This window comes from Pseudomonas sp. MF6394, from assembly GCF_002018845.1.
GTDB classification, from domain to species: domain Bacteria; phylum Pseudomonadota; class Gammaproteobacteria; order Pseudomonadales; family Pseudomonadaceae; genus Aquipseudomonas; species Aquipseudomonas lactis.
Genome location: NZ_MVOJ01000013.1, coordinates 55,779 through 170,736, shown reverse-complemented (window position 1 = coordinate 170,736; position 114,958 = coordinate 55,779). Strand labels below are relative to the sequence as shown.

Here is a 114,958-nt window from a genome sequence, read left to right as displayed (position 1 = left end):
CCTTGATCCTCGGCGGCTGGACCTTCGCCGTCTCGGTGTTCTCGCGCCAATTGCCGCAAGTGATGCTGGCGCGGGTGCTGGCGGTGATGGGCATGATCAGCATCGGTTTCCTGCTGTTTTTGATCATGACCTCCAACCCGTTCACCCGCATCCTGCCGCAGATCCCGGTGGACGGTCACGACCTCAACCCGTTGCTGCAGGATATCGGCCTGATCGTGCACCCGCCGATGCTCTACATGGGCTATGTGGGCTTTTCCGTGGCCTTCGCGTTCGCCATCGCCGCGTTGCTCGGCGGGCGTCTCGACGCCGCCTGGGCGCGCTGGTCACGGCCATGGACCATCGTCGCCTGGGCCTTCCTCGGTATCGGTATCACCCTGGGCTCTTGGTGGGCCTACTACGAACTCGGCTGGGGCGGCTGGTGGTTCTGGGACCCGGTGGAAAACGCCTCCTTCATGCCGTGGCTGGTGGGCACCGCGCTGATTCACTCCCTGGCCGTTACCGAAAAACGTGGCGTGTTCAAGAGCTGGACGGTACTGCTCGCCATCGCGGCGTTTTCCCTCAGCCTGCTCGGTACCTTCCTGGTGCGCTCGGGCGTGCTGACCTCGGTGCATGCGTTTGCCTCGGACCCCGAGCGCGGCGTGTTCATCCTGATCTTCCTGCTGTTTGTCGTCGGCGGTTCGCTCACCCTGTTTGCCCTGCGCGCGCCGGTGGTCAAGAGCCAGGTCGGTTTCAACCTGTGGTCGCGGGAAACCTTGTTGCTGGGCAATAACCTGGTGCTGGTGGTGGCCGCGTCGATGATCCTGCTCGGCACCCTCTACCCGCTGGTGTTGGATGCCCTCAGCGGCGCCAAGTTGTCCGTGGGGCCGCCGTACTTCAATGCGTTGTTCATCCCGCTGATGGGCCTGTTGATGGTGGTGATGGCGGTTGGCGTGCTGGTGCGCTGGAAAGACACCCCGGTGAAATGGCTGGCAGGCATGCTGATGCCGGTGCTGCTCGGCAGCGTGGCCCTGGCGGTGATCGCCGGGTTTGCCTACGGCGACTTCAATTGGGCGGTACTCGCCACGTTCCTGCTGGCGGCCTGGGTGTTGCTGGCGGGCGCGCGGGATATCGTCGACAAGACGCGCCACAAGGGTTTGCTCAAGGGCCTGCCCACCCTGACCCGCAGCTACTGGGGCATGCAGATCGCCCACATTGGTATCGCGGTATGCGCCCTTGGGGTGGTGCTGTCCAGCCAGAACAGCGCCGAGCGCGACCTGCGCCTGGCGCCGGGCGAGTCCATGGACCTGGCCGGTTACCACTTCATCTTCGAAGGTGCCAAGCACTTCGAAGGGCCGAACTTCACCTCCGACAAAGGTACTGTGCGCGTGGTGCGCAATGGCAAGGAAATCGCCGTGCTGCACCCGGAAAAACGCCTGTACACCGTGCAGAGTTCGATGATGACCGAGGCTGGCATCGACGCCGGTTTCACCCGTGACCTGTATGTGGCCCTCGGTGAACCCCTGGGCGACGGCGCCTGGGCCGTGCGCGTGCATGTCAAACCCTTCGTGCGCTGGATCTGGTTCGGCGGGTTGCTCACCGGGTTCGGCGGGTTGCTCGCGGCGCTGGACCGTCGCTATCGGGTCAAGGTCAAGAGCCGGGTGCGTGAAGCGCTGGGCCTATCGGGAGCTGCGGTATGAAGCGTTGGTTGATGGTTGTGCCGCTGGCGTTGTTTTTGCTGGTGGCGGTGTTTTTGTATCGCGGGTTGTACCTGGACCCGGCCGAGCTGCCTTCGGCGATGATCGGCAAGCCGTTCCCCGCCTTCAACCTGCCAACGGTGCAGGGTGACAAGACCCTCACCCAGGCCGACTTGCAGGGCAAGCCGGCGCTGGTCAACGTGTGGGCCACCTGGTGCATCTCTTGCCGCGTCGAACACCCGGTGTTGAACAAACTGGCCGAGAAAGGCGTGGTGATCTACGGCATCAACTACAAGGACGACAATGCGGCGGCCTTGAAGTGGCTGGCGGAATTTCATAACCCGTACCAGTTGGATATCCGCGACGAAGACGGCAACCTGGGGTTGAACCTCGGCGTGTACGGCGCGCCGGAAACCTTCTTCATCGACGCCAAAGGTGTGATCCGCGACAAGTACGTCGGCGTGATCGACGAAACCGTGTGGCGCGAGCAACTGGCCGCCAAGTACCAGGCCCTGGTCGATGAGGCCAAGCCATGAAGCGTTGGTTGACCGCAGCTGTTTTAGCCCTGGGCCTGGCTGGTGTGGCCCACGCCGCCATCGACACCTATGAATTTGCCAACGACGCCGAGCGCGAGCGTTTTCGCGACCTGACCAAGGAACTGCGCTGCCCCAAATGCCAGAACCAGGACATCGCCGACTCCAACGCCCCGATCGCCACCGACTTGCGCCGAGAGATTTTCCGCATGCTGGGGGAGGGCAAGGACGACCAGCAGATCATCGACTTCATGGTCGACCGCTACGGTGACTTCGTGCGCTACAAACCGGCGCTCACCGGCAAGACTGCGCTGCTGTGGTTCGGCCCGGCCGGGCTGTTGCTGGCTGGCGTGGTGGTGATGGCCGTGATCGTGCGCCGTCGCCGCGTCGCACCGATTGATGGCGCCGATGCGCTGTCCCCTGAAGAGCGCAAACGCCTCGACCAATTGCTGGACACCAAGACTGATGATTGATTTCTGGCTCGCAGCCGGTTTGCTGCTACTGATTGCCCTGAGTTTCCTGTTGATCCCTGTGTTGCGTGGCCGTCGTGCCCAGCGCGAAGAGGATCGCACCGCGTTGAACGTGGCGCTGTACCAGGAACGCGTCGCTGAGCTGCAAGCGCAGCAGGACGAAGGTGTGTTGAATACCGCGCAACTCGACACGGGCCGCGCCGAAGCGGCCCGTGAGTTGCTGGCCGACACCGAAGGCGTGGAAAAACCCCGTGAATCGCGGTTGGGCAAACCACTGCCGTTTTTGGCGGCGTTTCTGGTGCCTGTGCTGGGCGTTGCGCTGTACCTGCATTATGGCGCGAGCGACAAGGTCGAACTGACCCGAGAGTTTTCCCAGCCACCGGTGTCCATGGCCGACATGACCCGCCGTCTGGAACGTGCCGCCGCTGCACAACCGGATTCGGCAGAAGGTTTGTACTTCCTCGGTCGCGCCTATATGGCCCAGGACCGTGCCGCCGATGCCGCCAAAGTCTTTGAACGTACGGTTGCATTGGCCGGGCGCCAACCGGAACTGCTCGGCCAATGGGCCCAGGCGCAGTACTTTGCCGACAACAAACAATGGTCGCCAAAGGTTCAGGCGCTGACCGACGAAGCCTTGAAGCTCGACCCCACGGAAGTCACCAGTCTCGGCCTGCTGGGTATCGCCGCCTTTGAGGGCCAGCGTTATCAGGAAGCCATCGACTACTGGAACCGCCTGCTCGCGCAATTGCCGCCAGAGGACAACTCCCGCGTCGCCTTGCAAGGCGGGATTGATCGCGCGGCAGAGAAGCTCAAGGAGAGCGGTGGCAGCGTCGTACAGGCGCCCAAGGCGCTGCTGAAAGTGCGTGTGGACCTATCCGCCGAGGTCAAAGCCAAGGCCCTGCCAGGCGACAGCGTGTTCATCTTCGCCCGCGCCGTTAACGGCCCGCCGGCGCCCTTGGCGGCCAAGCGTGTGACCGTCGACGCATTGCCCGTTACCGTCGAACTGGGCGATGCCGACGCGATGATGCCGCAGTTGAAACTGTCCAACTTCCCCGAAGTCCAACTGGTTGCGCGCATATCCCGGGCCGGCCAACCGACCACTGGCGAATGGATCGGCCGCAGCCAACCGTTGGCCAGCAGCACCACTGCGCTGCAGCAATTGACCATCGACACTCCGGACCAGTAATTCTGAGGACACACCCATGACCGCATTTGCACGCATCACCCTGCTCAGCCTGGTACTCGGCCTGAGCGCCTGTGCGGTCCACCGCCCACCTGCGGCGCCGACCGGCCCGACTATTCCACCGTCGGGCCCCTCGACCCAGCCGAACACCAAACCTTCGGGCCCTGTGACGCCGCCGCCAAAGCCCCTGCCAAGCAAATCGCCGACCTTCGCCCCACCGCCGGGCGCCGCCAGCCACTGGGACGGCAAGATGCAGGTGTACGTGCTGGACGATCAGCCTGACACCTTCTACCGCCAGCGCACCTACTACCGCTGGAGCAACGGCTGGAGCCGCTCCATCAGCCCCAATGGGCCATGGGAAGAAACCAACGTGCAAGGCGTGCCGCCGGGGTTGAGCAAGCAGTACGCGCAATGACAAAAGGCGACCGTGTTAGGGTCGCCTTTTTTATGTTCGATTTGAAAGGCTAACAACGGTGGGGGCTGCCTGCGATGACGGCCTGCCAGCCGACACCTATCCACCTGACACCCCACAATCCAAACTGTGGGAGCGGGCTTGCTCGCGAAGGCGGCCTGACAGTCAACACAGTTGGATTGTGTTCATATCCATTGCTGCGGTAACGGCTACTTAGGGTTCCGCCTGACGGCGGGTCACTTTGGAAAAGAGCCCCAAAGTAACCAAAGGGCTCTTGCCCCACCACTCGGCACCTCGCTTGGGCTCGGTGTGCCCGTAATCCGCCAGTGATTTGGGGGGCCGCCGCCACGCGCCATCCATGGCGCGGGGCGGCTAAACCGGCATCCCTGCCGGTTTACCCCCCAAATCCCTGTCGAATTCCGGCCAGCGTGGTTTGACGGGGCGCCTAACATCAAGATCAAAAGCAGATCAAGATCAAGAGCGACTCGCTTCGCATCGTAGTTACCGCTGGTCGCTACCCTGTTGGGTAAATAATTCCACGCAAGCCAACCTCCTTAGCGATCAAGCCACGGGACACTCTCGGTTCAGCACCTCATCCACTAACAACTGCGCAATCTCAATCATCTGTACCACCGCCAGCACCTGCTTGCGGCCTGATCCGTCCAGATGTTCTGCACAGTCGTACGCACACACAGTCGCCGATTCCAGCATTTCGCTGGCGTTGCTCAGGGCAGCTTCGGTGCTGAGACCTGGACGGACAGTGAAGATGAGATTGGGTGGGGTGTGTGGGGTGTCATCCGAGGGATATGGCGGGGGATTTGGGGTGACTTTTTTCATGCAGTAAATCTCCATTCAGTTGGAGCTCACCATCTCCGCGACCAAGCAGAAGGGTGGCGAGCTGTACGCAGGTTGGTCGACCAGGGAATGGAAACCCGGCAGGGCCCGAAGCCCTCCCACGCACAGCTCGCCATAACGCGAACACAATAATGCCGCTTGCGCGGCACCGTGCGCCATTCTAATCCAGGCGACCAAGCCTGATCGCTGATGAGCAGCGACTGCGAAAGGCTAACGATGCGTTATAGCAACTGCAAGCCACATAGATCGTAGGAAAAGTCCCATTAAACTCTGGGTTTGAACCTGCTGCCACGTTGCTGGGCGCTCCTTCGCCTTTTGGTCAGCATTGACGTGCCAGCCTTATGGGTGGGTGTCCAGTCCTGACTAATGCTCACATCTGTATCGGGACCGGACAGTTAAAGCTCTCAATCAAAATTGCGGTGCGCTCATATGCGTTCGCCCGCCACAACCCGCCTCACACCGACGCTGCCTCCTGTGCCTTCAATGTGCGCCGGGCGATGACAATGGCCAGCACCGCCAAGCTGAAGGTGGCCCAGGCCATCAGTTGAGTCCCTGCGACAAATGCCTGTATAGCGTTGCCCATGACTTCACTGGCCTGGTCGTGAGCCAGGGTGGCCGAAATTGCATGGGCGCCTGCCAAGGTTTCGCTTGCCAGGTGCATTTGCACCGGGGTCAAGAAGTCCGGTAGGTGCAGCGTGCCGCGGTAGTACGCCGTCACCAGGCCACCGAGCACGGTGGTGCCGAGTACTACCCCGACTTCATAGGCCGTTTCGCTGATGGCTGACGCGGCTCCTGCCTTGTTGGCCGGTGCGGCCGACAGGATCACGTCGTTAGAGACCGTGGCGATGGCACCCACGCCAATGTTCAACAAGGCAAACGCAACCACGATCACCGTCAAACTGCTGCCGAGGCTGGCGACCAGCAAAAACGCGCCGGCCGTGAAGGCCAGCAGGATGGGAATCAGGACATTGACCGATACGCGCTGGGCGATCGGGACTATCAGGATCCCCACCACAATCGCCATGAGCTGGCCCGGTATCAGCGCCAGGCTGGCGTTCAAGGGCGACATGCCCAGGACGATTTGCAGCAATTGCGTGGCAAAGAACACGAAACCGATCAGGAAGGCCAGGCTCATCAGGTTAATGGTCACCGAGCCGCTGAACGTCTTGTTGCGAAACAGGCTCAGGTCCATCAAGGGGGTAGGGAGGTGCAACTGACGGCGTACGAATTGCCAGCCGCTCACGATTGCAACGGCCAGTGTCGCCAGTGCCCAGGCATCCGGCCCTTCGCTGGCGACATGCTTGATGCTGTACACCAGGGCACTGAGGGCGACCATCGAGAGCACAATGCTGATGACATCCATCGGCCCCGAGGCGTCCGGCTCGGACTCAGGCAGCAGCCAGGGGCCGAGGATCAACAGAGGCACCAGCACCGGCACGGCCAGGAGAAAAATCGACCCCCAGTTGAAGAACTCCAGCAGTATGCCGCCGACCAATGGCCCAAGCGCAGAACCGACGGTCAAGGTGGTTGCCCAGATCGCCACGGCCAGGCGACGCTCTTCCCGGTCGTCGAACACTGAGCGAATCAACGCCAACGTTGACGGCATCAACATTGCCCCGAAGATCCCCATGCACGCCCGTCCCGCGACCAGCTGCGTGGCGGTGCTGGAATAAGCGGTCATCACCGACACCAGGGTAAACCCCAGTGAGCCGATCAGCAGGAGTTTGCGATGGCCTTTGCGATCACCCAGGCTACCCATGGAAATGAGCAACCCTGCCAGCACCAGTGAGTAGGCATCGATCATCCACAATTGCTGGCTGGCACTGGGGTGCAGGGCCTCGGCGATTTTGGGCAGGGCAAAACCCAGCACGGTGTTATCCACGGTCACCAGCAAGACTGGCAGCATCAATATTGCGAGCGCCAACCACCGGCGTGAGCGTGGTTGTTGTGTTACTTCATCAGCCGCTAAAGACATCACCGGCTCCTTCTTGGAAAAGTGGCGAGTTGTGAAAAAACACCTCGCCATTCCCTGGCGAGGTCATCGTTCAGTTCAGCAATGAAAACAGATGCTGGCAGTCTACGGCGCCTGCATTCAAGCGTTTGCCCAAGACCTTTGAAACACTCTGTAAATCGCTTCTGAAGCGCTCATAGTCCTGCTCCACGATGTTTTCCTGCAGGCGCTCCAGGCCCTGCACCAGCGCTTCACGCTGAGCGGTCGCCTGGTCGTTTTCCAGTTGTATGTCCCAATACACCTCGGGCGGGTTGACCAGGATGCGCGACAGCAGCGCCATCATGGTACGCATGGGCGGCGGCATGACCTCTGCCACGATGTCCAGGTCGACCGAAGATTGGGCCAGGGCCATGCCGAATCCGAGAATGGCTGCATGGGGCAAGGCCTGACACAGGGCCATCAGCTCATCATGCGCGGCGGGCGTCATTCGACGGACCTTCATCCCGGCCTCCATCAAATGCCGTTCGATGAAGGATTGCGGGGTTTGCACGTCTTCCACGCAGACCGCCACCGTGCGCCCCTGGACGGACAACTTGGGCGAAAACATGGGGTTGACGCCCACAAACCTTTGCTGCGGCGCCGCTGCTTTCAGTGCTTTGAAAAAGGGGCCCTGCACCGAGCAGGTGGGGATCATTACCGCGTCTGAAGGCAAGCACCGGGTCACCCAGGCAATCGCGCTGACCGCGACGCTTTCAGGCAGAGCGAACACCACGGCGATGGCGTCGCGAAAAACAGCCCCTGAATGATTGAACGGTTGAGTCACGTCCATTTCGTGAAACTCACAGTCGAAATCCGGCGGACGGCGATCCACGACGCGCACGATGTATCCGTATTGCTTGAGAATACGGCTGATCAGTGAGCCGATGAGGCCAGCGCCTCCTAATACGACTACTGCTTGGGTATTCATGTGTCGCTCCCTGCGCAAAAGCTGTAGTACGGCACGCTGGCCTTGACTAGCGTCTCTTCAAGTTCTTCTTTCGGGTCGGAGTGGGCGACGATGGCGCCACCAATGCCGAACTCAGCCTGTTGTTTATGCAATACCGCTGTGCGGATGACGATGCTCAGTTCCGCGCTGCCATTGAAGGAGATCCAGCCCAGCGCTCCGGAATAAACACCCCGTGCACAGGTCTCCAGCCCATCGATGATTTCCATCGTGCGCTTTTTCGGCGCACCGGTCATTGAGCCTCCCGGAAAGCACGCTCTGATGGCCTCCATTGACGAGATGTCGCTGCGTAGATGTCCACGTACCGTAGAGACGAGCTGGTGTACCGAGGAAAAACTCTCCACGGCGAAAATATTCGGCACATGCACACTCCCTGAACGGCACACGCGGTTCAGATCATGGCGTACCAGATCGACAATCATCAGGTTCTCGGCGCGATCTTTGGTCGAGGCGTGCAAGTCATCTCGCAGGCGCTGATCTTGCTCAGCGTCTTTGCTGCGTGCACGGGTGCCCTTGATGGGGCGGGACTCGATCAGGCCGCCTTCATCGATTCTCAAAAAGGTCTCGGGTGATGCGCTCAGCACGCTGAAGCTGTCGAAGCAAAGGTAAGCCCCATAAGGTACTGGGCTTGCTTCGCGCATTCTCCGATAGGCTGCGAGGGGCGCGCCGTCGTAGCTCATTCGCGCGCGGTTGGTCAGGCATATTTCATAGGATTCACCATCGGTGATGTATTGCAGCGACTGCTTGACCTTACGGATGTAACTGTCGGGGCTGTCTTCGAGTGATAGCTCAAGTTCATTCACTGCACCGGGGACAAAACGCCGTGTGTTCGTGGTGCTCTGAGGTGCTGGCATTGAGGTCAGCAACGTCGGCCACTGCGGGGGTTGGCCCGTCGCGCTTAACAGGCACTCGTAGACCTTTTGGTCATGGTGGTCGAAGACGAAGAAATGCGGCGCCAACATAAAGCCGGCATCCGGTTGCCCGGAGCGATAGACCTTGTTCCCGCCGGTCAGGGCCTTGAGTTCATACCCCAGGTACCCGACAAAACCACCCTTGAATTCAAACGGAAGGTATTGCGGGACTGCCACGTTGACCGATTCGATGAGCTGGCCGAGCAGGGTGAAGAAATCACCTGCCACATGCCTGCTGCCTTTGGGGCCTTCAAGTGTGAGGGTTTCGCTGTTGACGTCATAGGTTAGGCGAATAGCCCCTTGGGCCTGGCCGCTGCCCATGATTGAATAGCGCGCGTTGGGCCGTTCGGATTTTTCGCTGTCGAGCCAGAAAGCATGCTGATCATTGGCATAAAGCGTGGTGAACAGCGCCAATGGATCGCACGCAGCCGAATGGACTCGATAGGCCAATTGCAGGTTGAGCAAACCGCCTACCGCGACGTAGTGCTCCTTGGCCGATTGAGCACTGGCCGGGCTCTGTCGCGTCGGCACGCGCTGGCGCCCATTGTGCTCGAGTGCCATGCGGATGAAGTTACTGAGCAGCGCATGCCCATACTCCGAGTCGATGGACTCAGGATGGAACTGGACGCCCCAGATCGGACGGCTTTGGTGCTCGATCGCCATCACCACACCTTCCTCCGTCCACGCCGTGCAGCGCAGCTCCTCAGGCAGATGGGTACACATCAGGGAGTGGTAGCGCACCACTTCAAACTGCTCTGGCAGGTCGCGGAACAAACCACTGCCGGCGTGCTGGATTTTACTGCGGTAGCCGTGCACCGGGTTGGGCGCGTGGCCGACGGTTCCGCCAAGGAATTGGGCGATACCCTGGTGCCCCAGGCAAATGCCGAGCAAGGGTACCGGGGAGCGCAGGATAACCTGCCCGCACACGCCAAAATCCAGGTACTCGCCCGGGTGCCCAGGGCCCGGTGAAAGCACTACGGCATCGTATTGTTCAATGTGCAGGTGTTCGTACGCCACGCTGTTGGTGACGATATCGACGCACACACCTGTGACCTCGTACAGGTATTGGGCGATGTTCTGAGTGAAGGAGTCAAAATTATCAATCAGCAATATTTTCATGAGCGCTGCCCCTGGCCCAGGCGCTGCTGAATCAACCGCTCTTCCTGGTTGCAGGTTTCCTCGATGATCAGCTTGAACACCGACTGAACGTAATCGGGCCTCAAGCCGACTTTCGAGGCGTGGCTTGCGAGCTGATCCATCACTTGAACGATACGTTTGGGCTGCATCATGGGGATGTCATGGGCCGCCTTGAGTTCGGCGATCTCCATGCACACGCTCATGCGTTCGCCAAGCAGGTCGACCAAGTGGGTGTTGATCCGGTCCAACTGATCCCGCATGGGTTGCAGGATGGTGGACGGAGTTGCACGTGAAATTTGCTGGTGCCGTGTCATATTCATTCCTTTGATGTGTACGACGTAGTGCGGGTGTGTGAAGGGTCAGGCGGTGGCCTCGGGTAGCGCAGTGGCGTTCCATAAGCCTGCACGGGTGAGCTCGTTCAAGGCTTGGGCCAGTTGCCGGATATCGTGATCGCCGTGGCTGGCCGAAAAGGCGAAGCGCAGCATGGCTTTTCCCTTGGCGATGATAGGGTAGAACACCGGGAACATGAGGATGCCGTGGTCGCGCAGGATCCGGCAGGCTTGCAGGCCGTCTTCTTCGGTTTCGAAAAATGCGCCCCTGACCGGGGATTGAACCCCGGCGTTGAGCAGGCGATTGTGGGTCAGCGAATCAAACAGGCGCACGTTGCTCCACAGGCGGTCTTGCAGGCCGTCTATTTCGTCGCTCAGGTGAATCTTCGCGGCCGCCACGTTGGCGGCCAGCATTGGCACCATGATCGAGTGACCGAACACCAGGGGGTTGGCCAGTGTGTGTATCGACGGGGTATCCCGCGGGTCACTCACCACCACAAACCCGCCCGCTCCGCCAAAGGCCTTGGACAAAGAACCGGCCAGGATCATGTTGTGCGGCAACTGGTTATCTACCGCCGCCAGGGCGTAGCCAGCACCATGACGCCCTGCGATCGAGATGCCGTGGGCATCATCCACATACAGGTAGCCTGCGGCGTCCGCCAGTTGGCGCGCGAGGTGCGCGATGGGCACCAGGCCGCTCATCGAGCCGATACCGTCGATCAACAGAATCGGCGTTTCCTGGCGATCAGCGCAGTGTTTCAAGGCCACGCTCATCGACTCCGGATCGGTGGCCTCGACACGGGACACTTCACCAAACTGCTGCAGAATGCCGCGCAGCACCTGCATCGAGGCGTGAGCGGTTTTATCGATCAACCAGTGGGCGCGCTTTTTGATCGGATAGCCCTTGAGCGAATTGCTGCCCAACAGTGGCAGTACGCCAAGGTGCACGCTGCTGGTGGAGGTGAACACGCTGACACCGCAGCCTTTATAGACGCGGCTGAGCAGCGACTCCAGTTCTGGCAAATAGACCGGGCGCATGGCACTGCGTGACGAGGACAGGTGCAGGCCAAAGGTGCCCAGTGCCTGGTGCGCCGCGTCGATCAGTGCAGGATGGGTTTCCAGGCCCAGATAAGAACAGGAAACGAACTCGGTGAACGTGCCGCCCTGCGCCAGGGTGATGCGCTTGCCTTCACGGCTCGCGACGGTGAGGCCCGTGAGGCCCTCCGCATAGGCACTCTCCAGGGCGCTGGTGGTGTTGTCGCGGCGAATGGTCATCCAGTCTGGTTTGGTGTGTGCATCCATGGCTTAAAAACTCCTATGCTTGAACAGCGTTCGATAAGCGGCCCACGGTCATGACGGACGTGCCTGTGGTGTCTGATGACTCACGGTCAATCACAGTGCTGACGTCAAGCAAGTGGTGCTGTTGGAACAACTCACGAACGGCGAATGCTTGATCCTCGCCGTGTTCGATCACCAGCCATCCCTCAGGTGTCAGCAAAGTGGTCGCCAAGGCGATGATGTGCCGTGTCAGGTCCAGGCCATCGGCACCTGAATAGACGGCCGCCGAGGGATGATGGCTGCCCCATTCGGGCTGTAACTGCGTTTGCCTAGGAACGTACGGCGGGTTGGCGACAATCAGCCCGACCTGGTGCTTGAAGCCAGCGAATGCAGGGGTTTCACGGATATCCGCCTGCATCGCGTTGACATGCACGTCGTGGGTGGCCAACCGGGCGATATTGCGTTTGAGGTAGTGGACAGCCACGTCTTCAAACTCCACGCAGGTCACCCGCAGGTCTGGCCGGCGCCGGGCGATGGCCAGGCCAATGGCGCCGCTGCCGGCGCATAGGTCCAGCACGCAGGTTCCCGTCGCCAGTCGGGCATCGTCCAGCCACTTATGAATCACCGTGCTGTGCGGGCGCGGAATAAATACGCCGCTGCCCACAACCAGGGGCAGGTCGTCGAACGCGACCGTGCCGACAATATGCCCCAACGGAATCCGATTGCAGCGCTCGCTGACCGCCAGCCTGAACTCATCCAGTGCGCGCTGTTTGTCGGCACGCACGATAAAGCGATCGACCAGGCTATCCAGGTCATTGTCCGGGTCCCACACGCCGGCCGCTTCCAGCTGCACGCGGGCCAGGGCGATCGCCTCCTGCTCCTGTTTACCCAGACTCATGACCACTCCTTGTAGTACTGCGCCAGCTTCACGCGCATGGACTCATAGAGGTAGGAGAATGCGACCAGCTCCGGAGGGGGAGTGAACGAGGGGTGCAGTTCATCGATCAGTTGCTGGTAATTGCTCGACAGTCCTTTATCGAGAATGGGCAGCCAGTAAGGTTTTACGTCCCAGCGATATTCATAACCGGTGGCAAACATCTGCTTGACGGTTTCGCCAACCGTCAGCTCGCGAGCAAGCCCGGTCAGTGGGGCGCGCACAGGGTTGAAGGTGCTCAAGTCCAGGCCGGTGCTCTTGACGCCGGTCAAACAGTCGGCGATGTAGGCTGCCAGCAGCGGCGATTGGTGCAGGCCATCACGGTATGTCCCGGTTGCCAGCCACAGCCCTTGCATGCCGCATTCGCCGATCAGAGGGAAGCCGTCGGCTGGAATGGGACGGTTGCCCACCTGGATCGAAATAATTTCGGCACTGTGCAGGTCAAGGTTCAATTGGTCGACGGCGCAATCGAGCAAAAACTGTACATCCGAAATCAGCGCATGGTGCTTGGGGCGCTCGGACAGGATATTGGTCGCGCCCAGGTACAGCATGCCGTCACCACGTGGCACGCAATGCAGGCCACAGGCAAACGCGCGATTGGGGGTGCGGATCACCGATTGGGGTAACGCCATGCCCTCAGGCAGCTTGACCAGAATGGACACGCCATATCCGCTGAACAACGGTGGGATTTTGTTGACGAGCGTGTCGAACTCGCTGAGCAGGTCCAGAGACTGAACACCGGCAGCCACTACCACCTTTTTCCCCCACAGCACCTCACCGCTGAGCAACTCCACCCCTGTGGCGACTGCGCCTTCGGCGATCACCCGGCGGGCGTTCTCATTGATCAAGGTGCCATGGTTGGCGAGCAGCGCGGCGTCGAGCTTTTCCAGTAGCAAGTGCGAATCAACGGCGTGTTCATTGGGGATAAACAGCCCGCGCAGCGGACGTACCAGATGATCCGGTGCCAGCCATTCCATGGCTCTTGGATCAATGGTTTCGTACTGTTCCCCATAGGCTTGCAGTGTGTGCTCGATGGCTTCGTAGTTGACCGTATCGACTTCGTCCATGCCGGCACTGTTGAGCAACACATGGGTGCCGCTGGCACTGAACAGCGGGGTGCTGATGCCGGAGTCGGCGGCCAGGCGTTCGGCCCAGGCGGGCCAGAGGTCTTGTGCCTGACGGTCCATATTGAGTTTGAGGCGGCCATGCTCGCTGGCCAACAGGCCGCTGGTGACTTCGCCAAAACAGCCATTCATGGCACCGGCTGCCTTGGATGCAGCGTTGGTTCGGGCGGTCTCACCGACCCGGCAAACCTTCAAGCCCCGTGAACTCAGTTCATACGCGATAGAACCGCCAATGGCGCCTGCGCCTACTACAATTACGTCGAACTCCATGTTCTAGATCCTTGTTTAAACTGTCAGCTGTAGGATGAAAAACATTCCCATGTAGGAACGTGCTGAGCTTTTTATAGATTGTGAGAAGGGGCGACCATCGAGCATTTGTTTCATGTTGTATCGTTGTTACAAATTCACATACTTACTCGAACAAGCCCGGAAAGCCTGGGTACAGGTACCGCGCGTGGTGCGCGGTGGGTCACACTCGGGTAATGTGGCCGGCGCCGGCCTGCAAGGGTCTGTTGGCTGGAAATACTTTCCCGCGCCTACGACGCTCGACGCGCGGGGAACTGACACCGGGGCGCCGTTACAGGTCTGAAGACAAGCGAAGAGGGTGTTTTGAATGGCGGGCAGGTTGATCTATCTCATCGGGCCATCGGGTTCGGGCAAGGACAGCCTGCTGGACGCCGCGCGCCCACGCCTGGTCGAGCGTGGATGCCGCATGGTGCGGCGGGTGATCACCCGGTCGGCGGAGGCGGTGGGTGAAGCGGCGCAAGGGGTGAGCCCCGAGCAGTTCGCGGCGATGGAGGCCGAGGGCGCATTTGCCTTGAGCTGGCAGGCGAATGGCTTGTCCTACGGTATCCCCAAGGACATCGACGATTGGCTGGCCGCTGGCGACGACGTCCTGGTAAACGGCTCCCGTGCCCACCTGGCGCAGACCCGCGAGCGATATCCGACCTTGCTGGTGTTGCTGCTGACGGTGGACCAAGCGGTGTTGCGCCAACGTCTGATTGCGCGTGGGCGCGAGTCGTTGGCGGACATCGAGGAGCGCCTGGCGCGCAATGCGCGGTTTACTGCCCAATTGATCGCAGGCCACGGCGCGGGTTTGTTCGTGCTGGATAATTCCGGCCCGCTGGCGCATACCGTCGAACGTTTGCTGTGCTGTCTGGACCATGGGCATAGCGTATGCGCCTGACCCCAATCCCGGTAGGTTGGGGCAACTCATTGATGTAGTGCGTGGTGATGCCAGCGCTCAGATAAAACCCTGGCGCCAAGCTTATTTTTTTCTGATGTGTTTGAGTGGGTTGCTGGATGTTTGAAAGTTAATTATTGACCCGATTAAATTAATGTTGTGCAAGTTTATGACGCCTGCCGCATCAGGGTTTTATGGCGGTTAATGAAGGGTGGGTGGCTGGCGCTGAATAAAACTTGTGCAGATTTTTTGCAGCCGTGTTTATAGTGTTTTCTTGCAAGCAATTTATGATGGTGAAGGTGTTTTCTATATGGGAGCTTTATCGGGCCGACAACGGATCAGTCAGCATCGATAACTTCTATACATGGACGGGTCATTTCACTGTTCAGAGTAGTCAAGCACCATGCATATCCCAGTTAGGCAGTCTTTCCAGTCGCCTGTCCCAGAGACGGCGCACTCCCATTTCTCTGCTGACGAGAACCAAGTTATTCTTTGGGCCAATAATAAAAGATCGTTCACCACCGACCAGGCGGCGAAGCATATTACGCGCACTGACGCTAAGTTTAGGGACAGTAATAAAGATGGCAAAGTTGTCGTGGGTTTCAAGTTCGACGGGGGGTTTAATGCGGCTCAGAAAGAACGAGCCAGGCAGGCCCTTCAATACTGGGCCGATGTTGCCAATATCCAATTTGTTGAAAATGGCTCAAACACCGATGGCACGATCACTATCAAAGGGACTGGGGGATCGGGAGGCTGGGCAGGCTTGCCTCACGGTCATTATGCGAAAGTCCCGGCCAATATCGGCACCCAGGGCGGGCAGAACCCGACAATGGGCAGCCACTTCCTGGGTTTGTTGATCCATGAACTGGGGCATACCCTGGGGCTGAGCCATCCAGGTAAATACAATGGCCAGGGCTTCAATTACGAGCGCAATGCCGAATATGCCCAGGACACCAAGGCACGCAGTGTCATGAGTTATTGGAACGAGACCCATCAGCCTGGGCACAATTTTGCCGGGCGTACCCCAGGGGCACCGATGATGGACGATATCGCGGCGGCCCAGCGGCTCTACGGCGCCAATACCAAGACGCGCAATACCGATACCACCTACGGCTTCAATTCCAACTCGGGCCGGGAGGTTTATAGCCTCAAGCGCGAAAGTGAAAAACCGATTTTCACCGTCTGGGATGGCGGGGGTAACGACACACTCGATTTTTCCGGGTTCACCCAGAACCAAACCATCAACCTCAAGGCTGAGGCGTTTTCGGATGTGGGTGGTTTGCGTGGGAATGTGTCGATTGCCAAGGGCGTAATGGTAGAAAACGCGATTGGCGGTGCTGGCAACGATACCTTGACGGGAAATGAGGGCAATAATCGCCTCACAGGCGGCAGGGGGGCTGACACGTTGTTCGGTGGCGCTGGGGCAGACACGTTTGTTTACCACCGCGCCAGCGATTCAACCCCGCAAAGACCCGACATCATCCAGGACTTCCAAAGCGGGATCGACAAGATCGACCTGACCGGCGTTCTTCAGGAGGCCGGGCTCAAGGCGTTGAATTTCTCTGAACGATTGAGCGGCAAAGCGGGGGATGCGCTGCTCGGCCAGGACTCGAAAACGGGTCGTTTCACATTGGCGGTAGATACGACGGGCAATGGCTCGGCGGACCTCCTGGTGGTCAGCCAAAGCCAGATCAAACAGACGGACGTGATCTGGAACGGGCAAGCGCCGACCGTGACGCCGACGCCGCCCCCCCCTGTCGTGCCTGTTTCGGACCCCATCCCGGCGCCTACTTCAGAGCCGACTGAACCCGAGCCTAAGCCCGAACCTGAACCGGCCCCTCGGCCCGGTGGAGGGTTTTTCGAGAAAATTTTTTCGTCGTTCAAAGGCTTCCTCAACAAGGTGTGGTCGATATTCAGCTGAGCCCACGCTTCGATCAGTGAACACCTTCCTGCTTTAAACGCCGTTACCCAAGTTTCCTTCTATCCAGGTTTGGACGTGCGCGGCATCGCGTTCAAGCCTGCCTGTCACGTGCAGCATCGTTACCTTCCAGACACGCTCATATTGATGTGGTGCGCTTTTCACCAGGCTATCTCGGTGATTCCTTCCTGTTTCCTGTTTCCTGTTTCCATGGGGCAATCGCGTCGCGCGTTCTGCACAGCTATTCATTGGCCGTAGCATCCGCATGTTTTTCATGACTGCGTTTCGGCGAGGTCAGCCTGATCGGCTGTTGCAGTGCCTTGAATTACCGTTGAGGGCCAGACATAAAACCCCTCTATGCAACCTGTGGATTTTTTCCTTCACTTCCTATTCTGCTATTCGACCTTTAATCAAACTGTTGTGTAGGGCGCGTTAAAAGTTTTAAGTCAGGTATATGTTTTTGTACGGTCAGGGTCTTGTCTGATTGTGAATAATGCTTTGCAATAAAAATGACCATAAGCGTGTTTGTGGAATTTTATTTTCATATAAAACAGGTGGTTATCGTTTTTGCCTGGCGGTGGTTCCGCTACTGCGGTTTCAGAGTTTTTCGGTTGTCGGGTCAAAGTGTTTTTAAATTTTAGAGTGTGTCGAGTTGAATTAATTCGTCGCTGGCCTGCGGCTAGGGAGTGTGCGAATTTAAAGCGGTGCCGATAACTACTGCTGCTCTTGTTGGGCGGAATCGGTATCTCGAATGTTTTAAATTTTATCGTTCGAGTCTGATTTTTATGAGGACTTTGGTTTATGAGAATGCCAGGACCATCCACAACTAATGTTGGTGTGCCCCACGCGCTGGATCCCGGGAGCAGTTTCAGCCCTGAGGGCCCTGCTGAGGTATCTACGCTAAACAGCAAAAAGCCGGTGTTCACTTCGCAACAGGCTGGGAAACAGCTCACCCGCGGCGGTTACAAGGTTCATGACAATAACGGTGACGGCAAAACCACGTTGTCCTATCGCGTCGCCAAGGGCTTCACTCCACAGCAGGCAGAGCAAGCCAGGCAGGCAATGCAGTCCTGGCAGGATGTCGCTAACGTGACATTTACCGAAAAAGCGCTGCATCGTGACGGCCATGTTGATATCAATGACATGCCCGACTCCTCGGGAGGGGTGGCTTCACTTCCCCATCGCTCTATGACCCAGACTTCCGCAAACATTGGAACGCAGAATGTGGGGGCGAACCCGTCACCGGGGCATTTCTTTCGTATGGTTTTAGTTCATGAACTAGGCCACGCCCTTGGGTTGGAGCATCCGGGAAACTATGACGGTAACGGTAACTATGGACGTCACGCAACGTATGCCGGGGATACGCAAGCGCGTTCTGTCATGAGTTACTTTTCGGAGAAAAATCAGCCCGGGCATGACTTCAAATCGCTGTACCCCTCTGCGCCGATGATGGATGACATAGCGGCTGCCCAGAAACTTTATGGGGCGAATAATAAAACACGCAATACCGACACGACCTATGGGTTTAATTCCAATACGAACCGTGAAGCGCTTAGTTTAAAGTCGGCGAATGACAATTCTATTTTCTGTGTGTGGGATGGGGGAGGCAACGACACTCTGGATTTCTCCGGGTATTCACAGCATCAGAAAATCAACCTCAACGCCGAGTCCTTTTCGGATGTGGGCGCGTTGAAGGGTAATGTCTCCGTTGCCAAGGGCGTCATACTGGAGAACGCAGTGGGCGGTAAAGGGAATGATGCCCTGATAGGTAATGCTGTTGCCAATCGACTCAAAGGAGGCGGGGGAGCAGACCGGTTGTCTGGGGGGGGCGGTGCAGATACCTTCGTTTATGATCACGCCAGTGACTCCACCCCGGATAATCCCGACGTCATTCTGGATTTCCAGAGTGGCTCAGACAAGATTGATGTTCGCGCCGTCCTGAAACAGGCGGATCTCAGTGCGCTTAAATTCGTCGAACGCTTAACCGGTCAACCCGGTCAGGCGGTGATAAGTTACAACCAGGGTAGCAACGAGGGGAGTCTGGCCCTGGATCTCACGGGTAACGGTAAGGCAGACCTATTAATCAAAAGCCTTGGCCAGATAAAAGCAGGCGATGTTTTGGCGCAGGGCGACACTCCAACGGCAAACCCTGAACCGAAAGACCCCAAGCCTGCGCCGCGTCCTCAACCCGAGGAGCCCAAACCCAAGCCGGAACCAAAACCGGAGGAGTCAAAACCGAAACCACGTCCGGATCCGTGTGAACCGAAGCCGCGTCCGGATCCGTGTGAGCCGAAGCCGCGCCCGGATCCGTGTGAGCCGAAGCCGCGCCCGGATCCGTGTGAGCCGAAGCCACGCCCGGATCCGTGTGAGCCGAAGCCGCGTCCGGATCCGTGTGAGCCGAAGCCATGTCCGGATCCGTGTGAGCCGAAGCCGCGCCCGGATCCACGTGAACCGCAACCACGTCCAGATCCGCGTGAACCACAGCCACGTCCGGATCCACGTGAACCGAAGCCACGTCCAGACCCGCGTGAACCACAGCCACGTCCGGATCCACGTGAGCCGAAGCCGCGTCCAGATCCGCGTGAACCACAGCCACGTCCGGATCCACGTGAGCCGAAGCCGCGTCCAGATCCGCGTGAACCACAGCCACGTCCGGATCCACGTGAGCCGAAGCCACGTCCAGACCCGTCTGAGCCACAGCCACGTCCGGACCCGTTTGAACCGAAGCCGCGACCATACCCGCGCGAGCCGCAGCCACGTCCAGACCCGTGTGAGCCACAGCCACGTCCGGATCCGTGTGAACCGAAGCCGCGTCCAGTTACGTGGGAACCGAGGCCGCGACCATACCCGCGTGAGCCGCAGCCACGTCCAGATCCGTGTGAGCCACAGCCACGCCCGGTTCCGTGTGAGCCCAGACCCATCCCTCGTACAGATCCTTGTGAGCCGAAAGCTTTCATTCGAAATTCAAGACCGGCCTATGGCTTCAATACCCATTCAGGTCAGTCCCGCGCGATGCACGCGTCGGCTTTTGATCAGTCGGCGTTTTCCGCGCGGGGTTGAAGGTGGAACCATTCAATGTCAGACGCGCGCTGAGTCTATTCAAGTCCATCGCTGTTATGAGTGAAACATCAGGCCAAGCGTAAGTGCTGACTACACGTAATAACTTGGCTGTTTTATGACGCTCGCTGGAAAGTTTGAGTGGTCATGTTTGAGACCGGCTATTTAAGAATTCATGGGTGCCTTACTTGTGAAGTGTCGTGTTGTTGTTTTTAACTAACTGAGAAAACTTAATTATGATTAATGTCAATCCATCCGCTGCAAACCACTATATGCCCACGCCGAGCGTGACTCCTCAGCCGTCATCGCTGGCACATCCTGGAAACCAGGGAGGCAGTGAAGCCGCTAAGTCTTCTCAAGGCAATGCGAACTCCGCAGCAGACAACCACGTCTCGACAAGCTCCAAGTTACTTAGTCTTTCCGCTCCGCTGGTAGGTGAACGCACTGGCCAGCAGCGAATGTATGGATTGAGCCTGAACTCCGGACTGCTTCAACTGGGAGACGTTAATTCCGGCAAAGCGGTAATGGCTCAGTGCTATTCGAAGCCACAGGCAGATACCGAACCCACTGCTGAGCCCAAGTCAAACGGCGAAACCAAACCGGCAGCGGATCAGCCCATCTCGGACGGCGATACCAAGCCAGTAACGACTAAGCCCAAGCCGAGCGGCTACAAAACGCCATTAACTGATCGGCTAAAGCCACGCGGCGGCACCAAGGAGCCAGTGGTTGAACAGCCCAAGGCAAGCGGCACCAAGGAGCCAGTGGTTGAACAGCCCAAGGCAAGCGGCACCAAGGAGCCAGTGGTTGAACAGCCCAAGGCAAGCGGCACCAAGGAGCCAGTGGTTGAACAGCCCAAGGCAAGCGGCACCAAGGAGCCAGTGGTTGAACAGCCCAAGGCAAGCGGCACCAAGGAGCCAGTGGTTGAACAGCCCAAGGCAAGCGGCACCAAGGAGCCAGTGGTTGAACAGCCCAAGGCAAGCGGCACCAAGGAGCCAGTGGTTGAACAGCCCAAGGCAAGCGGCACCAAGGAACCCGTGGTTGAACAGCCCAAGGCAAGCGGCACCAAGGAGCCAGTGGCTGAACAGCCCAAGGCAAGCGGCACCAAGGAGCCCGTGGTTGAACAGCCCAAGGCAAGCGGCACCAAGGAGCCCGTGGTTGAACAGCCCAAGGCAGGCGGCACCAAGGAGCCCGTGGTTGAACAGCCCAAGGCAGGCGGCACCAAGGAACCCGTGGTTGAACAGCCCAAGGCAAGCGGCACCAAGGAGCCAGTGGCTGAACAGCCCAAGGCAAGCGGCACCAAGGAGCCCGTGGTTGAACAGCCCAAGGCAGGCGGCACCAAGAAGCCCGTGGTTGAACAGCCCAAGGCAAGCGGCACCAAGGAGCCCGTGGTTGAACAGCCCAAGGCAGGCGGCACCAAGGAGCCCGTGGTTGAACAGCCCAAAGCAAGCGGCACCAAGGAGCCAGTGGTTGAACGGCCCAAGGCAGGCGGCGACACCAGGACTGACGACACCACCTACGGGTTCAACTCGAATACCGGCAGGTTGGAAACTACCCTGACGTCAGCGTCCGATAAACCCAAATTCAATATCTGGGATCAGCGCGGGAACGACACCTTTGATTTCTCTGGCTTCAAGCAGGATCAAATCATCGACTTGCGCGGTGGTGCGCTGTCCAGCGTAGGCGGGATGAGGGAAAACGTCAGGATCGGCGAGAAGACCGTGATCGAAAATGCCGTGGGGGGCCACGGTAACGATCGCATCATTGGTAACAGCGCCGATAACGTACTGACCGGTGGTGCAGGGGCCGATACGCTGGTGGGCGGCGAGGGTTGGAACACCTTCAAGTTCAATGCCTTCAGCGATTCAACCCGTGCCAATGCCGACTTGCTACTGGACTTCAAAACCGGGCAAGACAAGATCGATCTGTCGCAAATGGCGCTCGACGGCAAGGTCACGTTGAACTTCGTCGATAACTACACGGGGGCTGCGGGTGACACCATCATCAAGTTCAATCCGCTGTCGGGACGTTACCTGTTGGCGATCGACCTGGATGGCGATGGCAAGACCGACTTCCTGATCAAAAGCACCCGAATGATCAGCCCGGAAGATGTCATCGGGCTCAACATCAAAGATGGCGGTTATCTCTAACGACGTGATCGCGCACCTTTGACGGTCGCCATTGCTTGAAGCAAGGCGGGGCGGGACTTAATCAATGATTGATCAAGTCCCGCCCCTTTGTGCGTTGTGAAAAATTTTTGTTGGGCCAATGACCCGTCAGGACGCTTGCGCGGTGCCCAACGCGGCTTTACGTGACGCACTCAAGAAGCGCAACAAGGCGACCAGGGCAAATGCACTGCCCACCAGCATTACAGCCAACCAGCCGCCGTGTTCATACACGCTGCTGGCAATCGCCGAGCCGAATGCTCCGCCGATGAAGATGCTGGTCATGTACAGCGCGTTCAGACGGCTGCGGCTGTGGGCGTCGAGGGCGTAGATGGCGCGTTGGCCGAGGACCATGTTCATCTGCACGCAGAAATCCAGGACCACCCCGGTGACTGCCAGGCCGATCACGCTGTAGAGCGGGTGCACCCACGCCGGCAGGAAGCTCAGCGCACCAAACAGCATCGCCAGCAGCGAGGCGCGGTGGGTATGGCCGGCATCGGCCAGGCGACCGGCCATGGGTGCGGCAATGGCGCCAAGGGCACCGACCAGGGCAAACAGTGCGATTTCGCTTTGGCTCAGGCCGTGGTTACGTGCCAGTTCCAGTGGTGCGGCAGTCCAGAACAGGCTGAAGGCGGCGAACATGCAACCCTGGTAGAACGCCCGCTGGCGCAACAGCGGTTGCTCTCGCAGCAGAGTGCCCAGCGAATGCAGCAACTGGCCGTAGCTGGCACTGTGATCGGGTTGGCGCTTGGGGATGGTCAGCATCAGCACCACGCTGATAAACGCCATCAGCGCCGCGGCCGCCATGAACATCGCACGCCAGCCGAAGTGGTCGGCCACCACGCTCGACACCGGCCGTGCCAGCAGGATGCCCAGCAGCAGGCCGCCCATGATACTGCCGACCACCCGGCCACGAGACTCGGCGGGCGCCAGGTGTGCGGCCAGCGGAATCAGGATCTGCACCGAGACGGAACTGAAACCGATCAGCAACGACACCAGCAGGAACAGGTTCGGCTGTTCGATAAACGCCGCACCCAACAGGCTGGCGATCGCCACGACGGTGGTGGCAATCATCAGCTTGCGGTTTTCCAGCAGGTCGCCCAGGGGTACCAGAAAGAACAGGCCCAGGGCATAGCCGATTTGTGTGAGGGACACGATCAGGCTGGCCATTGCCGGCGTCAGGCCAATGTCCGGGGCGATCAGCTCGATGATCGGTTGCGCATAGTAGATGTTGGCGACGATGGCGCCGCAGCAAAACGCGAACAGCATGACCATGCCCCGGGTCATGGTGCCAGCAGCGTGAGAGGTTGCGTTCATGGTGTACTCATAAAGGCGAAGGACGATGGGGTGGGAGAGTAAAGACAAGGCCTGCAAGTGAGTAGGTTGCTTGTGGTGATATCACTTATGTCGGCTGATGATACATTCAGACACATCTGTTTCACGCAAAAAAGTGGGAGCTGGCTTGCTTGGGATGGCCATAGGTATCTACACAACTTTGGTGCGACGCTGGATCTAACTGATGCCCCGCGATTCAAATGTGGGAGCTGGCTTGCCTGCGATGACGGCCTGCCAGTCGACGCCTATCTACCTGACGCTCCGCAATCCAACTGTGGGAGCGGGCTTGCTCGCGAAGGCGGCCTGACAGGCGACACAGTTGGATTGGGTACATATCCATTGCTGCGGTAACGGCCACTTAGGGTTCCGCCCTGACGGCGGCTCACTTTTGAACAGCGCAAAAGTAAGCAAAACGCTCTTGCCCCACCACTCGGCACCTCGCTTAGGCTCGGTGTGCCCGAACACAGGCTTGAATCCGTGGGCCGCCGCCACGCGCCATCCCTGGCGCGGGGCGGCTAACCCGGCGTCCTGCCGGGTTACCCACGAATTCAAGCCTGCGTTCGGCCAGCGTGGTTTAACGGGGCGCCTAAGATCAAAAGCCAGATCAAGATCACAAGCAGATCAAGATCAAGAGCGGCTCGCTTCGCATCGTGGTTAGCGTTGGCTGCTGCAACCTACAAAGTTGTGTAGATACCTATGCTGCGATGGCGGGGGATCAGCCGCTCATGTGCAAGCTGACTCGCCGTCATCGCAGGCAAGCCAGCTCCCACAGTTTGACCGAGTTGATTCAGTCAGGTGGGTTATTGGCCAGAGTAGATCTGGTCAAACACGCCGCCATCATTGAAGTGGGTCTTTTGCACCGTGCGCCAGTCACCAAAGGTTTTCTCCACCGACAGGAAATCTACCTTGGGGAACCGGTCGGTGTACTTGGCCAACACCTTCGGGTCCCGTGGGCGCAGGTAGTTGTTGGCCGCAATTTCCTGGCCTTCGGGCGACCACAGATACTTGAGGTAGTCCTCGGCCGCAGCACGGGTGCCTTTTTTCTCGACCACTTTATCCACCACTGAGACCGGCGGTTCGGCTTCGGCGGAGACGCTTGGGTAGACTACTTCGAACTGATCACGGCCAAACTCACGGGCGATCATTTCGGCTTCGTTTTCAAAGGTCACCAGCACGTCGCCAATCTGGTTGGTCATGAAGGTGGTGGTGGCGGCGCGACCGCCGGTGTCCAGCACTGGCGCTTGCTTGAACAACTTGCCAACGAAGGTCTTGGCCTTTTCTTCATCACCGCCATTCTTCAACACGTAACCCCAGGCCGACAGGTAAGTGTAGCGGCCGTTACCGGAGGTTTTCGGGTTGGGAACGATTACCTGCACGCCGTCCTTGAGCAGGTCGGGCCAGTCTTTCAAGGCTTTGGGGTTGCCTTTGCGCACGATAAACACCGTGGCGGAGGTGAACGGCGCGCTGTTGTTCGGCAAGCGCGTTACCCAGTTGTCCGGCACCAGTTTGCCGTTGTCGACCAGGGCATTGATGTCGGTGGCCATGTTCATGGTGATCACGTCGGCGGGCAGGCCGTCGATCACCGAGCGTGCCTGTTTGCTGGAGCCGCCGAAGGACATCTGCAACGTCAGCTTGTCGTCCGGGTGTTCGGCTGCCCAGTGCTTCTGGAAGGCGGCGTTGTAGTCCTTGTAGAAGTCGCGCATCACGTCGTAGGAGACGTTGAGCAGGGTGGTCGCGGCCTGGGCGGAGCCCGCCAGGGCCAGGCCGGCGGCCAGTAGGGAGGCGCTGAGGATCTTTTTCACTGCTCATTCCTTGTTGTTCGAGAAGAGGGGAGGCAATTTGCCAGCGACTATAGCCGGGCCTGCATAGACCCTTAAAGATTAAAACGAACTTTGCTTATTCCAGTTTGCGAAACAGATTGCTGCCACAGCGCGCGCAAAATGCGGCGTTGGGTTCATGGCTGTCCTTTTTGCACACTGGGCAGTCGGTGTGCAGCTGTTCGCCGCGCATGGCACTGGCCAGTTCGGCGGTAAAAATACCCGTCGGCACCGCAATGATCGAGTAACCGGTGATCATCACCAGCGATGAAATCACCTGGCCCAGGGGCGTCTTGGGCACGATATCGCCGAAGCCCACGGTGGTCAGGGTGACGATGGCCCAGTAGATGCCCTTGGGAATACTGGTGAAGCCATGTTCCGGGCCTTCGATCACGTACATCAAGGTGCCGAACACCGTCACCAGGGTGCACACGCTGACCAGGAACACCACGATCTTCTGCTTGCTGCCGCGCAGCGCCGCCATCAGGTAGTTGGCCTGCTTGAGGTACGGGCTGAGCTTGAGCACGCGGAAGATGCGCAGCATCCGGATGATGCGGATGATCAGCAGATACTGGGCATCGCTGTAGTACAGCGCGAGGATGCCGGGGACGATGGCGAGCAGGTCCACCAAGCCATAAAAGCTGAAGGCATAGCGCAGCGGCTTGGGCGAGCAATACAGGCGCAGGCCGTACTCGATGGCGAAGATCAGCGTGAAGCCCCACTCGATATAGGCCAGCACGTCGGCGTAGTTCTGGTGAATTGTGTCGATGCTGTCGAGCATCACGATCACCAGGCTGGCGAGGATGATCAGCAGCAGGATGCCGTCAAAGCGCCGCCCGGCGACGGTATCGCTTTGGAACACCATGATGTAGAGGCGCTGGCGCCAGTCGTTGTTGCTGTCCATAAACCCTGCCCGAAACGAATATCGAGCAAGCCTAGGGCGATTCGAACGGGCTGTCCATGTGAGGCTTGTGCAGCATTCGCTGGCCGGCGCGCACCAGCCAGCAGGCGAGGATAAACGGCGCGGTCAGCGCGGGCAGGTGCAGGCCGGCGAAGCTTGGGGTGAGCAGGATGGCCAGGCCGATGCCCAGCAGCGGTAACCAGGGCTGGCGACGTGATGAGCACAGGGCCAGGGCCGCCAGCGCCGGGTTATAGCTGTGCAGGCCGAGCAGGGCGCCAGTGGGGTCGTTCAGCCACAAGCCGGCGAGCATGCCCAGAGCGGCGCCGCCCAAGGCCCACGCGGCGGCGCGACGGTCGGCCAGCAGCAAGCCCAGGGCTATCAGTACGCCCGCCAGGGGCTGGTCCAGTAGCATAATTTGCCCAAGACCGGTGAAGGGCGCGGCCAGTACAGCGACAGTGTCGGGCTCGATCAGCGCAAGGGGGCTCTGTGGGGCCTGGCCGAGCAACAACCAGCCCAGGCCAACAAAGGGCACGGTGTAGGCGGGCAAATCCTGGGGCCCGGTTGCGTGTTTCAACCAGTGCCGAGTGAGGATCGCACTCAAGCCGCCGCACGCCAGGATCAGCGGTGGCACCAGCGCCGACCAGGCAAAGTGCTGGCTGATCAACAGGCCCAGCAACACGCCGTTGTAGCTATACAGCCCGGCCTGGCGTTCGGCCTTGGGATACCCCCGGCGCTGGGCCGTGAGCAACCCCGCGACGCCACCCAGCAAGGCCCCGCCGAGCAAGGCCGGGGCGCCGATCAGGATCGCCAGCAGGCACAGCAGGCCGCACAGCGGATGGCGCTGCAGGAAGATTTGGCTGAAGCCGTTGAGCAGGGCTTCGGCCCAGTCGGGGCAGGTTGGGTTGTGCATGTCAGCTCCCTGCTCGCGAAAAACCTGAGGGCGCCGCGTGCATTCAGGATACCCGCGTCATCGTTGACGTTCTTCGCGAGCAAGCTCGCTCCTACAGTAGGGTTTCGATACGCAGCGAATTGGTCGACCCCGGCTGCCCGAACGGCACCCCCGCGGTAATCACCAAGGTATCGCCACGCTGCGCCATGCCCTGGGCCTGGGCAATTTCCAGCGCGGTGGAACACACCTCATCCACCTGGCGCAGCCGATCATTGACCACCGAATGCACGCCCCACGCCACGCTCAGGCGTCGCGCCGTGGACAGGTTGGGCGTGAGGTTGAGGATCGGCGCCACCGGCCGTTCCCGCGCCGCGCGCAAGCTGGAACTGCCGGACTCGCTGTAATTCACCAGCACCGCCACCGGCAGGATGCTGCTGATACGGCGGATCGCACAGCTGATGGCGTCCGACACCGTGGCATCCGCCTTGGGCCGGCTGACGTCCAGCTGGGCCTGGTAGTCCGGGCCGTTTTCCACCTGGCGGATGATCTTGCTCATCATCTGCACCGCTTCCAGTGGGTACTCGCCCGAAGCGGTTTCGGCCGACAGCATCACCGCGTCCGCACCTTCAGCCACTGCATTGGCGACATCGGTGACTTCGGCGCGGGTGGGTGCCGGCGAGAAGCGCATGGATTCGAGCATCTGCGTGGCCACCACCACCGGCTTACCCAGTTGGCGGCAGGTGCTGATGATGTCTTTCTGGATCTGCGGCACGCTCTCGGCCGGCACTTCCACGCCCAAATCTCCCCGGGCCACCATGATCGCGTCGCTCAATTCGGCGATTTCGCGCAGCCGTTGCACCGCCGAAGGCTTTTCGATCTTGGCCATCAAAAACGCTTTATCGCCGATCAGCTCGCGGGCTTCGCGGATGTCTTCCGGGCGCTGCACAAACGACAGTGCTACCCAGTCCACACCCAGTTCCAGGCCAAAGCTGAGGTCGCGACGGTCCTTGGCGGTAAGTGGGCTCAGTTCCAACAGCGCTTGTGGGACGTTCACACCTTTGCGGTCAGACAGTTCGCCGCCATTGAGCACGGTGGTGTCGATGGCGTTGGCATGCTTGGTAATCACGCGCAGGCGCAGCTTGCCGTCGTCGAGCAGCAGGTCCATGCCCGGCTCCAGGGCCGCGATGATTTCCGGGTGGGGCAGGTTGACCCGGCGTTGGTCGCCCAGGGTTTCATCCAGGTCCAGGCGCAGGGCCTGGCCGCGTACGAGCTGCACCTTGCCCTCGGCAAAGCGTCCCACCCGCAGCTTCGGCCCTTGCAGGTCCATGAGGATGCCGAGCGGGTAGTTGAGCTGGCGCTCGACCTGGCGAATCCACTGGTAGCGCTGGGCATGGTCGGCGTGGTCGCCGTGGCTGAAGTTGAGGCGGAAGATATTCACCCCGGCCTCCACCAGCTCGCGGATGTCGTCGATACCATCGGTGGCCGGGCCCAGCGTGGCGAGGATTTTGACCTTCTTGTCAGGCGTCATGGTTGGCAGTCTCAAGGATCAGGATGGCGCGGAAGTCGTTGACGTTGGTGCGCGTCGGCTCGGTGACGATCAAGTCGCCCAGGGCGGCGAAATAGCCGTAGCCGTTGTTGTTGTCCAGCTCATCACTGGCCGACAGGCCCAGGGCTTCGGCACGGCGGTAGCTGCAGGGGGTCATGATCGCGCCGGCGTTGTCTTCCGAACCGTCGATGCCATCGGTATCGCCGGCCAGGGCGTACACGCCGGGCAGGCCCTTGAGGCTGTCGGTGAGGCTCAAGAGGAATTCCGCATTACGCCCGCCACGGCCGTCGCCGCGTACGGTGACGGTGGTTTCGCCCCCCGAAAGAATCACGCACGGCGCCGCCAGTGGCTGGCCGTGCTGCACGATCTGCCGGGCGATGCCGGCGTGTACCTTGGCCACATCGCGGGCTTCGCCTTCCAGATCACCGAGGATCAGCGGGCTGAAACCGGCCTGGCGCACTTTTACTGCCACTGCTTCCAGGGATTGCTGCGGGCGGGCGATCAATTGGAAGTGGCTGCGGGCAAGCACCGGGTCGCCGGGCTTGACGGTTTCCGAGGCCGGGTTCTGCAACCAACTGCGCACCGAAGCAGGGGCGTCGATCTGGTAGCGCTTGAGGATCGCGAGTGCCTGTTGCGAGGTACTCGGGTCGCCGACGGTCGGGCCCGAGGCAATCACCGTCGCCTGGTCACCCGGCACGTCGGAGATCGCGTAGGTGTACACCGTGGCCGGCCACGCGGCCTTGGCCAAGCGCCCGCCCTTGATGGCCGAGAGGTGCTTGCGCACGCAATTCATCTCGCCAATGGTGGCGCCGGATTTAAGCAGGGCTTTGTTGATGGTTTGCTTGTCGGCCAGAGTGATGCCCTCGGCGGGCAGGGCCAGTAATGCCGAGCCACCGCCGGAGAGCAGGAAGATCACGCGGTCGTCTTCACCCAGATGGCTGATCAGTTCCAGCACGCGCTGGGCCACGGCCAGGCCGGCTGCATCCGGAACCGGGTGGGCGGCTTCGACCACTTCGATTTTTTTGCACGGCGCGCCGTGGCCGTAACGGGTAACTACCAGGCCCGAAACTTCGCCCTGCCAACAGTCTTCGACGACCAGCGCCATGGCGGCCGCGGCCTTGCCGGCGCCGATCACGATCACACGGCCACTGCGGTCGGCAGGCAGGTAGGGTTCGAGGACTTGCCGGGGGTGGGCGGCGTCGATGGCTGTGGCAAACAGCTCGCGAAGCAGGTGTTGCGGATCGACCGACATAAGCGGGCTCCCGGGGGATTCTTGTTATTAGAGGTGCAGCACATTCAAAGGTGGGAGCTGGCTTGCCTGCGATAGCGGTGGGGCAGGCACCTGGTCTGTCACTCAGAGACCGCTATCGCAGGCAAGCCAGCTCCCACACTGGAGTGCATTTCAAGCTGGGTTATTTATCGCGAATCGAGAAGTTCGCCATATGCTCCAGGCCCTTGATCAGTGCCGAGTGGTCCCAGTTGCCGCCGCCAATTGCGGTGCAGGTGCTGAACACTTGCTGGGTGCCGGCGGTGTTCGGCAGGTTGATCCCCAGTTCCTTGGCGCCGGCCAGGGCCAGGTTCAGGTCCTTCTGGTGCAGGTTGATGCGGAAACCTGGGTCGAAGGTGCCCTTGATCATGCGCTCGCCGTGCACTTCCAGGATCTTGGACGATGCAAAGCCACCCATCAGCGCTTCACGCACCTTGGCTGGGTCGGCGCCGTTTTTGGCGGCGAACAGCAACGCTTCGGCCACCGCCTGGATGTTCAGCGCGACGATGATCTGGTTGGCGACCTTGGCGGTCTGGCCATCGCCATTGCCGCCCACCAGGGTGATGTTCTTGCCCATGCTCTGGAACAGCGGCAGCGCGCGTTCAAACGTCTGCGGTTCGCCGCCGACCATGATGCTCAAGGTGCCGGCCTTGGCGCCGACTTCACCACCGGACACCGGGGCGTCCAGGTACTGCGCGCCGGCCTGGTTGACCTTGGCGGCGAATGCTTTGGTGGCGGTCGGGGAGATCGAGCTCATGTCGATCACCACCTTGTTCGGTGACAGGCCCGCAGCCACGCCGTCGGCGCGGAACAGCACGTCATCGACTTGTGGGGTGTCGGGCACCATGACGATGATGAACTCGGCTTCCTGGGCCACTTGTTGCGGGTTGGCCAGGGCCACGGCGCCGGCGCTGATCAGTTCAGCCGGTGCCTTGCCGTGATGTTCAGAGAGAAACAGTTGATGACCTGCTTTCTGCAGGTTGGCGGCCATGGGTTGGCCCATGATGCCGGTGCCGATAAATCCGATTTTAGCCATGATCAAAATCCTCTTTTAATGTGAGAGCTGGCTTGCCTGCGATGGCATCAGCCGGGTATGCCTGATACACCGAGGTGCCTGCGTCGCAGGCAAGCCAGCTCCCACATTGTTTGGTGTGGTGTCAGTTGTCAGATGGCGTTATGGGTCTTGAGCCAACCCAAACCTGCCTCGGTAGTGGTCAACGGCTTGTACTCACAGCCGACCCAACCGGCGTAACCAATGCGGTCCAGATGCTCGAACAGGAAGCGGTAGTTGATCTCACCGGTGCCTGGCTCGTTGCGCCCTGGGTTGTCCGCCAGCTGGATATGGTTGATCTCGCCCAGGTGCGTCGCCATGGTCCGCGCCAGGTCACCTTCCATGATTTGCATGTGGTAGATGTCGTATTGCAGGAACAGGTTGGCGCTGCCCACTTGCTCGCGAATCGACAGGGCCTGAGCCGTGTTGTTGAGGTAGAAGCCTGGAATGTCGCGGGTGTTGATCATCTCCATCACCAGCTTGATACCCGCCGCCTGCAGCTTCTCGGCGGCGTACTTGAGGTTGGCGACGAAAGTCTTTTCTACGGTCTCGTCATCGACGCCTTGTGGCCGGATACCCGCCAGGCAGTTGACCTGGGTGTTGCCCAATACCTGGGCATAGGCGATAGCCAGCTTGACCCCGGCACGGAACTCCTCGACCCGGTCCGGGTGGCACGCCAGGCCGCGCTCGCCCTTGGCCCAGTCACCGGCTGGCAGGTTGAACAACACCTGGGTCAGGCCGTTGGCGTCCAGCTGCGCCTTGATGTCGGCAGAGCTGAATTCATACGGGAACAGGTACTCCACGCCTTGGAAACCGGCATCGGCAGCCGCTTTGAAGCGGGCAAGGAAGTCCTGTTCGGTAAACAACATGGACAGGTTGGCAGCAAAGCGCGGCATAGGGTTCTCCTTAATCGAGCAGGGAAATGGCAGTCGGCGCATCGTTGCCGACCAGGGCCAGATCTTCGAATTCATTGACGGCGTTGATCTCGGTGCCCATGGAAATATTGGTCACCCGTTCCAGAATAATCTCAACGATCACCGGCACCTTGAATTCTTCGATCATCTCTTGGGCGCGGCGCAAGGCCGGTTGGATCTGGCCCGGCTCGAACACACGCAGGGCCTTGCAACCCAGGCCCTCGGCAACCGCCACATGGTCGACGCCGTAGCCGTTGAGTTCCGGGGCGTTGAGGTTGTCGAAGGACAGCTGCACGCAGTAGTCCATCTCGAACCCACGCTGGGCCTGGCGGATCAGGCCCAGGTAAGAGTTGTTCACCACCACGTGGATGTAGGGCAGCTTGAACTGCGCGCCCACCGCCAGTTCTTCGATCATGAACTGGAAGTCATAGTCGCCCGACAAGGCCACCACTTTGCGGCTCGGGTCGGCCTTGACCACGCCCAGCGCTGCCGGAATGGTCCAGCCCAATGGGCCGGCCTGGCCGCAGTTGATCCAGTGACGTGGCTTGTACACATGCAAAAATTGCGCGCCGGCAATCTGCGACAAACCGATGGTGCTGACGTAGCAGGTGTCTTTGCCGAACACCTGGTTCATCTCTTCGTACACGCGCTGCGGCTTGACCGGTACGTTGTCGAAGTGGGTTTTGCGGTGCAGGGTGGCCTTGCGTTGTTGGCAGTCATGCAACCAGGCACTGCGGTCCTTGAGCTTGCCGGCGGCTTTCCACTCGCGGGCCACTTCGATGAACATTGTCAGCGCGGAGCCGGCGTCGGAAACGATGCCCAAGTCCGGCGTGAACACGCGGCCGATCTGGGTCGGTTCGATGTCGACGTGAATGAATTTACGGCCCTCGGTGTACACCTCGACCGAACCGGTGTGACGGTTGGCCCAGCGGTTGCCGATGCCCAGCACCACGTCCGACTTGAGCATCGTCGCGTTGCCGTAGCGGTGCGAGGTTTGCAGGCCGACCATGCCCACCATCAGCGGGTGGTCGTCCGGGATCGTGCCCCAGCCCATCAGGGTCGGGATCACCGGAATGCCGGTCAACTCAGCGAACTCCACCAGCAGCTCGCTGGCATCGGCGTTGATCACGCCGCCGCCGCTCACCAGCAAGGGGCGTTCGGCTGCATCGAGCAGGGCCAGGGCTTTTTCCACCTGCACACGGGTCGCCAGCGGCTTGGCCAGGGGCAGTGGCTGGTAGGCGTCGATGTCGAATTCGATCTCGGCCATCTGTACGTCGAAGGGCAGATCGATCAATACCGGGCCGGGGCGGCCAGAGCGCATTTCATAGAAGGCTTTCTGGAACGCGTAAGGCACTTGGCCGGGTTCCAGCACCGTGGTTGCCCACTTGGTGACTGGCTTGACGATGCTGGTGATGTCCACGGCCTGGAAGTCTTCCTTGTGCATCCGGGCGCGAGGGGCTTGGCCGGTGATGCACAGGATCGGGATCGAGTCGGCCGAGGCGCTGTACAGGCCGGTGACCATGTCGGTACCCGCCGGGCCCGACGTGCCGATGCACACGCCGATATTGCCGGCCTTGGTGCGGGTGTAGCCCTCGGCCATGTGCGAGGCGCCTTCAACGTGGCGAGCAAGGACGTGATCGATGCCACCCACCTTCTGCAAGGCCGAATACAGCGGGTTGATCGCGGCGCCTGGGATACCGAAGGCGGTATCCACACCTTCACGGCGCATCACCAGGACGGCGGCTTCGATTGCTCTCATTTTGCTCATGGTTTTGGTGCCTCTTGCGTTTTGTAATTGTATACAAGTGGTGTCTGTCCAAAGTGTATTCACGCCGAGCTGCGTTGGTCAATGCCTTTCGTAAACTGACATTGGCGTTCGTCGGGAGCGCTTTTTTCGACGTATGGAGCCTTTGTTGGAAAATATTGTATACAAAAACAAATGTCATTGTGTTCTATTTGTGTGATCGAGCATCTGATCAAACAGACCTCACCGCTTTACCCATAACAAGATAAGGACGGCACCTATGAGCGCTTTAACCTTGAAACTCGCCACCCAACTGGCCACCCAGGCCCTTACCGCAGGCCGCACTATTTCGGCTGCGCCCCTGACCATCGCCGTGCTCGACAGCGGCGGCCACCTGGTCACCCTGCAACGCGAAGACGGTGCCAGCCTGCTACGCCCGCAAATCGCCATCGGCAAGGCCTGGGGCGCCATCGCCCTGGGCAAGGGCTCACGTTTGCTGGCACTGGACGCCCAACAGCGCCCGGCGTTTATCGCCGCGTTGAACAGCCTGGGGCAGGGCAGCGTCGTGCCGGCGCCGGGTGGGGTGTTGATTCGGGATCAGAGCGGCGTGGTGCTGGGCGCGATCGGGATCAGCGGGGACACGTCCGATATTGACGAACAGTGTGCGATCACGGCGATAGAGGGGGTGGGGTTGCTGGCGGATGCGGGGGTGTCGGCTTGAATCGGGGCTGATGGATCGGGCCTCTTCGCGAGCAAGCCCGCTCCCACAGGGGAATGCGTTCCAAATGTGGGAGCGGGCTTGCTCGCGAAAGGGGCGCCTCGGTCTTGGCGCTATACCCAAACGGCATCCCACAGCGGATAGTCGCCAATCCGCTTTACCAGCCCAGCTCTCAGGGGATTGGCAACCACATACCTGGCCATTTTTACCAAGTCATCTTCTTTGCGCAGGGCCCGGTCATGAAAGCTGGTTTGCCATAGTCGACCCTTGCGGCCGGTAGCGCCGTTTACGCTACGGGTACTTTTGGATTTCACCTGACACATTAGATCTCCCAGCGAGCCTTGTTGCAGTTCGATCAGCCAGTGGAAGTGGTCGGGCATCACCACCCAAGCCAGAGAGTGTGCCAACCTTTGGTATTGGGCGAGTCTGAATTGCCAGACGACCAAGCGACCCAGATGAAAGTCATTGAACATCGGCACACGTTCATGGGTGTTGGTGGTGATCAGATAGATGCGGTTGGACTCGCTGAATCTGCCGATACGCAGGCGGTGTGATGTAGCTCGATCAGGCATTCCTTGGCCTCTCTTCAGATGGGGTTCTGAGAGGCTAGATCTTGGTGGCTGAGGCTGATCTGTGGACTTTTGGCAGGATGTGTCTGGGAGGGCGCTTTCGCGAGCAAGCCCGCTCCCATAGGGGGATTTGTGCGGTTTATACAATGTGTGTCTGGCTTTGTACCTACCTGTGGGAGCGGGCTTGCTCGCGAATTTTACAGGCGCCGCGGTCTATCAGTCCGGCTCACACCCCTTGAGTACCAACCGAATAATCGTCTGCGCCGCCGCCTCATAATCGGCTTCATCCAGCTTGGCCTTGCCGGTCACTGCCGAGATCTGCCAGTCGAAATCGGCATAGGTCTGGGTGGCTGCCCAGATGCTGAACATCAGGTGGTTGGGGTCAATCGCTGCGATCAGGCCACGGTCAACCCAGCTCTGGATGCAGTCGATATTGTGCTTGGCCTGGGCATTGAGCTGTTCAACCTGATCGGCGCTCAGGTGTGGGGCGCCGTGCATGATTTCGCTGGCGAACACCTTGGAGGCGAACGGCAGGTCGCGGGAGATGCGGATTTTGGAACGGATGTAGTTGCTCAACACTTCCTTGGGCTCGCCGTCGGGGTTGAACGGCGTAGAGGCGGCCAGGATCGGCTCGATGATGCTTTCGAGCACCTCGCGGTAGAGGTTGTCCTTGGATTTGAAGTAGTAATAGACATTGGGCTTGGGCAGCCCGGCCTTGGCGGCGATGTCGCTGGTTTTGGTCGCGGCGAAGCCCTTGTCGGCAAACTCCTCGCTCGCCGCCCGCAGGATTTTTTCTTTGTTGCGCTCGCGAATGCTGCTCATAAACCAGACGTTTCCTTGCCATGACAGGCGGTTGCGCATGGTAGCACCGGCCATCCGCAGGCCTCAACAATCTGCCCACAAGGCCTTGCGCCGCGCTATGCTCGCGCCATCTCTCTCTAACGGAAGTCCGGTTCATGGCAGGAAGCAGCTTATTGGTGTTGATCGACGATATCGCCGCGGTACTCGATGACGTTGCGCTGATGACAAAAATGGCCGCCAAGAAGACATCGGGCGTGCTCGGCGATGACCTTGCACTGAACGCCCAGCAGGTCTCCGGCGTGCGCGCCGAGCGGGAAATCCCCGTGGTGTGGGCGGTGGCCAAGGGCTCGTTTATCAACAAGCTGATCCTGGTGCCGACGGCCCTGTTGATCAGCGCCTTTGCCCCCTGGGCGGTGATACCGTTATTGATGCTCGGCGGTGCCTACCTGTGTTTCGAGGGCTTTGAAAAACTCGCTCACAAGTTCCTGCACAGCAAGGCTGAAGATCAAGCCGAACACGCACAGTTGGCTGAAGCGGTGGCCGACCCGGCAACCGATCTGGTGGCGTTCGAGAAAGACAAGATCAAGGGCGCGATCCGCACCGACTTCATTCTCTCCGCCGAGATCATCGCCATCACCCTCGGCATCGTCGCCGACGCGCAGCTCACGCAGCAGGTGATCGTGCTGTCGGGTATCGCCATTGTCATGACCATCGGCGTATATGGATTGGTGGCCGGTATCGTCAAGCTCGACGACCTGGGGCTGTGGCTGACGCAGAAACCGGGCCAGGTGGCGCGCAGTATTGGCGGCGCGATCCTGAGCGCGGCACCCTATATGATGAAGAGCCTGTCAGTGATCGGCACGGCGGCGATGTTCATGGTCGGTGGTGGCATCCTTACCCATGGCGTGCCCGTGGTGCATCACTGGATCGAAACCGTGAGCCAGAGCACCGGCGCGTTCGCGTGGCTGATGCCAACGCTGCTCAATGCGGTGGCGGGGATCATTGCCGGCGCCGTCGTCCTGGCAGTGGTCAGTGTGGCAGGTAAAGGTTGGAAAGCACTGCGAGGGTGAAACCGCAGGCATAAAAAAGGCCATTCAATCGAATGGCCTTTTTTTTTTCCTGCGGTTTACTCGGCGATCTGCAACTTGCGCGATTCGGTGTAGATATACCGCACCTTCTCATACTCGAACGGCGAGTTCATCTGGCCGTAGCGGAAGCTGGTCTGGTAGCGCTTGTCGACGGCGCGCAGGGCCCAGACTTCCGGATGGTTGGAGCTGACTTCGGACACGTTGAGGAAGTTGATCTGCGATTCGGCGCTGTAGTCCACCAGCAGGCCGCCGGTATCACGCAGGTTCGACGGCCCGAAAATCGGCAGCATCAGGTAGGCGCCACCCGGTACACCGTAGAAGCCCAAGGTCTGGCCGAAGTCTTCGCTCTGGCGCGGCAGGCCCATGGCGGTGGCCGGGTCCCACAGGCCAGCGATGCCAATGGTGGTGTTGACCAGCAGGCGCCCGGTGGTTTCCAGCGAGCGGTGGCCCTTGAGCTGCAACAAGCTGTTCATCAGGTTGGGCACATCGCCCAGGTTGTTGAAGAAGTTGCTCACGCCGGTGCGCAGAAAGCTCGGCGTGACATAGCGGTAACCGTTCACCACCGGCAGGAACACCCACTGGTCGAAGCGATAGTTGAAGTGGTACACGCGGCGGTTCCACGACTCCAGTGGGTCGTAGACGTTGAGCGCGGTGAGCGTGGAGCGCTCGAATTCGCGCTGGTCCAAGCCTGGGTTGAACTTGAGCTTGGTCAGCGGCTCCTTGAAGCCGTCGGCATCGACCTTGACGGGTTCTTGGGCCTTGCTGTTGTCGGCATTGGCCACGCCTGCGCACATCAGTGCGGCGAGCAGCAGAAGATATTTAGCCACGGAAGAACTCCAGCATGGCGTCGGCGTTGACGCGGTAATTAAGGTTGCCGCAGTGGCCGCCCAGCGGGTAGACGGTCAAGCGATCGCCGAAAGTTTTACGCAGGAAGCCCAGGTCGCCAGGGCCGAGGATCACGTCGTCGGCGTTATGCATCACGGCGATTTTCGGGCTGTCGCGCAGGTAGTCCTTGAGGGCGTAGAGGCTGACCTGGTCGATCAGTTGCAGCAGGCTGCCGCCATCGGAACGCGCGCGCCACATCGGGATCACTTGTTCGGTGAGGTAGCAGTCGAAGTCACACTGCAGGGCACGCTTGAGGAACGGCGTGAGGCTGGTGCCTTCGGTGATCGGGTACTTGGGCGGAATAATCAGGCCACGTCGGTTGATCAAGTCCGAAGTGAAGGCAATGTCGGCGGCCGAGAAGCGGAACGAGGTGCCGATCAGCATGGCCATCTGTTCGTTGGTCAGGTGCTGCTTGGACTGCTGGAAGTCATAAAGCAGGGCATCGTTGAGGTCGATGTAGCCTTTTTGCTGGAAGTAACGCGTCAGTTTGCTCAGCACCAGCTCATAGAAGGTGGTGCTGTTGTTGATGCCCTTGACCTCGGTCTGTACCAGCTTGTCGAGGTTGGTGATCGAGGTGTAGAGGTTGACCGGCGGGTTGAGCAGCAGCACTTTCTTGAAGTTGAAGCTGCGGCGGGTCTCATCCAGCCTGCTGACAAACGCCGCATCCAGGGCGCCCAGGCTGTAGCCGGTGAGGTAGAAATCGGTCACGGGCAACGAGGCGTTCTGCGCGCGTACGGCTTGCATCACGCGGTACATGTCTTCGGCGTCTTCCTGGGTGATGCCCGGGGTGGCGAAGCGCGAAGCGGCGCTGATGAAGTCGAAGCTGGTCGGCGAGGACAGCTGCACCACATGGTAGCCGGCTTGGTAATACAGCTTTTTCAGGTATTCGTTGATGCTGCTGTCAAAGCGTGCACCGGTGCCGGCGATCAGGAAGATCAACGGCGCAGCACGGTCCTGCTTGGCAATACGGTAGGTGAGTTTCTTCACCGCCCAGAAATTGTCCGGCAGGCTGAACTCGCGCTCGGGGCGCATCGTCAGGGTGTAGTCGGACTGGGTGATCTCGTCATCGGTCGGCAGGGTTGGCCGCAGATCGGGAGGTGTGGTGGCGATGGTCGCTTCGAACGGGTTGGTCAAAGGGTAGCCATAGCTGGCTTGGTCGATATCGACGGCCAGTGCTGACGCACTCAAAAATAGGCTGCCCAGCAAGGCAGCACAGCGCAAGGAACGGAGCATGACTTAATCCCTAAGAGGAACGGGCTGAATGAAGTTCGCAGGCTATGACCACCGCCTTGTCACCGAAGTGCCAGCACTCGGCACGAAAAGTCGGAAAAAACGTCGGAATCGGGGTAATAGTAGCGAGACGATACACTTTGCCATGCTTTGTTGAACAGATATCTGTGCGAACACCTTGCTAACGGCCGCCGTGGGATTAAGCTGGGCGCCGTTTTTGCCTATCGGAGTGCCCCATGTCCCGTCGTTTGCCGTTGATCCTGCTGCTTATTGCCCTGCCGTTATGGCTGGCCGCCAGTTATGCCGCACGTTATGGCTTCATGGAGGATGGGCAATGGGTTGGCATCTGCGCGGATGAGGCCAGCCGCTGGGAATGCCAGGTGCGTTCGAATTTGGGTTTGATGATTCATTTCAAGCTGCTGGGGTGGGCGGCGTTGATCACCTCGGTGCTGGGCTTTTTTGTACCGGGGCGTGCGGGATGGGCGTTGGCAGTAGTGGGGTTGGTGTTCGGGTTGCCGGCGCTGGCGTTGTACAACACGACGTTTGCGGTGTTTGCGGTGGTGATTGCGGGGTTGCGGTTGGTCAGGAAGCCGCGCGGCGCCTGATGTGGCCTCATCGCAGGCAAGCCAGCTCCCACAGTTGATTGGGTTCACACATTTCTATGTGTGAGCACGGTCAACTGTGGGAGCTGGCTTGCCTGCGATAGCGGTGTTAAACCTTGCGCACTCGCAAGCAACGCCACAAAGCCGCAACCATCAGCACGCTGACCACGGCCCAACCCCAGGCCTGCTGATTCAACAGCCCTTCACGGTACAACTGCGGCGCAATGCCGGCACCGATGATAAAGGCCAGCAACGCAATCTCCCGACGCGGCCCGGTCACCGGGCGTATCAGGTACACCAGGGCCGGCAGCACCAGCGCTGCGCTTGGGAAGCTGCGATAGCGCGGGTCAAACACCAGCGCCAGCATCATTACCGCACCGGCAAACCCGGCGATTGCCAGCAGCCAGCCGGCGCGCTGCTCCAGCCAGTTGAACCCGCGCGCACGCCAGCCTTCGCGGGCGCTGAGTGCCAGGGCGGCTTGGGCCAGCACCAGCAGGTTCAACGCCACCAGCAAGCCTGCCCATACCCATTCATCGCTGAAGCGCGCGGTAACGCGGGTCAGTTCGGCCCAACTGCCGATGGAACATGCCGCCACGGCACCGAGCAACGGCAGTATTAACGCTGAGCGAGTGCTGCGAACACGGCCGCCGAGCACCAGGGTGCCAAGCAGGATGAGCCCGCCGATGCCCAGCCACAGCGGCCAGTACGGCACGTTGGTCACAGGGCCTGCGAGAACGCCTTTGTCTTGGCGGTCTGCATCGAACAGCCCCCAGTAACCGCCCACAGCCCCTTCACTGGCGCGCTTCCATGGCTGGTCAAAGGCTTCGATCAGGTTATAGCGCCAGCCATTGGCTTCGGCCATGGCCACGAAACCGCGCATGAACCTGGCTTCATTGACCCGGCTGGGCACGGCGGTTTCGCGCTGGCGGCCCTCACTAGGCCAGCCGGTTTCACCGATCACGATGTCCTTGGGCGCGAATTTATGGCCGAAGGTCTGGCGCACATCACCCACGTGCTTGAGCGCCTGGTCGATGCCGGACGGTTCATCTTCCCAATACGGCAGCAGGTGAATGGTCAGGAAGTCCACCGCCGGCTCGATTTCCGGGTGTTGCAACCAAAACTCCCAGACATCGGCATAGGTGACGGGCTGCTTGATCTGGCTTTTAACCTGATGGATCAGCGCCACCAGTTGTTTGGCAGTGACTTCCTTGCGCAGCAGGGCTTCGTTGCCGACGATCACCGAGGTCACCACGTCCGGGCTGGCGTTGGCCGCCGCGATCAACTCGTTGATCTCTTTTTGAGTCGCCACGGGGTCACTGCTGACCCAGGCCCCGGCCATCACCTTCAACCCATGCTTGCGCGCCATGTCCGGCAGGGCTTCCAGGCCGGTCATGGAATAGGTGCGAATGCATTCAAAGCGCGTGGCGAGCAGCGCCAGGTCGGCGTCCATGCGCTCGGGGCGTAACCTGAACGGCTGATCGAACGGGGATTGGTCCTTGTCGAACGGTGTGTAGGACGCACATTGCAGCTTATGGCTGGCGCTGGCGACGTCCGGCAATACCACGGGCCGGCCGAGGCCGTACCAGTAGCCGGCAAGGGCAAGCACGCCGAGGATCAAGGCAAAGAAATAGGGCAGGGCAGGGAAGCGGGCAGTCGCGGGCATGGTCGGCTTATCTGGGGGAGCAAAGGCGCGCATCTTACCCGGATTTGCCGCAGCCCAGTGCGGCTGCATAATTTTGACATGCAAACTTCGGGCGGGATTCTGGCGATAACGCCTACAAAGCGTCCTACTGGCGATGTGATGTCGTTTCTTGCTCAACCAAGGTCGCTGACAGAGCAGGGCAAATGCCTACGCAGGTTGAAGATAAAACTGTCAGTACTCCACTGATGCCTCAGCAACCGGATCGATGCGCGTGAAGGGGGCGCGGTGCACCCTATAACAACAGTTTGACGTCGCTCGGCATCCGTCGGGCGCAGCACTTTCGGGGAAGTACTATGAAGATGCGACGACTCTTGGGCGCAGCTGCCACTCTGGTAGTTGCGATGGGCTCCACACTGGCCAGTGCCGACAGCAAGACCCTGAGCATCGGCTATGTGGACGGCTGGTCCGACAGCGTGGCCACCACTCATGTGGCGGCAGAGGTGATCAAGCAAAAACTCGGCTACGACGTAAAACTGCAAGCGGTTGCCACCGGGATCATGTGGCAGGGCGTTGCCACTGGCAAACTCGATGCCATGCTCTCCGCCTGGCTACCGGTGACCCACGGTGAATACTGGACCAAGAACAAGGACAAGGTGGTCGACTACGGCCCCAACTTCAAGGACGCCAAGATCGGCTTGATCGTGCCGGAGTACGTCAAGGCCAAGTCCATTGAAGACCTCAAGACCGATACCACCTTCAAGAACAAGATCGTCGGCATCGACGCCGGTTCAGGCGTAATGCTCAAGACCGACGAAGCCATCAAGCAATATGGCCTGGACTACAAACTGCAAGCCAGCTCGGGTGCGGCGATGATCGCAGAACTGACCCGCGCCGAAGACAAGCAAGAGTCGATTGCGGTCACCGGTTGGGTGCCGCACTGGATGTTCGCCAAGTGGAAACTGCGTTTCCTGGACGACCCAAAAGGGATTTATGGTGCTGCTGAAACGGTCAACAGCATCGGCAGCAAGGGCCTGGAGAAGAAAGCGCCGGAAGTCGCGGCCTTCCTGAAGAAATTCCAGTGGGCCTCCAAGGATGAAATCGGTGAAGTCATGCTGGCGATTCAAGAAGGCGCCAAGCCGGACGCCGCGGCCAAGGACTGGGTAGCCAAGCACCCCGAGCGCGTTGCCGAATGGACGGCTAAATAACCCCGCCCCAACTGTAGGAGCGAGCTTGCTCGCGAAGAACGCACCGGCACCGCGATCATCCAGAATGAACGCGTTATCGTTGACGTTTTTCGCGAGCAAGCTCGCTCCTACATTTTTTTCAAATCCTCGCTAAGCTCGATCTACTACTAAGGTCGTCTGGAACCCATTGCGCAGCCGCATACAGTGGATACGTTCCAAAATAATAAAAAGCTGTGCTGCGAGGATAAAAACAATGAACGACAGCATTTACCTCTCGATTCAAAACAGCCCGCGTTTCAAGGAGCTGGTCAGGAAAAGGGAAAGGTTCGCCTGGATTCTCTCGGCGATCATGCTAGGGCTTTACTCCGCTTTCATCCTGTTGATTGCCTACGGGCCACAAGTACTGGGGGCCAAGATCAGCCCCGGTTCATCGATTACCTGGGGCATTCCCCTGGGCGTGGGGCTGATTGTGTCGGCCTTCATTCTCACCGGCATCTACGTGCGTCGGGCGAACGGCGAATTTGACGACCTGAACAATGCGATTCTCAAGGAGGCTGCGCAATGATCCGGCGTCTATTGGCTCTATTCGGCGTTTCGCTGTTGGCTCCGGCCGTTTGGGCGGCGGACGCATTGACCGGTGAAGTGCACAAGCAACCGCTGAACGTCTCGGCCATTGTGATGTTCGTCGCGTTTGTCGGCGCCACCCTGTGCATCACTTACTGGGCGTCCAAGCGCAACAAATCGGCGGCGGACTATTATGCCGCGGGCGGCAAGATCACCGGTTTCCAGAACGGTCTGGCAATTGCCGGTGACTACATGTCGGCGGCGTCCTTCCTGGGGATTTCCGCGCTGGTGTTCACCTCCGGCTACGACGGCTTGATCTACTCGATCGGCTTCCTGGTGGGCTGGCCGATCATTCTGTTCCTGATCGCCGAGCGCCTGCGTAACCTGGGCAAATACACCTTTGCCGACGTGGCGTCCTATCGCCTGGGGCAAACTCAGATCCGCAGCCTGTCGGCCTGTGGCTCGCTGGTGGTGGTGGCGTTCTACCTGATCGCGCAGATGGTCGGCGCGGGCAAGCTGATCCAGCTGCTGTTTGGCCTTGATTACCATGTGGCGGTGATCCTGGTGGGTATCCTGATGTGCCTGTACGTGCTGTTCGGCGGCATGCTGGCGACCACCTGGGTGCAGATCATCAAGGCGGTACTGTTGCTGTCCGGTGCCTCGTTCATGGCACTGATGGTGATGAAGCACGTCAACTTCGACTTCAACATGCTGTTCTCCGAGGCGATCAAGGTTCACCCCAAAGGTGAAGCGATCATGAGCCCCGGCGGCCTGGTGAAAGACCCGATCTCGGCATTCTCCCTGGGCCTGGCACTGATGTTCGGTACCGCTGGCCTGCCGCACATCCTGATGCGCTTCTTCACGGTGAGCGACGCCAAGGAAGCGCGTAAGAGCGTGCTGTACGCAACCGGCTTCATCGGCTACTTCTATATCCTGACCTTCATCATCGGCTTCGGCGCGATCCTGTTGGTCAGCACCAACCCGGCGTTCAAGGACGCAGCGGGCGCCTTGCTCGGTGGCAACAACATGGCGGCGGTGCACCTGGCCAACGCGGTGGGCGGCAGTATCTTCCTGGCCTTCATCTCGGCCGTGGCGTTTGCCACCATCCTGGCGGTGGTTGCCGGCTTGACCCTGGCGGGTGCTTCGGCGGTGTCCCATGACCTGTATGCCAGCGTGATCAAGAAAGGCAAGGCCAACGAGAAGGACGAGATTCGCGTATCGAAGATCACCACCGTAGCCTTGGGTGTATTGGCCATCGGCCTGGGTATCCTGTTCGAAAGCCAGAACATTGCGTTCATGGTCGGCCTGGCGTTCTCCATCGCTGCCAGCTGTAACTTCCCGGTGCTGCTGCTTTCCATGTACTGGAAAAACCTCACCACCCGTGGCGCCATGATTGGCGGCTGGCTGGGCTTGATCAGCGCCGTGGGCTTGATGATCCTCGGCCCGACCATCTGGGTCTCGATCCTGCACCATGAAAAAGCGATCTTCCCGTACGAGTACCCGGCGCTGTTCTCGATGATCATTGCGTTCGTCGGCATCTGGTTCTTCTCCATCACCGACAAGTCGGCGGCGGCAGAGAAAGAGCGTGCGCTGTACTTCCCACAGTTTGTGCGTTCGCAGACTGGCCTGGGGGCGAGCGGGGCGGTTAATCACTAAGTTGTCAGTTGTGTAAGAGATACCCCGGTCGTAAGGCTGGGGTATTTTTTTGCCTGGGTTTTTGTGTTGTCTGGGCTGGCCTAATCGCGGTATAGGTATCCACACAATTTTGGTGCGACGCTGAACCTATGGCGAGGGAGCTTGCTCCCGTGACGGCCTGACAGCCGGCGCCGATCTAACTAACGCGCCGCGATTCAAATGTGGGAGCTGGCTTGCCTGCGAAGGCGGCCTGACAGTCAGCACAGTTGGACCGTTTACATATCCATTCCTGCGGTAACGGCCACCTAGGGTTCCGCTCTGACAGCGGCTCACTTTTGAAAAGCGCAAAAGTAAGCAAAACGCTCTTGCCCCACCACTCGGCACCTCGCTTAGGCTCGGTGTGCCCGTAATTCGCCAGTGATTTGGGGGGCCGCCGCCACGCGCCATCCATGGCGCGGGGCGGCTAAACCGGCATCCCTGCCGGTTTACCCCCCAAATCCCTGTCAAATTCCGGCCAGCGTGGTTTAACGGGGCGCCTAAGATCAAAAGCAGATCAAGAGCGGCTCGCTTCGCATCGTGGTTACCGTCTGCTGCTATAGCCCACAAAGTTGTGTAGATACCTATGCTGCGATGGCTGTAGATCAGGCCACACAAACAAAAACGGCCTCCACTAAGGGAGGCCGTTCTCAGTACAAACAAGCAGTCAAGTGCTTACTTGCGATCTTCCAGCTTGGTGATGTCACGCGACTCGTAGCCGGTGTACAGCTGGCGCGGGCGACCAATCTTGTACGGGCTGGAGAGCATTTCCTTCCAGTGGGAGATCCAGCCCACGGTCCGCGCCAGGGCGAAGATCACGGTGAACATGCTGGTTGGAATGCCGATCGCCTTGAGGATGATCCCCGAGTAGAAGTCGACGTTCGGGTACAGCGAGCGTTCGATGAAGTACGGGTCGGTCAGGGCGATCTCTTCCAGGCGCATGGCCAGTTCGAGTTGCGGATCGTTCTTGATGCCCAGTTCCTTCAGCACTTCGTCGCAGGTCTGCTTCATGACGGTAGCGCGCGGGTCGCGGTTCTTGTACACCCGGTGACCGAAGCCCATCAGCTTGAACGGATCGTTCTTGTCCTTGGCCTTGGCGATGAATTTGTCGATGTTGGACACATCGCCGATTTCATCGAGCATGGTCAATACGGCTTCGTTTGCACCGCCGTGGGCAGGGCCCCACAGTGCGGCGATGCCGGCGGCAATACAGGCGAACGGGTTGGCACCCGAAGAGCCCGCCAGGCGCACGGTAGAGGTGGAAGCGTTCTGCTCGTGGTCGGCGTGGAGGATGAAGATCCGGTCCATGGCCTTGGCGAGCACCGGGCTGATCGGTTTGATCTCGCACGGGGTGTTGAACATCATGTGCAGGAAGTTTTCCGCGTACGTCAGGTCGTTGCGCGGGTACATCATGGGTTGGCCCATGGAGTACTTGTAAACCATTGCGGCCAGGGTCGGCATCTTGGCAACCAGGCGGATCGCGGAAATTTCGCGATGCTGCGGGTTATTGATGTCCAGGGAGTCGTGATAGAAGGCCGACAGGGCGCCTACTACACCGCACATGACGGCCATTGGGTGGGCGTCGCGACGGAAGCCGTTGAAGAAGGTCTTCAACTGCTCGTGCACCATGGTGTGGTTCTTCACGGTGCTGACGAACTGGGCTTTCTGCTCGGCTGTTGGCAATTCACCATTTAGCAGCAGGTAGCAGGTTTCCAGGTAGTCCGACTTTTCAGCCAGTTGCTCGATCGGGTAGCCGCGATGAAGCAGAATGCCATTATCACCATCGATATAGGTGATCTTCGACTCGCAGGACGCGGTCGACATGAAGCCTGGGTCGAAAGTAAAACGGCCCGTGGCCGTCAGGCCCCGTACGTCGATAACATCGGGACCAACGGTGCCGGTTAAAATGGGCAGCTCGACGGGGGCTGCGCCCTCGATGATCAACTGCGCTTTTTTGTCAGCCATGTGGCCTCCTATTTATGCTTCAAATCATCAGACAGACCCCCCACGCAGGGCCCGCACCACTATATTGATATAAATCCAGATGTCAATTTGCCTAAAGTCTTGCGCCAGAAGGCTTTAACCGTACTTTTTCGTCGAAATTGACTGCCATTTACGCCTTTTATCCCGCCAGCGCAATCAGCTATTAGGGTGAGGTGTGCGCGTTGTCATTAGTAACCTAACTGTCTATACTCGGCCACCGACCGCCAAGGGCTTTTGGGCTTGCTTTCATTGGGGGTCGCACTCCCTGGGTGGTGCTTACCTGACCAGTCGCACTCCCCAACAACTTTGCCCTGATTGTTAGGGGCTCTTCAGTGTGAAAAAAAGCCGTGAATAGCCAACGACCTGTAAACCTAGACCTAAGGACCATCAAACTCCCCATCACCGGCGTTACGTCGTTCCTGCACCGTGTTTCCGGCATCATCCTGTTCCTGGGCTTGGGCATCATGCTTTATGCATTGAGCAAATCCCTGGGTTCCGAGGAAGGATACGCCGAGGTGAAGGCATGCTTGACCAGTCCGCTGGCCAAGTTCGTAGCATGGGGCCTCCTGTCCTCTCTTCTGTATCACCTGGTAGCCGGTGTGCGCCACTTGATCATGGACATGGGCATCGGTGAGACGCTGGAAGGCGGCCGCCTGGGCTCGAAAATCATCGTCGCCATTTCCGTGGTGCTGATCGTTCTGGCAGGAGTTTGGATATGGTAACCAGCGTAACGAATCTGTCGCGTTCGGGCCTCTATGACTGGATGGCACAGCGTGTGTCTGCGGTCGTTCTCGCGGCTTATTTCATTTTCCTGATCGGATACCTCGTCGCAAACCCGGGCATCGGCTATGAGCAATGGCACGGCCTGTTTTCCCACAATGCGATGCGAATCTTCAGTCTGCTGGCCCTTGTAGCCCTGGGCGCTCACGCCTGGGTTGGCATGTGGACCATCGCGACTGACTACCTGACGCCGATGGCGCTGGGCAAGTCCGCGACTGCAGTACGTTTCCTCTTCCAGGCAGTATGCGGCGTCGCGATGTTCGCTTACTTCGTCTGGGGTGTGCAGATTCTTTGGGGTATCTGATTCATGGCTAACATTCCAACTATTTCATTCGACGCCATCATTATTGGTGGCGGCGGTGCTGGCATGCGCGCTGCGCTGCAGCTGGCCCAGGGCGGTCACAAGACTGCCGTGATCACCAAGGTGTTCCCGACGCGTTCCCACACCGTATCGGCCCAGGGTGGCATTACCTGCGCCATCGCCTCCGCCGACCCGAACGATGACTGGCGCTGGCACATGTACGATACCGTCAAGGGTTCCGACTATATCGGTGACCAGGACGCTATCGAATACATGTGTCAGGAAGGCCCGGCCGCGGTGTTCGAGCTGGACCACATGGGCCTGCCGTTCTCCCGTACCGAGCAAGGCCGTATCTACCAGCGTCCATTCGGCGGCCAGTCCAAGGATTACGGTAAAGGCGGGCAGGCTGCCCGTACCTGCGCTGCGTCCGACCGTACCGGTCACGCGCTGCTGCACACCCTTTACCAAGGCAACCTGAAAGCCGGTACCACGTTCCTGAACGAGTACTACGCGGTTGACCTGGTCAAGAACGCGCAAGGCGAGTTCGTCGGTGTGATCGCCATCTGCATCGAAACCGGTGAAACCACCTACATCCGCGCCAAGGCAACTGTTCTGGCGACCGGTGGTGCAGGTCGTATCTACGCTTCGACCACCAACGCCCTGATCAACACCGGTGACGGCGTTGGCATGGCTCTGCGTGCTGGCGTACCGGTACAAGACATCGAAATGTGGCAGTTCCACCCGACCGGCATCGCCGGCGCCGGTGTACTGGTGACCGAAGGTTGCCGTGGTGAAGGTGGTTACCTGATCAACAAGCACGGCGAGCGTTTCATGGAGCGTTATGCTCCAAACGCCAAAGACTTGGCCGGTCGTGACGTTGTGGCCCGTTCGATGGTTAAAGAAATCATCGCCGGTAACGGCTGTGGCCCGAATGGCGACCACGTACTGCTCAAGCTCGATCACCTGGGCGAAGAAGTGCTGCACAGCCGCCTGCCTGGTATCTGCGAGCTGTCCAAGACCTTTGCCCATGTTGACCCGGTAGTTGCTCCGGTTCCGGTGGTTCCAACTTGCCACTATATGATGGGCGGCGTGCCGACCAACATTCATGGCCAGGCAATCACCCAGAACGCCGAAGGCGAAGACGAGATCATTCATGGTCTGTTCGCGGTAGGCGAAGTGGCTTGCGTATCGGTTCACGGTGCCAACCGCCTGGGCGGCAACTCGCTGCTCGACCTCGTGGTATTCGGTCGCGCGGCCGGCCTGCACCTGGAGAAGGCGCTGACCGACGGCATCGAATACGATGACGCCACCGACGCCAACATCGAAGCTGCCCTGGCGCGCCTGAACGCTCTGAACGAGCGCACGGATGGCGAAGACGTAGCAACCCTGCGTCGCGAGCTGCAAAGCTGCATGCAGAACTACTTCGGTGTGTTCCGTACCGGCGAATACATGCAGAAGGGTATTGCCCAGTTGGCAGACCTGCGCAAGCGTATCGCCAACGTCAAGATCAACGATAAGAGCCAGGCGTTCAACACCGCTCGTATCGAAGCCCTTGAACTGCAAAACCTGCTGGAAGTGGCTGAAGCGACGGCGATTGCCGCCGAGGTTCGTAAAGAATCCCGTGGTGCTCACGCTCGTGAAGACTTTGAAGATCGCGACGACGAAAACTGGTTGTGCCACACCCTGTACTTCCCGGGTGACAAGCGCGTAACCAAGCGTGCCGTGAACTTCTCGCCGAAGACGGTGCCGACGTTTGAACCGAAGATTCGGACTTACTAAGGGTGGCTGCCATGTTGAAAGTCAGTGTTTATCGCTACAACCCTGATCAGGACGCTGCGCCGTTCATGCAGGAATTCCAGGTCGATACCGGCGGTAAAGACCTGATGGTGCTGGATGTATTGGCACTGATCAAAGAGCAGGACGAGGGTTTCTCCTATCGTCGCTCTTGCCGTGAAGGTGTGTGCGGTTCCGACGGCATGAACATCAACGGCAAAAACGGCCTGGCGTGCATCACGCCGCTGTCCGCCGTGGTCAAAGGCAACAAGCTGATCGTTCGTCCACTGCCAGGTTTGCCGGTTATCCGTGACCTGGTGGTCGATATGAGCATCTTCTACAAGCAATACGAGAAAGTTAAGCCGTTCCTGCAGAACGACACGCCGGCTCCGGCCATCGAGCGTCTGCAGTCGCCGGAAGAACGTGAAAAGCTCGATGGCCTGTACGAGTGCATCCTGTGCGCTTGCTGCTCGACATCCTGCCCGTCCTTCTGGTGGAACCCGGACAAGTTCCTGGGTCCAGCTGCCCTGCTGCAAGCCTACCGCTTCCTGGCAGACAGCCGTGATACCAAGACGTCCGAGCGTCTGGCTTCGCTGGATGACCCGTTCAGCGTATTCCGCTGCCGCGGGATCATGAACTGCGTCAACGTATGTCCTAAAGGCCTGAACCCGACTAAGGCCATTGGTCACATCCGTAACATGCTGCTGCAAAGCGGCGTGTAACTGACGTTGTAGTAAAGCAGGACCGTTGTGCCCGTAAATGCTGCGGCGCAGGCTTCAACCGGCGCCGTAGTTTTAACTTGAGCAGCGACTTACAAAGCCGCGGCTCTTATTTTGAAGAAATGAGACAAGCAGGGGCATTCGGGTTGGTACCCGAACTATCAGCGTGATCCTAAGTGGCTTGTTTTGGTCGCTGCACTTGGCCTTTTGCAAGCAAACTCGGTGTTTTCGCCGGTGGTGTCCCCAAATCGAGGGTGACCAAGCATGCAAGAAAGCGTGATGCAGCGCATGTGGAACAGCGGCTATCTTTCAGGTGGTAACGCTGCCTATGTGGAAGAGCTTTATGAGCTCTACCTGCACGACCCTAACGCTGTGCCAGAAGAATGGCGCACCAAATTTCAGACGTTGTCTTCAGACGGCAACGCTGCCACCGATGTATCGCACGCAACAATTCGCGATCAGTTCGTGCTGCTGGCAAAGAACCAGCGCCGCGCCCAACCGGTTTCCGCCGGCAGCGTGAGCAGTGAGCATGAGAAGAAGCAAGTTGAAGTACTGCGACTGATCCAGGCCTACCGTATGCGTGGCCACCAGGCAGCCCAGCTTGACCCGCTGGGGCTGTGGCAGCGTCCTGCACCTGCAGACCTGTCGATCAATCATTACGGCTTGACCAATGCCGATCTTGATACGACCTTCCGTGCCGGCGACCTGTTCATCGGCAAAGAGGAAGCGAGCCTACGCGAAATTCACGAAGCGTTGCAGCAGACATATTGCCGCACCATCGGCGCTGAATTCACGCACATCACCGATTCCGAGCAGCGCCACTGGTTCCAGCACCGCCTGGAAGGCGTGCGTGGCCGTCCGGTATTGTCCGCCGATGTGCGCGGCCACCTGCTGGAGCGCGTGACCGCGGCCGAAGGCCTCGAGAAATACCTGGGCACCAAATACCCAGGCACCAAGCGTTTCGGCCTGGAAGGCGGCGAAAGCCTGATTCCGATGCTCGACGAGCTGATCCAGCGTTCCGGTTCCTATGGCACCAAGGAAATCGTGATCGGCATGGCTCACCGTGGTCGCCTGAACGTGTTGGTCAACACCTTCGGCAAGAACCCGCGTGAGCTGTTCGACGAGTTCGAAGGCAAGAAGAAGGTCGAGCTGGGTTCCGGTGACGTTAAATACCACCAGGGCTTCTCGTCCAACGTGATGACCACCGGCGGTGAAGTTCACCTGGCCATGGCATTCAACCCCTCCCACCTGGAAATCGTTTCGCCAGTGGTCGAGGGTTCGGTACGTGCTCGCCAGGATCGTCGTAACGACGCCACCGGTGAGAAAGTGCTGCCGATTTCCATCCACGGTGACGCGGCATTCGCCGGTCAAGGCGTGGTCCTGGAAACGTTCCAGATGTCGCAGACCCGCGGCTTCAAGACCGGCGGTACCGTTCACATCGTCATCAACAACCAGGTGGGTTTCACCATCAGCAACCCGTTGGATGCGCGCTCCACCGAGTACGCCACCGACGTTGCCAAGATGATCCAGGCGCCGATCCTCCATGTGAATGGCGATGATCCGGAAGCCGTGCTGTTCGTGACCCAACTGGCTGTCGACTACCGCATGCAGTTCAAGCGTGACGTGGTCATCGACCTGGTTTGCTACCGCCGTCGCGGTCACAACGAAGCGGACGAGCCAAGCGGCACCCAGCCGTTGATGTACCAGCAGATCACCAAGCAGCGCACCACCCGTGAGCTGTACGCCGAAAGCCTGATCAAGGCCGGCGTGGTTGACGATGCGCGTGTTCAGGCGAAAGTCGACGAATACCGCAACGCGCTGGACAACGGCCTGCATGTAGTAAAAAGCCTGGTCAAGGAACCGAACAAAGAGCTGTTCGTTGACTGGCGCCCCTACCTGGGTCACACCTGGACTGCACGTCACGATACCTCGTTCGATTTGAAGACGTTGCAGGAACTGTCCGCCAAGCTGCTGGAAATTCCGGAAGGCTTCGTCGTACAGCGCCAGGTTGCGAAGATCTACGAAGACCGTCAGAAGATGCAAGCCGGCGGCCTGCCGATCAACTGGGGTTACGCCGAAACCATGGCATACGCGACCCTGGCGTTCGAAGGTCACCCGATCCGCATGACCGGCCAGGATATCGGCCGTGGTACGTTCTCGCACCGTCATGCTGTATTGCACAACCAGAAAGACGCGGGCACCTACATCCCGTTGCAGAACCTGTATGAAGGCCAGCCACGTTTCGACCTGTACGATTCGTTCCTGTCCGAAGAAGCCGTACTGGCGTTCGAATACGGTTACTCGACCACCACGCCAAACGCGCTGGTGATCTGGGAAGCCCAGTTCGGCGACTTCGCCAACGGTGCCCAAGTGGTGATCGACCAGTTCATCACCAGCGGCGAGCACAAGTGGGGCCGTCTGTGCGGTCTGACCATGCTGCTGCCACACGGTTATGAAGGTCAGGGGCCAGAGCACTCCTCGGCCCGTCTGGAGCGTTACCTGCAACTGTGCGCCGAGCACAACATCCAGGTGTGCGTGCCGACGACCCCGGCCCAGATCTACCACTTGCTGCGTCGCCAGGTGATCCGTCCGCTGCGCAAGCCGCTGGTGGTGCTCACGCCGAAGTCGCTGTTGCGTCACAAACTGGCCGTTTCGACCCTGGAAGATCTGGCCCAAGGTTCGTTCCAGACCGTGATTCCAGAGATCGACACGCTGGACGCCGCCAAGGTCACTCGCCTGATCCTGTGCAGCGGCAAGGTCTACTACGATCTGCTGGAAAAACGCCGTGCCGAAGGCCGCGAAGACATCGCCATCGTGCGTATCGAGCAGCTTTATCCGTTCCCGGAAGATGACCTCATGGAGATCATCGCGCCTTACACCAACCTCACTAACGTTGTGTGGTGTCAGGAAGAACCGATGAACCAGGGCGCCTGGTACAGCAGCCAGCATCATCTGCGTCGCAGCATCGGCAACCACAACAAGGCCTTGGTCCTTGAGTACGCCGGTCGTGATGCTTCTGCTGCACCTGCCTGTGGTTATGCGTCGATGCACGCCGAGCAGCAGGAAAAACTGCTGCAAGATGCTTTCACTGTTTAACGCCTTCGCGCTGACTGAAACCGAATTTTAAGGACCTACAGATAATGGCTATCGAAATCAAAGCCCCGTCATTCCCGGAATCGGTTGCCGATGGCACCGTTGCCACCTGGCACAAGAAACCAGGCGAGGCCGTCAAACGTGACGACCTGATCGTCGACATCGAGACCGACAAAGTCGTTCTGGAAGTGTTGGCCGAAGCTGACGGCGTGCTGGGCGCGATCGTTGCTGAAGAGGGCGCTACCGTTCTGTCGAACCAGGTACTGGGTTCGATCGAAGAGGGCAGCGCTGCTGCCGCTCCTGCTCCTGCCGCCGCTGCACCGGCTGCTTCTGCCCCTGCTGCACCGGCTGCGGGTGGCGAAGACCCAATCGCTGCACCGGCTGCGCGTCAACTGGCTGAAGAAAACGGCATCAACCTGGCTTCCATCAAGGGCACTGGCAAAGACGGCCGCGTGACCAAGGAAGACGTGGTTGCCGCCGTTGAAGCCAAGAAGAACGCTCCGGCTGCCGCACCTGCCAAGGCTGCAGCGCCTGCTGCCGCTGCGCCTGTGTTTGCCGCCGGCGACCGCACCGAGAAGCGCGTACCGATGACTCGCGTACGTGCCACCGTGGCCAAGCGCCTGGTTGAAGCACAGTCGAACATGGCGATGCTGACCACTTTCAACGAAGTCGACATGACCGAAGTCATGGCCCTGCGTTCGAAGTACAAAGACCTGTTCGAGAAGTCCCACAACGGCGTGCGCCTGGGCTTCATGTCGTTCTTCGTGAAAGCGGCCACCGAAGCGCTGAAGCGCTTCCCGGCAGTCAACGCTTCCATCGACGGCGGCGACATCGTTTACCACGGCTACTCGGATATCGGCGTTGCCGTCTCCAGCGACCGTGGCCTGGTGGTTCCAGTACTGCGTAACGCCGAGCTGATGAGCCTGGCCGAAATCGAAGGCGGCATCGCCGGCTTCGGCAAGAAAGCCCGTGACGGCAAGCTGACCATCGACGAGATGACCGGCGGTACCTTCACCATCACCAACGGTGGTACCTTCGGTTCGATGATGTCGACGCCGATCGTCAACCCACCGCAAGCCGCGATCCTGGGCATGCACAACATCATCCAGCGTCCGATGGCCATCAACGGCCAGGTTGTGATCCGCCCAATGATGTACCTGGCACTGTCTTACGATCACCGCCTGATCGACGGTAAAGAAGCCGTGACGTTCCTGGTGACCATCAAGAACCTGCTGGAAGACCCGGCTCGCCTGCTCCTGGACATCTGATAGAAGCAGTTGCACGTTGCGAGCTGCAAGCTGTAGGAAAAAGCAGCTTGGCTTGCAACGTGTGACTAGAAGCTTGTCGCAAATAGAGGATCTATTTTCATGACACAGAAATTTGACGTTGTAGTGATTGGTGCAGGCCCTGGCGGCTATGTTGCCGCCATCAAGGCCGCGCAACTGGGCCTTTCCACTGCTTGCATCGAAAAATACACCGACAAGGAAGGCAAACTGGCGTTGGGCGGTACTTGCCTGAACGTAGGTTGCATTCCATCCAAGGCGCTGCTGGACAGCTCCTGGAAATTCCACGAAGCCCAAGACGGCTTCGCGATCCACGGCATCAATCATGCTGGCGTGACCATGGACGTGCCAGCCATGGTCGGCCGTAAAGCCAACATCGTCAAAGGCCTGACTTCCGGCGTTGCCACCTTGTTCAAGGCCAACGGCGTGACTTCCATTCAAGGCCACGGCAAGCTGCTGGCCGGCAAGAAAGTTGAAGTCACCAAGCCAGACGGTTCGGTTGAAGTCATCGAAGCCGAAAACGTGATCCTGGCCCCAGGTTCGCGTCCAATCGACATTCCACCTGCACCTGTTGATAACAACGTGATCGTTGATTCGACCGGCGCCCTGGAATTCCAAGCCGTACCTAAGCGCCTGGGCGTGATCGGCGCTGGCGTGATCGGTCTGGAGCTGGGTTCGGTATGGTCGCGTCTGGGCGCTGAAGTCACCGTGCTGGAAGCCCTGGACACGTTCCTGCTGGCTGCCGACACCGCGGTGTCCAAGGAAGCGCTGAAAACCCTGACCAAACAAGGTCTGGACATCAAGCTCGGCGCCCGTGTTACCGGTTCCAAGGTCAACGGCGAAGAAGTCGTAGTGACCTACACCGATAAAGACGGCGAGCAGACCATCACCTTCGACAAGCTGATCGTCGCCGTGGGCCGCCGCCCAGTGACCAACGACCTGCTGGCTTCCGACAGCGGCGTGAACATCGACGAGCGTGGTTTCATCCACGTTGACGATCATTGCGCCACCACCGTGCCTGGCGTCTATGCCATTGGCGACGTGGTTCGTGGCATGATGCTGGCCCACAAGGCTTCCGAAGAGGGCATCATGGTTGTTGAGCGCATCAAGGGTCACAAGACCCAGATGAACTACGACCTGATCCCATCGGTTATCTACACCCACCCGGAAATTGCATGGGTCGGCAAGAACGAACAGCAGTTGAAAGCTGAAGGCGTTGAAGTTAACGTCGGCACCTTCCCGTTTGCCGCTTCTGGCCGTGCCATGGCAGCTAACGACACCGGTGGTTTTGTCAAAGTCATCGCTGATGCCAAGACTGACCGCGTATTGGGCGTCCACGTGATTGGCCCAAGCGCTGCAGAACTGGTTCAGCAAGGCGCAATCGGCATGGAATTCGGCACCAGTGCCGAGGACCTGGGCATGATGGTCTTCTCCCATCCGACCCTGTCCGAAGCGTTGCACGAAGCCGCGTTGGCAGTGAATGGCGGCGCCATCCACATCGCCAACCGCAAGAAGCGCTAAGCGAGATAATAAGAAACCACGGCGGAGTTGCCCGTCGTGAGCCTTGCGCGCAAGACTCACCGCGGAATATCCGCTGGACGCAGCCTTGCGCAGCTTTACGGGCCATAAGCCCCGCAAGTTGCGTAAGCAGCAGTCACAGGTGGCGCGGCACTCATAATGAGCGCAGCGCCGAATGCGCAGTACCTAACGAAGACGGTAAAAAGCATGAATCTTCACGAGTATCAGGGTAAGCAGCTGTTCGCTGAATACGGCCTGCCAGTTTCCAAGGGCTACGCAGTAGACACCCCGGAAGCAGCAGCAGAAGCTTGCGACAAAATCGGCGGCAGCGAGTGGGTTGTCAAAGCCCAGGTCCACGCCGGTGGTCGCGGTAAAGCGGGCGGCGTCAAGCTGGTTCGCAGCAAAGAAGACGCCAAGGCCTTCGCACAGCAGTGGCTGGGCAAGCGTCTGGTGACTTACCAGACTGATGCCAATGGCCAACCAGTCACCAAGATCCTGGTTGAATCGTGCACTGATATCGCTAAAGAGCTGTACCTGGGCGCTGTCGTTGACCGTTCGAGCCGTCGCATCGTGTTCATGGCTTCCACCGAAGGTGGCGTGGACATCGAGAAAATCGCTCACGAAACCCCAGAAAAAATTCTGAAGGCCACTATCGATCCACTGGTTGGCGCGCAGCCATTCCAAGGTCGCGAGCTGGCTTTCCAGCTGGGTCTGGAAGGCAAGCAAGTTGCCCAGTTCGCCAAGATCTTCGTTGGTCTGGCCAAACTGTTCCAGGATCACGATCTGGCCCTGCTGGAAGTGAACCCGCTGGTGATCAAGGCTGACGGCGATCTGCACTGCCTCGATGCCAAGATCAACATCGACGCCAACGCCATGTACCGTCAGCCTAAGCTGAAGACTTTCCACGATCCGTCGCAAGACGATCCGCGCGAAGCGCACGCTGCCAAGTTCGAACTGAACTACGTAGCCCTGGAAGGTAACATCGGCTGCATGGTCAACGGTGCTGGCCTGGCCATGGGTACCATGGACATCGTCAACCTGCATGGCGGCAAGCCAGCCAACTTCCTCGACGTAGGTGGTGGCGCTACCAAGGAACGCGTTACCGAAGCGTTCAAGATCATCCTGTCCGACTCCAACGTCGCTGCAGTACTGGTCAACATCTTCGGCGGCATCGTTCGTTGCGACATGATTGCCGAAGGCATCATCGGTGCAGTGAAAGAAGTCGGCGTTAAAATCCCGGTTGTTGTTCGCCTTGAAGGTAACAACGCTGAACTGGGCGCTAAAGTACTGGCAGAAAGCGGTTTGAACATCATCGCGGCTACCAGCCTGACCGACGCTGCTCAACAAGTTGTCAAAGCTGCGGAGGGCAAGTAATGAGCGTCCTGATCAATAAAGACACCAAAGTTATCTGCCAGGGTATTACCGGTTCGCAAGGTAGTTTCCACACCCAGCAAGCCATCGAGTACGGCACCCAGATGGTTGGCGGCGTAACGCCTGGCAAAGGCGGCACCGAGCACCTGGGCCTGCCCGTGTTCAACACCGTGAAAGAAGCCGTAGAAGCCACTGGCGCCACCGCCAGCGTGATCTACGTTCCAGCTCCTTTCTGCAAGGACTCGATCCTGGAAGCGGCATTCGGCGGCATCAAGCTGATCGTCTGCATCACCGAAGGCATTCCTACCCTGGACATGCTGGACGCTAAAGTTAAGTGCGACGAGCTGGGCGTAGTCCTGATCGGCCCTAACTGCCCAGGCGTGATCACCCCAGGCGAATGCAAGATCGGCATCATGCCAGGTCACATTCACTTGCCAGGTAAAGTCGGTATCGTTTCCCGTTCCGGCACCCTGACCTACGAAGCTGTGAAGCAGACCACTGACGCCGGTTTCGGTCAGTCGACTTGCGTCGGCATCGGCGGTGACCCGATCCCAGGCTCCAACTTCATCGACATCCTGAAGCTGTTCCAGGAAGACCCGAAGACCGAAGCGATCGTAATGATCGGTGAGATCGGCGGTTCGGCTGAAGAAGAAGCGGCTGCCTACATCAAGGCCCACGTGACCAAGCCGGTTGTTTCCTACATCGCTGGTGTGACTGCCCCTGCGGGCAAGCGCATGGGCCATGCTGGCGCAATCATCTCTGGCGGCAAAGGCACTGCAGACGAGAAATTCGCTGCACTGCAAGACGCAGGCGTTAAAACCGTGCGTTCGCTGGCAGACATCGGCAAGGCCCTGGCCGAGCTGACCGGTTGGGCTGTCAAGTAAGCCTCGCGCTTAGCTGACGCTTCACCACACAAAGGCCACCTTCGGGTGGCCTTTGTGCATTCTGGGTATAACTCGGTTCAATGTGGGAGCTGGCTTGCCTGCGATACAGACACCTCGGTGCATCAGCCAAACCGAGTCGATGCCATCGCAGGCAAGCCAGCTCCCACAGGGTTGTGTATTGCCCAATTAAGTACGAAAACGCGACATTCAAATGTCGCTTATCGGACAGTCCGCCCCGCAACAGTGCGTTTGTCAGGCTAATTCTGTACTCTAGCCGCCTCTTTATGCGTCCGCGTCCCAAAAGGAAGCTGCGCGCTAGACCGGTCGGTCCCCACAAGGGCCGGCAGCATTTCCCTCATCCATAGGGAAGCCCTCTCTAAATTCCGATTCAGTAGTGTGGTATTTCCTCAAATGAAAGTGTTGAAAAGCCAGGATATCCTGGCGCTGGGCTTTATGACCTTTGCCCTGTTCGTGGGCGCCGGCAACATCATCTTCCCGCCTATCGTTGGTTTGCAGTCCGGGCCGCATGTGTGGATGGCGGCGCTGGGCTTTCTGATCACCGCAGTCGGTTTGCCGGTGGTCACCGTGATCGCCCTGGCCAAGGTCGGTGGTGGCATGGATGCGCTGAGCAGCCCGATTGGCAAGATCGCCGGTGGCCTGCTGGCGGCAGCCGCCTACCTGGCCGTGGGCCCGCTGTTCGCGACTCCGCGCACCGCAACCGTGTCGTTTGAAGTAGGCCTGGCGCCCTTGACCGGTGAAAGCCCGTTGGCGCTGTTCCTCTACAGCTCGGTGTATTTCCTGGTGGTGTTCTTTGTCTCCCTGTACCCGGGTCGACTGCTGGACACCGTGGGCCGTTTCCTGGCGCCGCTGAAAATCATCGCCCTGGCCATTCTCGGTATCGCTGCGTTTGCCTTGCCTGCGGGTGAGGTGGGGGTTGCCACGCCGGAATACGTGGCCGCGCCATTCTCCCAAGGCTTTATCAATGGTTACCTGACCATGGATACCCTGGGCGCCCTGGTGTTCGGCATCGTGATCGTCAACGCGATCCGCTCCCGTGGCGTCGAGTCGCCCAAGCTGATCACCCGCTATGCGATCATTGCCGGGCTGATTGCCGGCGTGGGCCTGGCGCTGGTGTACGTCAGCCTGTTCCGCCTGGGTTCGGGCAGCCACGCCGTGGCTGCGGGTGCCAGCAACGGCGCGGCAGTACTGCACGCCTACGTGCAATACACGTTCGGCTCCCTGGGCAGTGGTTTCCTCGCCGTGCTGATTTCCCTGGCATGCCTGGTGACTGCCGTGGGCCTGACCTGCGCCTGCGCCGAGTACTTCAGCAAGATCCTGCCACTGTCCTACAAGACCCTGGTGGTGATCCTGGCGCTGTTCTCGCTGTTTGTGTCCAACCTGGGCCTGACCAAACTGATTGCCTTCTCGATCCCGGTGCTGACCGCGATCTACCCGCCGTGCATCGTGTTGGTGGCCCTGAGCTTCTGCAAAGGGTTCTGGCAGGAACAGGGCCGTATTGTCGGCCCGGTGATGCTGGTGTCGTTCATCTTTGGCTGCATCGACGCACTCAAGGGTGCGGGCCTGGCGGGTTGGATGCCAACGCAGTTGGTAAACCTGCCGTTGAGCGAACAAGGCTTGGCGTGGCTGGTGCCGTCGGTGATGACGCTGGTGGCGGCGGTGGTGATTGACCGTATGCTGGGCAAGCGCAGCGAAGCCATCGCGTAACACGCGGTTCGTGCTGTACTGAAATGCCCCGTATCAAACGATGCGGGGCATTTTTTTTGCGTATGAGGTTACATATTTTTAAACTTGTGAACCGGTAATGTGGGAGCGGCTTGCTCGCGAATGCGGTGTGTCAGCAAACTAATATGCAGCTGGCACACCGCATTCGCGAGCAAGCCCGCTCCCACAGTTTGACCGCGTTTTCACCATGGCTACCCTGTACAAGGACCTACATGTCGTTTGTCGAAATCAATCAAGTTCATCTGCTTGCAGCGCTCTGGTTTGTCATCTGCTGGGGCGGCTACACCCGTTACGCAACCTGGAAAGCCCGGGACACGGCGTGCCTGGCCAGTGTGTTGCACCTGTACCGTGAAGACTGGATGCGCCGCATGCTGCTGCGCGATAACCGCATCGCCGACGCCAGTGTGATCGGTAACCTGGAGCGCAATGCCTCGTTCTTCGCGTCCAGCACCTTGATCATCCTCGCCGGTATCCTCACGGTGCTGGGGGCTTCGGAACGCGCAGTGTCACTGCTGGCGGACATTCCCATGGTGCAGCAGGCATCCCAGGGCATGTCGGAGATCAAATTGCTGTGCCTGGCATTGGTGTTCGTCTACGCCTTTTTTACCTTCAGCTGGTGCATGCGCCAGTACAACTTCGCGGCGGTGCTGGTGGGCTCGGCGCCCATGATCGGTGAGCGGCATGTGTCGGAGCAGGAGCGCAAGGCATTTGCTTTGCGGGCGGCGCGAGTGATTTCGATGGCGGCCAACCAGTTCAACTTTGGCCTGCGTGCTTATTACTTCGGGATGACCATGCTGGCCTGGTTTGTCAGTCCCTGGTTGTTCATGTTGATGAGCAGCGGGGTGGTGTTGGTGCTGTACCGCCGCGAATTCCATTCCGATGTATTGCAGGTGATGGTCTACACCCCTACCGATATGCAAGCAGTCGAGGCTGTAAAAGACGGCGCATCGTAGCGCTGGCAGCAAATAGCAGACAAAGAAAAGCCCGCTTAGTCAGCGGGCTTTCTTTTTGCTGCAATACAGCTTTAAACCGTGCGATTACTGCTTGGCAGGTTCTGCTGGTGCGGCAGGTGCAGCTTCTTTTGCAGCAGCTTCGTTCGATTCGGCCTGAGCTTTGGCAGCTTCGGCGTTTTCTTTCGCAGCGTCGTTCACTTTATCCTGTGCTTTAGCCATATCTTGCTGAGCTTGCTCAGAATGTGCAGCAGCGTCTTGGGCTTTGTCTTCGGATTTCTTGTCGCAGGCAGCCAGACCGAGAGCAGCGGCCAGCATCATGGAAATAGCTAATGTCTTACGCATGGGGTGTTTCTCCTTATTGAAGATATCTACTGGCCTTTCGAACCCAAGGGGCCAGCATTAGTTCCTTATGTCCCACAGATATATAGCATGTTTCGTACAGGAACTTTACCCAGTCATTCCCATCCGCCGAATTCACACTAATAAGAGTCTAAAAACAATGACCGAAAACCCGTTGTTAGAGCGTGCCACACGCTTTGTTTCGGCCCTGCGCCATTGCCAGGTGCTGGGGGTGAGTGTTCATGAAGCCAGCGAGGAGGGCATGACCCTCGTACTGCCGTATGGGCCGCATATCGTCGGTGACCCCCTGAGCGGGGTGATCCACGGCGGCGCGCTCACCTCGTTGATGGACACCGCGTGCGGCATGGCGACCCTGTGCGTATTGCCCGAATTCGAAGTGTGCCCGACCCTGGACCTGCGCATCGACTACATGCATCCCGCCGAACCCCACAAGCCGGTCTATGGTTTCGCGCAATGCTACCGGGTGACCACCGACGTGATCTTCACCCGTGGCGTTGCCTATCAGGATGACCCGCAACAACCTATTGCCCATGTGGTGGGCACGTTCATGCGCATGGGCAAGCGCCTCAAAGGCACCCAAGGCTTGGGCACGGTCATCAAGGGAGAGCAGGCATGACGCATCGGTTCAAGACCCGCCTGGAGCAAGCCCTCGATCGTGGCAACTACGATGCGCTGCTCGACCTGGTGCCCTATGCCAGGCTGATTGGCATCGAATGCACCCGTCTGGGGGATGAGTTGCTGTTTCGCCTGCCGGCCAACAAGGACAATATTGGTAACCCTATATTACCAGCGTTGCATGGCGGAGTGATCGCCGGCTTCATGGAGCTGGCCGCCGCCCTGCACCTGCTGGTGTTCACGGGCGCTCCGGGCCTGCCGAAAATCATCGACTTCTCCCTGGATTACCTGCGTGCCGGCCAGTTTCGGGACACCTATGCCAAGTGCCAGGTATGGCGCCAGGGTCGGCGCGTGGCCAACGTGGCGATTACCGCCTGGCAGAGCACTGCGGCCGAACCGATTGCCACCGCCCGCGCACATTTCAAGATTGAGGAATTGGCCCGCCCTTGAAATCCTGGCCTGAGCCCCCAACTTTGATGACAACCCGCCGCCAACCCTTTCGGGCGCGGCCACTGCCATCCAATTGGAGTTTGATGACCATGAGTGTGGAAACTCAAAAGGAAACCCTGGGCTTCCAGACCGAGGTGAAGCAACTGCTGCACCTCATGATCCATTCGCTGTATTCCAACAAGGAAATTTTCCTTCGCGAATTGATCTCGAACGCCTCTGACGCTGTCGACAAATTACGTTTCGAAGCCCTGTCCAAGCCTGAATTGCTGGAAGGCGGCGCGGAACTGAAGATCCGTGTGAGCTACGACAAAGACGCCAAAACCGTCACTCTCGAAGACAACGGTATCGGCATGAGCCGTGACGATGCGATCACCCACCTGGGAACCATCGCCAAATCCGGCACCGCAGATTTCATGAAGAACCTGTCGGGCGACCAGAAAAAAGATTCTCACCTGATCGGCCAGTTCGGCGTGGGCTTCTATTCGGCCTTCATCGTCGCCGACAAGGTTGAAGTCTTCAGCCGCCGCGCCGGCCTCGACGCCAGCGAAGGCGTGCACTGGGCTTCCAAGGGCGAGGGCGAATTCGAAATCGCCACGATCGACAAGGCTGACCGCGGTACCCGCATCGTGCTGCACCTGAAAGCCGGTGAAGACGAATTCGCCGATGGCTGGCGCCTGCGCAACATCATCAAGAAGTACTCCGACCACATCGCGTTGCCGATCGAGTTGCCCAAGGAACAGACCGTTGCCGAAGGCGAAGAAGCTCCGGCGGTGGAATGGGAAACCGTCAACCGCGCCAGCGCCCTGTGGACCCGTCCGCGTACCGAGATCAAGGACGAGGAATACCAGGAGTTCTACAAGCACATCGGCCACGACTACGAGAACCCGCTGAGCTGGAGCCACAACAAGGTTGAAGGCAAGCTCGAATACAGCTCGCTGCTCTACGTACCGGCCCGTGCTCCGTTCGACCTGTACCAGCGCGAAGCGCCAAAAGGCCTGAAGCTCTACGTGCAGCGCGTGTTCGTGATGGACCAGGCGGAATCCTTCTTGCCGCTGTACCTGCGCTTTATCAAAGGTGTGGTCGACTCCAACGACCTGTCGCTTAACGTCTCGCGGGAAATCCTGCAGAAAGATCCGATCATCGACTCCATGAAGTCGGCGCTGACCAAGCGCGTACTCGACATGCTGGAAAAGCTGGCGAAGAACGAGCCTGAGCAATACAAGAGCTTCTGGAAAAACTTCGGCCAGGTGATGAAAGAAGGCCCGGCGGAAGATTTTGCCAACAAGGAAAAAATCGCCGGCTTGCTGCGTTTTGCTTCGACTCAGGGCGAAGACGGCGAGCAGGTTGTGTCCCTGGCTGACTACCTGGCGCGCGCCAAGGAAGGTCAGGACAAGATCTACTACCTGACCGGCGAAACCTACGCTCAGGTCAAGAACAGCCCGCACCTGGAAGTCTTCCGCAAGAAAGGCATCGAAGTGTTGCTGCTGACCGACCGTATCGATGAGTGGCTGATGAGCTACCTCACCGAGTTCGACGGTAAGACCTTTGTCGACGTGGCCCGTGGTGACCTGGACCTGGGGAACCTGGACTCCGAAGAAGACAAGAAAGAAGCCGAAGAAGTCGCCAAGTCCAAAGAGGGCCTGGTGGAACGCATCAAGGCTTCCCTGGGCGAAGCAGTCAGCGAAGTGCGGGTTTCCCACCGCCTGACTGAATCCCCGGCGATCCTGGCCATCGGCGAGCAGGACCTGGGCATGCAGATGCGCCAGATCCTGGAAGCCAGCGGCCAGAAAGTGCCGGATTCCAAGCCGATCTTCGAATTCAACCCGTCTCACCCGCTGATCGAGAAACTCGATGGCGAGCAGAGCGAAGAGCGGTTTGGCGACCTGTCGCACATCCTCTTCGACCAGGCCGCCCTGGCAGCCGGCGACAGCTTGAAGGACCCGGCCGCGTATGTGCGCCGACTGAACAAGCTGTTGGTTGAATTGTCGGTTTAACACCGATGTAGAAAAACCCGCTTCGGCGGGTTTTTTCATTTGTAGGAGCGAGCTTGCTCGCGAAAAACGTCAACGATAACGCGTACATCCTGAATCAACGCGGTGCCCTGAAGTTTTTCGCGAGCAAGCTCGCTCCTACAGTCGCATTACCGTTTCTGCGTGTACCTCAACTGGAGTGAATCATGAGCCAAGTCACTGTACGTTCCGTGGTCTATCAGATTGATGGCCAGTCTTATGAAAGCCGTTTGGCGTTCGATGCCAGCCACAAAGGCCCGCTTCCGGGTTTGCTGATGGCGCCGAACTGGATGGGCGTGAGTGCGGGGGCCGAAGAGATCGCCAAGGCCGTTGCTGGCAAAGGCTACGTGGTGTTGATTGCCGACCTCTACGGGCAAAACGTACGGCCTTCAAATGGCGATGAGGCCGGTGCGGCGATGATGCCGTTGAAGGATGATCGCCCGCTGCTGAACAAACGCATGCAAGCGGCCTTCGAGCAACTGCAAGGCCAGACTGAAGCAGCAGTGGACACGTCGAAACTGGCCACCTTCGGCTTCTGCTTTGGCGGTTGCTGCTCCCTGGAACTGGCCCGTACCGGTGCGCCGTTGAAGGCCGCTGTGTCGTTCCATGGCACCCTGGATACACCGAACCCGGCGGATGCGAAGAACATCAAGGGTTCAGTGCTGGTGCTGCATGGCGCCGCGGACCCGTTGGTGCCCAAAGAGCAACTGCCGGCGTTCGAAGATGAAATGAACGCGGGGGGTGTGGATTGGCAGTTGCTCAGCTACGGCGGCGCAGTGCACTCCTTCACCGACCCCCATGCCAATGTGCCAGGCAAGATGATGTACGACGCCAAGACCGCTGCTCGGGCGTTCCAGGCGATGCATAACTTGTTGGATGAAGTGTTCAAGGGCTGATGCTTCGGCGCCTGTTCGGGCCTATTCGCGAGCAAGCCCGCTCCCACATTTGACTGCGTTCACAGGTCGAAATGTGGGAGCGGGCTTGCTCGCGAATGCTATTTAACAGGCAACTCGATTCTTTCTGACTCCCCCGGCACAGTGGGCCAATCCCCAGCCGCCCAGCGCTGCCTCGCCTGCTCGATCACCGCCGGATCACTCGCCACAAAATTCCAGTTGATCCGCCGCGGCCCATCCAGCGGCGCCCCGCCAAATACCATCAGGTGGCAATCACTCTCGGCATACAGGGTCATCTCCTGCCCAGTCGGCAATACCACCAGACTGTTCACCTCCAGCGCTTCACCGTCCAACTGCACCTCACCCTCCAGCACATACACCGCACGTTCCTCATGCTCATCGGCAATCAGCAGAGTCGTGGCGGTTTGCATCTGCACTTCGGCATACAGCGTCGGCGACAGCACCGGCACCGGGGATCTGAGGCAAAATCCATTACCGGCGATCAAGCGGATTTGCACACCGAGGTTATCGCTCACCGGCAAGCTCGCCGCGGGGTGATGGCTGTAGTGCCCCGGCCCCGTCTCGTGGTCCTTGGGCGAGGCCAGCCACACCTGCAGGCCATGCAGGTTGAAACCCCTGGCCTTGACCGCTTGCGGTGTGCGCTCGACGTGGGCAATCGCACTGCCGGCAGTCATCCAGCTGACATCGCCGGCTTGCACCACCTGGTCCGAGCCAAGGCTGTCCTTATGCTGCAAGGCGCCTTCAAACAGGTAGGTGAGAGTGGACAGGCCAATGTGGGGATGCTGGCGGATATTCATGCCGGTACCGGGCGCGTAGCGGGTCGGCAGCATATGGTCGAAAAACACAAAGGGCCCGACGCTACGGCATTCACGCGAGGGCAGGGGGCGCAGGATGGGCTGGCCTTCTACATCTTCGGGGCGAGGGCGAATTACGGTGAGGGGGGTCATGGGCATCCCAGTCTGAGCGGGTTGGATGCGATGAAGCATAACCCGCTCGGTGGGAAGTTGGGGCTATTGGCTGAAGGCGCCTTCCGACAATTTCGTCTCGATAGTGACTTCGGCGGTGGTCATCAGCTTATGTACCGGGCACTTATCGGCCACCCGATGCAGTTCATCGCGCTGGGCGTCGGTGAGAACGCCCTTGAGGGTCAGCTTGACGTTGAGCTTGTATTTACCCTTCTGCTCCTCAGTGCTGTCGTGGGTGACCTCCACGGTCACGCCGGTCAGCGGGATATCTTTTTTCTGCGCGTAGAGCCTTACGGTCAAGGCTTTGCACGACGCCAGCGCAGCATCGAAATAATCGTGAGGGGAGGGCGCCGAATCGTCACCGCCCAGGCTCTTGGGCAGGTCGGTAAACAGCTCGTGATTATTGATATTCACGCTGTGACGGAAGTTTTCAGCGTTGAGCGTATTGACGGTAACAGGCATGGCAAACCTCGTAAGGGCGCAGGATGAAGGTCATGCAGTTATAGAGCATGCTGGCACTCCAGTGTTCCGGTTTTTTCCATGCTGAACCCTGAAGGCTGGCGCAAGGTCTACCCGTATCCGCCCTTATTGAGGTTTTACCGTGTCTGGAGCCCGCCTGAGTCTCGCCTTGTTGCTCGCCGCCAGCAGCCTTGCCGTGCAGGCCCGTGACTATGCCTACAGCGACGCGCACCTGCATTACGTGGATTTTTTCCAGGAAACCGCCGGCATGGACAAGCTGCTCAAGGCCATGGCGGACAACCGCGTAGAGCACGTCATGATTTCCGGGATCCCCGTGGCCAAGAAATGGCACGAAGACGAGCCCAAGCGCCCGCGCTACTACGCCGGTGACGACGCCGATGCCTATTGGTACAGCGCAACGGATGTGATCGTCGCGGCGGCGGTCAATAAACTTTCCCCCGCGCAACGCCAGCACTTTCATCCGTTCCTGGCCGGTTTCAATCCCAACGACAAGAACTCTGCGGCCCATATCCAGCGCATGCTCGACCTCAACCCAGGGCTGTGGCAGGGCATCGGTGAAGTGTTCACCCGGCACGATGACCTTACCGCCCTGACCTCCGGCGACACGCCGCGTGCCAATAACGAAGCCATGACGCGCATCTACCACCTGGCGGCCGAAAACGACCTGCCGGTGATGCTGCACTCCAACATCACCTCCAAGCGTGAGCGCAACCCGCTGTACCTGGCGGAAGTCGAGCAGCCGCTACGCAACCACCCGCACACGCGTTTTATCTGGGCCCATGCCGGTACCAGCAAGGAAATCCACCGTCATCAGGTGCAAATGGATTTTTTGCTGCCCACCTTGAATCGTCTGCTTGAGGCGTATCCCAACCTGTATATCGACTTGTCCTGGAGCATGCTCACGCCGTATCTGCTGGATGAGGCGGGTAACCCTCGGCCTGAGTGGGTAAAGCTGGTGGAGCGCTTCCCGAATCGCTTCATGCTCGGCTCCGACGTCGTCGGGCGCTTCAACAAGTTGGGCAAGGAAATGCGCCGATTCGATCCTTTCCTCGATGCGTTGCCCGAAGACGTTGCCCACAAGGTCGCGCGCGACAACTTCCTGGCCATCCTGCCCAAGCCGCATCGCGATGGCGATGCGCGTTGATATCGCGTTTTGGTCTTACGCCAATGACCTCAGGTGCCGATAACGTCCAAGAGACCCGCTGCAGGTGGATGCAGTACTTTTGGAAGGAACCCTGGCATGAATATCCGCAGTTTGAATATCGCCCCTCGCGCCGGCCTGGGCTTTGGTGTGCTGGCGTTGATGGTGTTCGTCTTGGGCGGCTTTGCCCTGTTGCAGATGGCCAATATGCGCCAGCAGTCGGACCAGGTGGAGACCAACTGGCTGCCCAGCGTGATGGCGGTAGGGGAGATGAACCAGGATGTGTTGCGTATTCGGGCGCTGACGTTGCGCTTGCTGGTCAACCGCGACCCCCAGGCGGTGGCGCAGAACGAGCAGAAAATCGCCGAGATCAAAACCGATTTGCACCACGCTGAAGGCGTTTACGAGCCGTTGATTGTCTTGCCTGAGGAGCGTGTGCTGTTTGATCGCTTCAAGGTCGAGCAGCAGCAGTACCTGCAACGCCAGGAGCAGGTGGTGGGCTTATCCAAGGCCAATCGGCTGGAGGAGGCCATTGCGGTGGTCAATGGCGAAATGAATCAGATGGCCGACCAGATGGCTGTCACCCTGCGTGAGCTGGTCAATCTGAACAAGTCCAGCGCCAACGAGGCCGCCCGGCTGGCACAGCAGGTGTTCAGCCAGTCGCGGGTCTGGGTGATGGTCATGATTGGCGTCACAGCGTTGATCACGATCGGCCTGGCGGTGTGGCTGACGCGCAGCATCGTGCTGCCACTGGCACAGTCGTTGAAAGTGGCCCAGGGCGTTGCCAGTGGCGACTTGACCGGCGAGATCAGGCTCAGTGGCAGTGACGAGCCGGCGCGCTTGCAGCAGGCGCTCAAAAGTATGCAGGAGAGCTTGCGCGACACTATCCGGCGCATATCAGAGTCATCGAACCAATTGGCGTCGGCTTCCGAAGAACTCAGTTGCGTCACCGAGGATTCGACCCGCGGTTTGCACCAGCAGAACCAGGAAATCGAACAGGCGGCCACGGCGGTCAATCAGATGACGGTGGCGGTGGAGGAGGTGGCGAGCAATGCCGTGGCCACTTCCCAGGCGTCTCGCGAATCCGACCGGATTGCCCAGCAGGGGCGTGAGCAAGTACAGCAAACCGTGGTGTCGATTGAAGCCCTGGCGACCGATGTGACCGCCAATGTGACCCAGGTCGAGGAGTTGGCGCAAAAGGTCTATGGCATCAGCACAGTGCTGGACGTGATTCGCTCGATTGCCGAGCAAACCAACTTGCTGGCCCTGAACGCGGCCATTGAAGCGGCGCGAGCCGGGGATGCCGGGCGCGGGTTTGCGGTGGTGGCCGATGAGGTGCGGGCCTTGGCCCATCGCACGCAACAGTCGACCCAAGAAATCGAACAGATGATCAGTGGCATTCAGCAGGGCACCGACCTGGCCGTCAGCTCGATGCAGCAGAGCAACACGCGGGCGCGCTCCACATTGGACATCGCCAAATCGGCGGGCATGGCCCTGGAAGAGATTGCCTCGGCATTCACCTTGATCAACGAACGCAACCTGGTGATTGCCAGTGCCTCGGAGGAGCAGGCGGCGGTGGCCCGAGAGGTGGATCGCAACCTGATGAATATCCGCGACCTGGCGCACCAGACATCGACCGGGGCCAACCAGACCAGTGCGGCGAGCCAGGAGCTGTCGCGGTTGGCGGTGGATTTGAATTCGATGGTGGCGCGGTTTTCGGTGTAGGGCGGGAAACCGGGTTGGCCCATTCGCAGGCAAGCCAGCTCCCACACTGGACCGCGTTTCTCCAAGGTGAGCACGGTCGAATGTGGGAGCTGGCTTGCCTGCGATGAAGGCGACGCGGTTTCAAATCAAAGCACAAAAAAAGCCCCGAACCAGTCGGGGCTTTTTCATGTGATCAACCTGCGGGGCTTACTTGCCCTGCCAGCGCTTCAGTACCAGGGTGGCATTGGTGCCACCAAAGCCAAAGCTGTTGCTCATCACGGTGTCGATCTTGGCGTTTTCAACGGTCTTGGTCAGGATCGGCATATCGGCCACAACCGGATCAATTTCGTCGATGTTGGCCGAGCCGGCCATGAAGTTGCCTTCCATCATCAGCAGGCAGTAGATCGCTTCGTGAACGCCAGCGGCGCCCAGGGAGTGACCCGACAGGCTCTTGGTCGAGCTGATCTTCGGAGCCTTGTCGCCGAATACCGCACGCACGCCTTCCATTTCCTTGGCGTCGCCGACCGGAGTCGAGGTGCCGTGGGTGTTCAGGTAGTCGATTGGGGTGTCAACGGTGGACATTGCCATCTGCATGCAGCGGATGGCGCCTTCGCCGCTTGGGGCCACCATGTCGTAGCCGTCGGACGTCGCGCCGTAGCCGACGATTTCCGCGTAGATCTTGGCGCCACGGGCCAGAGCGTGTTCCAGCTCTTCAACCACGACCATGCCGCCACCGCCGGCAATGACGAAACCGTCACGCTTGGCGTCGTAGGCACGGGAGGCTTTTTCCGGGGTTTCGTTGTACTGAGTAGACAGTGCGCCCATGGCGTCGAACAGGAACGACTGGCTCCAATGCTCTTCTTCACCGCCGCCGGCGAAGACGATGTCCTGTTTGCCCAGTTGGATCTGCTCAACGGCAGTCCCGATGCAGTGGGCGCTGGTGGCGCACGCGGAGGAGATCGAGTAGTTCACGCCCTTGATCTGGAAGGGTGTGGCCAGGCAGGCGGAAACGGTGCTGCCCATGGTCCGCGTGACACGGTACGGGCCGACGCGCTTCACGCCTTTTTCGCGCAGGATGTCCAGCGCTTCCATCTGGTTGAGGGTCGATGCGCCGCCGGAGCCGGCGATCAGGCCGGTGCGTACGTTCGAAACCTGGTCTTCGCTCAGGCCGGAGTCGGCGATTGCGTCTTTCATGGCCAGGTAGGCGTAGGCGGCAGCGTGGCCGACGAAGCGATAGATCTTGCGATCGATCAGTTCTTCGAGGGGCAGGTCGATGGAGCCGGAAACCTGGCTACGCAGACCCATTTCGGCATATTCCGGGTTGAAGCGGATGCCAGGGCGACTTGCACGCAGGTTAGCGGTGACGGTCTCTTTGTCATTGCCCAGGCAAGAAACGATGCCCAGACCAGTGATAACGACGCGGCGCATGCGGATAACCCTTAAAAGTTGTCAGTGGAAGTGAATACGCCGACCCGAAGGCCTTCGGCAGTATAGATCTCGCGACCGTCGACAGTCACCGAACCGTCGGCGATGGCCAGGTTCAGCTTGCCCTTGAGGACGCGCTTGATTTGAATGTTATAGGTGACTTTCTTGGCGCTCGGCAGGACCTGGCCAAAGAACTTCACTTCGCCTGAACCCAGGGCGCGACCGCGGCCCGGCAGGCCTTGCCAGCCCAGGTAGAAACCGACCAGCTGCCACATGGCGTCAAGGCCCAGGCAGCCTGGCATCACAGGGTCACCTTCGAAGTGGCAAGCGAAGAACCACAGGTCCGGGGTGATATCCAGCTCGGCGACCAATTCACCTTTGCCGTACTTGCCACCCTCTTCGCTGATATGGGTGATGCGATCCACCATCAGCATGTTCGGGGCGGGCAGTTGCGCGTTACCTGGGCCGAACAGCTCACCGCGACTGCAGCGCAGCAGGTCTTCCCGAGTAAAGGCGTTTTGTTTGGTCATGCGAGCTCCTCAATAATCCCATGCGGCAGGGTAGGGCAAATCTTCCCGAACCGAATGAAGCGTTCATGCCTCATAGCGGCAGCCTACACATAGACTATTGCGTTGTAGTGAAAGTCACAGCGGCAAGGCACTGAATGTACACTTGTTCACTGAAATTTTAAACCGGGCCTGTTTATCGGCCCGTTCGGGTGCCTAAGACTGCCGCACTTTCGTCTTTCACGCCAGTCGCAGTTGGCTGATGGCGCGGCGCTATTGCACCCAGCGCTGCAGGATTTGCTGCAAATCCGTGCGTTTGAACGGCTTGGCCAGGTAATCGTTCATTCCGGCTGCCAGGCAGGCTTCGCGGTCGCCCTGCAAGGCGTTGGCGGTCAGGGCGATGATCGGTAGATCGGCGCAGCCGGGCAGTTGGCGAATCTGCCGCGTGGCTTCGTAGCCATCGATCAAGGGCAGGCGGCAATCCATCAGGATGGCGGTGAAAATCAGGCTCTCGGCGCTGCGGATCGCCTCGGCGCCGTCCGTGGCCAGGCTGACTTCAAAGCCCAGGCTGCGCAGCATCGCTTCGACCACGGTGCGGTTGACCGGGTTGTCTTCCACCAGCAGCACGTGGCGCCCGTCGCCGGCGCTGGCTTTGCCGAGCGCGTCAGGAGCGGCCACCGGCACATGCTGCTGGTCGATGGCCAGCGGAATTTCCAGGGTGAACACCGAGCCTCGACCTTCTTCGCTCTGGGCGCGCAAGGTACCTCCCATGCGCTCGGCCAGGGTGCGCGCAATCGGCAGGCCCAGGCCTGTTCCACCGTAACGCCTGGAAATCGAACTGTCGGCCTGCTGGAATGCATCGAACATCAATTCCAGGCGTTCAGCGGAAATGCCAATGCCGCTGTCGCGCACGGTGCAGGTGAACCACACCAACTCATGGTCCAGGGTTTGCCAGTGGGGCTCGACGGTCACGCTGCCACGTTCGGTAAATTTCAGTGCGTTGCCGATCAGGTTCACCAGGATCTGGCGGATCCGTGTCGGATCGCCGCGCACCCGCAGGGCCTCCATGCCCATGGGAATCGGCAGTTCCAGGCTCAGCCCACGCTGCTGGGCGCTGTGCTGGAAAGCCTGGGCGCAGCTGTTGATAAGGTCGGCGAGGTTGAACGCAATATGTTCCAGTTCCAGGGCGGCGCGTTCTATGCGCGAGAAATCAAGGATGTCATTGATCACCTTGAGCAAATGCTCGGTGGACTCGGACGCCAGCGCCGCATACTCGGTCTGCTCCTCGGTCATCTCGGTGGTTTCCAACAGTTGCAGCATGCCCAGCACGCCATTCATGGGCGTGCGCAGTTCATGGCTCATCATCGCCAGGAAATCCGACTTGGCGTTGTTCGCCCGCTCGGCTTCTTCACGGGTCTGGATCAGTTGGGCCATGGCTTGCTGCTGTTCGCGACTGGCCTGTTGAAGGCCCTCGGCCAGGTTGTTGATATGCCGCGAAAGGTCGCCCAATTCCGAGTCATCGACGATCGGCAATGGCGTTTTGTAGTCGCCTTGCTGGATGGCCTTGACCGCATGCCCCATGGCGCTGATTGGCTTTGACAGGCTCGCCGACAGGCGTCGCGCCAGCAGGAAGGTAAACAGCAGGGCGAACAGCGCCAGGATCCCAGCTTTGAACAGGATTTCCTGCTGGCGCTGGCTGAACGCATCATTGGACATGCCCACGATCACCCGCCCCAGGTAATCCGCGCGGGGGGCCTTGGGTTCGTTGAGGTTGTCCTGGAAAAAGTCATTGTTGAGCTGGATGTGTTGCAGGCGGATCGGTGCCTGGAACACCTTCACCGACAGCGAGCGATCATGTCGCTCGGACGGCTGCTCCACGTACACCAGGATGTTCTCGGCGCTGTCCTGGATCTCCAGGAAGCGTACATGGGGCGTGGCCAGGGTTGCACGCAGCAGGGATTCAAGCACGTCGTTGTTGCCGGAAATCACGCCGTACTCAGTGGCAGGGGCCAACTGGTTGGCGATCAGTTGACCGGTGTGGTCCAGTTCCTGGCGCAAATCCTGGATACGCACGAAGGTAAAGAAGCTGATGAGCAGCAGGGTCAACAGCAGCGCGGGGCCCAGGGTAATGAGCTGGGTGCGGGTGTTGATATCCCAACGACGGCGCAAGGTCATGGGCGTTTTTCTCCTTCTGCCAGGCGGGCGGCAACGGCGACTTCATCGACCTGTTCGATGCCCAGTGAGCGTGCGACTTGCGGGTTGCCCACGACTTTGAAGTGTTGCGGGTAGAGCGTGTGCGGCCAATTGGCCGGCGGCTGGTCCAGCAGGTGATTCAGCACGGCGAGCCAGTCGGCCTGATCGCTGTAGGTGCTGGCCAGGCTGCCGGCCCGCACAAACCCGGCATTGGGCCCTACCAACGGCAGTTGTTGGGCATAACTGCTCAGCAACAGGTTTTTCACGGTTTTGGGGTTGTACAGGTTCGGGTCGTCCAGGCCCAGTAGCACGTCGCTGTTCTTGAACAGGTTTTGCAGCGGCCGGCTGTCACTGGTGTTCTCCCAGAGCTGGGGCACGATTTCCAGGCCCATGGGCTTGGCGGATTGAGTCAGCTCGCGCAGCAGGAACTCACTGCCGGCATCGTAAAGCACGCCAACGCGCTGGGCCTGGGGCAGGATATGGGCGATCAGGCGCAACTGACGGTCCAGGGGCGGGTCGCTCCAGAGCAGGCTGATTTTCGCCGGATGGGTGTTGCCCAGGCGTTGCCGGGCCTGCAGGCGGCTGATGCGCAATACCAGGGTGGGCGGCCCTTGTTCATCCTGCAGTCGCCAGTCCAGGCCGGGCAGGTCAAGGAGGATCAGGCGGGTGCTGGCAGGCAAGTTCCTGGGCGCCGGCAACGCGTTGAGTGGGGTGAAGCTGACCTGGTCGTCGGGGCGCTGCTGGGCAAGGGCCTGGGTAAAGGCGCGCACGCCGGCGCTGTCTTCGGCGGCCGTCAGCAGGATGTTGGCGCTCCACGCCGGCGCCGCCAGCAACAGGCACGCGAGCAGCAGGCCACGGCGCCAAAACCGTGAAACCAAGAGGGTCATCCGTGACTGATCGGCCATGTCAGAAGTCCAGCTCGGCGCTGAAGTAGAGAACGTGGCGATGGTCGTAGTTGTTGTCGGCCCAGGTGGTGGGCTGGTTGTCCAGGCGTTGTTGCAACATGCCCGCCAGCTCCACATTGGTTTTGCCTACGGCGATGCGCTTGGCCACCCGCAGGTCGACCCGCTGGAAGCGATATTGGTTGAGTGCGTCGTCGCCATAGTAGAACAAGGCGCTGGACCAACCCTGGCCCCATTCACGCAGCCAACCGGCCGAGCCGCTGTTACGCGCGGTTTGCGCCTTGTCCCGCGGGTTGCTGGAGGTGGCGTCTACATAAGCATAGGTCAGGCGCAGGCGGTCGGCGTTACTCACGCGCCAGTCGAACTGCGACTCGGCACCGCTAAAGCGCGCACTATTGGCGTTGCTGGCGATGTATTGGTTGTTACGTAGCGGGGAGCTGATCATGTCGGTGATTTCGTCATAGAACAGCTTCACGTCGACATTCAGCCCCAGCTCGGCAAAGAAGCCGTTGTAGCCCAGCTCGCGCGAGCGCATCAACTCTTTGTCGAGGTTGCCGGGGCCGCGCGTCACGACAAAATATTGCCCGGCGTTTTGCCCGTAGGTCGGGGAGCTGAGATTGGTGACGCGGTAGCTCCAATTGACGTTGTTCTCAAACATGTCCGGCGAGCGTATCGCCTCGGAGTAAACCGCGCGCAAGCCGTGGCGGGGGTTGATCAGGTAATTGACCGCCACCCGTGGCGTCAGCGAGTTGCCGCTCAGGTGGGTGTCTTCATACATGGCGCCACCTTGCAGCAGCCAGTGCTCGCTGGCGCGCCATTCCAGGTGCCCGAACAGGCGCCAGGTGGTGTCGTCCAGGGTGCCATTGAAGTAGGTCTCGGAATCAGCGCGGTCGTAGCGGTAATTCATGCCGCTGACCAGGCGCAGGCTGTCGGAGAGGCTGAGCGTGTCCTGGATCTCCAGGTCGTAGCGGCTTTCACGGGTGCTCTGGTCGATATCGCCGCACACGCTCTGGTTGGCGCCGTTGCGCCACTGGTCCAGCACCTGGTTGGCCAAGGCCTGTTCGGCGGCGTTACCCGGTGGGGCGGAGCCTTGGCTGTAAGTGTCCATGTGCCGCGCCAGCAATTCGGCATAGTTTGGGTTGAGCTGCCATAGCTGGGTCAGTTCAGGGCTGAACGAGGCCTTGGCGTCACAGGCTTTCCAGATTTGCTTGCGGTCCCATTGCTGTGCCGAGCCCTGGATATACAGGCTGTGGTCGGGGTTGAAGTCGAAGTTCCAGCGCAGGGAGCCCGCGTAGTCTTTGGCGGTGACGTCGGAATTGCTGCCGCCTTCGGTAATCCCGGCAAACACTGGGGTGTAGGTATAAGGGCGCTGGTTGGTGCCTTCCTTGACGTTCAGTTGCCAGTCGAGGCTTTGTTGCGCGTTCAAGGTCTGGCTCACCGCCAGGCTGAAACGGTTGAGACGGCGCCCGTCACGGCGGTCGGCGCCGGCCGCGTCACTGTCAAATCCATCGTCCTGTTGCCCGGACAGGGACAAGCGCAAATCGCCGGTCTCCCAGCCCACACCCTGGCTGGCATAGAAGTCATTGATGCCACGCTCGCCACGGATGACCTTTACCCGCGAGCCGTGGCTGTTGGCCGGCGAGCGGGTGAGGATATTCACCACCGCCATCAGCGCATTGGCACCGTAGCTGACCGTGTTGGGGCCGCGAAACACCTCGATGCGCTCGATATCCTCCATGGCCACCGGGATATCGCTCCAGTCCACCGTGGCCAGGCCGGCGCGGTAGACCGAGCGCCCATCGATCAGCACCTGCATGCGCCGTGCATCGCTGGCGCTGGTGCCGTGGTAATTCACTGAGGCCTGGTTACCGCTGGTGTAGCCGACCATCATCCCCGGGACCAGCCGCAGCAGTTCCGAGATGTCCCGGGCGCCGCTGGCCTTGATCAGCTCACTGTCGATCACCGTCATGCTGCCGGGCACGGCGGCGGCCGATTGCTTGAGGCGCGTGGCGGTCAAGACCTGCGGCAGCGGCTGGCTGTCGAGGAATAGATCGTCGGCTTGCGCGCAGGTAGCGCACGCCAGCATCAATAACAGTGATGAGCGAGGAGGGGGGCCTAGATACACGGCACGGCCTTGTTAATTGCGGATAGCCGCCCATGTTAACCGAGGCGCGGCTATTTGCCAGTCGTAGGACTTGCAATTACTTCGCACATCCATGGCATTTTCCGACAACCCCGCGAATTGATACGGGGGCTGGCCGCAAGCCGGGCGCCCCGTATAATGCCGCCATCGCCACTGGTATGGATTAACGGATTGCATATGACTGAACAGCGCCCTATTGCGGTCCTGGGAGGCGGAAGTTTTGGTACCGCCGTGGCTAACCTGCTGGCCGAGAACGGCCACGCGGTGCGCCAGTGGATGCGCGACCCCGAGCAGGCCGAAGCCATTCGCGTGCATCGCGAAAACCCCCGTTACCTTAAAGGTATCAAGATTCATCCTGCCGTCGAGCCGGTGACCGACCTGCTGGAAACCCTCACGGCCTGCGACCTGTGCTTCGTCGCGCTGCCTTCCAGCGCCTTGCGCTCGGTATTGGCGCCCCACGCCGAACGCCTGGCCGGCAAGCTGCTGGTCAGCCTGACCAAGGGCATCGAGGCCCACACCTTCAAGTTGATGAGTGAAATCCTCACCGAAATAGCCCCGCAGGCGCGTATTGGCGTGCTGTCCGGGCCGAACCTGGCGCGGGAAGTTGCCGAGCACGCATTGACCGCCACCGTGGTTGCCAGTGAAGACGAGGCCTTGTGCGAGCGCGTCCAGGCCGTGCTGCATGGCCGTACCTTCCGGGTCTACGCCAGCGCCGATCGCTTCGGCGTCGAATTGGGCGGGGCGTTGAAAAACGTCTACGCGATCATTGCCGGCATGGCCGTGGCCCTGGGCATGGGCGAAAACACCAAGAGCATGCTGATTACCCGGGCTCTGGCCGAGATGACCCGTTTTGCGGTGAACCAGGGCGCCAACCCCATGACCTTCCTCGGCCTGGCGGGCGTGGGTGACTTGATCGTCACCTGTTCATCGCCTAAAAGCCGCAATTATCAGGTCGGGTTTGCGCTGGGCCAAGGGCTGAGCCTGGACGAGGCGGTGACGCGCCTGGGCGAAGTGGCCGAAGGGGTCAACACCCTCAAGGTCTTGAAGGCCAAGGCCCAGGAAGTGGGCGTATATATGCCGCTGGTCGCCGGGCTGCACGCGATCCTGTTCGAAGGGCGCACCTTGAACCAGGTCATCGAGTTGCTGATGCGGGCCGAGCCCAAAACCGATGTCGACTTTATTTCCACCAGTGGTTTCAACTGAGGAACGCGTCATGAACGATCCCAAAGCTGCCCCTCCTTACGAGTCGATTGTCTTGCGCATCCTGTGGATGCTGGTGTTTGCGCTGGTATGGCAGGTGGCGCAATTCCTGCTCGGCGCGCTGGTGGTGGTGCAATTGATTTACCGGCTGATCTACGGCGCGCCGAACCTGGGCCTGATGAATTTTGGCGACAGCCTCAGCCAGTTCCTGGCGCAGATCGGCCGCTTTGGCAGCTTCCACACTGAACAAAAGCCTTGGCCGTTCGCCGATTGGCCAACCCCGCGTGCGCCCGAAGGTGAAGCGGCCCACAGCGTACCGCCGGCACCGCACCCGGTGCGTGATGAAGAGCCGAAGCTATGAAGGTATGGATTTTGCGTCACGGTGAGGCCCAAGCGCATGCGCGCACGGACGCCGAGCGCAACCTTACCGAGCATGGGCGTGCCGAAGTCTTGCGCAGTGCTGCGCACCTGATTGGCCAGCCCTTGGGCGCCATCATTGCCAGCCCTTATGTACGGGCGCAGCAGACGGCGCAGTTGGTGCGCGATGTGCTGGGGTTTCAGGCCGATATCGTTACGGTGCCGTGGCTGACGCCCGATGGGGATGTTCAACAGGTGCTGAAGAAACTCGACAGCGATGACGACGTGCTGTTGGTCAGCCACCAGCCGTTGGTGGGCAACCTGATCAGTTTTTTGCAGCATGGGCATCAGCGTCAGCCACAGCCGATGTATACGGCCAGCTTGGCGCAGCTTGAGGGGGACTTTCCGTTGGCGGGGTTGATGAGTCTGGTCGATGTGAAGAATCCCTAACGCACTCCAACTGTGGGAGCTGGCTTGCCTGCGATGACAGCCTCCCAGCCGATACCTGTCCACCTGACACCCCACAATCCAACTGTGGGAGCGGGCTTGCTCGCGAAGGCGGCTTGGCAGTCAACACAGTTGGATTGGGTACATATCCATTGCTGCGGTAACGGCCACTTAGGGTTCCGCCCTGACGGCGGCTCACTTTTGAAAAGCGCAAAAGTAAGCAAAACGCTCTTGCCCCACCACTCGGCACCTCGCTTGGGCTCGGTGTGCCCGTAATCCGCCAGTGATTTGGGGGGCCGCCGCCACGCGCCATCCATGGCGCGGGGCGGCTAAACCGGCATCCCTGCCGGTTTACCCCCCAAATCCCTGTCGAATTCCGGCCAGCGTGGTTTAACGGGGCGCCTAAGATCAAGATCAAGAGCCAGATCAAGAGCGACTCGCTTCGCATCGTGGTTAGCGGCAGGCCGTTTCCTTTGCCTGTGCTATACAGTCAACCAAGCAAGTGCTTGGTTGGCTGTACCTCGGATCACAAAGGAGCGCGTCCCATGCCTGTCGCTTTTCGTTTGCCGTTGCAGGTCTTCTTTGAGCGTGAAGCGCGGCACCCGCGTAAAGTTTTTCTTGTTCAGCCCATCGGCGGCGGTGAGGTACAGACCCTCACCTGGGGCGAGGTGGGCCACCAGGCGCGTTGCGCTGCGCACTGGCTGCGTGCGCGGGAGTTGCCCCAGGGCTCGCACATTGCGCTGATTTCAAAAAACTGCGCCCATTGGATCATCGCCGACTTGGCGATCTGGATGGCCGGGCATGTGTCGGTGCCGCTTTATCCCAACCTCACCGCTGAGTCCGTCGCCCATGTGTTGACCCACTCGCAGGCGCGGTTGGCGCTGATCGGTAAGCTCGATGACTGGCCGGCGATGGCGCCTGGCGTTCCTGCGGGGGTGGCGACTATCAGCCTGCCGCTGTGTCCTGGCGGGGCTTTCGATTTCAGTTGGGCGGACCTGCAAGCCTGTTCTCCGATCCAGGACAACCCGCTGCCGGATGCCGCCAGCTTGGCCACTATCATCTACACCTCCGGTACTACCGGTCTGCCTAAAGGGGTGATGCACAGTTTCGGCGCCTTGGGTTTTGCTGCCACGCGCGGTACTGAGTTGTTCGGCCTGGGGGAGGGGGACCGGCTGCTGTCGTACCTGCCGCTGTGCCATGTGGCGGAGCGGATGTTTGTAGAAATGGCGTCGATCTATACCGGGCAAACCGTTTTTTTCGCCGAGAGCCTGGAGACCTTCCTCACCGATCTGCGCAGGGCGCGGCCGACGGCCTTGTTCGGTGTGCCGCGTATCTGGACCAAATTCCAATTGGGCGTCTACGCCAAAATCCCGGAAAAACGCCTCGATACCTTGTTGCGCCTGCCTTTTATCGGCAAGCGCGTCGGCCATAAAGTCCTCGCCGGTCTGGGGCTGGATGCGCTGCGCATCGCTCTGTCCGGCGCGGCGCCGGTGCCAGAGGCGTTGCTGCGTTGGTATCAGCGCCTGGGTCTGGATGTGCTGGAGGTGTATGGCATGACCGAAAACTGCGGCTATTCCCATGTGTGTCGCCCTGGCGGGCAAAGGCTCGGTTGGATCGGCCAGCCCTGCCCAGGCGTGCAAGTGCGTATCGACCCGTCAGGCGAAGTGCAGGTACACAGTGGCGCGACCATGATGGGCTACTTCAAGGACCCGCAGAAAACCGCGGATACGCTCACCGCAGATGGCTTCCTGCGCACGGGTGACAAGGGCGAGCAGGACGCTGACGGTCGTCTGCGCCTGACCGGGCGCCTCAAGGAGATCTTCAAGACCAGCAAAGGCAAATACGTGGCCCCGGCGCCGATTGAAAACCGCCTGGCCGAACATGCGCGTATTGAACAGGTGTGTGTGGTCGGCGAGGGGCTCAGCGCACCGATCGGGCTGTGCGTGTTGTCGGCGCCGGGCGAGGACCGCCACGCCCTGGGCAGTGGCCTTCAGCGTTGGCTGGCACAGGTGAATGCCGGCCTGGATAAGCATGAGCGCATGGGGCAACTGGTGGTGGTGAAAGATCACTGGGCGGTGGAAAACGGTTTTCTCACGCCGACCTTGAAGATCAAGCGCAACGTGATCGAGTCGACGTACGGGCCACATTTGCAAGCGTGGAGCGCGCGCGCCGAAACCGTTCTGTGGCAGGATTAGGGCCGTAATAAAACCAACAAGGACAACCGTATGAGCCTGTGGCGTACCCAACCGAATATCGAACACCTCAACGCGATCCAGAAAAACACCATCGGTGAATTGCTGGATATTCGTTTCGAAAGCTTCGACGACGAATCCCTCACCGCCAGTATGGTGGTCGACCACCGCACCCATCAGCCCTACGGCCTGCTGCACGGCGGCGCCTCGGTGGTCCTGGCAGAAAGTGTCGGCTCCATGGCTGCCTATTTGTGCATTGATGCCAGCAAGTTCTATTGCATGGGCCTGGAGGTCAACGCCAACCACCTGCGCGGTGTGCGCAGCGGGCGGGTGACGGCGGTGGCCAAGGCCATTCATATCGGGCGCACCACCCAGGTGTGGGACATCCGCTTGAGCAGCGACGAGGGCAAGGCCAGTTGTGTCTCGCGCCTGACCATGGCCGTGGTGCCGCTGGGTGAACAACCGCCGGCGCGATAGGCGTGGCGTGAGTGTCATCATTCCTGGCAGTTACAGTCATTGCTGTAGGCGCCGGGCATGGTGACAATCCCCCTCTGTTTTGGTTGATGGAAACTGTATGTCGCAGCATGTGTTTTTTACCCACGCCAATGGCTTCCCTTCGGCCACTTACGGCAAGCTGTTTGCCGCCCTGGCCCCGGAATATGCAGTGGCACATCTGCCGCAGCACGGTCACGACCCCCGGTTCCCGGTGGATGATAACTGGCAGAACCTGGTGGACGAGCTGATCCACCATCTGGAGCAGCAGCCAGAGCCGGTATGGGGCGTGGGCCATTCCCTGGGCGGCGTGCTGCATTTGCACGCGGCCATGCGTTGCCCGCACTTGTACCGGGGCGTGGTGATGCTGGATTCACCGGTGCTCACCCGCGCAGACCGCTGGGTGATCCGCGCTGCCAAGCGCTTTGGCTTTATCGACCGCCTCACCCCAGCCGGGCGCACGCTTGGCCGGCGCGAAGAATTCACCGACCTGGACACCGCGCGCAGCTACTTCGCCGGCAAGACCCTGTTCCGTGGCTTCGACCCCGATTGCTTTGACGCGTACCTGCAACATGGCCTGCAGCAAGTGGGCGACCGCCTGCGCCTGCGGTTCGACCCGGCCACCGAAATCAGCATCTATCGCGGCGTGCCCCACACCAGCCCGGGCCAGGTGCGCCAGTTGAAGGTGCCGCTGGCCGTGGTGCGTGGCCGCCAGAGCCGGGTGGTGATGCGCCACCATGCCAGCGGCGTCGACCGCTTGCCCATGGGCGAAATGCTCACCATGCCCGGGGGCCATATGTTCCCGCTCGAACGCCCTCAGGACACCGCTGCCTTGATCAAGACGCTGTTCGCTCGCTGGCAGGCCCGTGAGCGCAGTTGCGCATGAGTACGCCCGTCGAAGAGGTACGCCTGAGCCTGCCGCACATCGAACTGGCCGCGCATCTGTTCGGGCCTGAGGACGGCCTGCCGGTGATTGCCCTGCATGGCTGGCTGGACAACGCTAACAGCTTTGCGCGCCTGGCGCCCAAGCTGCACGGCCTGCGCATCGTTGCATTGGACATGGCGGGGCATGGGCATTCGGCGCACCGCCCGGTCGGCGCCGGTTATGCCTTGTGGGATTACGTCTACGACGTGCTGCAGGTGGCCGAGCAACTGGGTTGGAAACGTTTTGCATTACTCGGCCACTCTCTTGGCGCCATCGTCTCTCTGGTGTTGGCCGGAGCCTTGCCGGAGCGGGTGACACACCTGGGCCTGATCGACGGCGTGATCCCGCCGACCGCCAGCGGCGAGAGCGCGGCCGAGCGCCTGGGCATGGCGTTGCAGGCGCAATTGAGCCTGCAAGACAAGCGCAAGCCGGTCTACAACAGCCTTGATCGAGCGGTTGAGGCGCGGATGAAAGGCGTGGTGGCGGTCAGCCGTGAAGCGGCGCAGCTCCTGGCCCAGCGCGGTTTGATGCCGGTACCCGGCGGTTACACCTGGCGCAGCGATAGCCGCCTGACCCTGGCGTCACCGATGCGCCTGACCGAAGAACAAGCCATGGCTTTCGTGCGACGGGTAGGGTGCCCTACGCAGTTGGTGGTCGCGGCTGACGGCATGCTGGCGAAACATCCCGAATTGCTTTCTCAGCTACCCTTCACGGTTACCACGCTGCCAGGCGGCCATCATTTACACCTGAATGACGAGCCCGGCGCGGCTCTTGTTGCAGACTGTTTCAATCGGTTCTTCTCCACGCCTTGACTTGGCGGGGTCAACTGCCGAGGCTGGGCGGATTGAAAGGGAGTCAACCATGAACACACTCAATATCGCTGTGACCAACATTGGCCAGGGCTCACTGATCCGATGAGCCTGGGTAAAGGATGTATCCGTGCCCTTGGCCTTTGCTGTTTCAGCCCCCTGGTATTTGCCGCCGACCTGCCCGGCAGCCAGGATTTACCGGCGGTAACCCGCCAGGTTGATGCGCAAATCGTCGATTACCGCCCCGCTGAAGACAAGGAACGCATCTACCCCATGGGCGCGATTCGCAAGATCAGCGGCCAGTTGCGTTATGAAGGGCAGGCCATCGCACGCGGCCCCGCCACTGCAATCACCTATGAACTGCCCGCTGAACACAGCTCCAGCGCTGCCTTTACCGCAACGCGCGAAGCCTTGCAGGCCAAGGGCGCGCAGTTGTTGTTCTGGTGCAAGGCCCGCGATTGTGGCGAAAGCAGCCTGTGGGCCAACGAGGTGTTCGGCAACGCCAAGCTGGTGGGCGCTGACGGCCAACAGGAATACCTGCTGCTACGCCTGGCCGCCCCGCAGGACAATTCCCTGGTCGCGCTGTATGGCATCACCCGTGGTAACCGCCGCGCCTACCTGCATGTGGAGCAACTCGACGCCAGCGCGCCCTTGGGCGACCTGCTGCCCACCTCGGCCACCCTGCTGCGTGAACTCAAAAGCACCGGCGAGCTGGATTTTCCCGCGCTGGGCGCCGAACCGGATGACACCTGGCTGACCTTGATATCCCGAGCCTTGAACCTCGACACCACCCTGCGCGTCAGCCTGAGCGGGCCGCAGGCCGAGGCCTGGCGCCAGGCACTGGTAGAGAAGGGCGTGCGCACCGCCCGTCTGGAAACCGGCAGCGGTGAAACCCAAGGGCTGCATCTGCATCTGATACGCTAAGCACCACAGGGCGAACGGACCCGCGCCGTTCGCCTAAGCTCTCTTCCTACAGCCTTCTTTTCGAGATACCCGATGCTCAATAACGATCGCCTGCTGGTGCAAATCCTGCTGCTGGTGCTGTTTGGTGCCAGCTTCTGGGTCATGGCGCCGTTCTGGTCGGCGCTGTTCTGGGGCGCGGTGCTGGCCTTTGCCAGTTGGCCGCTGATGCGTCTGCTCACCCGTTGGCTCGGCGGTCGGGAATCCCTGGCGGCCGGCATCCTGACGTTGGGCTGGATGTTGCTGGTGGCGGTGCCATTGGTGTGGCTGGGGTTCAACCTGGCTGACCATGTGCGTGATGCGGTGGCGCTGATCAAGGACATCCAGGTCGACGGCTTGCCCGAGGCGCCGACCTGGTTGGGGTCAATCCCTTTCGTAGGCGAGCGCCTGGTGGCGACATGGGACAGCATTGATCAACAAGGCGCGGCGCTGATGGTGAGCATCAAGCCGTACCTGGGCCAGGTCGGCAATTGGTTGTTGGCGCGCAGTGCGCAAATCGGCGGCGGCATTCTTGAGCTGACCCTGAGCCTGGTCTTCGTGTTCTTTTTCTACCGTGACGGGCCGCGCCTGGCGATGTTTGTGCACCGCCTGTTGGAGCGCCTGATTGGCGAGCGTGCAGGCTATTACATCGAACTGGTGGCCGGCACGGTGCAGCGGGTGGTCAATGGTGTGATCGGCACCGCGGCGGCCCAGGCGCTGCTGGCGCTGATCGGCTTTCTGATCGCTGGCGTGCCGGGCGCGTTGGTGCTGGGTATCGTGACCTTCTTGCTCAGCCTGATTCCCATGGGGCCGCCGCTGGTGTGGATCCCGGCCACGGCGTGGCTGGCGTGGAAGGGTGATTACACCTACGCAGTATTCCTGGGCGTGTGGGGCACGTTCGTGATCAGCGGCGTGGATAACGTGCTCAAGCCGTACCTGATCAGCCGCGGCGGCAACTTGCCGTTGGTGATCGTGTTGTTGGGTGTGTTTGGTGGGTTGATAGCGTTCGGCTTTATCGGCCTGTTTATTGGCCCGACGTTGTTGGCGGTGGCTTACAGCCTGCTGACAGACTGGAGCGCGAGCCAGGCGCAGGTGCGCCGTGAAGACAAACCGTGTAACTGATGGGTGTAGGTGCGACGCCGTACCTGTGGGAGCTGGCTTGCCTGCGATAGCGTTGGGCCAGCCAACACCTCATCGACTGACACTACGCAATCGCAGGCAAGCCAGCTCCCACATTTGGATCGCGGCGCGTCAGGCAGGTGGGAGTTCTCAAACCCTCGGCAACCACATCACCGCCGTCAAACCACCACCCGGAGTGTCCTCCAGGCTCAGGTGGCCGCCGAGTCGCTCGACGGCCTCCCTGGCAATAGTCATCCCCAAACCGACCCCTCCCGAATTGCGGTTGCGCGACCCTTCCAAGCGAAAGAACGGCTCGAACACCGCTTCGCGCTTATCGGCGGCGATTCCCGGGCCGTGGTCGATCACCCGGATCACCAGTGCGCCGCGGCTGTCGGCGAGTTCCACCCGGGCAGTGCCGGCATAGCGCAGGGCATTGTCGATCAGGTTGTTCAGGCAGGAGCGCAGGGCCATCGGCTGTACCTGCAACGGCGTACAGGTGCCGGAAAACTGCACGTCGCGGCCTTGGTCCTGGGCGTTTTCACTCAAAGATTCCACTAATGCCTGCACATCGAGCCAATGCCGTGTCTCGCTGGTGCGCTGTTCGTGCAGGTAGCTCAAGGTGGCATCGAGCATGCCGATCATGTCGTCCAGGTCCTGGCGCATCTGGCCTTGCAGCTTGGGGTCTTCGATTTGTTCCAGGCGCAGCTTGAGGCGCGAGAGCGGGGTGCGCAGGTCATGGGAGACCGCGCCGAGCATGCGGGCGCGCTGGCTGACCTGTTCGCGGATGCGCTTTTGCATCAGGTTGAAGGTGGAGGCCGCCTGGCGTGCCTCGCGAGGGCCGGACTCCACCAGGGGCGGGCTGTCGAGGTCGACGCTCAGGCGCTCAGCCGCTGCGCTCAGGCGCTGGATCGGCCGGCTCAGCAGTTTGGCGCCGTACCAGGCAGCGATGATCAGCGAGATAAATTGAAACGTCAGGGGCACCACCGGGCCGCCGAACCAGGGGCGAGGCGCCTTGCGCAAGGGCTTGAGGCTGCCGTCCGGTTGTTCGACGAACGCCGCGCGGGGCGGTGGCGGCGGGCCGTAGTGGTGAAACCAGAAGAACGCCAGCACATGGGCCAGCACAATCGCCACCAGCAACAGGCCGAACAGTCGCCCGAACAGCGTGTTGAAGGGGGCGCGCATCAGCCGATATCCCGGGCGTCGAACAGGTAGCCTTCGCCGCGTACGGTCTTGATCAATTGCGGAGCCTTGGGGTCATCCCCCAGCTTCTGGCGCAGGCGCGACACCAGCAAGTCGATGCTGCGGTCGAAAGCCTCAATGGAGCGCCCGCGGGCCGCGTCCAGCAGCTGTTCGCGGCTCAGCACACGCCGCGGGCGTTCGATAAACACCCACAACAAACGAAACTCGGCGTTGGACAGCGGCACCACCAGGCCGTCATCGGCCACCAGCTGGCGCAGTACGCTGTTCAGGCGCCAAGTGTCGAAGCGGATATTGGCCCGCTGTTCGGTGCGGTCATCACGCACCCGGCGCAGGATGGTCTGGATACGCGCGACCAGTTCTCGGGGTTCGAACGGCTTGGACATATAGTCATCAGCGCCCAGTTCCAGGCCAATGATGCGGTCGGTGGGTTCGCAGCGGGCGGTGAGCATCAAAATCGGAATATCCGACTCGGCGCGCAGCCAGCGGCATAAGGTCAGCCCGTCTTCGCCCGGCAGCATGAGGTCGAGTACCACCACATCGAAGGTTTCGGCTTGCATGGCCTGGCGCATGGCGGTGCCGTCGGTGACACCCGAGGCGAGAATATTGAAGCGTGCCAGGTAGTCGATCAGCAGTTCGCGGATCGGCACGTCGTCGTCGACAATCAGCGCACGGGTGTTCCAGCGCTTGTCTTCGGCGATCACCGCGTCTTTTGGCGCTTCGTTTACAGGGTCGCAAGGGGTATGCATAGCGAGGTCATCTGCCTGAGTGTGGCTGTCAGCATAGGCGCCCAGTTCCAGGGCTGGAAGTGCTGGGCGGGCGGTCATGTGCGCGAGGCTAGCCGGGCGGCGTATTGGGGGCGTGTCGTGAATGTATCGGGGTTGAAACAATTGCCTTGAATCGCCGGTATTGGGCGCTTGATCGGTATTTACCGATCATCGGATCCCGCAACGGCGCTGCTTGCGCTACAATCCGCGCCGATTTCGACTTGCCTGAGAGCCCATTCCAATGTCCGTCTGCCAGACTCCTATCATCGTCGCCCTGGATTACCCCACCCGTGACGCCGCACTGAAGCTGGCTGACCAGTTGGACCCCAAGCTTTGCCGGGTCAAGGTCGGCAAGGAACTGTTCACCAGTTGCGCGGCGGAAATCGTCGGCACCCTGCGGGACAAAGGCTTCGAAGTGTTCCTTGACCTGAAATTCCATGACATCCCCAACACCACGGCGATGGCCGTCAAAGCCGCGGCCGAGATGGGCGTGTGGATGGTCAATGTGCACTGCTCCGGTGGCCTGCGCATGATGAGCGCCTGCCGCGAAGTGCTGGAACAGCGCAGCGGCCCCAAACCGTTGTTGATCGGTGTAACCGTGCTCACCAGCATGGAGCGCGAAGACCTGGCGGGCATTGGCCTGGATATCGAGCCGCAGGTGCAAGTGTTGCGCCTGGCAGCCCTGGCCCAGAAAGCCGGCCTCGACGGCCTGGTGTGTTCGGCCCTGGAAGCCCAGGCCCTGAAGAACGCGCATCCGTCGTTGCAACTGGTGACACCGGGTATTCGCCCCACCGGCAGCGCCCAGGATGACCAGCGCCGTATCCTGACCCCGCGCCAGGCCCTGGATGCGGGCTCGGACTACCTGGTGATCGGCCGTCCGATCAGCCAGGCGGCGGATCCTGCAAAAGCGTTGGCAGCGGTCGTCGCCGAGATCGCCTGATTTTTAGAGTGAGCAAAAAATGTGGGCTGCCCACAGAATCAGTGCCAGGAACAGATCCCCTGTGGGAGCGGGCTTGCCCGCGATGGCCATAGGCATCTACACAATTTTGGGACGACACTGGACCTGTGGCGAGGGAGCTTGCTCCCGTGGCGGCCTGACAGCCGGCGCCTATCTTTCTGACGCACTTGATTCAAATGTGGGAGCTGGCTTGTCGGGTCGCCGCATCGCTGCGAAGACGGCCTGATAGTCAACGCAGTTAGACCGGGTACATATCCGTTATTTAGGTAACGGCCACCTAGGGTTCCGCTCTGACAGCGGCTCACTTTTGAAAAGCCGGAATGCCGGCCCAGTCAAAAGTAAGCAAAACGCTCTTGCCCCACCACTCGGCACCTCCCCTAGGCTCGGTGTGCCCGTAATCCGCCAGTGATTTGGGGGGCCGCCGCCACGCGCCATCCATGGCGCGGGGCGGCTAAACCGGCATCCCTGCCGGTTTACCCCCCAAATCCCTGTCGAATTCCGGCCAGCGTGGTTTAACGGGGCGCCTGAGATCAAAAGCAGAGCAAAAGCAAGATCAAGAGCGGCTCGCTTCGCATCGTGGTTACCCGGTGGCTGCGGCGAACTGCACAGTTGTGTAGATACCTATGCCGCGATGGCGGTGGGTCAGATTAATTAATCTGACCCACCGCTGTCGCAGGCAAGCCAGCTCCCACATTTGTTTTTGTGTTGTTTCAGCTGACTTTGAGCACCAACTTCCCGAAGTTCTCGCCGTTGAACAGCTTCATCAACGTTTCCGGGAATGTCTCCAGCCCTTCGACAATATCTTCCTTGCTCTTGAGCTTGCCCTGGGCCATCCAGCCGGCCATTTCCTGACCCGCCGCCGCGAAGTTCGCCGCGTGGTCCATCACCACAAAGCCTTCCATGCGTGCACGATTGACCAGCAATGACAGGTAGTTCGCCGGGCCTTTGACCGCTTCCTTGTTGTTGTACTGGCTGATTGCACCGCAAATCACCACGCGGGCTTTGAGCGCCAGGCGGCTGAGCACCGCGTCGAGAATATCGCCGCCGACGTTATCGAAATACACGTCCACGCCTTTAGGGCACTCGCGCTTGAGGGCGGCGGGCACGTCTTCGCTTTTGTAGTCGATGGCGGCGTCGAAGCCCAGCTCATCGACCAAGAACTTGCACTTCTCGGCGCCGCCGGCGATCCCCACCACGCGACAGCCTTTGAGCTTGGCGATCTGTCCGGCGATGCTGCCCACGGCACCGGCGGCGCCAGAGATCACCACGGTGTCACCGGTTTTCGGTGCGCCGGTTTCCAGCAGGGCGAAGTACGCGGTCATGCCGGTCATGCCCAGCGCGGACAGGTAGCGGGGCAGGGGCGCCAGCTTGGGGTCCACCTTATAAAAACCACGGGGTTCGCCGAGGAAGTAATCCTGCACGCCCAGTGCACCGTTCACGTAGTCCCCCACCGCGAAGTTCGGATGCTTCGAGGCAATCACCTTGCCTACGCCCAAGGCACGCATCACTTCGCCGATGCCTACCGGTGGGATGTAGGACTTGCCTTCATTCATCCAACCGCGCATGGCCGGGTCGAGGGACAGGTATTCGTTGCGCACCAGCACCTGGCCGTCCTGGGGCTCGCCCACCGACACTTCCTGGTAGGTGAAGGTCTCTCGCGTGGCGGCACCGACCGGGCGTTTGGCGAGCAGAAATTGGCGGTTGGTCTGGGCGGTCATGGCAAGGACTCTTTAGAAATGGAACATGAGTGATAGACCCTCAGCGGCAGAAGGGCAAGGGGGTGCGGGGCCGGCGAATGCCCGGCAATAGGCCTCGCTGATAATCAGCCGGGCGGCTTTATCACTGCGATTCATGCAGCGCCAACCGGCCTTCTGATAGTGCTGACGCGCGGCTGCCGGCGTTGGCTAGACTCGCTTCACCGCAATTAACCCCACAGGACAGTTCCCATGAGCATGACGTTTTCCGGCCAGGTCGCTTTGGTGACCGGCGCCGCCGCTGGTATCGGCCGCGCCACCGCACTGGCATTCGCCGCCGAAGGCTTGAAAGTGGTGGTCGCTGACCTCGATGTGGCGGGAGGAGAGGGCACTGTGGCACTGATCCACCAGGCCGGTGGCGAAGGGATATTTGTACGCTGCAACGTCACCCTCGATACGGACGTGCAGCAGTTGATGGCACAGACCGTCGCCACCTATGGGCGCCTGGACTACGCCTTCAACAACGCCGGCATCGAGATCGAAAAGGGCAAGCTGGCCGACGGCAGTCTCGATGAGTTCGATGCCATCATGGGGGTTAATGTCAAAGGCGTGTGGCTGTGCATGAAGTATCAACTGCCGTTGCTGTTGGCCCAGGGCGGCGGGGCCATCGTCAACACCGCATCGGTGGCGGGGTTGGGGGCGGCACCGAAGATGAGCATCTATGCGGCGTCCAAGCATGCGGTGATCGGCCTGACCAAATCAGCGGCCATCGAGTACGCGAAGAAGAAAATCCGCGTGAAGGCCGTCTGCCCGGCCGTGATTGATACCGACATGTTTCGCCGTGCCTATGAGGCTGACCCACGCAAGGCTGAGTTTGCCGCAGCCATGCACCCGGTCGGACGCATTGGCAAGGTTGAGGAAATCGCCAGCGCCGTGTTGTACCTGTGCAGTGATGGCGCAGCGTTTACCACCGGTCAGGCCCTGGCGGTGGACGGTGGCGCGACGGCGATCTAGGACAGCAGGTCGCGCGGCATTCGAAAACAGAGCCAGGTGCTGTGGGGCGTTTCCATGGCGGGCAGTGGGCTGTGCCTGAATATGTTTCAGTAGGTAAATAACTCAATAAAATCAATACTTTAATAAAAGTTGGCGACCGGTTTTAACAGGCTTCTGTGCTTAACTGTTTTGGGTTAACAGACAGTTTAAGTGAGTGGCTCATGGATTTAGGGATTGATCGACAAGCCCAGGTACCGGTTGTTCAGCAGATCGTCAGCGCGGTGGCAGAATGGATTCGCAAGGAGGGGGTGAGCCCTGGCACACGCTTGCCGTCCATTCGCCAATTGGCCCTCGATAACCTGCTGAGCCAGGCCAGCGTGATCGAGGCATTCGAGCGGTTGGTGGCCCAGGGGCTGCTGGCCCCCAGGCAGGGTTCGGGGTTTGTGGTAGCGCAGCCCACCACGGCCCACGAAAACCACTGGTATGAAGGTGCGGAACAGGGCTGGGGCGCCTTTACCGATGGCCCGCTGGGCGAGCTGAAGCTGGGCTGCGGCTGGCTACCCGACACCTGGCGCGAAAGCGATGACATCAGCTACGCGATCCGTGAACTGAGCCGTACCGACACCGGCGGCCTGTTCAACTACAGCACGCCTCTGGGGCTGCCGGCGTTGCGCGAACAACTGCTCAAGCGCCTGACCCAGATACACGTGCCCGCCAGCCTGGACCGTATCCTCACCACCCATGGCGCCAGCCATGCCCAGGACCTGCTGATACGCACGCTGCTCAAGCCCGGTGATGAGGTGGTGGTCGAGACCCCAGGGTATGGCAACCTCTATCGCCAACTGGCCTTTCAGGGGGTCACGCTGCTGCACGTGCCGCGCACCCGTGGCGGCCCGGATATCCCGGCATTGGAAGCGCTGCTGCACACCCACCGGCCCAAGTGCCTGTTCATCAACAGCCTGTATCACAACCCCACAGGGACCAGTTTGAGCCGTCCGGTGGCGGAGCGCTTGTTGGAGCTGGCACGCGAGCGCGACTTCCTGATTATCGAAGAGGACGTCTACGGCGACCTGCAACATGCCAGTTGCACACGCTTGGCGGCGCTGGCCCATGATGATCGGGTGATCTATGTGTCGAGCTTTTCCAAGACCCTGAGCAGCGCCCTGCGCGTGGGTTACCTGTGCGCCAGTGCCGCGATCATCACGCAATTGGCCCAACTCAAGACCCTGACAGGTATCGGCACCTCACGTTTTGCCGAAGCCATGGTGACGACGTTGTTGAGTAACGGCACTTACCGTAAGTGGGTGCAGCGCCTGCGCAAGCGCCTGAACGCGCAGATGGCCGCGACGTTGCAGGTGCTGGAAGATGAAGAGTGGCAGGTATTTGCCGCGCCCGCGGGCGGTATGTTCCTGTGGGCGCGACCCGGCTTGGCCGACCCTTCGCGGCTGCAAACCTGCGCCCAGCGGCTCGGTGTGTTGCTGTCGCCGGGGGCGTTGTTCAGCCCCACGGGTGAGCGCAGCGAATGGCTGCGTATCAATGTGGCCTACGCCGCCGATCAACGCGCATTGACGCTGTTTCGCGCCATGGGCGCGGCAAGATCGACCTCGACCATTCTGAAAACGACGCACATGTAGCTTTTTGCCATTATTCCGGCGCCAGCGGCTTGTGCTCAGTGCCTCGGGGTTGCGAATCTCGCTGCTTGTAAACCTGGCCTATGGCATTTGCCATTGCAAGAGGATCAAGTGCAATGATTTCGGGCGTGCAACGACATTTCGCCAACCTCGGTATGGCAAAAAAACTCGGCTTGGGTTTTACCCTGGTACTGCTGCTGACGGCCCTGGTCGCGGCCATCGGTGTGTGGTCCCTGCAGACCATCGGCCAGCGCTTCGAAGGCCTCACGTCGATGTCCACGCTTAATAGCGACCTGCTCAAGGTGCGCTTGATCGAGCAGGACTATGCGCTGCACGCCGACCCCAAGGCCGTTGAGGCCCTGCATGCCAGTGTCGATGCGCTGCTGGCCCAGGCCGCGGGTCTCAAGGCTCGGTCCGCCAGCAACGAGCGGGTGATGGGCGACGTTGAGCAAGCCTTGGTCGCCTATCGCCAGGCATTCGATGAGTTCGTCGAGTTGACCCAGACCAAAGACCTCGCCCTGGAAATGGCCAGTTGGTCGGTGTCCAGCGTGGCCAATAACCTGGATGTGCTGCAAGCCGGGCTGGCGGATGACGGTGCCTACGGCCTCAAGGAAAGCCAAGGCAAGGAGGGCGCGGAGTTTATCGAGCAGGCAGGGCAAGTCAGCCAGGTGTCGCGGCTGATGTTGCAGGCCATGAACGAAGCACGGGTGCGCCTGGACCAGAGCCGCAGGGCAGACGCAGACGACGCCGGGCAGGGCAAGATCGAGCAAGCCGACCAGGCCCTGGCTGAAGTCGAGAGACTCAAAACCACGGTCAAGGACCCCGGCTACCAGACCGTACTCAATGAAGTCGCCGGGCATATCGCGTCGTTCAGTGACAAGCTCGGCGAATACACCGGGCTGCTGGCCCAGGAAAAAGTGGTCTACACGCAATTGCATGACCGCGCCGAGCAAGTGGTCAGCCGGGTCAACCAGGCGTATGCCGCCCAAGACCAGTCCATGCAAACCCAGTTGCAACACAGCACGCTGCTGATCATCGGTTCATCCGCCCTGGCACTGCTGGTGGGCTTGATCGCTGCATGGGTGATCACCCGCTTGATTGTTGCGCCGTTGCGCGCGGTGATCGCCGTGGCCCAGCAGATCGCCTCGGGTGACCTGAGTGGGCGCATGGAGGTCAGCCGGCGTGATGAAATCGGCCAGTTGATGCAGGCGATGCAGCAGATGGGCAACAGCTTGAGCCAGATGGTCAGTGGGTTGCAGGCGGGGATCGAACAGCTCGCCAGCTCCGCGCATTCGCTGTCCAGCGTCACCGAGCAAACCACTGCCGAAGTCAGCAGCCAGAAGGACGAAACCGAACAGGTCGCCACGGCGATGAACCAGATGACCGCCACGGTGCACGATGTGGCACGCAATGCCGAGCAGGCGGCCCAGGCCGCGCAGACCGCGGATGCCAAGGTTGATAGCGGCCAGCAGGTGGTGCGCATGAGCCTGCAGCGTATCGAACTGCTGGCCACATCCAGCAACAGTGCCAGCGCCAGCATCGAAAGCCTCAGTGCGCAAATCCAGAACATTGGTACCGTCTTGAGTGTGATCCAGAGTGTGGCCGAACAGACCAACTTGCTGGCCTTGAACGCTGCGATTGAGGCGGCGCGTGCCGGTGAGCAAGGGCGTGGCTTTGCGGTGGTGGCCGATGAGGTGCGGGCACTGGCCAAGCGCACCCAGCAATCGACCGAAGAAATCGAACGGCTGGTCAGCACCTTGCGCAGTGCGGCGCAGTCCTCGGTGCAGCAAATCCAGCAGAGTGGCGAGCTGGTGAAGCTGGCGGTCAGTGATGCGCTGGAGACCGAAGGGGCCCTGGGCAGCATTGCGGCGGCCGTTTCATTGATCCAGCAGATGAACCAACAGATCGCCGCCGCCGCCGAGGAGCAGAGCTCGGTGGCCGAAGAGATCAACCGCAGCGTTACCAGTATTCGGGCGAGTGCCGATCATTCGGCGTTGAGCATGCAAGACAATGCCGCCTCAAGCATCCAGTTGGCGCAGTTGGGCGCGCAACTCAAGGGCATGGTGGGGCATTTCCGCCTTTGATCGCAGCGAAGGCGCTGCGATCTGAGGGCAGGGCGATCAGGCGTGGTTGGCGAGGAAGGTCAGCAGCGCCTCGTTGACGAAATCCGGGTTCTCGCGACTGGAGATATGCCCGGCTTCGGGGATCAGGATCAGGCTGCAACCAATCAGTTCGGCCATTTCCTCGGACTCGGCCGGTGGCCGGGGTTTGTCCTGCTCGCCGCACATCACCAGGGTGGTGTCGGAGTCCAATCCAGGTAATTGCGCCAGGATGTCTTCGCGGCTGAAGATCAGGCGGCCCAGCGGCACGATACTGTCCAGCAAGCGTTCTTTGGGGAAGCTTTGCAGTGACTGGCGAAAATCCTGGTACAGCGCGGAATCGCGATCAATGTTCGGGCGGAAGAAGATCGGTGCGATCACATCCAGCAACGGTTCGGGGATTGCCCCGGCGTCTTCGATCATCTTGAACAGCGAGAAATAGTACTGGCGCGTTGCTTCGGGTTCGGCCCCGAGGTAGGTGTCCATCAGCACCACGCTGTTGATGCGCTCGGGAGCCAGCAGCGCCAGGCGTGCGCCCCACATGCCGCCGACCGAGAGGCCCACCAGGTTGGCCTGTGCGATGTCCAGGTGATCCAGCAGTGCCAGGGCCTGGCGCGCAAGATCATCCAGGGAATGGGTGAGTGCTAGCAACGGGCCGGACTCCCCGTGCCCCCACAATTCGGGGACGATTACGCGGTATTGCTGCGATAGCGCTTCAATCTGCGGCGCCCACATGTCGCTGGCCCATAGGTAACTCGAACCCAGTAGCACGACGGGGCCGGCGCCCTGGTCGATATAGTGCAGCGGTTGTCCATCAATCACGGCGACAGGCATAACAGGCCTCTAATTTCACGGAGTGAGGGGCACTTTTTTACGCTAGTCGGGAGCGGGGGGATAGGTGCACATTGATGGCATGTGATGATTTCACTGTGGGAGCTGGCCAGCGAGCCGATGCTCACCTACCTGACACCCCACAATCGAACTGTGGGAGCGGGCTTGCTCGCGAAAGCGGCGGGTCAGTCAACATCCATCTTTGCTGATCCGACGTCTTCGCAGGCAAGCCAGCTCCCACCTTTGATCTTCGTTGCTATGAACATTGCCTTCGCGTTGCCATCAATCGTAAATAGCTTTCTTCTTCCACTCGGCGTCAGCGTCAACAACTTTCAAGCCCTCGGTCAACTCGTTGACTTCGTCCTCGGCAGGCTGGCTGTTGGTCAGCACTGTGGAGTTGGCGCGCGCCAATTGGGATTCCAGCAGTTGCAACTGGGCGCTGTAGAGCACCGGCTCCGGCTGTTTGCGCAGGTACTGCACGCCGCGCTCGAACGCCAGGCGTGCCTGGCCGGGTTGGCCTTGCAGCAGGGCGTGCTGGCCGAGGTTGTTGAAAAACTCGATGTGCAGCAGCACCAGGATATGCCGGATTTCCTTGATCCAGTGCTTGGCCTCGTTGGTCGGCAGGAAGCCGTCCTGGGCGGCGCGGGTGACTTGGCCGTGCAGGGCTTCGAGCAGAAAGCGCACGTCCTTGGCCTTGGCTTCGGTCTGGATCGGCGCCGGCGGGTTGGCCACCGGAATCGACTCGCCTTGAGCGATCAGCGCATTCAGTTCGGTGATACGCGCCTTGAGTGGTGCGCTGGACTTGTTCAGGTTCAACAGGCGCTGGTTGACGTTCAGCTCCAGGCGAGCCAGCAACAGCTTGAGCGCTGGGGTCATCAGTTGGCCGGGGAAGGTCTCGGTGATTTCACCGCAGCGACGCAGCCGATCGTTAAGCTCGATCTCGGTGCGCTTCTTTTCCAGCTTGTTGTTTTCCACCACGTGGTTCATGTAGCCAATGGCGATCAGTATTACGATCCCGGCTATTACCAGCAGGGTGATCATGAGTGGTGTCACCGGTGTGACCTCTTTAATAGGGTGTGCTGTGGAGTGTAGTGACTGGGTCATCCGGCGGATAGGACCGATCGACCAGTTGCCCAGGTGATTTCTTCTATATAGGTAGGCGCTGCCTGAATGGATGCACATTGCCATCATTTGCCTGGGTGAACTATAGCGCCTTGTCGAACGCCAGAATATAGGCGCCAAGGCTCGGACGGTACCAATGCCCGCGAAGGCCGTGAAACCATGGCGAAGTCATTGATTTAAATAAATTTATCCTTGGGGGTTGACGATCTTTCAATCCATCCATAGAATGCGCGCCACTTACAGCGTAAAGCACACAGCGAAACGCGGTAGGGAGTGAATGTTGTACGTGTGTCCCCTTCGTCTAGTGGCCTAGGACACCGCCCTTTCACGGCGGTAACAGGGGTTCGAGTCCCCTAGGGGACGCCATATGCGGGAATAGCTCAGTTGGTAGAGCACGACCTTGCCAAGGTCGGGGTCGCGAGTTCGAGTCTCGTTTCCCGCTCCAATTTACAAGCAGTGTGGCCCTCGGGCGGCATTGAGTGAAACCAGGACCAAGTCTTCGGACGAGGCCTCTGGGCACTGGAACACACACCATGTGTTTCAGTAGCGTGTCCCCTTCGTCTAGTGGCCTAGGACACCGCCCTTTCACGGCGGTAACAGGGGTTCGAGTCCCCTAGGGGACGCCATTTGCGGGAATAGCTCAGTTGGTAGAGCACGACCTTGCCAAGGTCGGGGTCGCGAGTTCGAGTCTCGTTTCCCGCTCCATATTTAACGAAAACGCCGATCAGTGATGATCGGCGTTTTTGTTTGTGCGCAATTTACCCCGCCAGCGCACCGCCCCCCTTCAAAGCGTCGATGTAATCTCCTGCCGTGGCATAAAAAACCGCGCAAACAGCTCCGACTGAGATTTGATATTCAGCTTGCTGTAGATATTGCGGCGGTGAACCTTGATGGTTTCCGTCGACAGCGAGAGCTTGCCGGCGATCTCTTTGTTGGAGAACCCACTGAGCAGTAACTTGAGCACGTCTTTTTCACGCGTCGTTACGTGTGTTTCCAACTGAGTAAGTGCCTCGGCCCATGGGGTCGGCTCGGCGAGGTTTTTTGCCGGGTCAGTTTCAAAGCCCATGCGTTGATGCATCATTGCCGTTACCCACGGCTTGATCATGTCCAATACCGTTATCTGCGCCTGGGTGAAGCGCAGGTTGCTGCCAAATGACATGCACAACGTTCTGTCGGCATCGAGCCGTACGTTGTATTGCGCCTCATCGACCGAGATGTACTGCGCAAAATATTGTTGGTAGTACTCGGTTTCCCGGAAGTGTTCCGGCGCAATATCGAGCAGATGGAAGAACCCGCTCTGCGGGTTTTCTCGATCAGCGATATAGAACGGGTCCAGCAGATACAGGCCTTTCACATAGCGATGAATAAAGGCGTCGATTTCTTCGCTGTCGGCCACCTCGGGCAGGCTGATCACACGTACTGCGTGGTCGCCGAAAACCAGCACCACCCAATTGTCTATCTGCACATATTCATTCAGTACCCGAATCAACGAACTCCAGAACTCCGGGCGATTGAGCTGCATGATCAGTTTTCCAACCGATCGGTGCCAAGCCAGGCTATGAAGGTCAAGCGACATGTTCTACCCCTTTAGGGTTAGGGCTTTGCAGGCCAGAGCTAAGTACTTGTAGGTATTTACTATTCGTCGAGGCTCGGTATATTCACCCCCAGCTTACGATAGCCATGAAGGCGCGTCGTGTGGACAGGGATAGTCATATGAGTCGAGCACACTTGCGAGCTATTTTTTTAGCTTCGTTTATGGGCGCTGTAATCAGCACGCCCGCAGCCGCCGCTGAAAATTCGGTGTATCTGTATAACTGGTTCGGCTTTCTTGAGCCGCAGACGCCCAAGCAATTCCAGCAGGAGAGCGGCATCAAGCTGCATATGGATGCCTTCGACAGCGCCGAAACCATGCAAAGCAAGGTCATGGCTGGGCGCACCGGTTATGACCTGGTGGTGGCCACCTCCAATGTATTGCCCGGCTTGATCAAGGCCGGTGTGCTGCAGCCGTTGGATCGTGCGCAGTTGAGTAATCTGTCGCACATCGACCCTGACATCCTGTCCCTGCTGGCGGTCAATGACCCCGGTAACCGCTACGCCGTGCCCTATGTCTGGGGTACCACCGGCATTGGCTACGACGTGGATAAGGTCAAGGCGGCACTCGGTGATGACGCGCCGGTGGACAGCTGGGACCTGATCTTCAAAGAAGAAAACATCAGCAAGCTCAAGTCTTGTGGCGTGGCCATGCTCGACTCGCCCAGCGAGATCATTTCCATTGCCTTGCACTACCTGGGGCTGCCCAGTAACAGCACTGACCCAGAGGATTACCAGAAGGCCCAGGCGCTGTTGTTGAAAATCCGTCCCTATGTACTCTATTTCGACTCGTCGAGAATCGACACCGACCTGGCAGACGGCAATATCTGTGCGGTCGTCGGCTGGGCCAATGGTGCACTGGCGGCGCAGGCGATTAATGAAAAGTCCAACAGTGGCCGCAAGATTGCCTACAGCCTGCCGCGGGAAGGGGCGTTGGTCTGGTCTGAAAACTGGGTGTTGCTCAAGGACGCTCGCCACCCAAAGGCCGCTCTGGAATTCATCAACTACATGCTGCGGCCACAGGTGATAGCCAAGACGTCCAACTACATGCTCTATCCCAACGCCAACAAAGATGCCACGAAGTTTGTCGAGCAGAAGTTGCGGGATAACCCTTGGATCTATCCCGATAAAAAGACCATGGCGACATTGGTTCCGCTTGAGCCCTTGCCGCTGAAGGCCGAGCGTATTCGCACGCGGGTCTGGACCAAGGTTAAAAGCGGTACGTGATGGGGATGGGGCCGGGGAGGGAGACAGCATGCGCCAGGGCGGTGATCAGCGCTACTTAGAGTCAGACGACTACAAGGCCTACAAAGAGATTGAAGAGCAGATCGGCCTGTGTACGCCAGAGCAGGCCTGGGCCATGTATTACGTTTCGACGGGCATGGTGCGGGAAAACATTACCCTGGCGGTGATGGAGCACATTGGCCGGGGTAATCGAGCTTTGTTGCTTGAGTTTCCCGACCTGGTGCGAGTTGCCGGGCGTGACGCTGAGCCGGGTGCGCTCGCCTCCAACTGGCCTTTGCTGCGCAGGCGTCGTCGATAACTCTGCTGGGTGTACCTCTCGACGGGCGATACGCAACATCGATACGAAGCTGAACCCGTGACGGCCCGATAGCCGACGCTGATCTAACTGACACCCCGTGATCCAAATGTGGGAGCTGGCTTGCCTGCGAAGACGGCCTGCCAGCCGACGCCTATCTCCCTGACACCCCGCGATCAAACTGTGGGAGCGGGCTTGCTCGCGAAGGCGGCCTGGCAGGCGACACAGTTGGATTGTGTACATATCCATTGCTGCGGTAACGGCCACTTAGGGTTCCGCCCTGACGGCGGCTCACTTTTGAAAAGCGCAAAAGTAAGCAAAACGCTCTTGCCCCACCACTCGGCACCTCGCTTGGGCTCGGTGTGCCCGAACGCAGGCTTGAATCCGTGGGCCGCCGCCACGCGCCATCCATGGCGCGGGGCGGCTAACCCGGCGTCCTGCCGGGTTACCCACGAATTCAAGCCTGCGTTCGGCCAGCGTGGTTTAACGGGGCGCCTGAGATCAAAAGCAGATCAAGAGCAAGATCAAGAGCGGCTCGCTTCGCATCGTGGTTACCGTCGGGTACTTCGGCTTATAGAGTTGTATCGATACTTATCCCTATGGGGAGGTGCAGCTCAGTTGTAGGTTATTATTGTGAGGCTTGTAGGGAAAGTCTGCATTTTTTGTAGGGTCGATGCCTTTTCGCCCTGTGTTCTCTACTCTGGCCACCCATTCTCCCTGCCCACTTCAGAGAACTGACCGGATGCTTCAACTCGATTTTTATTCAACCCTCGTTGCCGCTTCACTGGTGCTATTGCTGGGACGCGGGCTTGTGGCCCGTATCGGCTTTTTGCGTACTTACAATATTCCTGAACCGGTAGCCGGTGGCCTGCTGGTCGCCATGCTGCTCCTGGCGTTGCGCGGGTTTGCCGATATCGAAGTACGCTTCGATCCTTCATTGCAAACCCCCTTGATGCTGGCGTTCTTTGCCACGATCGGTTTGAACGCCGATTTTGCCAGCCTGAAGAAAGGCGGACGTATCCTGGCGGTGTTTTTGCTGGTGGTAACGGGCTTGCTGGTGGTGCAAAACGCCATGGGTATCGCGCTGGCGTCGGCGCTCGGGCTTGACCCATTGATGGGCTTGCTGGCGGGTTCGGTGACCTTGTCCGGTGGGCATGGCACCGGCGCGGCCTGGGGGGCGGTGTTCAGTGAGCAGTATGGCGTGGCTTCGGCGTCTGAATTGGCGATTGCTTCGGCGACCTTTGGCCTGGTGCTTGGAGGCCTGATCGGCGGGCCTGTGGCGCGTTTTCTGATCAAGCGGGTCGAGGTGCCAGGTATTGGGCAACCGCAATCGAGCCTGGCCAAGGGGTTTGAACAGCCGAATGAAGAGCGCCTGATCACGGCGTTTTCGTTTGTCGAGACCCTGGCATTGGTCGCGATCAGCCTACAGGGCGGCAACTTGCTGAATGCCGCCATCCAAGGCACCGCTTTCGAATTGCCGACGTTCGTGTGTGTACTGTTCGTGGGTGTGGTACTGCGCAATGGGCTGTCGATGCTCGGCTGGCATCAGGTGTTCGAGCGCGAAGTCTCGGTGCTGGGCAATGTCAGTTTGTCGTTGTTCCTGGCGATGGCGCTGATGTCACTCAAGCTCTGGGACCTGGCGGCACTGGCCTTGCCGATCGTCATTCTGCTGGCCGCGCAGGCATTGCTGATGGCGCTGTTCGCGATTTTCGTGACGTTCCGGGTGATGGGCCGCAACTATGATGCGGCGGTACTGGCGGCGGGCCATTGCGGCTTCGGGCTTGGCGCAACGCCCACGGCGATTGCCAATATGCAGGCGGTGACGCAACGCTTCGGGCCTTCGCAGATCGCGTTTCTGGTGGTGCCGATGGTGGGCGCGTTCTTCATCGATATCGCTAACGCCGTGGTGATCAAGTTGTACCTGGCGCTGCCTTTCCTGGGGGCTGCTGGGTAAGTTTTTCAGTGCCTGCCCCCGGTGTTCATCGCTTGGGCCAGGCGCTGCGTGGCTTGCTGGATTTCGTCCCGGTCGAGGGAGGCAAAGCCCAGGCGCAGCGCGTTTACCGGCTGGTCGTTGGGTGAAAACTGACGACCGCTGCGCACCACGACGCCGTGATCCAATGCGGCGCTTGCCAACTTATCGACGTCTATGTCTTCCTCGAAACGTACCCATAACGCCAAGCCCCCCTCGGGCTCGCGCACCTGTATGCGAGCGCCAAACGCCTGGTCCAGGCAGCTTCGCAGCACGGATCGGCGCGCCCGATATTCTTTCGACACGCGGCGCAAATGCTTCTTCAACTCCCCGTCATTGATCAGGTCTGCCAGCATAGCTTGAGCGACCGCATCGGCATCGCCCAGCATCAGCGCGGCATTGCGCTGCAGGGCTTCAACCACTGAGGTGGGCGCGACGATATAGCTGCAGCGGAACGTCGAGCCTAGCACTTTGGACAACGAGCCGATGTAAATCACATGGCGTTGGGCACGGTCACTGGCCAGCGGCAGGTAAGGGCGACCACTGAAATGATATTCGTGGTCGTAGTCCTCTTCGATAATGCAGAAGTCATGCTGCGCGGCCAGCGCCAGCAAGTGCTGCCGGCGTGCGGCATGCAGGCTCACGGTGGTGGGGAACTGGTGATGGGGCGTGAGGTAGATCATGCGCACATTGTGCTCACGGCATAAGCGCTCGACCTGATCGGTGCGGCAGCCTTCATCGTCGATGTCGACCGTGACCAACTGCGCGCCGAGCTTGCGGAAAATTTCCCATGCCGGTGGGTAGCTCAGGCGCTCCACCAGTACCACGTCGCCGGGCTTGAGCAGCAGGCTGGCGCTCAGGTACAGGGACATCTGGGTGCCCTGGGTCAGGCAGATATTTTCGGCAGTGACCGTCAGGCCACGGTTGTTGCGCAGCATCTCGGCCAAGGCGCAGCGCAGGTGATAGCCGGTGCCTTCGCTGCCGTAGCGCACGGTATTGGAGGCGAAGCTGTTGCGCAGTGCGTGGCGATAGTAACGGTGCAAAACGGCCTGGGGCAGCAGGCGGTGGTCGCTGGTGCCGTTGTCGAAAAACAGCGCATCGCGCCGATGCTGTAGAGCGACCACTTGGGCGTTATGGGTGAAATAGGGTACCAGCGGTTGCTCCAGCAACGGCGGCGCGAAAGACGGTTGCGTAACGCTGGGCAGTTGTTTGGGTGTCAGCTGCGCATTGACGAAGGTGCCACGGCGCGGCTCGCTGACCAGCCAGCCCTTGGTCATGGCTTCTTCGTAGGCCAGGATCACCGTCTTGCGGTTGACGTCGAGCAACTGCGCCATTTCCCGCGTGCCTGGCAGCAATGTCCCAGGTGGCAGGCGGCCCTCGAGGATGGCACTGACCAAGCCTTCGGCAATCTTGCGGTAGGACGCTTGGTGGGTGCCTTCTTCAAGCCGCAGCAAGGGGCGCCATTTGCGCATCTGGACCATCTGAAGTATCCAAATCTGGAGGTTTTAATGGGCCTAGTCTAGCGCAACAATCAGGCCTCACTTAGCCCGAGGTTGTTATGAATACACGCCATGTCATCGAACTGTCGCCCTCGGGGAAAACCTTTGAGGCGGGCGACGAACTGTTGCTCGACGCCATGCTCGCCAGTGGCCTGGCCGTGCCGTTCTCCTGTCGGCGTGGTGCCTGCGGTTCGTGCAAGGTGGTGGTGGCCGAAGGTGAATACCGGGCCAAGCGCCTGGCGCCGGGTGCGCCGGCACCTTCTTATCCTTTGGCCGCCAATGAAATGTTGTTATGCCAGAGCCACGCCTGTGGCGACATGCGCCTGCATATTCCCGGCTGGTCGCTGGATACGCCCGCGCTGGGAGTGGCGGCGCAGGTTCACAGCAAGCGTGCGCTGGGCCCCGATGTGATCGAGTTGGTATTGATGCCCGAAACCCCTTTGGCGGTGCGGGCTGGCCAATACATTAAGTTCCACCTGGCGGACGGTGACACGCGCTGCTTCTCGATTGGCAACCTGCCCGACGAGGACGATGGGCGGTTGGTCTTCCAGATTCGCAGGGTGAGTGGCGGTTACTTTTCCGAGGGTATCCTAGGTGGCCTCGCCGTTGGTGAGCGTCTGCACGTGGAAGGGCCGTTTGGTGCCTGTACCTGGCAGGATGATGAGACGGCGCCCGTGGTGTTATTTGCCACGGGCACTGGTTATGCGGGCATCAAGCCTATCCTGCTGACCGCGCTCAAGCGCGATGTCGAAGTGACGTTGTATTGGGGCGGCGCGCAATCGGCGGATTTTTATGACAGCGCCTTCCTCGACGACTTGATGGTTGAGTATCCGCGTTTTCGCTGGCATCCCGTGCGGTCCTCCGAGGGCAGAGTGCAAGAGGTTGCAATGAGTCATGGGCATCAGTGGGAACAGGCCCAGGTCTATGCGTGCGGCAACGCTGCAATGCTCGGCCAGGTGCGGGCCCATTGCCTTGAAGCGGGGTTGCCGAGCCACCGGTTTATCGCGGAGGCGTTTGTTGCCAGTGGTCGGTCAAGTGCGGAAACGGTTTCCCTGTCGTTCGACCCGGTCTGGGAGAAAGTCGGCCCGCGCTATTCCCTGGACGGCATGCTGGCAGCGCGGGAAAAATCCATACGTGCCCTGGCGGCGATTGCCAGCCAGTTGACAGTTGGCATGACTACCGGTGAGGCCCTTGAGATGGCGGCGAGGCAACTGCAGGCCATGGGCGCTTCGCACACTTGGCATCCGACCTACATTCGTTTTGGCGCCGACACCGTTCGCCCACCGCGCGAGGGCATAGATCGTCAGCGCAGGCTGCAGGCTGATGACATTGCCGTGGTCGATCTTGGCCCGGTATGGGATGGCTACGAAGGGGACTATGGCGATACGTTTGTGTTTGGCGATGGGCCTTTGCATAAGGCCTGTACAACGGCCTTGCATGAAGTCTTCGATGAAACGCGCCAAGCGTGGCTGCGTGGCCTGACCGGGCGTGAACTCTACGACTTTGCCGAGCAGAGCGCTGCGTCAAAGGGCTGGAGACTGGCACGCAACCTGGCAGGGCATCGCCTTGCGGATTTTCCCCATGCATTGTTCGAAAGCAAAGAGTTGGCTGACCTGGAGATCTCGCCCAGTGAAATGGCCTGGGTATTGGAGATCCAGCTGTGCCATCCCACTGAGCCGGTCGGTGGATTCTTTGAGGATATGCTGATGGTGCAAGGCTGAATTGCGCATACACCGCCGATCCCCTGTGGGAGCTGTCGAGCTTTAGCGAGGCTGCGAAAGCGGTGCTCCAGGCGCTGAAAAAGTTGCCTGTACCGCCGCCTTCGCAGCCTCGCTGGGGCTCGACAGCTCCCACATTTGGGCTGTGGTGTTGTTGGGAGTTGTGCTTGGCGCGATGGCCCTGCGAACCGAGATCAACCCAGCACAGCGAATCCCCTGTGGGAGCTGTCGAGCTTTAGCGAGGCTGCGAAAGCGGTGCTCCAGGCGCTGAAAAAGTTGCCTGTACCGCCGCCTTCGCAGCCTCGCTGGGGCTCGACAGCTCCCACATTTGGGCTGTGGTGTTGTTGGGAGTTGTGCTTGGCGCGATGGCCCTGCGAACCGAGATCAACCCAGCACAGCGAATCCCCTGTGGGAGCTGTCGAGCTTTAGCGAGGCTGCGAAAGCGGTGGGTCAGGCGCTGAAGATTCTGCCTGTACCGCCGCCCTCGCAGCCTCGCTGGGGCTTCAACTGGGTCAGAGCTTCGGCAACTGCCCGACGCGGCCCATCATTTCGGTGACGATCTGCAGGTCCAGCAAGAACTGCTCAACCGTCTTGAACTCACTGTCAGTGTGCCCGGTGTACTTCTCTTCCGGGCGCGCCAGGCCAAATTGCACGCCGTTGGGCAGGTCATGCACGGAGGTTGCGCCGGCCGAGGTGCCGAACTTGTGTGCCATCCCCAGGTTTTCCGTGGCCACCGCCAACAAGGCCTTGACCCATTCACCTTCCGGGTTGCGGTACATCGGGGTGTCGAGCGAGTAAGTGAAGCTCACGTTGACCTTGGCGTTCTTGTCCCAGGCGTTCAGCTTCTGCTCGATTTGCGCCTTGAGCGCCTCCGGGGTTTTACCTTTCGGCGCGCGCAGGTTCACGGCCAGTTTGAAGGCTTTGTCATCCTGGCCCACAAACGTCAGCGAGGTGGTCAGCGGGCCCATGAAATCATCTGCGTAGCCCACGCCCAATTTGCCACCCAGGTAATCCAGGCCCCAGTTGTCGGCGGCATACCGCGCAGCATCGGTGATGTGGTTGTGCTTGAGGGCGACCTTGCCATCGAGGCTGTGGATCAGCTCCAGCATACGCGCCACCGGGTTGACTCCGGTTTCGGGCTCGGAGGAGTGCGCGGACACGCCGGTCACCGTGAGTTTGACGTCTTTGCCATCGACCATGGATGTCACTTGAAAATTGCCACCGTTGCGCTTGGCATAGTCGGCACCGGCCTGTTGCAGGCTGGCGGCCAGTTCGGCGGGTGCATCGCTGACCAGCGTGGCCACCGAGGCCGATGGGATCTGGTTGTTCGCCTTGCCGCCGGTCATCGCGATGATCTCTGCGCCTTTGCCTTCGCCTTTGCGCACCGGGAAGGCGGCCATGACCGTCCCCGAGCCTTTCTCGGCGATCACCACCGGGTAACCGCCATCCAGCGCTAGGTTGTATTGCGGCACGGAATTGCGTTCGAAGTAGTAAGGAATGGCATCACCAGCCGTTTCTTCAGTGGTGTCCACCAGCAGCTTGAACGTGCGCGCCAGTGGCAGCTTTTCTTCCTTGATCACTTTCATGGCGTACATCGTCACCACGATGCCGTTCTTGTCATCCTCGGTACCACGGCCATACATGCGGTCGCCGATCAGCGTGACCTTGAACGGGTCGAGTTTGGTACCGTCTTGCAGCACCCAGTTTTCCGGAGTCACCGGCACCACATCGGCGTGGGCATGCACACCCACGACTTCATCACCGCTGCCTTCCAAGGAGATTTCGTACACGCGGTTATCGACGTTACGGAAGTTCAGGTTGAAGGACTTGGCCAGGGCCTCGATCTTCGCGGCGATCTTGAGGAATTCCGGGTTTTTGTACTGTGGCAGGCCGTCTACGTTGAACGTAGGGATCTCCACCAGTTCACGCAGGGTTTCGAGCGCGGCTTTGCCATATTTCAGGCGGGTGTAAATGCCCAGCAGGCGATTGATCTCGTTCTGCTGCTCGGCGTTCAGGGTTTTGTTGCCCAGAAACGCGTTGATAGCCGGGCCAGTGTCAGCGGTTTTACCCAGTTCGCCCTTAGCCAGGGTACCGAGGAAGCTGCGGAAATCGGTGACCGAGGTCTCGCTGAAGTGCTTCAGGATTGCCGTGCTTTGGTCTGCAGTGATGTTAGCGGAGGCAGGCGTGGCGACTGCCGAAAGGCTCGCGGCGAACAAGGTGGCAGCCACCAGTTTTTTCAGTGGAAAGTGCATGGTTAAAGGCATTCCTTTGCAGGTAGTGAGTAGGAGGTTTCTGACGGAAGAGTCAGAAACATTTCCACACACTACCATTACTCAGGTGCCCAAGGTCAATGCTGGCCAGGGTGGGGCGCGGGATACGCCTCCGTCACGCTCAAGGCTCTAGCGTAAGGCCCATCCCACAGTTGTTCATGCAATTGGCCTACGCGCTTGGCCATCGCCTCACTGCGCATCACCACCTCCAGATTGCGCGAATTATCCAGGTAACCACCCAACCAGTTGCTGGTGCCGACCCACGCCACCTGGCCATCGATCTCCATGGTTTTGCTATGGATCACCCGCGCATATGGGATAAAGCCCTGCTTGGCTTCGGGCAGGGTGACGATCTTGATTTCGACATTGGGCAGCACCGCCAGGCTCTTGAGATAGGGCAGCTCCAGTGGGTCGGTATTCCAGTTGGACACCATCAGTTTGATCGACACGCCACGGGCAGCGGCAGCGCGCACGGCGTTGTCGATCACCGCGTAGTACGGCCGGGTTCGATCCGGCCCGTAGGACAGCGGCGCGTAGTCGAGCAACTGCACGCGCACCTCTTTTTTGGCTTCGCCCAGCAGGCGCGGCAGTTCCAGCTGTGAGTCGCCCACGCCGGGCGGGTTGTAGCGTTGCGGGCTGGCCACCAGATAGTTGCCGGTACGCGTGGGCTCCTGGCCGCTGGCGGGTAGCGGCACCGGTTGTTTATCGGCGAGCGCGGCCTGGGCTTGCCAGTCTTGCTCGAAGATCGCCTGCACCTGGCTTACCACCGTTTCGTCAGTGATCCGCAGCCCGGTTTCGTGGATATGCTCCAGGGCGCGCCAGTCGAAATTCTGACTGCCGACAAACGCCTGCTTGCCATCCATCAGCAGGTACTTGGCGTGGATGATGCCGCCGCTCAGTTGCCCGTAGGGCAGCACGCGCAAGGTCAGGTTGGGAATGGCGCGCAAGCGTTCCAGGGTGGCGGCGTCCGAGAGCTTGATGCCTTTTTCTTCGAGCAGGAAACGAATCTTCACGCCGCGTTTGCCGGCGGCTTCCAGGTGTTCAAGCACCGTGTTCATCACCGAGCCAGGGTGGTCCGCGGCGTAGAACTGGCCGATATCAATGCGGCTTTTGGCGCCGTCGAACAGCTCGATCCATACCGGGCCTGGCTGGCGCAAGTCGTCGGTGCCCAGGGCGGTGTCCACGGGTACGGTGTGCACCAGTTCAAAGCCTGGAATGGAAAAGTCCGCCTGGGCCAGCGGACTGAGGAGCAAGCCGGTCAGGCCGGCGATACGCAACTTTATCGAAAGGGACATAAGCGTCTCATCGCACCAGAGGAAAAGGCGAGCGCCCAAGGCGCCCGCCCTGCAGGTCAGGCTGTGCGGCTGTGCAGCGGGGTGGGCACGCGATGGGTCACTTCATCCTGTGCGCGGGCGCCGGTGGCGGCGCGAATCAACAGGATCTTCAACTGGTCGTTGATACGCTCCAGGCTGTCCTGAAAGAAGTTGTGGAACACCACGCAGAACAGCGCGATGGCGATACCTAATCCCGTGGCAAACAAGGCCGTCCCGATACCACCGGAAATCTGCCCTGGGTCCGACACGCCCGCGGTGGCCAGTGCCTTGAAGGTGTCGATGATGCCGAGAATGGTACCCAGCAGGCCCAGCAGCGGGGCGGCGGTGGTGATGGTCTCGATGATCCAGAGGCTGCGGGCCAGTGGGGCGCGGGTCTTCAGGTACTGGGTGTCGATTTCGTCGTCCAGGTCCTTGCGCGAACCGTGGGTCGCCTTTTGGGCCAGCACCGGCAAGATCATGTTCAGCGGCAGGCTGTCGCGACGGGTCAGGTTCTGCGGCAAGTCACGCTCGCTGTGCACGTTGGCGCCCAGGGCATCGATCAACGCGCGAGCCTGGCGGCGCACGTAGGCAAAGTAGATACCGCGTTCGATGGCGATGAAGATCGCAATGGCCATCGCCGCGTACATCACATAGAAGGTGACGTCGTGGAGCAGGTTCATATCCATGATGGTGTTCCTCTTGGGGTGAGTCTTAGAAATTCGCTTCCAGCGAAACCGTGACGGTACGGTCCAGGCCGACGATGTACGCAGGGTCCCCATCGCGGAAACCGCTGTAGCTGGCCGCGTTGGTCTTGGTGGTGTACACGCCGTCCAGGTATTTCTTGTCGAACAGGTTGTCGACGTTCAGGCGCAGGGTCGCGTCCTTGACCACCTTCTTGTCCACCGGCAGGTAAATACCGGCGCCGAGGTTGAACACGGTGCGCCCGGAAATCGCCTCGTCGTTGGTCAGGTCGCCGTAGAGCTTGCTGGTGTACTTGCCGCCGAAGGTGCCGTAGAAGCGCCCGTCGTCATAGCCGATGTTGGCCGCCAGCATGTTCTTGGGCACGTTGGCGAACTGCTTGCCGCTGGTGGGCAGCACGATGGGTTTGCCGGCGTTGTAGACGGTCAGGTCATCCTGCTGCTCGGCCTTGGTGTAGGTGTAGGAGGTGTAGTAATTGAAGTGGTGGGGCAACTGTCCGCTCCACTCCAGTTCCAGGCCTTTGTTGACCACGGAGCCGGCGTTGATGTCGGCAAAGTCGCCGTTGATGTCCCGGGACGACACCTGGCGGTTCTTGAAGTCCATGTAGAACAGGGTGGCGGCCAGGCTCATGTCGTCGCCGCTGTAGCGCCAGCCCAGTTCATGGTTCCAGCTGGTTTCCGGCTCGGCGTCGATCGAGCCGGCGCCTTTGTCGTAGAGCACGTAGTTCTGCGGCACGCGCATGTTGCGCGACAGGCTGTAGAACAACTGGTCACGCTCGTCCAGCTGGTATTTCAGCCCCGCGTTGGGCAGCAGTTTGTTGTAGGTCTGGTTACGTTTTTCCGGGCGTTCGTTGAGGCTGCCGTGGTTGGTGCCTTCACGCTCGACGTTCATGTAGGCCAGGCCTGCGATGAAGGTCCAGTCCGGGTTGATGTACCACGTGTCCTGGGCCCAGACCTTTTGCGCCGGCGTCACGGTGAAACGGTCGCGACCCTGCACGGTGTTGCCGTTGGCATCGACGATGGCGCTGTTGGAGTCCGGCCAGGTGTCCACTGGCTTACCGTTGCTCTTGAGCGGAATGAATGGCTGGGTCTGGCTCTGGCGTGCGCGCTCGTACCAGTAGCCGAATGGCAGGCTGTGGTCGCCCAGGTCCCAGGTCAGCTTGGTGGTGATGCCCGGACGCCAGGTTTGCGTGCGTGAAGGGCGGTAGTACACGCCGCTGTTGGGTGTGCCGTCGGCGTTGTATTGGGCGGCGGTGGGCAGGTTGCCGAGGTCGAACACACCGCCCTGGTTGGAGCCACGGTTGAGGGCATAGCTGGATGAACCGACGCCGCTGCCATTGCCCCAGTAGTAATACGGGATCACCGACAGCGCCAGGTTGTCGGCCAGTTTGAACTGGGTGTTGAGCACGGCGGTGAAGGTCTGGAACGGGTTCTGCGCCAGGGCGTAGTAGCTGTTGTACTTGCCGTTGCTGCCCACGCTCGGCGTGGCCGGGTAGGGATCGTACTTGCGGCCGTTCTGCTGGAACTGCGCCTTGGTCAACTGGCTATAACTGTTGTTGTCCTGCTCGTGGTACTTGAGGATCAGGTTGGCGGTGTTGCCATTGCCGGCGTCGAAAAAGCTGTTCCACTCCACCTTGTCCGCGCGTACCGCACCCGAACCGCGCCACATTTCACCTTCGGTATGGGACACCGACAGCCAGTTGCTCAGGCCGTTGATTTCGCCGGTATTGAGGCGGGCAAAGGTCTTGCGCGTGGCATTGCTGCCGACGACCTGTTTGACGAAGGCGCCGGTTTCCTGGGTCGGGCGAATGGTCACGATGCCAATGTTGCCGCCGCTGGAACCAATGTGCGGGCCGTCGGATTCCGCGGCGCCCTGGGTGACGAAGATCTGGTCGATGTTTTCCGGGTCGCCCAGCAGGTTGGAATACAGCGCGTAGTTGCCCGAATCGTTGATCGGCATGCCGTCCACCGACATGCCCACCTGGTCGGAGTTCATGCCGCGCATGGTGAAGCGAAAGCCCGACAGGCCGGTGTTGTCTTCACTGGAGATGTTCAAGCCCGGGGTGTACTTGAGCTTGTCGATGGCATTGCCCGTGGCCGCCTGTTTATCCAGTGCTTCCTTGGTCACCGTGGAGCGGCCCTTGATGCTTTCCTCCGGCACCATGTAACCGCCCCCCGCGGTCGCCTTGCCTTGTACGCCAATGGTGCCGACGTCACTGTCGCTGGTCTCTGCCATGACCATTCCCTGGGTCATGCTGGTCGCGGCAACGAGTGCCAGATGAATACGGGTGAACTTCATCACTGTCGTCCTGGTGTCGGGTGCTTATTGCACGCTGTAGTTGAAGGTGGCGGTGAAGCGCTGCTCATTGCGCCCCCCGAAGGCTTGCTCGGGGAACGGCTTGACTTGCTTGATGCGACGCAAGCTGTTGGTGGCGGCCCGGTTGAGCAACATGCTCGAGGCCTGGGTTTGTAGGCCTGAGTCGAGGACGCGGCCCTGACGGTCTACCAGCAGCCACACCACCACCTCGCCGCTCGGGCGTTCGAGGGAGGCCTGGCGCCCGGTGGGGTACTGCTTGTAGGTGTCCAGTTCGTTGCGCAAGCCTTTGAGGTAACCGCTTTCCAGGGCCTGACCATCGACCTTCGGTGGCGCCGGTGGAGCAGGCGTCGGTGCCGCTTGGGCCACGGCGGCCGGGGCTGGCTTGGCGGCCACCGGTGGCGGCGTTGGCGCAGGCTTGGCGACCACGGGCGCAGGCTTGGGCACAGGTTTTGGCTTGGGCTTGGGTTCGGGTTTTGGCAGCGGCTTGGGCGGTGGCGGCGGGGGAGCAGGCTCGGCCTCTTCCTCTTCGATCACCGGCGGTGGCGGTTCTTGCTCCACCACCGGTTCAGGGACCCCTTCCGGTTCCGGCTCGACCAAGGCCAATTCGACCGCCGACTCGTCATACACCGGCTCGACTTTCAACGTCTGGGACTGGATACCCAGTGCAATCAGCACCAGGGCGATCAGGGCCGGGACACTGCCCAGCAACTGACGCGCACGAAACAGAACGTACATGGTCAGGACTTACGCGTAGCAATGGACACGGAGGTGAAGCCACCCAGGCGCAGGGTGTCCATCACTTCCACCAGGCGCGAAACCTCCACGCCTTTGTCGCTGTTGACGATGATCGTCGACTTGGTATCGGGCTTTTCGGCCGCCTTCAGCGCCGGCACCAGAGCATCCACCGTCAGGTCCTTGCCGTCCAGTTGCAACTGGCCTTCCAGGCCCAGGGTGAGGATGAATTTGTTCTGCGGCTTGAGCTGCTGCGAACTGCTGGCGCTGGGCAATTGGGTCTTCATGCCGAGCGCGGGAATCACGTTCAGGCTCACCAGTACGAAAAACACCAGCAGGAACATCATCACGTCGATCATTGGGATCAGCTCGATGTGCGCCTTGCGTTTCTTGGGTTCGTCCCAGGTTCTCATTCCGTTACCCCGTCATTGAATTAGGGGCAAAACGCTAACAGCCAAAAATGACCGATTGGTTAACTTTAATTGACCGTTTAGAGGCTCTAGGATGCGTCTTTTTAGAAAACTAACCGGTCAGTTTTCGGGCGTAATGAAACTGACACTCGGGGCATCCAAGCTTGAGAAATTTATCTTGAGAGTCGGCTCCCATGCCTACCGCACTGCCTCAATTGACGACCCCGCGACTGTTGTTGCGCGCACTGCAAATGCACCAGGCGCAGGTGCTTTTCACGCTTGCCAACGGGCCGAAAATTGCCGACAACACGGCGAACATTCCGTCGCCCTACACCCTGGAAACCGCCCAGGATTTTATTGCCGGGATCGCTGACAAGTACCGCAACGGTGAGCTGCTGAACCTGGGGGTGCATGTGCGCGGCACCGACGAATTGGTCGGCATGGTCAGCCTGCGTATCAACGCTCGGCATCACTATGGGCACTTGGGTGGCTGGGTGGCAGCGCACTGCCGTAACCAGGGGTATGCGGCTGAAGCGGCGAGCGCGGTGATGGACTTCGGTTTCGACGCGCTAGGCTTGCAGCGCGTGGGCAGCCAGTGTTTCGCGCGCAACAAGGAATCGGCGCGGGTCATGGAGAAGATCGGCCTGCGCTATGAAGGCTGCATGCGCCAGGCGTTTTTAAAGAACGGCGTGTATGAGGACATGCTCGGGTTTGCCACCGTGCGCGACGACTGGGAGCGCTGCCTGTGAGCGGCGAAGTCGACCACGGCCGGCGCCGGGTCCTCGGCGGGCTGGCGGTCGCTACGGCGTTTTCTATTCTCAGCCCGTTTGCGCGCAGTGCCGGGGTGGATTATCCGTTCACCCTTGGCGTGGCTTGCGGCGACCCGCTGCCGGATGGCTTTGTGATCTGGACGCGCCTGGCGCCGTTGTTCAATGCTGAGGATGGCCGTGGTGGCCTGAGCCGCACGGTGCCGGTGCGTTGGCGGGTGGCCAGCGATGCGGCGATGACGCGCATTGTGAAGCAGGGCGAAGTACTGGCGACGCCGCGTTTTGCTCACGCAGTGCATGTCGAGGTGACGGGGCTGACGGCGGATCGGCCGTATTGGTACCAGTTTGAAGGGCTCGGTGCGCAGAGCCCGGTGGGCCAGTCGCGCACGATGCCGCCGCTGCAGGCCATGGCCACGGCCCGGCTGGGGTTTGTGTCCTGCTCGCACTGGGAGCGTGGTTACTTCAGCGCCTACCGACACCTTGCCGCCGAGCAGCCGGACCTGGTGTTTTTCCTCGGTGATTATATTTACGACAGTTCCTATGCGGCGCAGTCGGGCAAGGTGTTTCGTTCCCACGGCAGCGGCAATGCGCAAAGCCTGAGCGATTACCGCAACCGCTACGCACTGTACAAGACCGATCCAGACCTGCAGTTCCTTCACGCCGCGGCTCCCAGCGTCGTGACCTGGGATGATCACGAGGTACAAAATGACTACGCCAACCGCTGGTCCCAGGACCCGAAGGTGGCGGTGGCGCAGTTTCTCAAGCAACGGGCGGCGGCTTACCAGGCGTTCTACGAACACATGCCGTTGCGCGCCAGCAGCGTGCCGAAGGGGCCGGACATGCGCATCTACCGGCGCCTGGATTACGGCCAGCTTGCGCGTTTCCATGTGCTTGACGGTCGCCAGTACCGTTCCGAGCAACCGTGCATCGCGGCCAATGGCAGCCACCAAGGGCATATTGTCACCACCCCTTGCAGCGACCTGCGTGACCCTGGCCGCACGTTGCTCGGCTGGCAGCAAGAGGCCTGGCTGGACCAAGGATTTGCCCAGTCCAAGGCGCAGTGGAATATCATCGCCCAGGATTTGCTGGTGGCGCCGCTGATGCAGCGTGACCTCACCAACCACAAGCTTGGCCGCTGGACCGATGGCTGGGATGGCTACATGGCCAACCGCTCGCGGATGCTGGCGTCGATCGTGCGTAACCGGGTGAAGAACCCGGTGTTCTGGGGTGGGGATATTCATTCGTTCTGGGCCACCGACCTGCATGCCGACGCCGACAGGCCGGACTCGGCGGTGGTCGCCACCGAGTTTGTCGGCTCGTCGGTCACCTCCGATGGCCCGCCCTATGACGCGTTCATGAAGATCATGCCGCTCAACCCCCATGTGAAGTTCTTCGACAGCCGTCAGCGTGGCTATGTGTCGGTGGAGTTGGCGGCCAACACCATGTTGACGAATTTTCGTGCGATCAGCGATCCGCGTGACCCGGCGGCGACGGTGTCGACATTGAAGTCATTCGTCAATGAATCGGGCCAGCCGAGCGTGGCCCTGTAGGAGCGAGCTTGCTCGCGAAAAACCAAAGGGCGCCGATGGGAATCAGGTACCCCGCGTTATCGTTAACGTTCTTC

General features: G+C 60.1%; 96 protein-coding genes, 4 tRNA genes and 2 pseudogenes (1 of these 102 running past the window's edge). 57 read left to right on the top strand and 45 right to left on the bottom strand.

The genetic code is table 11. From position 1 onward, the window contains the following. The 5 genes in view from MF6394_RS15885 to MF6394_RS15865 are tightly spaced (at most 16 nt apart) and all read left to right on the top strand, a layout consistent with a single transcriptional unit that may run on beyond the window. Window positions 1-1,676 carry the 3' portion of a heme lyase CcmF/NrfE family subunit gene (locus tag MF6394_RS15885; protein WP_032892675.1) on the top strand. The gene continues 313 nt to the left of window position 1, outside the view, so 1,676 of the gene's 1,989 nt are visible here — the last part of the coding sequence; its start codon lies off the left edge, out of view; the stop codon is at window positions 1,674-1,676. Beyond that, window positions 1,673-2,209, top strand: coding sequence for a DsbE family thiol:disulfide interchange protein (locus tag MF6394_RS15880; RefSeq protein WP_032892673.1), 537 nt, complete (start codon window positions 1,673-1,675; stop codon window positions 2,207-2,209). Before MF6394_RS15885 ends, MF6394_RS15880 begins: the two co-directional genes overlap by 4 nt. Beyond that, on the top strand, window positions 2,206-2,679 hold the full coding sequence (locus MF6394_RS15875) for a cytochrome c-type biogenesis protein (protein WP_003189960.1): 474 nt from the start codon (window positions 2,206-2,208) through the stop codon (window positions 2,677-2,679). Before MF6394_RS15880 ends, MF6394_RS15875 begins: the two co-directional genes overlap by 4 nt. Next, the gene (ccmI, locus tag MF6394_RS15870; RefSeq protein WP_078467022.1) at window positions 2,672-3,862 is read left to right on the top strand and encodes a c-type cytochrome biogenesis protein CcmI; all 1,191 of its coding nucleotides are present in this window, start codon (window positions 2,672-2,674) and stop codon (window positions 3,860-3,862) included. Before MF6394_RS15875 ends, ccmI begins: the two co-directional genes overlap by 8 nt. Window positions 3,863-3,878: 16 nt before the next feature. Beyond that, window positions 3,879-4,274 carry a hypothetical protein gene (locus MF6394_RS15865; RefSeq protein WP_032892669.1) on the top strand — a complete coding sequence of 132 codons (396 nt, stop codon included), beginning with the start codon at window positions 3,879-3,881 and terminating at the stop codon, window positions 4,272-4,274. 558 nt (window positions 4,275-4,832) lie between these two features. On the opposite strand, the gene MF6394_RS15855 is transcribed toward MF6394_RS15865, so the two are convergent. From MF6394_RS15855 to MF6394_RS15820, 8 genes are all read right to left on the bottom strand, one after another. Continuing rightward, window positions 4,833-5,108: a DUF6124 family protein gene (locus tag MF6394_RS15855; RefSeq protein ID WP_044273098.1), complete on the bottom strand. Its 276-nt coding sequence runs from the start codon at window positions 5,106-5,108 to the stop codon at window positions 4,833-4,835. A 472-nt stretch (window positions 5,109-5,580) separates the two neighbouring features. Next, entirely contained in the window at window positions 5,581-7,032 is a 1,452-nt protein-coding gene (locus MF6394_RS15850) for an MFS transporter (RefSeq protein ID WP_228391212.1), read from the bottom strand. Window positions 7,033-7,171: 139 nt separating this feature from the next. Beyond that, complete coding sequence (locus tag MF6394_RS15845; RefSeq protein ID WP_047710412.1) at window positions 7,172-8,044, bottom strand: prephenate dehydrogenase dimerization domain-containing protein; 873 nt, start codon at window positions 8,042-8,044, stop codon at window positions 7,172-7,174. Next, complete coding sequence (gene pabB / locus MF6394_RS15840; RefSeq protein WP_044273101.1) at window positions 8,041-10,110, bottom strand: aminodeoxychorismate synthase component I; 2,070 nt, start codon at window positions 10,108-10,110, stop codon at window positions 8,041-8,043. Before pabB ends, MF6394_RS15845 begins: the two co-directional genes overlap by 4 nt. Then, window positions 10,107-10,442: a chorismate mutase gene (locus MF6394_RS15835; protein WP_228391213.1), complete on the bottom strand. Its 336-nt coding sequence runs from the start codon at window positions 10,440-10,442 to the stop codon at window positions 10,107-10,109. The genes pabB and MF6394_RS15835 overlap by 4 nt, the downstream gene beginning before the upstream one ends. Window positions 10,443-10,487: 45 nt before the next feature. Next, window positions 10,488-11,759 carry an aminotransferase class I/II-fold pyridoxal phosphate-dependent enzyme gene (locus tag MF6394_RS15830; protein ID WP_078467021.1) on the bottom strand — a complete coding sequence of 424 codons (1,272 nt, stop codon included), beginning with the start codon at window positions 11,757-11,759 and terminating at the stop codon, window positions 10,488-10,490. A gap of 13 nt (window positions 11,760-11,772) precedes the next feature. Then, window positions 11,773-12,633, bottom strand: coding sequence for a HemK/PrmC family methyltransferase (locus MF6394_RS15825; protein WP_044273103.1), 861 nt, complete (start codon window positions 12,631-12,633; stop codon window positions 11,773-11,775). Further along, complete coding sequence (locus MF6394_RS15820) at window positions 12,630-14,063, bottom strand: NAD(P)/FAD-dependent oxidoreductase (RefSeq protein ID WP_078467020.1); 1,434 nt, start codon at window positions 14,061-14,063, stop codon at window positions 12,630-12,632. The genes MF6394_RS15825 and MF6394_RS15820 overlap by 4 nt, the downstream gene beginning before the upstream one ends. 343 nt (window positions 14,064-14,406) lie before the next feature. Between MF6394_RS15820 and phnN the strand changes: the two genes are divergently transcribed. Together phnN and MF6394_RS15810 are read left to right on the top strand one after the other, a co-directional pair. Continuing rightward, window positions 14,407-14,979, top strand: coding sequence for a phosphonate metabolism protein/1,5-bisphosphokinase (PRPP-forming) PhnN (gene phnN, locus MF6394_RS15815; protein WP_047710414.1), 573 nt, complete (start codon window positions 14,407-14,409; stop codon window positions 14,977-14,979). Between the two features lie 400 nt (window positions 14,980-15,379). Next, window positions 15,380-16,897, top strand: coding sequence for a M57 family metalloprotease (locus tag MF6394_RS15810; RefSeq protein WP_078467019.1), 1,518 nt, complete (start codon window positions 15,380-15,382; stop codon window positions 16,895-16,897). 897 nt (window positions 16,898-17,794) lie between these two features. On the opposite strand, the gene MF6394_RS34620 is transcribed toward MF6394_RS15810, so the two are convergent. Then, on the bottom strand, window positions 17,795-18,022 hold the full coding sequence (locus MF6394_RS34620) for a hypothetical protein (RefSeq protein WP_032892664.1): 228 nt from the start codon (window positions 18,020-18,022) through the stop codon (window positions 17,795-17,797). Between MF6394_RS34620 and MF6394_RS15805 the strand changes: the two genes are divergently transcribed. Continuing rightward, window positions 17,957-19,954, top strand: a complete 1,998-nt coding sequence (locus tag MF6394_RS15805) for a M10 family metallopeptidase C-terminal domain-containing protein (RefSeq protein WP_312833030.1) — start codon at window positions 17,957-17,959, stop codon at window positions 19,952-19,954. The genes MF6394_RS34620 and MF6394_RS15805 overlap by 66 nt on opposite strands. 521 nt (window positions 19,955-20,475) lie before the next feature. Next, the gene (locus tag MF6394_RS15800) at window positions 20,476-22,098 is read left to right on the top strand and encodes a M10 family metallopeptidase C-terminal domain-containing protein (protein ID WP_238597295.1); all 1,623 of its coding nucleotides are present in this window, start codon (window positions 20,476-20,478) and stop codon (window positions 22,096-22,098) included. Window positions 22,099-22,224: 126 nt separating this feature from the next. On the opposite strand, the gene MF6394_RS15795 is transcribed toward MF6394_RS15800, so the two are convergent. The 9 genes from MF6394_RS15795 to gcl all read right to left on the bottom strand — a co-directional run bounded on the left by MF6394_RS15795 (window position 22,225) and on the right by gcl (window position 33,601). Continuing rightward, window positions 22,225-23,430, bottom strand: a complete 1,206-nt coding sequence (locus MF6394_RS15795; RefSeq protein ID WP_044273111.1) for an MFS transporter — start codon at window positions 23,428-23,430, stop codon at window positions 22,225-22,227. An 818-nt stretch (window positions 23,431-24,248) separates the two neighbouring features. Continuing rightward, on the bottom strand, window positions 24,249-25,250 hold the full coding sequence (locus tag MF6394_RS15775) for a sulfate ABC transporter substrate-binding protein (RefSeq protein WP_003189977.1): 1,002 nt from the start codon (window positions 25,248-25,250) through the stop codon (window positions 24,249-24,251). Window positions 25,251-25,344: 94 nt separating this feature from the next. Continuing rightward, window positions 25,345-26,169, bottom strand: a complete 825-nt coding sequence (locus MF6394_RS15770) for an ion transporter (protein ID WP_014717713.1) — start codon at window positions 26,167-26,169, stop codon at window positions 25,345-25,347. Between the two features lie 31 nt (window positions 26,170-26,200). After that, window positions 26,201-27,076, bottom strand: a complete 876-nt coding sequence (locus MF6394_RS15765; protein ID WP_078467015.1) for an urea transporter — start codon at window positions 27,074-27,076, stop codon at window positions 26,201-26,203. Between the two features lie 91 nt (window positions 27,077-27,167). Then, the gene (pyk, locus tag MF6394_RS15760; protein ID WP_047710419.1) at window positions 27,168-28,583 is read right to left on the bottom strand and encodes a pyruvate kinase; all 1,416 of its coding nucleotides are present in this window, start codon (window positions 28,581-28,583) and stop codon (window positions 27,168-27,170) included. Continuing rightward, a complete protein-coding gene (locus MF6394_RS15755) occupies window positions 28,573-29,853 on the bottom strand; it encodes a glycerate kinase type-2 family protein (protein WP_044273004.1) in 1,281 nt (426 codons plus the stop codon). The genes pyk and MF6394_RS15755 overlap by 11 nt, the downstream gene beginning before the upstream one ends. A gap of 160 nt (window positions 29,854-30,013) precedes the next feature. Further along, window positions 30,014-30,904, bottom strand: a complete 891-nt coding sequence (locus MF6394_RS15750) for a 2-hydroxy-3-oxopropionate reductase (protein WP_032892651.1) — start codon at window positions 30,902-30,904, stop codon at window positions 30,014-30,016. Window positions 30,905-31,032: 128 nt separating this feature from the next. Then, entirely contained in the window at window positions 31,033-31,815 is a 783-nt protein-coding gene (hyi, locus tag MF6394_RS15745) for a hydroxypyruvate isomerase (RefSeq protein ID WP_003189985.1), read from the bottom strand. A 10-nt stretch (window positions 31,816-31,825) separates the two neighbouring features. After that, entirely contained in the window at window positions 31,826-33,601 is a 1,776-nt protein-coding gene (gcl, locus tag MF6394_RS15740) for a glyoxylate carboligase (protein WP_003189987.1), read from the bottom strand. Between the two features lie 256 nt (window positions 33,602-33,857). Between gcl and MF6394_RS15735 the strand changes: the two genes are divergently transcribed. Next, window positions 33,858-34,298, top strand: coding sequence for a GlcG/HbpS family heme-binding protein (locus MF6394_RS15735; RefSeq protein ID WP_044273006.1), 441 nt, complete (start codon window positions 33,858-33,860; stop codon window positions 34,296-34,298). 110 nt (window positions 34,299-34,408) lie between these two features. Here the strand turns inward: MF6394_RS15735 and MF6394_RS15730 are convergent, their stop codons facing one another. Both MF6394_RS15730 and MF6394_RS15725 read right to left on the bottom strand, forming a co-directional pair. Next, the gene (locus MF6394_RS15730; protein WP_078467014.1) at window positions 34,409-34,867 is read right to left on the bottom strand and encodes an REP-associated tyrosine transposase; all 459 of its coding nucleotides are present in this window, start codon (window positions 34,865-34,867) and stop codon (window positions 34,409-34,411) included. Between the two features lie 213 nt (window positions 34,868-35,080). Beyond that, a complete protein-coding gene (locus MF6394_RS15725) occupies window positions 35,081-35,686 on the bottom strand; it encodes a TetR/AcrR family transcriptional regulator (RefSeq protein ID WP_003189991.1) in 606 nt (201 codons plus the stop codon). 134 nt (window positions 35,687-35,820) lie between these two features. On the opposite strand from MF6394_RS15725, the gene MF6394_RS15720 reads away from it, so the two are divergent. After that, window positions 35,821-36,735 carry a DUF808 domain-containing protein gene (locus MF6394_RS15720; protein ID WP_072448146.1) on the top strand — a complete coding sequence of 305 codons (915 nt, stop codon included), beginning with the start codon at window positions 35,821-35,823 and terminating at the stop codon, window positions 36,733-36,735. A gap of 56 nt (window positions 36,736-36,791) precedes the next feature. On the opposite strand, the gene MF6394_RS15715 is transcribed toward MF6394_RS15720, so the two are convergent. Further along, window positions 36,792-37,580 (bottom strand): MlaA family lipoprotein, encoded by a 789-nt coding sequence (locus MF6394_RS15715; RefSeq protein WP_003189993.1) that lies wholly within the window; start codon window positions 37,578-37,580, stop codon window positions 36,792-36,794. Next, the gene (locus MF6394_RS15710; protein ID WP_044273009.1) at window positions 37,573-38,871 is read right to left on the bottom strand and encodes a serine/threonine protein kinase; all 1,299 of its coding nucleotides are present in this window, start codon (window positions 38,869-38,871) and stop codon (window positions 37,573-37,575) included. The genes MF6394_RS15715 and MF6394_RS15710 overlap by 8 nt, the downstream gene beginning before the upstream one ends. Window positions 38,872-39,104: 233 nt before the next feature. On the opposite strand from MF6394_RS15710, the gene MF6394_RS15705 reads away from it, so the two are divergent. Further along, window positions 39,105-39,473 carry a hypothetical protein gene (locus MF6394_RS15705; protein WP_014717724.1) on the top strand — a complete coding sequence of 123 codons (369 nt, stop codon included), beginning with the start codon at window positions 39,105-39,107 and terminating at the stop codon, window positions 39,471-39,473. A gap of 106 nt (window positions 39,474-39,579) precedes the next feature. On the opposite strand, the gene MF6394_RS15700 is transcribed toward MF6394_RS15705, so the two are convergent. Then, window positions 39,580-41,133 (bottom strand): glycoside hydrolase family 17 protein, encoded by a 1,554-nt coding sequence (locus tag MF6394_RS15700; protein WP_078467013.1) that lies wholly within the window; start codon window positions 41,131-41,133, stop codon window positions 39,580-39,582. Window positions 41,134-41,465: 332 nt separating this feature from the next. Here MF6394_RS15700 and MF6394_RS15695 point away from each other — a divergent pair, with 332 nt between their 5' ends. The 3 genes from MF6394_RS15695 to MF6394_RS15685 all read left to right on the top strand — a co-directional run bounded on the left by MF6394_RS15695 (window position 41,466) and on the right by MF6394_RS15685 (window position 44,516). Continuing rightward, window positions 41,466-42,317, top strand: a complete 852-nt coding sequence (locus tag MF6394_RS15695) for a glycine betaine ABC transporter substrate-binding protein (protein WP_003233255.1) — start codon at window positions 41,466-41,468, stop codon at window positions 42,315-42,317. 232 nt (window positions 42,318-42,549) lie between these two features. After that, a complete protein-coding gene (locus tag MF6394_RS15690; RefSeq protein ID WP_003190001.1) occupies window positions 42,550-42,861 on the top strand; it encodes a DUF485 domain-containing protein in 312 nt (103 codons plus the stop codon). After that, window positions 42,858-44,516, top strand: a complete 1,659-nt coding sequence (locus tag MF6394_RS15685) for a cation acetate symporter (protein WP_078467012.1) — start codon at window positions 42,858-42,860, stop codon at window positions 44,514-44,516. Before MF6394_RS15690 ends, MF6394_RS15685 begins: the two co-directional genes overlap by 4 nt. Before the next feature lie 690 nt (window positions 44,517-45,206). Here the strand turns inward: MF6394_RS15685 and gltA are convergent. After that, the gene (gene gltA / locus MF6394_RS15670; RefSeq protein ID WP_003172803.1) at window positions 45,207-46,496 is read right to left on the bottom strand and encodes a citrate synthase; all 1,290 of its coding nucleotides are present in this window, start codon (window positions 46,494-46,496) and stop codon (window positions 45,207-45,209) included. A 365-nt stretch (window positions 46,497-46,861) separates the two neighbouring features. On the opposite strand from gltA, the gene sdhC reads away from it, so the two are divergent. The 11 genes from sdhC (at window position 46,862) to MF6394_RS15610 (ending at window position 60,932) form a co-directional block, all read left to right on the top strand. Next, window positions 46,862-47,236, top strand: coding sequence for a succinate dehydrogenase, cytochrome b556 subunit (sdhC, locus tag MF6394_RS15665; protein WP_014717729.1), 375 nt, complete (start codon window positions 46,862-46,864; stop codon window positions 47,234-47,236). Then, complete coding sequence (gene sdhD / locus MF6394_RS15660; RefSeq protein WP_003172805.1) at window positions 47,230-47,598, top strand: succinate dehydrogenase, hydrophobic membrane anchor protein; 369 nt, start codon at window positions 47,230-47,232, stop codon at window positions 47,596-47,598. Before sdhC ends, sdhD begins: the two co-directional genes overlap by 7 nt. 3 nt (window positions 47,599-47,601) lie before the next feature. Further along, complete coding sequence (gene sdhA, locus MF6394_RS15655; protein WP_010211741.1) at window positions 47,602-49,374, top strand: succinate dehydrogenase flavoprotein subunit; 1,773 nt, start codon at window positions 47,602-47,604, stop codon at window positions 49,372-49,374. Window positions 49,375-49,385: 11 nt separating this feature from the next. Further along, window positions 49,386-50,090: a succinate dehydrogenase iron-sulfur subunit gene (locus MF6394_RS15650; protein ID WP_003172807.1), complete on the top strand. Its 705-nt coding sequence runs from the start codon at window positions 49,386-49,388 to the stop codon at window positions 50,088-50,090. A 261-nt stretch (window positions 50,091-50,351) separates the two neighbouring features. Continuing rightward, complete coding sequence (locus MF6394_RS15645) at window positions 50,352-53,183, top strand: 2-oxoglutarate dehydrogenase E1 component (protein WP_047710424.1); 2,832 nt, start codon at window positions 50,352-50,354, stop codon at window positions 53,181-53,183. Between the two features lie 44 nt (window positions 53,184-53,227). After that, window positions 53,228-54,448, top strand: a complete 1,221-nt coding sequence (gene odhB, locus MF6394_RS15640; RefSeq protein WP_003190009.1) for a 2-oxoglutarate dehydrogenase complex dihydrolipoyllysine-residue succinyltransferase — start codon at window positions 53,228-53,230, stop codon at window positions 54,446-54,448. 99 nt (window positions 54,449-54,547) lie between these two features. Further along, window positions 54,548-55,984: a dihydrolipoyl dehydrogenase gene (gene lpdA, locus MF6394_RS15635; protein ID WP_003190010.1), complete on the top strand. Its 1,437-nt coding sequence runs from the start codon at window positions 54,548-54,550 to the stop codon at window positions 55,982-55,984. A 204-nt stretch (window positions 55,985-56,188) separates the two neighbouring features. Beyond that, on the top strand, window positions 56,189-57,355 hold the full coding sequence (gene sucC / locus MF6394_RS15630) for an ADP-forming succinate--CoA ligase subunit beta (protein WP_003190011.1): 1,167 nt from the start codon (window positions 56,189-56,191) through the stop codon (window positions 57,353-57,355). Then, complete coding sequence (gene sucD / locus MF6394_RS15625) at window positions 57,355-58,236, top strand: succinate--CoA ligase subunit alpha (RefSeq protein WP_003190013.1); 882 nt, start codon at window positions 57,355-57,357, stop codon at window positions 58,234-58,236. The genes sucC and sucD overlap by 1 nt, the downstream gene beginning before the upstream one ends. Before the next feature lie 411 nt (window positions 58,237-58,647). Then, the gene (gene brnQ / locus MF6394_RS15615) at window positions 58,648-59,961 is read left to right on the top strand and encodes a branched-chain amino acid transport system II carrier protein (protein ID WP_047710425.1); all 1,314 of its coding nucleotides are present in this window, start codon (window positions 58,648-58,650) and stop codon (window positions 59,959-59,961) included. A 230-nt stretch (window positions 59,962-60,191) separates the two neighbouring features. Then, window positions 60,192-60,932, top strand: coding sequence for a DUF599 domain-containing protein (locus MF6394_RS15610; protein ID WP_044273014.1), 741 nt, complete (start codon window positions 60,192-60,194; stop codon window positions 60,930-60,932). Between the two features lie 84 nt (window positions 60,933-61,016). Here the strand turns inward: MF6394_RS15610 and MF6394_RS15605 are convergent, their stop codons facing one another. Continuing rightward, window positions 61,017-61,274, bottom strand: a complete 258-nt coding sequence (locus MF6394_RS15605; protein ID WP_003190018.1) for a hypothetical protein — start codon at window positions 61,272-61,274, stop codon at window positions 61,017-61,019. 157 nt (window positions 61,275-61,431) lie between these two features. On the opposite strand from MF6394_RS15605, the gene MF6394_RS15600 reads away from it, so the two are divergent. The 4 genes from MF6394_RS15600 (at window position 61,432) to MF6394_RS15585 (ending at window position 65,262) form a co-directional block, all read left to right on the top strand. After that, window positions 61,432-61,908 (top strand): PaaI family thioesterase, encoded by a 477-nt coding sequence (locus MF6394_RS15600; protein ID WP_044273015.1) that lies wholly within the window; start codon window positions 61,432-61,434, stop codon window positions 61,906-61,908. Beyond that, window positions 61,905-62,357 carry a PaaI family thioesterase gene (locus MF6394_RS15595; RefSeq protein ID WP_044273016.1) on the top strand — a complete coding sequence of 151 codons (453 nt, stop codon included), beginning with the start codon at window positions 61,905-61,907 and terminating at the stop codon, window positions 62,355-62,357. Before MF6394_RS15600 ends, MF6394_RS15595 begins: the two co-directional genes overlap by 4 nt. An 89-nt stretch (window positions 62,358-62,446) precedes the next feature. Next, window positions 62,447-64,351 carry a molecular chaperone HtpG gene (gene htpG, locus MF6394_RS15590; RefSeq protein WP_032897536.1) on the top strand — a complete coding sequence of 635 codons (1,905 nt, stop codon included), beginning with the start codon at window positions 62,447-62,449 and terminating at the stop codon, window positions 64,349-64,351. A 182-nt stretch (window positions 64,352-64,533) separates the two neighbouring features. Continuing rightward, the gene (locus MF6394_RS15585) at window positions 64,534-65,262 is read left to right on the top strand and encodes a dienelactone hydrolase family protein (RefSeq protein WP_078467009.1); all 729 of its coding nucleotides are present in this window, start codon (window positions 64,534-64,536) and stop codon (window positions 65,260-65,262) included. A 98-nt stretch (window positions 65,263-65,360) separates the two neighbouring features. Here MF6394_RS15585 and MF6394_RS15580 read toward each other — a convergent pair whose 3' ends face one another. Further along, window positions 65,361-66,227: a pirin family protein gene (locus MF6394_RS15580; RefSeq protein ID WP_069558172.1), complete on the bottom strand. Its 867-nt coding sequence runs from the start codon at window positions 66,225-66,227 to the stop codon at window positions 65,361-65,363. 63 nt (window positions 66,228-66,290) lie between these two features. Further along, window positions 66,291-66,707, bottom strand: coding sequence for an OsmC family protein (locus MF6394_RS15575; protein WP_003190027.1), 417 nt, complete (start codon window positions 66,705-66,707; stop codon window positions 66,291-66,293). A gap of 139 nt (window positions 66,708-66,846) precedes the next feature. On the opposite strand from MF6394_RS15575, the gene MF6394_RS15570 reads away from it, so the two are divergent. From MF6394_RS15570 to MF6394_RS35190, 3 genes and pseudogenes are all read left to right on the top strand, one after another. Beyond that, on the top strand, window positions 66,847-67,869 hold the full coding sequence (locus tag MF6394_RS15570) for an amidohydrolase family protein (RefSeq protein ID WP_078467008.1): 1,023 nt from the start codon (window positions 66,847-66,849) through the stop codon (window positions 67,867-67,869). A gap of 96 nt (window positions 67,870-67,965) precedes the next feature. Next, window positions 67,966-68,736, top strand: a pseudogene (locus tag MF6394_RS35195) (MCP four helix bundle domain-containing protein); the annotation flags it as partial. After that, window positions 68,728-69,591 (top strand): methyl-accepting chemotaxis protein, encoded by an 864-nt coding sequence (locus MF6394_RS35190; RefSeq protein WP_410174427.1) that lies wholly within the window; start codon window positions 68,728-68,730, stop codon window positions 69,589-69,591. The pseudogene MF6394_RS35195 and the gene MF6394_RS35190, both read left to right, overlap by 9 nt. 186 nt (window positions 69,592-69,777) lie before the next feature. Here the strand turns inward: MF6394_RS35190 and fabB are convergent, their stop codons facing one another. From fabB to MF6394_RS15540, 5 genes are all read right to left on the bottom strand, one after another. Further along, window positions 69,778-70,998 carry a beta-ketoacyl-ACP synthase I gene (fabB, locus tag MF6394_RS15560; protein ID WP_003190033.1) on the bottom strand — a complete coding sequence of 407 codons (1,221 nt, stop codon included), beginning with the start codon at window positions 70,996-70,998 and terminating at the stop codon, window positions 69,778-69,780. An 11-nt stretch (window positions 70,999-71,009) separates the two neighbouring features. Beyond that, window positions 71,010-71,525, bottom strand: coding sequence for a 3-hydroxyacyl-[acyl-carrier-protein] dehydratase FabA (fabA, locus tag MF6394_RS15555; RefSeq protein WP_003190035.1), 516 nt, complete (start codon window positions 71,523-71,525; stop codon window positions 71,010-71,012). Window positions 71,526-71,774: 249 nt separating this feature from the next. Then, entirely contained in the window at window positions 71,775-73,676 is a 1,902-nt protein-coding gene (locus tag MF6394_RS15550; RefSeq protein ID WP_044273022.1) for an ATP-binding protein, read from the bottom strand. Then, entirely contained in the window at window positions 73,673-74,599 is a 927-nt protein-coding gene (locus tag MF6394_RS15545; RefSeq protein WP_047710432.1) for an ABC transporter substrate-binding protein, read from the bottom strand. The genes MF6394_RS15550 and MF6394_RS15545 overlap by 4 nt, the downstream gene beginning before the upstream one ends. 1 nt (window position 74,600) lies before the next feature. Next, a complete protein-coding gene (locus MF6394_RS15540) occupies window positions 74,601-76,721 on the bottom strand; it encodes a TonB-dependent receptor plug domain-containing protein (protein ID WP_102047792.1) in 2,121 nt (706 codons plus the stop codon). A 195-nt stretch (window positions 76,722-76,916) separates the two neighbouring features. On the opposite strand from MF6394_RS15540, the gene MF6394_RS15535 reads away from it, so the two are divergent. The 9 genes from MF6394_RS15535 (at window position 76,917) to MF6394_RS15490 (ending at window position 85,222) form a co-directional block, all read left to right on the top strand. Next, the gene (locus tag MF6394_RS15535; protein WP_044273025.1) at window positions 76,917-77,942 is read left to right on the top strand and encodes an NAD(P)H-dependent glycerol-3-phosphate dehydrogenase; all 1,026 of its coding nucleotides are present in this window, start codon (window positions 76,917-76,919) and stop codon (window positions 77,940-77,942) included. Between the two features lie 10 nt (window positions 77,943-77,952). Beyond that, window positions 77,953-78,300, top strand: a complete 348-nt coding sequence (locus MF6394_RS15530; RefSeq protein WP_003190047.1) for a DUF4389 domain-containing protein — start codon at window positions 77,953-77,955, stop codon at window positions 78,298-78,300. Then, window positions 78,297-78,746 carry a phosphohistidine phosphatase SixA gene (gene sixA, locus MF6394_RS15525; RefSeq protein WP_047710433.1) on the top strand — a complete coding sequence of 150 codons (450 nt, stop codon included), beginning with the start codon at window positions 78,297-78,299 and terminating at the stop codon, window positions 78,744-78,746. The genes MF6394_RS15530 and sixA overlap by 4 nt, the downstream gene beginning before the upstream one ends. Before the next feature lie 542 nt (window positions 78,747-79,288). Continuing rightward, window positions 79,289-80,938: an AMP-binding protein gene (locus tag MF6394_RS15515; protein WP_078467006.1), complete on the top strand. Its 1,650-nt coding sequence runs from the start codon at window positions 79,289-79,291 to the stop codon at window positions 80,936-80,938. 30 nt (window positions 80,939-80,968) lie between these two features. Next, the gene (locus MF6394_RS15510; RefSeq protein WP_078467005.1) at window positions 80,969-81,412 is read left to right on the top strand and encodes a hotdog fold thioesterase; all 444 of its coding nucleotides are present in this window, start codon (window positions 80,969-80,971) and stop codon (window positions 81,410-81,412) included. Between the two features lie 97 nt (window positions 81,413-81,509). Then, window positions 81,510-82,313, top strand: coding sequence for an alpha/beta fold hydrolase (locus MF6394_RS15505; protein WP_044273029.1), 804 nt, complete (start codon window positions 81,510-81,512; stop codon window positions 82,311-82,313). Further along, window positions 82,310-83,164, top strand: coding sequence for an alpha/beta hydrolase (locus MF6394_RS15500; RefSeq protein ID WP_047710435.1), 855 nt, complete (start codon window positions 82,310-82,312; stop codon window positions 83,162-83,164). Before MF6394_RS15505 ends, MF6394_RS15500 begins: the two co-directional genes overlap by 4 nt. Window positions 83,165-83,266: 102 nt before the next feature. After that, window positions 83,267-84,085 (top strand): DUF4892 domain-containing protein, encoded by an 819-nt coding sequence (locus tag MF6394_RS15495; RefSeq protein WP_069558946.1) that lies wholly within the window; start codon window positions 83,267-83,269, stop codon window positions 84,083-84,085. Between the two features lie 72 nt (window positions 84,086-84,157). Further along, entirely contained in the window at window positions 84,158-85,222 is a 1,065-nt protein-coding gene (locus MF6394_RS15490; RefSeq protein WP_003190063.1) for an AI-2E family transporter, read from the top strand. A gap of 147 nt (window positions 85,223-85,369) precedes the next feature. On the opposite strand, the gene MF6394_RS15485 is transcribed toward MF6394_RS15490, so the two are convergent. Both MF6394_RS15485 and MF6394_RS15480 read right to left on the bottom strand, forming a co-directional pair. Further along, the gene (locus MF6394_RS15485) at window positions 85,370-86,401 is read right to left on the bottom strand and encodes a sensor histidine kinase (protein ID WP_078467004.1); all 1,032 of its coding nucleotides are present in this window, start codon (window positions 86,399-86,401) and stop codon (window positions 85,370-85,372) included. After that, a complete protein-coding gene (locus tag MF6394_RS15480) occupies window positions 86,401-87,165 on the bottom strand; it encodes a response regulator (RefSeq protein ID WP_014717756.1) in 765 nt (254 codons plus the stop codon). The genes MF6394_RS15485 and MF6394_RS15480 overlap by 1 nt, the downstream gene beginning before the upstream one ends. Window positions 87,166-87,424: 259 nt before the next feature. On the opposite strand from MF6394_RS15480, the gene pyrF reads away from it, so the two are divergent. Further along, entirely contained in the window at window positions 87,425-88,123 is a 699-nt protein-coding gene (pyrF, locus tag MF6394_RS15475; RefSeq protein ID WP_003190068.1) for an orotidine-5'-phosphate decarboxylase, read from the top strand. Window positions 88,124-88,851: 728 nt separating this feature from the next. Here pyrF and MF6394_RS15470 read toward each other — a convergent pair. Beyond that, entirely contained in the window at window positions 88,852-89,859 is a 1,008-nt protein-coding gene (locus tag MF6394_RS15470) for an NADP-dependent oxidoreductase (RefSeq protein ID WP_078467003.1), read from the bottom strand. A gap of 228 nt (window positions 89,860-90,087) precedes the next feature. On the opposite strand from MF6394_RS15470, the gene MF6394_RS15465 reads away from it, so the two are divergent. From MF6394_RS15465 to MF6394_RS35180, 4 genes and pseudogenes are all read left to right on the top strand, one after another. Next, a complete protein-coding gene (locus tag MF6394_RS15465; RefSeq protein WP_078467002.1) occupies window positions 90,088-90,849 on the top strand; it encodes an SDR family oxidoreductase in 762 nt (253 codons plus the stop codon). Between the two features lie 200 nt (window positions 90,850-91,049). Then, window positions 91,050-92,462, top strand: coding sequence for an aminotransferase-like domain-containing protein (locus MF6394_RS15460; protein ID WP_047710439.1), 1,413 nt, complete (start codon window positions 91,050-91,052; stop codon window positions 92,460-92,462). A gap of 80 nt (window positions 92,463-92,542) precedes the next feature. Further along, window positions 92,543-93,685 (top strand): annotated as a pseudogene (locus MF6394_RS35185) (HAMP domain-containing protein); the annotation flags it as partial. Continuing rightward, window positions 93,662-94,543 carry a methyl-accepting chemotaxis protein gene (locus MF6394_RS35180; protein ID WP_410174433.1) on the top strand — a complete coding sequence of 294 codons (882 nt, stop codon included), beginning with the start codon at window positions 93,662-93,664 and terminating at the stop codon, window positions 94,541-94,543. The pseudogene MF6394_RS35185 and the gene MF6394_RS35180, both read left to right, overlap by 24 nt. Window positions 94,544-94,579: 36 nt before the next feature. Here the strand turns inward: MF6394_RS35180 and MF6394_RS15450 are convergent, their stop codons facing one another. Next, window positions 94,580-95,392, bottom strand: a complete 813-nt coding sequence (locus MF6394_RS15450) for an alpha/beta fold hydrolase (RefSeq protein ID WP_078467000.1) — start codon at window positions 95,390-95,392, stop codon at window positions 94,580-94,582. A 279-nt stretch (window positions 95,393-95,671) separates the two neighbouring features. Next, window positions 95,672-96,442, bottom strand: coding sequence for a hypothetical protein (locus tag MF6394_RS15445; RefSeq protein ID WP_032900506.1), 771 nt, complete (start codon window positions 96,440-96,442; stop codon window positions 95,672-95,674). 359 nt (window positions 96,443-96,801) lie between these two features. On the opposite strand from MF6394_RS15445, the gene MF6394_RS15440 reads away from it, so the two are divergent. From MF6394_RS15440 to MF6394_RS15425, 4 genes are all read left to right on the top strand, one after another. After that, a tRNA-Glu gene (locus MF6394_RS15440) sits at window positions 96,802-96,877 on the top strand. 3 nt (window positions 96,878-96,880) lie between these two features. Further along, window positions 96,881-96,956: transfer RNA gene (locus tag MF6394_RS15435), tRNA-Gly, on the top strand. A gap of 105 nt (window positions 96,957-97,061) precedes the next feature. Then, window positions 97,062-97,137 (top strand) — tRNA-Glu (locus tag MF6394_RS15430). Between the two features lie 3 nt (window positions 97,138-97,140). Continuing rightward, window positions 97,141-97,216 (top strand) — tRNA-Gly (locus MF6394_RS15425). 79 nt (window positions 97,217-97,295) lie between these two features. Here the strand turns inward: MF6394_RS15425 and MF6394_RS15420 are convergent. Beyond that, window positions 97,296-98,087 (bottom strand): helix-turn-helix transcriptional regulator, encoded by a 792-nt coding sequence (locus MF6394_RS15420; protein ID WP_044273038.1) that lies wholly within the window; start codon window positions 98,085-98,087, stop codon window positions 97,296-97,298. Window positions 98,088-98,224: 137 nt separating this feature from the next. Here MF6394_RS15420 and MF6394_RS15415 point away from each other — a divergent pair, with 137 nt between their 5' ends. The 3 genes from MF6394_RS15415 (at window position 98,225) to gltS (ending at window position 101,595) form a co-directional block, all read left to right on the top strand. Further along, entirely contained in the window at window positions 98,225-99,328 is a 1,104-nt protein-coding gene (locus MF6394_RS15415) for a polyamine ABC transporter substrate-binding protein (RefSeq protein WP_047710442.1), read from the top strand. A gap of 28 nt (window positions 99,329-99,356) precedes the next feature. Beyond that, window positions 99,357-99,644, top strand: a complete 288-nt coding sequence (locus MF6394_RS15410) for a hypothetical protein (protein WP_032892595.1) — start codon at window positions 99,357-99,359, stop codon at window positions 99,642-99,644. Window positions 99,645-100,383: 739 nt separating this feature from the next. Further along, a complete protein-coding gene (gltS, locus tag MF6394_RS15390; RefSeq protein WP_069558994.1) occupies window positions 100,384-101,595 on the top strand; it encodes a sodium/glutamate symporter in 1,212 nt (403 codons plus the stop codon). Window positions 101,596-101,600: 5 nt separating this feature from the next. Here gltS and pdxR read toward each other — a convergent pair whose 3' ends face one another. Further along, on the bottom strand, window positions 101,601-103,091 hold the full coding sequence (gene pdxR / locus MF6394_RS15385) for a MocR-like pyridoxine biosynthesis transcription factor PdxR (RefSeq protein WP_078466998.1): 1,491 nt from the start codon (window positions 103,089-103,091) through the stop codon (window positions 101,601-101,603). Between the two features lie 77 nt (window positions 103,092-103,168). Between pdxR and MF6394_RS15380 the strand changes: the two genes are divergently transcribed. Beyond that, complete coding sequence (locus tag MF6394_RS15380) at window positions 103,169-104,830, top strand: M24 family metallopeptidase (RefSeq protein ID WP_078466997.1); 1,662 nt, start codon at window positions 103,169-103,171, stop codon at window positions 104,828-104,830. 509 nt (window positions 104,831-105,339) lie between these two features. Here the strand turns inward: MF6394_RS15380 and MF6394_RS15375 are convergent. From MF6394_RS15375 to MF6394_RS15350, 6 genes are all read right to left on the bottom strand, one after another. After that, window positions 105,340-107,079 carry a dipeptidase gene (locus MF6394_RS15375; RefSeq protein WP_078466996.1) on the bottom strand — a complete coding sequence of 580 codons (1,740 nt, stop codon included), beginning with the start codon at window positions 107,077-107,079 and terminating at the stop codon, window positions 105,340-105,342. A 95-nt stretch (window positions 107,080-107,174) separates the two neighbouring features. Continuing rightward, window positions 107,175-108,392, bottom strand: coding sequence for a phospholipase D-like domain-containing protein (locus MF6394_RS15370; RefSeq protein ID WP_078466995.1), 1,218 nt, complete (start codon window positions 108,390-108,392; stop codon window positions 107,175-107,177). 56 nt (window positions 108,393-108,448) lie between these two features. Then, window positions 108,449-109,096: a MotA/TolQ/ExbB proton channel family protein gene (locus MF6394_RS15365; RefSeq protein WP_078466994.1), complete on the bottom strand. Its 648-nt coding sequence runs from the start codon at window positions 109,094-109,096 to the stop codon at window positions 108,449-108,451. Window positions 109,097-109,121: 25 nt separating this feature from the next. After that, a complete protein-coding gene (locus tag MF6394_RS15360; protein ID WP_078466993.1) occupies window positions 109,122-111,407 on the bottom strand; it encodes a TonB-dependent receptor in 2,286 nt (761 codons plus the stop codon). A gap of 24 nt (window positions 111,408-111,431) precedes the next feature. After that, window positions 111,432-112,160: an energy transducer TonB family protein gene (locus tag MF6394_RS15355; protein ID WP_044273049.1), complete on the bottom strand. Its 729-nt coding sequence runs from the start codon at window positions 112,158-112,160 to the stop codon at window positions 111,432-111,434. Between the two features lie 2 nt (window positions 112,161-112,162). Next, window positions 112,163-112,570, bottom strand: a complete 408-nt coding sequence (locus tag MF6394_RS15350; protein ID WP_005786670.1) for an ExbD/TolR family protein — start codon at window positions 112,568-112,570, stop codon at window positions 112,163-112,165. Window positions 112,571-112,761: 191 nt separating this feature from the next. Between MF6394_RS15350 and MF6394_RS15345 the strand changes: the two genes are divergently transcribed. Both MF6394_RS15345 and MF6394_RS15340 read left to right on the top strand, forming a co-directional pair. Then, window positions 112,762-113,316: a GNAT family N-acetyltransferase gene (locus MF6394_RS15345; RefSeq protein WP_078466992.1), complete on the top strand. Its 555-nt coding sequence runs from the start codon at window positions 112,762-112,764 to the stop codon at window positions 113,314-113,316. Continuing rightward, a complete protein-coding gene (locus MF6394_RS15340) occupies window positions 113,313-114,884 on the top strand; it encodes an alkaline phosphatase D family protein (RefSeq protein ID WP_078466991.1) in 1,572 nt (523 codons plus the stop codon). Before MF6394_RS15345 ends, MF6394_RS15340 begins: the two co-directional genes overlap by 4 nt. Window positions 114,885-114,958: the final 74 nt, after the last annotated feature.

Excerpts from the sequence above, each read along its gene's own strand:
- fabA (WP_003190035.1), bottom strand. The coding sequence starts at position 71,525 with ATGACCAAACAAAACGCCTTTACTCGGGAAGACCTGCTGCGCTGCAGT.
- MF6394_RS15500 (WP_047710435.1), top strand. The coding sequence starts at position 82,310 with ATGAGTACGCCCGTCGAAGAGGTACGCCTGAGCCTGCCGCACATCGAA.
- lpdA (WP_003190010.1), top strand. The coding sequence starts at position 54,548 with ATGACACAGAAATTTGACGTTGTAGTGATTGGTGCAGGCCCTGGCGGC.
- fabB (WP_003190033.1), bottom strand. The coding sequence starts at position 70,998 with ATGCGCCGCGTCGTTATCACTGGTCTGGGCATCGTTTCTTGCCTGGGC.
- MF6394_RS15375 (WP_078466996.1), bottom strand. The coding sequence starts at position 107,079 with ATGCACTTTCCACTGAAAAAACTGGTGGCTGCCACCTTGTTCGCCGCG.
- MF6394_RS15550 (WP_044273022.1), bottom strand. The coding sequence starts at position 73,676 with ATGACCTTGCGCCGTCGTTGGGATATCAACACCCGCACCCAGCTCATT.
- MF6394_RS34620 (WP_032892664.1), bottom strand. The coding sequence starts at position 18,022 with ATGGCCGTCACGATGCAGCGCTTTTTCGGTAAATGTCACGTTAGCGAC.
- MF6394_RS35180 (WP_410174433.1), top strand. The coding sequence starts at position 93,662 with ATGCAGGCGATGCAGCAGATGGGCAACAGCTTGAGCCAGATGGTCAGT.
- MF6394_RS15480 (WP_014717756.1), bottom strand. The coding sequence starts at position 87,165 with ATGCATACCCCTTGCGACCCTGTAAACGAAGCGCCAAAAGACGCGGTG.
- MF6394_RS15345 (WP_078466992.1), top strand. The coding sequence starts at position 112,762 with ATGCCTACCGCACTGCCTCAATTGACGACCCCGCGACTGTTGTTGCGC.
- MF6394_RS15825 (WP_044273103.1), bottom strand. The coding sequence starts at position 12,633 with ATGAGTCTGGGTAAACAGGAGCAGGAGGCGATCGCCCTGGCCCGCGTG.
- MF6394_RS15415 (WP_047710442.1), top strand. The coding sequence starts at position 98,225 with ATGAGTCGAGCACACTTGCGAGCTATTTTTTTAGCTTCGTTTATGGGC.
- MF6394_RS15750 (WP_032892651.1), bottom strand. The coding sequence starts at position 30,904 with ATGGCTAAAATCGGATTTATCGGCACCGGCATCATGGGCCAACCCATG.
- sucD (WP_003190013.1), top strand. The coding sequence starts at position 57,355 with ATGAGCGTCCTGATCAATAAAGACACCAAAGTTATCTGCCAGGGTATT.
- MF6394_RS15845 (WP_047710412.1), bottom strand. The coding sequence starts at position 8,044 with ATGAATACCCAAGCAGTAGTCGTATTAGGAGGCGCTGGCCTCATCGGC.
- MF6394_RS15370 (WP_078466995.1), bottom strand. The coding sequence starts at position 108,392 with ATGTCCCTTTCGATAAAGTTGCGTATCGCCGGCCTGACCGGCTTGCTC.
- MF6394_RS35190 (WP_410174427.1), top strand. The coding sequence starts at position 68,728 with ATGCAGGAGAGCTTGCGCGACACTATCCGGCGCATATCAGAGTCATCG.
- gcl (WP_003189987.1), bottom strand. The coding sequence starts at position 33,601 with ATGAGCAAAATGAGAGCAATCGAAGCCGCCGTCCTGGTGATGCGCCGT.
- ccmI (WP_078467022.1), top strand. The coding sequence starts at position 2,672 with ATGATTGATTTCTGGCTCGCAGCCGGTTTGCTGCTACTGATTGCCCTG.
- MF6394_RS15880 (WP_032892673.1), top strand. The coding sequence starts at position 1,673 with ATGAAGCGTTGGTTGATGGTTGTGCCGCTGGCGTTGTTTTTGCTGGTG.
- MF6394_RS15730 (WP_078467014.1), bottom strand. The coding sequence starts at position 34,867 with ATGCCTGATCGAGCTACATCACACCGCCTGCGTATCGGCAGATTCAGC.
- MF6394_RS15835 (WP_228391213.1), bottom strand. The coding sequence starts at position 10,442 with ATGACACGGCACCAGCAAATTTCACGTGCAACTCCGTCCACCATCCTG.
- MF6394_RS15800 (WP_238597295.1), top strand. The coding sequence starts at position 20,476 with ATGGCTCAGTGCTATTCGAAGCCACAGGCAGATACCGAACCCACTGCT.
- MF6394_RS15545 (WP_047710432.1), bottom strand. The coding sequence starts at position 74,599 with ATGGCCGATCAGTCACGGATGACCCTCTTGGTTTCACGGTTTTGGCGC.
- gltS (WP_069558994.1), top strand. The coding sequence starts at position 100,384 with ATGCTTCAACTCGATTTTTATTCAACCCTCGTTGCCGCTTCACTGGTG.
- MF6394_RS15600 (WP_044273015.1), top strand. The coding sequence starts at position 61,432 with ATGACCGAAAACCCGTTGTTAGAGCGTGCCACACGCTTTGTTTCGGCC.
- MF6394_RS15645 (WP_047710424.1), top strand. The coding sequence starts at position 50,352 with ATGCAAGAAAGCGTGATGCAGCGCATGTGGAACAGCGGCTATCTTTCA.
- MF6394_RS15495 (WP_069558946.1), top strand. The coding sequence starts at position 83,267 with ATGAGCCTGGGTAAAGGATGTATCCGTGCCCTTGGCCTTTGCTGTTTC.
- pdxR (WP_078466998.1), bottom strand. The coding sequence starts at position 103,091 with ATGGTCCAGATGCGCAAATGGCGCCCCTTGCTGCGGCTTGAAGAAGGC.
- MF6394_RS15650 (WP_003172807.1), top strand. The coding sequence starts at position 49,386 with ATGTTGAAAGTCAGTGTTTATCGCTACAACCCTGATCAGGACGCTGCG.
- sixA (WP_047710433.1), top strand. The coding sequence starts at position 78,297 with ATGAAGGTATGGATTTTGCGTCACGGTGAGGCCCAAGCGCATGCGCGC.
- MF6394_RS15355 (WP_044273049.1), bottom strand. The coding sequence starts at position 112,160 with ATGTACGTTCTGTTTCGTGCGCGTCAGTTGCTGGGCAGTGTCCCGGCC.
- MF6394_RS15735 (WP_044273006.1), top strand. The coding sequence starts at position 33,858 with ATGAGCGCTTTAACCTTGAAACTCGCCACCCAACTGGCCACCCAGGCC.
- hyi (WP_003189985.1), bottom strand. The coding sequence starts at position 31,815 with ATGCCGCGCTTTGCTGCCAACCTGTCCATGTTGTTTACCGAACAGGAC.
- MF6394_RS15485 (WP_078467004.1), bottom strand. The coding sequence starts at position 86,401 with ATGCGCGCCCCCTTCAACACGCTGTTCGGGCGACTGTTCGGCCTGTTG.
- MF6394_RS15450 (WP_078467000.1), bottom strand. The coding sequence starts at position 95,392 with ATGCCTGTCGCCGTGATTGATGGACAACCGCTGCACTATATCGACCAG.
- MF6394_RS15360 (WP_078466993.1), bottom strand. The coding sequence starts at position 111,407 with ATGAAGTTCACCCGTATTCATCTGGCACTCGTTGCCGCGACCAGCATG.
- MF6394_RS15490 (WP_003190063.1), top strand. The coding sequence starts at position 84,158 with ATGCTCAATAACGATCGCCTGCTGGTGCAAATCCTGCTGCTGGTGCTG.
- MF6394_RS15720 (WP_072448146.1), top strand. The coding sequence starts at position 35,821 with ATGGCAGGAAGCAGCTTATTGGTGTTGATCGACGATATCGCCGCGGTA.
- MF6394_RS15725 (WP_003189991.1), bottom strand. The coding sequence starts at position 35,686 with ATGAGCAGCATTCGCGAGCGCAACAAAGAAAAAATCCTGCGGGCGGCG.
- MF6394_RS15770 (WP_014717713.1), bottom strand. The coding sequence starts at position 26,169 with ATGGACAGCAACAACGACTGGCGCCAGCGCCTCTACATCATGGTGTTC.
- MF6394_RS15685 (WP_078467012.1), top strand. The coding sequence starts at position 42,858 with ATGATCCGGCGTCTATTGGCTCTATTCGGCGTTTCGCTGTTGGCTCCG.
- MF6394_RS15830 (WP_078467021.1), bottom strand. The coding sequence starts at position 11,759 with ATGGATGCACACACCAAACCAGACTGGATGACCATTCGCCGCGACAAC.
- MF6394_RS15470 (WP_078467003.1), bottom strand. The coding sequence starts at position 89,859 with ATGACCGCCCAGACCAACCGCCAATTTCTGCTCGCCAAACGCCCGGTC.
- MF6394_RS15610 (WP_044273014.1), top strand. The coding sequence starts at position 60,192 with ATGTCGTTTGTCGAAATCAATCAAGTTCATCTGCTTGCAGCGCTCTGG.
- htpG (WP_032897536.1), top strand. The coding sequence starts at position 62,447 with ATGAGTGTGGAAACTCAAAAGGAAACCCTGGGCTTCCAGACCGAGGTG.
- MF6394_RS15695 (WP_003233255.1), top strand. The coding sequence starts at position 41,466 with ATGAAGATGCGACGACTCTTGGGCGCAGCTGCCACTCTGGTAGTTGCG.
- MF6394_RS15535 (WP_044273025.1), top strand. The coding sequence starts at position 76,917 with ATGACTGAACAGCGCCCTATTGCGGTCCTGGGAGGCGGAAGTTTTGGT.
- MF6394_RS15365 (WP_078466994.1), bottom strand. The coding sequence starts at position 109,096 with ATGGATATGAACCTGCTCCACGACGTCACCTTCTATGTGATGTACGCG.
- MF6394_RS15380 (WP_078466997.1), top strand. The coding sequence starts at position 103,169 with ATGAATACACGCCATGTCATCGAACTGTCGCCCTCGGGGAAAACCTTT.
- MF6394_RS15515 (WP_078467006.1), top strand. The coding sequence starts at position 79,289 with ATGCCTGTCGCTTTTCGTTTGCCGTTGCAGGTCTTCTTTGAGCGTGAA.
- MF6394_RS15575 (WP_003190027.1), bottom strand. The coding sequence starts at position 66,707 with ATGCCTGTTACCGTCAATACGCTCAACGCTGAAAACTTCCGTCACAGC.
- MF6394_RS15585 (WP_078467009.1), top strand. The coding sequence starts at position 64,534 with ATGAGCCAAGTCACTGTACGTTCCGTGGTCTATCAGATTGATGGCCAG.
- MF6394_RS15410 (WP_032892595.1), top strand. The coding sequence starts at position 99,357 with ATGCGCCAGGGCGGTGATCAGCGCTACTTAGAGTCAGACGACTACAAG.
- MF6394_RS15795 (WP_044273111.1), bottom strand. The coding sequence starts at position 23,430 with ATGAACGCAACCTCTCACGCTGCTGGCACCATGACCCGGGGCATGGTC.
- MF6394_RS15820 (WP_078467020.1), bottom strand. The coding sequence starts at position 14,063 with ATGGAGTTCGACGTAATTGTAGTAGGCGCAGGCGCCATTGGCGGTTCT.
- MF6394_RS15530 (WP_003190047.1), top strand. The coding sequence starts at position 77,953 with ATGAACGATCCCAAAGCTGCCCCTCCTTACGAGTCGATTGTCTTGCGC.
- MF6394_RS15865 (WP_032892669.1), top strand. The coding sequence starts at position 3,879 with ATGACCGCATTTGCACGCATCACCCTGCTCAGCCTGGTACTCGGCCTG.
- MF6394_RS15810 (WP_078467019.1), top strand. The coding sequence starts at position 15,380 with ATGCATATCCCAGTTAGGCAGTCTTTCCAGTCGCCTGTCCCAGAGACG.
- MF6394_RS15705 (WP_014717724.1), top strand. The coding sequence starts at position 39,105 with ATGTCCCGTCGTTTGCCGTTGATCCTGCTGCTTATTGCCCTGCCGTTA.
- MF6394_RS15460 (WP_047710439.1), top strand. The coding sequence starts at position 91,050 with ATGGATTTAGGGATTGATCGACAAGCCCAGGTACCGGTTGTTCAGCAG.
- MF6394_RS15755 (WP_044273004.1), bottom strand. The coding sequence starts at position 29,853 with ATGTCGGTCGATCCGCAACACCTGCTTCGCGAGCTGTTTGCCACAGCC.
- MF6394_RS15690 (WP_003190001.1), top strand. The coding sequence starts at position 42,550 with ATGAACGACAGCATTTACCTCTCGATTCAAAACAGCCCGCGTTTCAAG.
- MF6394_RS15805 (WP_312833030.1), top strand. The coding sequence starts at position 17,957 with ATGCAGTCCTGGCAGGATGTCGCTAACGTGACATTTACCGAAAAAGCG.
- MF6394_RS15700 (WP_078467013.1), bottom strand. The coding sequence starts at position 41,133 with ATGCCCGCGACTGCCCGCTTCCCTGCCCTGCCCTATTTCTTTGCCTTG.
- gltA (WP_003172803.1), bottom strand. The coding sequence starts at position 46,496 with ATGGCTGACAAAAAAGCGCAGTTGATCATCGAGGGCGCAGCCCCCGTC.
- MF6394_RS15580 (WP_069558172.1), bottom strand. The coding sequence starts at position 66,227 with ATGACCCCCCTCACCGTAATTCGCCCTCGCCCCGAAGATGTAGAAGGC.
- MF6394_RS15605 (WP_003190018.1), bottom strand. The coding sequence starts at position 61,274 with ATGCGTAAGACATTAGCTATTTCCATGATGCTGGCCGCTGCTCTCGGT.
- sucC (WP_003190011.1), top strand. The coding sequence starts at position 56,189 with ATGAATCTTCACGAGTATCAGGGTAAGCAGCTGTTCGCTGAATACGGC.
- brnQ (WP_047710425.1), top strand. The coding sequence starts at position 58,648 with ATGAAAGTGTTGAAAAGCCAGGATATCCTGGCGCTGGGCTTTATGACC.
- MF6394_RS15765 (WP_078467015.1), bottom strand. The coding sequence starts at position 27,076 with ATGCACAACCCAACCTGCCCCGACTGGGCCGAAGCCCTGCTCAACGGC.
- MF6394_RS15595 (WP_044273016.1), top strand. The coding sequence starts at position 61,905 with ATGACGCATCGGTTCAAGACCCGCCTGGAGCAAGCCCTCGATCGTGGC.
- pyrF (WP_003190068.1), top strand. The coding sequence starts at position 87,425 with ATGTCCGTCTGCCAGACTCCTATCATCGTCGCCCTGGATTACCCCACC.
- odhB (WP_003190009.1), top strand. The coding sequence starts at position 53,228 with ATGGCTATCGAAATCAAAGCCCCGTCATTCCCGGAATCGGTTGCCGAT.
- phnN (WP_047710414.1), top strand. The coding sequence starts at position 14,407 with ATGGCGGGCAGGTTGATCTATCTCATCGGGCCATCGGGTTCGGGCAAG.
- pabB (WP_044273101.1), bottom strand. The coding sequence starts at position 10,110 with ATGAAAATATTGCTGATTGATAATTTTGACTCCTTCACTCAGAACATC.
- MF6394_RS15855 (WP_044273098.1), bottom strand. The coding sequence starts at position 5,108 with ATGAAAAAAGTCACCCCAAATCCCCCGCCATATCCCTCGGATGACACC.
- pyk (WP_047710419.1), bottom strand. The coding sequence starts at position 28,583 with ATGACGCCTGACAAGAAGGTCAAAATCCTCGCCACGCTGGGCCCGGCC.
- MF6394_RS15505 (WP_044273029.1), top strand. The coding sequence starts at position 81,510 with ATGTCGCAGCATGTGTTTTTTACCCACGCCAATGGCTTCCCTTCGGCC.
- MF6394_RS15875 (WP_003189960.1), top strand. The coding sequence starts at position 2,206 with ATGAAGCGTTGGTTGACCGCAGCTGTTTTAGCCCTGGGCCTGGCTGGT.
- MF6394_RS15350 (WP_005786670.1), bottom strand. The coding sequence starts at position 112,570 with ATGAGAACCTGGGACGAACCCAAGAAACGCAAGGCGCACATCGAGCTG.
- MF6394_RS15510 (WP_078467005.1), top strand. The coding sequence starts at position 80,969 with ATGAGCCTGTGGCGTACCCAACCGAATATCGAACACCTCAACGCGATC.
- MF6394_RS15850 (WP_228391212.1), bottom strand. The coding sequence starts at position 7,032 with ATGCTGCCAGTCTTGCTGGTGACCGTGGATAACACCGTGCTGGGTTTT.
- MF6394_RS15420 (WP_044273038.1), bottom strand. The coding sequence starts at position 98,087 with ATGTCGCTTGACCTTCATAGCCTGGCTTGGCACCGATCGGTTGGAAAA.
- MF6394_RS15710 (WP_044273009.1), bottom strand. The coding sequence starts at position 38,871 with ATGCTCCGTTCCTTGCGCTGTGCTGCCTTGCTGGGCAGCCTATTTTTG.
- sdhA (WP_010211741.1), top strand. The coding sequence starts at position 47,602 with ATGGCTAACATTCCAACTATTTCATTCGACGCCATCATTATTGGTGGC.
- MF6394_RS15465 (WP_078467002.1), top strand. The coding sequence starts at position 90,088 with ATGAGCATGACGTTTTCCGGCCAGGTCGCTTTGGTGACCGGCGCCGCC.
- sdhD (WP_003172805.1), top strand. The coding sequence starts at position 47,230 with ATGGTAACCAGCGTAACGAATCTGTCGCGTTCGGGCCTCTATGACTGG.